The organism is Anaerobacillus sp. ABD4_527 (genome assembly GCF_056160805.1).
In genome coordinates this window covers 1,377,876-1,493,218 of the sequence record NZ_JBSWXZ010000001.1, presented here as the reverse complement: position 1 = coordinate 1,493,218, position 115,343 = coordinate 1,377,876, and the positions used below count along the sequence as shown (strand labels likewise).

117 protein-coding genes, 1 pseudogene, 1 riboswitch and 2 other annotated features (2 of these 121 cut by a window edge) are annotated in these 115,343 nt (G+C 40.5%); of the genes and pseudogenes, 79 read left to right on the top strand and 39 right to left on the bottom strand.

Annotated features, from left to right (window positions below):
* Together ACXAHI_RS07855 and ACXAHI_RS07850 are read left to right on the top strand one after the other, a co-directional pair.
* Positions 1-148 carry the 3' portion of an ABC transporter ATP-binding protein gene (locus tag ACXAHI_RS07855; protein WP_474847053.1) on the top strand. Its footprint begins 1,604 nt before the window's first position, so 148 of the gene's 1,752 nt are visible here — the last part of the coding sequence; its start codon lies off the left edge, out of view; the stop codon is at positions 146-148.
* On the top strand, positions 149-2,173 hold the full coding sequence (locus tag ACXAHI_RS07850; RefSeq protein ID WP_474847052.1) for an ABC transporter ATP-binding protein: 2,025 nt from the start codon (positions 149-151) through the stop codon (positions 2,171-2,173). It begins immediately after the preceding gene.
* A gap of 49 nt (positions 2,174-2,222) precedes the next feature.
* Here ACXAHI_RS07850 and ACXAHI_RS07845 read toward each other — a convergent pair whose 3' ends face one another.
* The 4 genes from ACXAHI_RS07845 to ACXAHI_RS07830 form a co-directional block, all read right to left on the bottom strand.
* Positions 2,223-2,906 carry a thermonuclease family protein gene (locus ACXAHI_RS07845; protein WP_474847051.1) on the bottom strand — a complete coding sequence of 228 codons (684 nt, stop codon included), beginning with the start codon at positions 2,904-2,906 and terminating at the stop codon, positions 2,223-2,225.
* 241 nt (positions 2,907-3,147) lie between these two features.
* Positions 3,148-3,528 (bottom strand): hotdog fold thioesterase, encoded by a 381-nt coding sequence (locus ACXAHI_RS07840; RefSeq protein WP_270179683.1) that lies wholly within the window; start codon positions 3,526-3,528, stop codon positions 3,148-3,150.
* Between the two features lie 78 nt (positions 3,529-3,606).
* The gene (locus ACXAHI_RS07835; protein WP_474847050.1) at positions 3,607-4,551 is read right to left on the bottom strand and encodes a 1,4-dihydroxy-2-naphthoate polyprenyltransferase; all 945 of its coding nucleotides are present in this window, start codon (positions 4,549-4,551) and stop codon (positions 3,607-3,609) included.
* A 150-nt stretch (positions 4,552-4,701) separates the two neighbouring features.
* Positions 4,702-4,983, bottom strand: a complete 282-nt coding sequence (locus ACXAHI_RS07830; RefSeq protein WP_270179681.1) for a hypothetical protein — start codon at positions 4,981-4,983, stop codon at positions 4,702-4,704.
* Between the two features lie 267 nt (positions 4,984-5,250).
* On the opposite strand from ACXAHI_RS07830, the gene ACXAHI_RS07825 reads away from it, so the two are divergent.
* The 6 genes from ACXAHI_RS07825 (at position 5,251) to menC (ending at position 12,686) form a co-directional block, all read left to right on the top strand.
* The gene (locus ACXAHI_RS07825) at positions 5,251-6,654 is read left to right on the top strand and encodes an isochorismate synthase (protein WP_474847049.1); all 1,404 of its coding nucleotides are present in this window, start codon (positions 5,251-5,253) and stop codon (positions 6,652-6,654) included.
* Positions 6,647-8,395 carry a 2-succinyl-5-enolpyruvyl-6-hydroxy-3-cyclohexene-1-carboxylic-acid synthase gene (gene menD, locus ACXAHI_RS07820; protein WP_474847048.1) on the top strand — a complete coding sequence of 583 codons (1,749 nt, stop codon included), beginning with the start codon at positions 6,647-6,649 and terminating at the stop codon, positions 8,393-8,395. Before ACXAHI_RS07825 ends, menD begins: the two co-directional genes overlap by 8 nt.
* The gene (gene menH, locus ACXAHI_RS07815; protein WP_474847047.1) at positions 8,392-9,216 is read left to right on the top strand and encodes a 2-succinyl-6-hydroxy-2,4-cyclohexadiene-1-carboxylate synthase; all 825 of its coding nucleotides are present in this window, start codon (positions 8,392-8,394) and stop codon (positions 9,214-9,216) included. The genes menD and menH overlap by 4 nt, the downstream gene beginning before the upstream one ends.
* Before the next feature lie 26 nt (positions 9,217-9,242).
* Positions 9,243-10,058, top strand: coding sequence for a 1,4-dihydroxy-2-naphthoyl-CoA synthase (menB, locus tag ACXAHI_RS07810; protein ID WP_474847046.1), 816 nt, complete (start codon positions 9,243-9,245; stop codon positions 10,056-10,058).
* A 67-nt stretch (positions 10,059-10,125) separates the two neighbouring features.
* A complete protein-coding gene (locus ACXAHI_RS07805; RefSeq protein ID WP_474847045.1) occupies positions 10,126-11,589 on the top strand; it encodes an o-succinylbenzoate--CoA ligase in 1,464 nt (487 codons plus the stop codon).
* Complete coding sequence (gene menC, locus ACXAHI_RS07800; RefSeq protein WP_474847044.1) at positions 11,586-12,686, top strand: o-succinylbenzoate synthase; 1,101 nt, start codon at positions 11,586-11,588, stop codon at positions 12,684-12,686. Before ACXAHI_RS07805 ends, menC begins: the two co-directional genes overlap by 4 nt.
* A gap of 160 nt (positions 12,687-12,846) precedes the next feature.
* Here the strand turns inward: menC and ACXAHI_RS07795 are convergent, their stop codons facing one another.
* The 3 genes from ACXAHI_RS07795 to ACXAHI_RS07785 all read right to left on the bottom strand — a co-directional run bounded on the left by ACXAHI_RS07795 (position 12,847) and on the right by ACXAHI_RS07785 (position 16,438).
* Positions 12,847-13,143: a DUF3817 domain-containing protein gene (locus ACXAHI_RS07795; protein WP_270179674.1), complete on the bottom strand. Its 297-nt coding sequence runs from the start codon at positions 13,141-13,143 to the stop codon at positions 12,847-12,849.
* Between the two features lie 807 nt (positions 13,144-13,950).
* On the bottom strand, positions 13,951-14,139 hold the full coding sequence (locus ACXAHI_RS07790; RefSeq protein WP_474847043.1) for a hypothetical protein: 189 nt from the start codon (positions 14,137-14,139) through the stop codon (positions 13,951-13,953).
* Positions 14,140-14,263: 124 nt separating this feature from the next.
* Positions 14,264-16,438: a UvrD-helicase domain-containing protein gene (locus ACXAHI_RS07785; protein ID WP_474847042.1), complete on the bottom strand. Its 2,175-nt coding sequence runs from the start codon at positions 16,436-16,438 to the stop codon at positions 14,264-14,266.
* A gap of 143 nt (positions 16,439-16,581) precedes the next feature.
* Here ACXAHI_RS07785 and ACXAHI_RS07780 point away from each other — a divergent pair, with 143 nt between their 5' ends.
* The 5 genes and pseudogenes from ACXAHI_RS07780 to ytkD all read left to right on the top strand — a co-directional run bounded on the left by ACXAHI_RS07780 (position 16,582) and on the right by ytkD (position 18,982).
* Complete coding sequence (locus ACXAHI_RS07780) at positions 16,582-16,803, top strand: hypothetical protein (protein WP_270179671.1); 222 nt, start codon at positions 16,582-16,584, stop codon at positions 16,801-16,803.
* A 21-nt stretch (positions 16,804-16,824) separates the two neighbouring features.
* Positions 16,825-17,166 carry a hypothetical protein gene (locus ACXAHI_RS07775; RefSeq protein WP_270179670.1) on the top strand — a complete coding sequence of 114 codons (342 nt, stop codon included), beginning with the start codon at positions 16,825-16,827 and terminating at the stop codon, positions 17,164-17,166.
* Positions 17,167-17,330: 164 nt separating this feature from the next.
* Positions 17,331-17,438, top strand: a pseudogene (locus ACXAHI_RS07770) (YjcZ family sporulation protein); the annotation flags it as partial.
* 290 nt (positions 17,439-17,728) lie between these two features.
* Entirely contained in the window at positions 17,729-18,238 is a 510-nt protein-coding gene (locus ACXAHI_RS07765) for a hypothetical protein (RefSeq protein ID WP_474847041.1), read from the top strand.
* A gap of 270 nt (positions 18,239-18,508) precedes the next feature.
* Complete coding sequence (gene ytkD / locus ACXAHI_RS07760; protein ID WP_474847040.1) at positions 18,509-18,982, top strand: RNA deprotection pyrophosphohydrolase; 474 nt, start codon at positions 18,509-18,511, stop codon at positions 18,980-18,982.
* A 139-nt stretch (positions 18,983-19,121) separates the two neighbouring features.
* On the opposite strand, the gene ACXAHI_RS07755 is transcribed toward ytkD, so the two are convergent.
* The 4 genes from ACXAHI_RS07755 to pckA all read right to left on the bottom strand — a co-directional run bounded on the left by ACXAHI_RS07755 (position 19,122) and on the right by pckA (position 23,404).
* Complete coding sequence (locus ACXAHI_RS07755; protein WP_474847039.1) at positions 19,122-19,922, bottom strand: ABC transporter permease; 801 nt, start codon at positions 19,920-19,922, stop codon at positions 19,122-19,124.
* Positions 19,915-20,679 carry an ABC transporter ATP-binding protein gene (locus tag ACXAHI_RS07750; protein WP_474847038.1) on the bottom strand — a complete coding sequence of 255 codons (765 nt, stop codon included), beginning with the start codon at positions 20,677-20,679 and terminating at the stop codon, positions 19,915-19,917. The genes ACXAHI_RS07755 and ACXAHI_RS07750 overlap by 8 nt, the downstream gene beginning before the upstream one ends.
* An 11-nt stretch (positions 20,680-20,690) precedes the next feature.
* Positions 20,691-21,686 (bottom strand): ABC transporter substrate-binding protein, encoded by a 996-nt coding sequence (locus ACXAHI_RS07745; protein ID WP_474847037.1) that lies wholly within the window; start codon positions 21,684-21,686, stop codon positions 20,691-20,693.
* A gap of 128 nt (positions 21,687-21,814) precedes the next feature.
* The gene (pckA, locus tag ACXAHI_RS07740) at positions 21,815-23,404 is read right to left on the bottom strand and encodes a phosphoenolpyruvate carboxykinase (ATP) (RefSeq protein ID WP_474847036.1); all 1,590 of its coding nucleotides are present in this window, start codon (positions 23,402-23,404) and stop codon (positions 21,815-21,817) included.
* 216 nt (positions 23,405-23,620) lie between these two features.
* Positions 23,621-23,731: riboswitch (SAM riboswitch) on the top strand.
* 197 nt (positions 23,732-23,928) lie between these two features.
* Here pckA and metK point away from each other — a divergent pair.
* Together metK and ACXAHI_RS07730 are read left to right on the top strand one after the other, a co-directional pair.
* Complete coding sequence (gene metK / locus ACXAHI_RS07735) at positions 23,929-25,125, top strand: methionine adenosyltransferase (RefSeq protein ID WP_474847035.1); 1,197 nt, start codon at positions 23,929-23,931, stop codon at positions 25,123-25,125.
* Positions 25,126-25,294: 169 nt separating this feature from the next.
* Positions 25,295-25,915, top strand: a complete 621-nt coding sequence (locus ACXAHI_RS07730; RefSeq protein WP_474847034.1) for an MSMEG_1061 family FMN-dependent PPOX-type flavoprotein — start codon at positions 25,295-25,297, stop codon at positions 25,913-25,915.
* Here the strand turns inward: ACXAHI_RS07730 and ACXAHI_RS07725 are convergent.
* The 5 genes from ACXAHI_RS07725 to ACXAHI_RS07705 all read right to left on the bottom strand — a co-directional run bounded on the left by ACXAHI_RS07725 (position 25,907) and on the right by ACXAHI_RS07705 (position 29,914).
* Positions 25,907-27,229 carry a nucleotide sugar dehydrogenase gene (locus tag ACXAHI_RS07725; protein ID WP_474847033.1) on the bottom strand — a complete coding sequence of 441 codons (1,323 nt, stop codon included), beginning with the start codon at positions 27,227-27,229 and terminating at the stop codon, positions 25,907-25,909. The two genes, ACXAHI_RS07730 and ACXAHI_RS07725, sit on opposite strands and share 9 nt — an antisense overlap.
* 21 nt (positions 27,230-27,250) lie before the next feature.
* On the bottom strand, positions 27,251-28,396 hold the full coding sequence (locus ACXAHI_RS07720) for a glycosyltransferase family 4 protein (RefSeq protein ID WP_474847032.1): 1,146 nt from the start codon (positions 28,394-28,396) through the stop codon (positions 27,251-27,253).
* 22 nt (positions 28,397-28,418) lie between these two features.
* Entirely contained in the window at positions 28,419-28,946 is a 528-nt protein-coding gene (locus tag ACXAHI_RS07715) for a phosphatase PAP2 family protein (protein WP_474847031.1), read from the bottom strand.
* Between the two features lie 155 nt (positions 28,947-29,101).
* Positions 29,102-29,323 (bottom strand): hypothetical protein, encoded by a 222-nt coding sequence (locus ACXAHI_RS07710; RefSeq protein ID WP_474847030.1) that lies wholly within the window; start codon positions 29,321-29,323, stop codon positions 29,102-29,104.
* A gap of 75 nt (positions 29,324-29,398) precedes the next feature.
* On the bottom strand, positions 29,399-29,914 hold the full coding sequence (locus tag ACXAHI_RS07705) for a gamma carbonic anhydrase (protein ID WP_474847029.1): 516 nt from the start codon (positions 29,912-29,914) through the stop codon (positions 29,399-29,401).
* Positions 29,915-29,992: 78 nt separating this feature from the next.
* Between ACXAHI_RS07705 and ACXAHI_RS07700 the strand changes: the two genes are divergently transcribed.
* From ACXAHI_RS07700 to ACXAHI_RS07690, 3 genes are all read left to right on the top strand, one after another.
* Positions 29,993-30,802, top strand: coding sequence for a lysophospholipase (locus ACXAHI_RS07700; RefSeq protein ID WP_474847028.1), 810 nt, complete (start codon positions 29,993-29,995; stop codon positions 30,800-30,802).
* A gap of 19 nt (positions 30,803-30,821) precedes the next feature.
* Positions 30,822-31,892: a tetraprenyl-beta-curcumene synthase family protein gene (locus tag ACXAHI_RS07695; RefSeq protein WP_474847027.1), complete on the top strand. Its 1,071-nt coding sequence runs from the start codon at positions 30,822-30,824 to the stop codon at positions 31,890-31,892.
* 67 nt (positions 31,893-31,959) lie between these two features.
* On the top strand, positions 31,960-32,259 hold the full coding sequence (locus ACXAHI_RS07690) for a hypothetical protein (RefSeq protein ID WP_270179654.1): 300 nt from the start codon (positions 31,960-31,962) through the stop codon (positions 32,257-32,259).
* A 26-nt stretch (positions 32,260-32,285) separates the two neighbouring features.
* Here the strand turns inward: ACXAHI_RS07690 and mnmM are convergent, their stop codons facing one another.
* Positions 32,286-32,858 carry a tRNA 5-(aminomethyl)-2-thiouridylate-methyltransferase MnmM gene (mnmM, locus tag ACXAHI_RS07685; protein ID WP_474847026.1) on the bottom strand — a complete coding sequence of 191 codons (573 nt, stop codon included), beginning with the start codon at positions 32,856-32,858 and terminating at the stop codon, positions 32,286-32,288.
* Complete coding sequence (mnmL, locus tag ACXAHI_RS07680) at positions 32,855-33,820, bottom strand: tRNA modification radical SAM protein MnmL/YtqA (protein WP_474848113.1); 966 nt, start codon at positions 33,818-33,820, stop codon at positions 32,855-32,857. Before mnmL ends, mnmM begins: the two co-directional genes overlap by 4 nt.
* A 149-nt stretch (positions 33,821-33,969) precedes the next feature.
* On the opposite strand from mnmL, the gene ACXAHI_RS07675 reads away from it, so the two are divergent.
* The 6 genes from ACXAHI_RS07675 to ACXAHI_RS07650 all read left to right on the top strand — a co-directional run bounded on the left by ACXAHI_RS07675 (position 33,970) and on the right by ACXAHI_RS07650 (position 40,050).
* Positions 33,970-34,182: a hypothetical protein gene (locus ACXAHI_RS07675; RefSeq protein WP_474847025.1), complete on the top strand. Its 213-nt coding sequence runs from the start codon at positions 33,970-33,972 to the stop codon at positions 34,180-34,182.
* Positions 34,183-34,324: 142 nt separating this feature from the next.
* Positions 34,325-34,554 (top strand) — a binding site (T-box leader).
* A 57-nt stretch (positions 34,555-34,611) separates the two neighbouring features.
* Positions 34,612-37,026: a leucine--tRNA ligase gene (leuS, locus tag ACXAHI_RS07670; protein ID WP_474847024.1), complete on the top strand. Its 2,415-nt coding sequence runs from the start codon at positions 34,612-34,614 to the stop codon at positions 37,024-37,026.
* A gap of 254 nt (positions 37,027-37,280) precedes the next feature.
* Positions 37,281-37,589 carry a rhodanese-like domain-containing protein gene (locus tag ACXAHI_RS07665; RefSeq protein ID WP_270179649.1) on the top strand — a complete coding sequence of 103 codons (309 nt, stop codon included), beginning with the start codon at positions 37,281-37,283 and terminating at the stop codon, positions 37,587-37,589.
* 27 nt (positions 37,590-37,616) lie between these two features.
* On the top strand, positions 37,617-37,958 hold the full coding sequence (locus tag ACXAHI_RS07660; protein ID WP_474847023.1) for a rhodanese-like domain-containing protein: 342 nt from the start codon (positions 37,617-37,619) through the stop codon (positions 37,956-37,958).
* Positions 37,959-38,116: 158 nt separating this feature from the next.
* Positions 38,117-38,716, top strand: coding sequence for a lytic transglycosylase domain-containing protein (locus ACXAHI_RS07655; protein WP_474847022.1), 600 nt, complete (start codon positions 38,117-38,119; stop codon positions 38,714-38,716).
* 113 nt (positions 38,717-38,829) lie between these two features.
* Positions 38,830-40,050, top strand: coding sequence for a DEAD/DEAH box helicase (locus ACXAHI_RS07650; protein WP_474847021.1), 1,221 nt, complete (start codon positions 38,830-38,832; stop codon positions 40,048-40,050).
* A gap of 35 nt (positions 40,051-40,085) precedes the next feature.
* Here the strand turns inward: ACXAHI_RS07650 and ACXAHI_RS07645 are convergent, their stop codons facing one another.
* A complete protein-coding gene (locus tag ACXAHI_RS07645; RefSeq protein ID WP_474847020.1) occupies positions 40,086-41,342 on the bottom strand; it encodes a BaiN/RdsA family NAD(P)/FAD-dependent oxidoreductase in 1,257 nt (418 codons plus the stop codon).
* A 197-nt stretch (positions 41,343-41,539) separates the two neighbouring features.
* Here ACXAHI_RS07645 and ACXAHI_RS07640 point away from each other — a divergent pair, with 197 nt between their 5' ends.
* The gene (locus ACXAHI_RS07640; protein ID WP_474847019.1) at positions 41,540-43,177 is read left to right on the top strand and encodes a putative polysaccharide biosynthesis protein; all 1,638 of its coding nucleotides are present in this window, start codon (positions 41,540-41,542) and stop codon (positions 43,175-43,177) included.
* A gap of 55 nt (positions 43,178-43,232) precedes the next feature.
* Here ACXAHI_RS07640 and ACXAHI_RS07635 read toward each other — a convergent pair whose 3' ends face one another.
* Positions 43,233-43,478, bottom strand: a complete 246-nt coding sequence (locus tag ACXAHI_RS07635; RefSeq protein WP_474847018.1) for a hypothetical protein — start codon at positions 43,476-43,478, stop codon at positions 43,233-43,235.
* Between the two features lie 76 nt (positions 43,479-43,554).
* Positions 43,555-43,980: a DUF6884 domain-containing protein gene (locus tag ACXAHI_RS07630; protein ID WP_474847017.1), complete on the bottom strand. Its 426-nt coding sequence runs from the start codon at positions 43,978-43,980 to the stop codon at positions 43,555-43,557.
* Between the two features lie 115 nt (positions 43,981-44,095).
* Here ACXAHI_RS07630 and ACXAHI_RS07625 point away from each other — a divergent pair, with 115 nt between their 5' ends.
* Positions 44,096-44,800 carry a pseudouridine synthase gene (locus ACXAHI_RS07625; RefSeq protein ID WP_474847016.1) on the top strand — a complete coding sequence of 235 codons (705 nt, stop codon included), beginning with the start codon at positions 44,096-44,098 and terminating at the stop codon, positions 44,798-44,800.
* A gap of 66 nt (positions 44,801-44,866) precedes the next feature.
* The gene (locus ACXAHI_RS07620) at positions 44,867-45,457 is read left to right on the top strand and encodes a PRC-barrel domain-containing protein (RefSeq protein ID WP_474847015.1); all 591 of its coding nucleotides are present in this window, start codon (positions 44,867-44,869) and stop codon (positions 45,455-45,457) included.
* Between the two features lie 76 nt (positions 45,458-45,533).
* Here ACXAHI_RS07620 and ACXAHI_RS07615 read toward each other — a convergent pair whose 3' ends face one another.
* Positions 45,534-45,731, bottom strand: coding sequence for a DeoR family transcriptional regulator (locus tag ACXAHI_RS07615; RefSeq protein ID WP_270180608.1), 198 nt, complete (start codon positions 45,729-45,731; stop codon positions 45,534-45,536).
* A gap of 463 nt (positions 45,732-46,194) precedes the next feature.
* On the opposite strand from ACXAHI_RS07615, the gene ACXAHI_RS07610 reads away from it, so the two are divergent.
* Together ACXAHI_RS07610 and pepV are read left to right on the top strand one after the other, a co-directional pair.
* A complete protein-coding gene (locus ACXAHI_RS07610) occupies positions 46,195-47,214 on the top strand; it encodes a potassium channel family protein (protein ID WP_474847014.1) in 1,020 nt (339 codons plus the stop codon).
* On the top strand, positions 47,211-48,620 hold the full coding sequence (gene pepV, locus ACXAHI_RS07605) for a dipeptidase PepV (RefSeq protein ID WP_474847013.1): 1,410 nt from the start codon (positions 47,211-47,213) through the stop codon (positions 48,618-48,620). Before ACXAHI_RS07610 ends, pepV begins: the two co-directional genes overlap by 4 nt.
* A 34-nt stretch (positions 48,621-48,654) precedes the next feature.
* Here the strand turns inward: pepV and cysK are convergent, their stop codons facing one another.
* Positions 48,655-49,584: a cysteine synthase A gene (gene cysK, locus ACXAHI_RS07600; RefSeq protein ID WP_474847012.1), complete on the bottom strand. Its 930-nt coding sequence runs from the start codon at positions 49,582-49,584 to the stop codon at positions 48,655-48,657.
* A gap of 208 nt (positions 49,585-49,792) precedes the next feature.
* On the opposite strand from cysK, the gene thpR reads away from it, so the two are divergent.
* The 5 genes from thpR (at position 49,793) to ACXAHI_RS07575 (ending at position 54,527) form a co-directional block, all read left to right on the top strand.
* A complete protein-coding gene (gene thpR, locus ACXAHI_RS07595; RefSeq protein WP_474847011.1) occupies positions 49,793-50,335 on the top strand; it encodes an RNA 2',3'-cyclic phosphodiesterase in 543 nt (180 codons plus the stop codon).
* Complete coding sequence (locus ACXAHI_RS07590) at positions 50,319-50,687, top strand: CidA/LrgA family protein (RefSeq protein WP_474847010.1); 369 nt, start codon at positions 50,319-50,321, stop codon at positions 50,685-50,687. Before thpR ends, ACXAHI_RS07590 begins: the two co-directional genes overlap by 17 nt.
* 4 nt (positions 50,688-50,691) lie before the next feature.
* Positions 50,692-51,375: an LrgB family protein gene (locus ACXAHI_RS07585; protein ID WP_474847009.1), complete on the top strand. Its 684-nt coding sequence runs from the start codon at positions 50,692-50,694 to the stop codon at positions 51,373-51,375.
* A 77-nt stretch (positions 51,376-51,452) separates the two neighbouring features.
* The gene (gene pulA / locus ACXAHI_RS07580; RefSeq protein WP_474847008.1) at positions 51,453-53,591 is read left to right on the top strand and encodes a type I pullulanase; all 2,139 of its coding nucleotides are present in this window, start codon (positions 51,453-51,455) and stop codon (positions 53,589-53,591) included.
* Between the two features lie 138 nt (positions 53,592-53,729).
* Positions 53,730-54,527, top strand: a complete 798-nt coding sequence (locus ACXAHI_RS07575) for a phosphotransferase family protein (protein ID WP_474847007.1) — start codon at positions 53,730-53,732, stop codon at positions 54,525-54,527.
* Here the strand turns inward: ACXAHI_RS07575 and ACXAHI_RS07570 are convergent.
* Entirely contained in the window at positions 54,511-54,789 is a 279-nt protein-coding gene (locus ACXAHI_RS07570) for a YtzH-like family protein (protein WP_474847006.1), read from the bottom strand. The two genes, ACXAHI_RS07575 and ACXAHI_RS07570, sit on opposite strands and share 17 nt — an antisense overlap.
* A gap of 409 nt (positions 54,790-55,198) precedes the next feature.
* Positions 55,199-55,294, bottom strand: coding sequence for a cytochrome bd oxidase small subunit CydS family protein (gene cydS / locus ACXAHI_RS07565; protein WP_442865089.1), 96 nt, complete (start codon positions 55,292-55,294; stop codon positions 55,199-55,201).
* Positions 55,295-55,437: 143 nt separating this feature from the next.
* On the opposite strand from cydS, the gene trmB reads away from it, so the two are divergent.
* The 7 genes from trmB (at position 55,438) to ACXAHI_RS07530 (ending at position 62,630) form a co-directional block, all read left to right on the top strand.
* Positions 55,438-56,076: a tRNA (guanosine(46)-N7)-methyltransferase TrmB gene (gene trmB, locus ACXAHI_RS07560; protein WP_474847005.1), complete on the top strand. Its 639-nt coding sequence runs from the start codon at positions 55,438-55,440 to the stop codon at positions 56,074-56,076.
* Between the two features lie 86 nt (positions 56,077-56,162).
* Entirely contained in the window at positions 56,163-57,005 is an 843-nt protein-coding gene (locus ACXAHI_RS07555) for a YtnP family quorum-quenching lactonase (RefSeq protein WP_474847004.1), read from the top strand.
* A gap of 165 nt (positions 57,006-57,170) precedes the next feature.
* Entirely contained in the window at positions 57,171-57,923 is a 753-nt protein-coding gene (locus tag ACXAHI_RS07550; RefSeq protein WP_474847003.1) for a DeoR/GlpR family DNA-binding transcription regulator, read from the top strand.
* Entirely contained in the window at positions 57,920-58,828 is a 909-nt protein-coding gene (pfkB, locus tag ACXAHI_RS07545) for a 1-phosphofructokinase (protein ID WP_474847002.1), read from the top strand. The genes ACXAHI_RS07550 and pfkB overlap by 4 nt, the downstream gene beginning before the upstream one ends.
* A gap of 19 nt (positions 58,829-58,847) precedes the next feature.
* Positions 58,848-60,746 carry a PTS fructose transporter subunit IIABC gene (locus ACXAHI_RS07540; protein WP_474847001.1) on the top strand — a complete coding sequence of 633 codons (1,899 nt, stop codon included), beginning with the start codon at positions 58,848-58,850 and terminating at the stop codon, positions 60,744-60,746.
* A 335-nt stretch (positions 60,747-61,081) separates the two neighbouring features.
* Complete coding sequence (gene proC / locus ACXAHI_RS07535; RefSeq protein WP_270179625.1) at positions 61,082-61,936, top strand: pyrroline-5-carboxylate reductase; 855 nt, start codon at positions 61,082-61,084, stop codon at positions 61,934-61,936.
* 154 nt (positions 61,937-62,090) lie between these two features.
* A complete protein-coding gene (locus ACXAHI_RS07530) occupies positions 62,091-62,630 on the top strand; it encodes a hypothetical protein (protein WP_474847000.1) in 540 nt (179 codons plus the stop codon).
* A 50-nt stretch (positions 62,631-62,680) separates the two neighbouring features.
* Here the strand turns inward: ACXAHI_RS07530 and ACXAHI_RS07525 are convergent, their stop codons facing one another.
* Positions 62,681-62,989 (bottom strand): hypothetical protein, encoded by a 309-nt coding sequence (locus tag ACXAHI_RS07525; protein ID WP_474848111.1) that lies wholly within the window; start codon positions 62,987-62,989, stop codon positions 62,681-62,683.
* Between the two features lie 173 nt (positions 62,990-63,162).
* Between ACXAHI_RS07525 and ACXAHI_RS07520 the strand changes: the two genes are divergently transcribed.
* Together ACXAHI_RS07520 and ACXAHI_RS07515 are read left to right on the top strand one after the other, a co-directional pair.
* Positions 63,163-64,236 (top strand): M42 family metallopeptidase, encoded by a 1,074-nt coding sequence (locus ACXAHI_RS07520; RefSeq protein ID WP_474846999.1) that lies wholly within the window; start codon positions 63,163-63,165, stop codon positions 64,234-64,236.
* A gap of 59 nt (positions 64,237-64,295) precedes the next feature.
* Positions 64,296-64,799 (top strand): DUF84 family protein, encoded by a 504-nt coding sequence (locus ACXAHI_RS07515; protein WP_474846998.1) that lies wholly within the window; start codon positions 64,296-64,298, stop codon positions 64,797-64,799.
* Here the strand turns inward: ACXAHI_RS07515 and ACXAHI_RS07510 are convergent.
* Positions 64,796-65,242 (bottom strand): YtoQ family protein, encoded by a 447-nt coding sequence (locus ACXAHI_RS07510; protein ID WP_474846997.1) that lies wholly within the window; start codon positions 65,240-65,242, stop codon positions 64,796-64,798. The two genes, ACXAHI_RS07515 and ACXAHI_RS07510, sit on opposite strands and share 4 nt — an antisense overlap.
* 155 nt (positions 65,243-65,397) lie before the next feature.
* On the opposite strand from ACXAHI_RS07510, the gene ACXAHI_RS07505 reads away from it, so the two are divergent.
* From ACXAHI_RS07505 to ccpA, 12 genes are all read left to right on the top strand, one after another.
* A complete protein-coding gene (locus ACXAHI_RS07505; protein ID WP_474846996.1) occupies positions 65,398-66,411 on the top strand; it encodes a PTS sugar transporter subunit IIC in 1,014 nt (337 codons plus the stop codon).
* A gap of 17 nt (positions 66,412-66,428) precedes the next feature.
* Positions 66,429-66,743 carry a thioredoxin family protein gene (locus ACXAHI_RS07500; protein WP_474846995.1) on the top strand — a complete coding sequence of 105 codons (315 nt, stop codon included), beginning with the start codon at positions 66,429-66,431 and terminating at the stop codon, positions 66,741-66,743.
* Between the two features lie 103 nt (positions 66,744-66,846).
* The gene (locus ACXAHI_RS07495) at positions 66,847-67,647 is read left to right on the top strand and encodes a DUF1444 domain-containing protein (RefSeq protein ID WP_474846994.1); all 801 of its coding nucleotides are present in this window, start codon (positions 66,847-66,849) and stop codon (positions 67,645-67,647) included.
* Positions 67,648-67,668: 21 nt separating this feature from the next.
* Positions 67,669-68,277: a YtpR family tRNA-binding protein gene (gene ytpR, locus ACXAHI_RS07490; RefSeq protein WP_474846993.1), complete on the top strand. Its 609-nt coding sequence runs from the start codon at positions 67,669-67,671 to the stop codon at positions 68,275-68,277.
* A gap of 189 nt (positions 68,278-68,466) precedes the next feature.
* Positions 68,467-71,283: a DNA translocase FtsK gene (locus tag ACXAHI_RS07485; protein ID WP_474846992.1), complete on the top strand. Its 2,817-nt coding sequence runs from the start codon at positions 68,467-68,469 to the stop codon at positions 71,281-71,283.
* A 147-nt stretch (positions 71,284-71,430) separates the two neighbouring features.
* On the top strand, positions 71,431-72,528 hold the full coding sequence (locus ACXAHI_RS07480) for a nicotinate phosphoribosyltransferase (protein WP_270179615.1): 1,098 nt from the start codon (positions 71,431-71,433) through the stop codon (positions 72,526-72,528).
* Positions 72,529-72,696: 168 nt separating this feature from the next.
* Positions 72,697-74,001: a UDP-N-acetylmuramate--L-alanine ligase gene (murC, locus tag ACXAHI_RS07475; protein WP_474846991.1), complete on the top strand. Its 1,305-nt coding sequence runs from the start codon at positions 72,697-72,699 to the stop codon at positions 73,999-74,001.
* Between the two features lie 239 nt (positions 74,002-74,240).
* Complete coding sequence (locus tag ACXAHI_RS07470) at positions 74,241-74,684, top strand: DUF948 domain-containing protein (protein WP_224878775.1); 444 nt, start codon at positions 74,241-74,243, stop codon at positions 74,682-74,684.
* Between the two features lie 12 nt (positions 74,685-74,696).
* Positions 74,697-75,137: a YtxH domain-containing protein gene (locus ACXAHI_RS07465; protein WP_270179613.1), complete on the top strand. Its 441-nt coding sequence runs from the start codon at positions 74,697-74,699 to the stop codon at positions 75,135-75,137.
* 90 nt (positions 75,138-75,227) lie between these two features.
* Entirely contained in the window at positions 75,228-75,557 is a 330-nt protein-coding gene (gene ytxJ / locus ACXAHI_RS07460; protein ID WP_270179612.1) for a bacillithiol system redox-active protein YtxJ, read from the top strand.
* Between the two features lie 149 nt (positions 75,558-75,706).
* Positions 75,707-76,804 (top strand): bifunctional 3-deoxy-7-phosphoheptulonate synthase/chorismate mutase, encoded by a 1,098-nt coding sequence (locus ACXAHI_RS07455; RefSeq protein ID WP_270179611.1) that lies wholly within the window; start codon positions 75,707-75,709, stop codon positions 76,802-76,804.
* A gap of 295 nt (positions 76,805-77,099) precedes the next feature.
* Positions 77,100-78,101, top strand: coding sequence for a catabolite control protein A (gene ccpA / locus ACXAHI_RS07450; RefSeq protein WP_474846990.1), 1,002 nt, complete (start codon positions 77,100-77,102; stop codon positions 78,099-78,101).
* Between the two features lie 42 nt (positions 78,102-78,143).
* Here the strand turns inward: ccpA and ACXAHI_RS07445 are convergent, their stop codons facing one another.
* From ACXAHI_RS07445 to ACXAHI_RS07435, 3 genes are read right to left on the bottom strand one after another with little or no spacing between them, the layout of a single operon-like run.
* The gene (locus tag ACXAHI_RS07445; RefSeq protein WP_474846989.1) at positions 78,144-79,292 is read right to left on the bottom strand and encodes an acetoin utilization protein AcuC; all 1,149 of its coding nucleotides are present in this window, start codon (positions 79,290-79,292) and stop codon (positions 78,144-78,146) included.
* Positions 79,289-79,936, bottom strand: a complete 648-nt coding sequence (locus ACXAHI_RS07440) for an acetoin utilization AcuB family protein (protein WP_474846988.1) — start codon at positions 79,934-79,936, stop codon at positions 79,289-79,291. The genes ACXAHI_RS07445 and ACXAHI_RS07440 overlap by 4 nt, the downstream gene beginning before the upstream one ends.
* Before the next feature lie 21 nt (positions 79,937-79,957).
* Positions 79,958-80,590 (bottom strand): GNAT family N-acetyltransferase, encoded by a 633-nt coding sequence (locus ACXAHI_RS07435; protein ID WP_474846987.1) that lies wholly within the window; start codon positions 80,588-80,590, stop codon positions 79,958-79,960.
* 175 nt (positions 80,591-80,765) lie between these two features.
* Between ACXAHI_RS07435 and acsA the strand changes: the two genes are divergently transcribed.
* Positions 80,766-82,475, top strand: a complete 1,710-nt coding sequence (gene acsA / locus ACXAHI_RS07430; RefSeq protein WP_474848109.1) for an acetate--CoA ligase — start codon at positions 80,766-80,768, stop codon at positions 82,473-82,475.
* A gap of 39 nt (positions 82,476-82,514) precedes the next feature.
* On the opposite strand, the gene ACXAHI_RS07425 is transcribed toward acsA, so the two are convergent.
* Positions 82,515-85,631 (bottom strand): transglycosylase domain-containing protein, encoded by a 3,117-nt coding sequence (locus ACXAHI_RS07425; RefSeq protein WP_474846986.1) that lies wholly within the window; start codon positions 85,629-85,631, stop codon positions 82,515-82,517.
* A gap of 135 nt (positions 85,632-85,766) precedes the next feature.
* Positions 85,767-85,992: a binding site (T-box leader), on the top strand.
* A 50-nt stretch (positions 85,993-86,042) separates the two neighbouring features.
* On the opposite strand from ACXAHI_RS07425, the gene tyrS reads away from it, so the two are divergent.
* Complete coding sequence (gene tyrS / locus ACXAHI_RS07420) at positions 86,043-87,314, top strand: tyrosine--tRNA ligase (RefSeq protein ID WP_474846985.1); 1,272 nt, start codon at positions 86,043-86,045, stop codon at positions 87,312-87,314.
* A gap of 101 nt (positions 87,315-87,415) precedes the next feature.
* On the opposite strand, the gene rpsD is transcribed toward tyrS, so the two are convergent.
* The gene (gene rpsD, locus ACXAHI_RS07415; RefSeq protein WP_224878764.1) at positions 87,416-88,018 is read right to left on the bottom strand and encodes a 30S ribosomal protein S4; all 603 of its coding nucleotides are present in this window, start codon (positions 88,016-88,018) and stop codon (positions 87,416-87,418) included.
* Between the two features lie 343 nt (positions 88,019-88,361).
* Here rpsD and megL point away from each other — a divergent pair, with 343 nt between their 5' ends.
* Positions 88,362-89,540, top strand: a complete 1,179-nt coding sequence (megL, locus tag ACXAHI_RS07410) for a methionine gamma-lyase (protein ID WP_474846984.1) — start codon at positions 88,362-88,364, stop codon at positions 89,538-89,540.
* A 55-nt stretch (positions 89,541-89,595) separates the two neighbouring features.
* Here megL and ACXAHI_RS07405 read toward each other — a convergent pair whose 3' ends face one another.
* Positions 89,596-90,081, bottom strand: a complete 486-nt coding sequence (locus ACXAHI_RS07405) for a GAF domain-containing protein (protein WP_474846983.1) — start codon at positions 90,079-90,081, stop codon at positions 89,596-89,598.
* Between the two features lie 149 nt (positions 90,082-90,230).
* Between ACXAHI_RS07405 and refZ the strand changes: the two genes are divergently transcribed.
* Positions 90,231-90,884 carry a forespore capture DNA-binding protein RefZ gene (gene refZ, locus ACXAHI_RS07400; RefSeq protein WP_474846982.1) on the top strand — a complete coding sequence of 218 codons (654 nt, stop codon included), beginning with the start codon at positions 90,231-90,233 and terminating at the stop codon, positions 90,882-90,884.
* Here refZ and hisJ read toward each other — a convergent pair.
* Complete coding sequence (hisJ, locus tag ACXAHI_RS07395; protein ID WP_474846981.1) at positions 90,871-91,698, bottom strand: histidinol-phosphatase HisJ; 828 nt, start codon at positions 91,696-91,698, stop codon at positions 90,871-90,873. The two genes, refZ and hisJ, sit on opposite strands and share 14 nt — an antisense overlap.
* Before the next feature lie 213 nt (positions 91,699-91,911).
* Here hisJ and ezrA point away from each other — a divergent pair, with 213 nt between their 5' ends.
* The gene (gene ezrA / locus ACXAHI_RS07390) at positions 91,912-93,609 is read left to right on the top strand and encodes a septation ring formation regulator EzrA (RefSeq protein ID WP_474846980.1); all 1,698 of its coding nucleotides are present in this window, start codon (positions 91,912-91,914) and stop codon (positions 93,607-93,609) included.
* 49 nt (positions 93,610-93,658) lie between these two features.
* Here ezrA and brnQ read toward each other — a convergent pair whose 3' ends face one another.
* Positions 93,659-94,981, bottom strand: a complete 1,323-nt coding sequence (gene brnQ, locus ACXAHI_RS07385) for a branched-chain amino acid transport system II carrier protein (RefSeq protein ID WP_474846979.1) — start codon at positions 94,979-94,981, stop codon at positions 93,659-93,661.
* A 281-nt stretch (positions 94,982-95,262) separates the two neighbouring features.
* Between brnQ and ACXAHI_RS07380 the strand changes: the two genes are divergently transcribed.
* The 4 genes from ACXAHI_RS07380 (at position 95,263) to mbcS (ending at position 99,603) form a co-directional block, all read left to right on the top strand.
* Positions 95,263-96,399 carry a cysteine desulfurase family protein gene (locus ACXAHI_RS07380; RefSeq protein ID WP_474846978.1) on the top strand — a complete coding sequence of 379 codons (1,137 nt, stop codon included), beginning with the start codon at positions 95,263-95,265 and terminating at the stop codon, positions 96,397-96,399.
* Positions 96,400-96,406: 7 nt separating this feature from the next.
* On the top strand, positions 96,407-97,603 hold the full coding sequence (gene thiI / locus ACXAHI_RS07375) for a tRNA uracil 4-sulfurtransferase ThiI (RefSeq protein WP_474846977.1): 1,197 nt from the start codon (positions 96,407-96,409) through the stop codon (positions 97,601-97,603).
* An 88-nt stretch (positions 97,604-97,691) separates the two neighbouring features.
* Positions 97,692-97,880 carry a small, acid-soluble spore protein, alpha/beta type gene (locus tag ACXAHI_RS07370; RefSeq protein WP_474846976.1) on the top strand — a complete coding sequence of 63 codons (189 nt, stop codon included), beginning with the start codon at positions 97,692-97,694 and terminating at the stop codon, positions 97,878-97,880.
* Between the two features lie 142 nt (positions 97,881-98,022).
* A complete protein-coding gene (mbcS, locus tag ACXAHI_RS07365; RefSeq protein ID WP_474848107.1) occupies positions 98,023-99,603 on the top strand; it encodes an acyl-CoA synthetase MbcS in 1,581 nt (526 codons plus the stop codon).
* A gap of 45 nt (positions 99,604-99,648) precedes the next feature.
* On the opposite strand, the gene ACXAHI_RS07360 is transcribed toward mbcS, so the two are convergent.
* Entirely contained in the window at positions 99,649-100,722 is a 1,074-nt protein-coding gene (locus ACXAHI_RS07360; RefSeq protein ID WP_474848105.1) for an undecaprenyldiphospho-muramoylpentapeptide beta-N-acetylglucosaminyltransferase, read from the bottom strand.
* 168 nt (positions 100,723-100,890) lie between these two features.
* On the opposite strand from ACXAHI_RS07360, the gene ACXAHI_RS07355 reads away from it, so the two are divergent.
* The gene (locus ACXAHI_RS07355) at positions 100,891-102,486 is read left to right on the top strand and encodes an amidohydrolase (RefSeq protein WP_474846975.1); all 1,596 of its coding nucleotides are present in this window, start codon (positions 100,891-100,893) and stop codon (positions 102,484-102,486) included.
* Between the two features lie 35 nt (positions 102,487-102,521).
* Here ACXAHI_RS07355 and ACXAHI_RS07350 read toward each other — a convergent pair whose 3' ends face one another.
* Positions 102,522-103,319: an NAD kinase gene (locus tag ACXAHI_RS07350; protein ID WP_474846974.1), complete on the bottom strand. Its 798-nt coding sequence runs from the start codon at positions 103,317-103,319 to the stop codon at positions 102,522-102,524.
* 230 nt (positions 103,320-103,549) lie between these two features.
* Here ACXAHI_RS07350 and sppA point away from each other — a divergent pair, with 230 nt between their 5' ends.
* From sppA to ACXAHI_RS07305, 9 genes are all read left to right on the top strand, one after another.
* Positions 103,550-104,545, top strand: coding sequence for a signal peptide peptidase SppA (gene sppA, locus ACXAHI_RS07345; protein ID WP_474846973.1), 996 nt, complete (start codon positions 103,550-103,552; stop codon positions 104,543-104,545).
* Positions 104,546-104,559: 14 nt separating this feature from the next.
* The gene (locus tag ACXAHI_RS07340) at positions 104,560-105,033 is read left to right on the top strand and encodes an RDD family protein (protein ID WP_474846972.1); all 474 of its coding nucleotides are present in this window, start codon (positions 104,560-104,562) and stop codon (positions 105,031-105,033) included.
* 82 nt (positions 105,034-105,115) lie between these two features.
* On the top strand, positions 105,116-105,721 hold the full coding sequence (locus ACXAHI_RS07335) for a hypothetical protein (RefSeq protein WP_474846971.1): 606 nt from the start codon (positions 105,116-105,118) through the stop codon (positions 105,719-105,721).
* 25 nt (positions 105,722-105,746) lie between these two features.
* On the top strand, positions 105,747-106,280 hold the full coding sequence (gene ytfJ, locus ACXAHI_RS07330) for a GerW family sporulation protein (protein WP_474846970.1): 534 nt from the start codon (positions 105,747-105,749) through the stop codon (positions 106,278-106,280).
* A 122-nt stretch (positions 106,281-106,402) separates the two neighbouring features.
* Positions 106,403-106,900 (top strand): thiol peroxidase, encoded by a 498-nt coding sequence (gene tpx / locus ACXAHI_RS07325; RefSeq protein ID WP_474846969.1) that lies wholly within the window; start codon positions 106,403-106,405, stop codon positions 106,898-106,900.
* Between the two features lie 136 nt (positions 106,901-107,036).
* Entirely contained in the window at positions 107,037-108,029 is a 993-nt protein-coding gene (locus tag ACXAHI_RS07320; RefSeq protein ID WP_474846968.1) for a class I SAM-dependent methyltransferase, read from the top strand.
* Between the two features lie 173 nt (positions 108,030-108,202).
* A complete protein-coding gene (locus ACXAHI_RS07315) occupies positions 108,203-109,390 on the top strand; it encodes an acetate kinase (protein ID WP_474846967.1) in 1,188 nt (395 codons plus the stop codon).
* Between the two features lie 108 nt (positions 109,391-109,498).
* The gene (locus tag ACXAHI_RS07310; protein ID WP_474846966.1) at positions 109,499-110,347 is read left to right on the top strand and encodes an EcsC family protein; all 849 of its coding nucleotides are present in this window, start codon (positions 109,499-109,501) and stop codon (positions 110,345-110,347) included.
* 1 nt (position 110,348) lies between these two features.
* Entirely contained in the window at positions 110,349-110,855 is a 507-nt protein-coding gene (locus ACXAHI_RS07305; RefSeq protein ID WP_474846965.1) for a MogA/MoaB family molybdenum cofactor biosynthesis protein, read from the top strand.
* Between the two features lie 64 nt (positions 110,856-110,919).
* Here the strand turns inward: ACXAHI_RS07305 and ACXAHI_RS07300 are convergent, their stop codons facing one another.
* Positions 110,920-111,222, bottom strand: coding sequence for a radical SAM protein (locus ACXAHI_RS07300; RefSeq protein ID WP_474846964.1), 303 nt, complete (start codon positions 111,220-111,222; stop codon positions 110,920-110,922).
* 100 nt (positions 111,223-111,322) lie between these two features.
* Here ACXAHI_RS07300 and ACXAHI_RS07295 point away from each other — a divergent pair, with 100 nt between their 5' ends.
* Positions 111,323-111,493 (top strand): hypothetical protein, encoded by a 171-nt coding sequence (locus ACXAHI_RS07295; protein WP_270179584.1) that lies wholly within the window; start codon positions 111,323-111,325, stop codon positions 111,491-111,493.
* A gap of 20 nt (positions 111,494-111,513) precedes the next feature.
* On the opposite strand, the gene ACXAHI_RS07290 is transcribed toward ACXAHI_RS07295, so the two are convergent.
* Positions 111,514-112,857 carry a purine-cytosine permease family protein gene (locus tag ACXAHI_RS07290; protein ID WP_474846963.1) on the bottom strand — a complete coding sequence of 448 codons (1,344 nt, stop codon included), beginning with the start codon at positions 112,855-112,857 and terminating at the stop codon, positions 111,514-111,516.
* A gap of 117 nt (positions 112,858-112,974) precedes the next feature.
* Here ACXAHI_RS07290 and ACXAHI_RS07285 point away from each other — a divergent pair, with 117 nt between their 5' ends.
* The 4 genes from ACXAHI_RS07285 to ald form a co-directional block, all read left to right on the top strand.
* On the top strand, positions 112,975-113,352 hold the full coding sequence (locus tag ACXAHI_RS07285) for a hypothetical protein (protein WP_474846962.1): 378 nt from the start codon (positions 112,975-112,977) through the stop codon (positions 113,350-113,352).
* A gap of 55 nt (positions 113,353-113,407) precedes the next feature.
* Positions 113,408-113,773: a fluoride efflux transporter CrcB gene (gene crcB / locus ACXAHI_RS07280; RefSeq protein ID WP_474846961.1), complete on the top strand. Its 366-nt coding sequence runs from the start codon at positions 113,408-113,410 to the stop codon at positions 113,771-113,773.
* A gap of 1 nt (position 113,774) precedes the next feature.
* Positions 113,775-114,116, top strand: a complete 342-nt coding sequence (crcB, locus tag ACXAHI_RS07275) for a fluoride efflux transporter CrcB (protein WP_474846960.1) — start codon at positions 113,775-113,777, stop codon at positions 114,114-114,116.
* 130 nt (positions 114,117-114,246) lie between these two features.
* Positions 114,247-115,343, top strand: partial view of an alanine dehydrogenase gene (ald, locus tag ACXAHI_RS07270; protein WP_474846959.1) — the 5' portion only. It continues 25 nt past the right edge of the window; only the first 1,097 of its 1,122 coding nucleotides appear in the window; its start codon is at positions 114,247-114,249; the stop codon falls past the right edge of the window.

Here is a 115,343-nt window from a genome sequence, read left to right as displayed (position 1 = left end):
TGTTCAGCATGCAGATAAGATCATCGTACTCGATAATGGAAAAGTGTCTGAACTTGGCACTCATCACGAGTTGATCCAACACAACGGTTGGTATAAAGAACAGTTCGACAGACAGCAGCTTGAAGATAATTTGAAGGAGGTGCTGTAAGTGAATCGACACGTTGGGAAACGCTTAGTTCAGTATGCACTCCGCTTTAAGAAGACGATTCTCATCGCGCTTCTACTGCTTACTGTTGCTGTAGCCGCTGAGCTATCTGGACCGCTGATTGCAAAACGGATGATCGACAAACACATCCTTGGGATCGAGAATCCATGGTTTGAAACGGATCAAGGAGAAGAAGCGGTTAAGTATAAAGGGGAATGGTATAAGCGAAGTGATCATTTCTCAAGCGGTGAAGAAAAAGGAAAAGAAGTTAGAATTCTTCAAGTAGGAAGAAGTTATTATTTTGTTGATGAGCCTATTCCATTCGATGGAGAGAGGACCGTTGAAGACGGGGCTATCACTATTTCAAAGGATAGTAATACGGTTACCTTGGAAGCAGAGAAGCTTACGAATAATGAACTACTCAGCTTTTATAAGCCGGAGTTTCAGCCGCTTATTTGGTTGATTGTTCTTTACTTCGGATTGCTGATATTCGCATCGTTCTTTGAATATGGGCAAGGGCTGTTGTTACAGACTTCTGCTAACAGAATCATTCAGAATATGCGTACTGATGTCTATGCTCAGATTCAAAGGCTGCATATTAACTATTTTGATAACCTCCCGGCTGGGAAAGTTGTATCGAGAATCACGAATGATACTGAAGCGATCCGTGAGCTTTATGTCACTGTACTCGCTACGTTTTTCACTAGTATCATTTATATGACAGGTATCTTTGTTGCTTTATTCTTTCTAGATGTGAAACTGGCGTTCATCACCTTAGCAATTGTACCGATTTTAGTTATTTGGGTGATCGTCTATCGCCGCTTTGCTTCTAAATATAACAAGGTCATTCGTACACGAATCAGTGATATCAATGGGATGATAAACGAATCGATTCAAGGCATATCGATCATTCGAGCATTTAAACGAAGCTCGCAAACTGAAAAAGAATTTGAGACGCTTAACGAAAGTCACTTTACTTATCAAAACAAGCTTTTAAACTTAAATTCACTCATGTCTTACAATCTGGTAAACATCTTGAGAAATATTACGTTCGTTGCCCTCATCTGGTATTTTGGAGGAGCATCATTGACAGCTGCTTCAGTCGTTAGCCTAGGCGTGCTCTATGCATTTGTCGATTACTTGAATAGACTATTCCAGCCTGTTACAAACATGGTGAACCAATTGGCGAACCTTGAACAAGCGCTCGTTGCGGCAGATCGTGTATTTGAACTACTCGATGAAAAAGGGGAAGATGTTGCAGACGGAGAGCTTAAACCATATGAAGGAAATGTTGCTTTTAACAATGTATCGTTTGCATACAAAGAAGAGGAGTATGTTCTTAAGGATCTATCCTTCACTGCCAAAAAAGGTGAAACCGTTGCGCTAGTGGGCCATACTGGTTCAGGAAAGAGTTCGATCATGAACCTTCTATTCCGGTTTTATGACAATCAAAAAGGCACGATCACAATCGATGGTATAGACATTCAATCCATACCAAAGCAACATTTAAGACAGCATATGGCGATTGTATTGCAAGATCCTTTTCTATTCACTGGAACAATCGCCTCAAATGTGAGCTTAGATGATCCTTCGATCTCAAGGGAGAAGGTAGAAAAGGCATTAAATGATGTTGGAGCAGAGGACCTATTGAAAACTCTACCGAAAGGCTACGATGAGCCAGTCATTGAAAAAGGTAGTACGCTTTCTTCAGGACAACGCCAATTGATTTCATTTGCTCGTGCACTAGCATTTGATCCAGCCGTTCTCATCCTTGATGAAGCAACATCTAACGTAGATACTGAAACAGAAATCGTGATACAAAATGCATTGGATACGCTGAAGAAAGGCCGTACCACATTCATTATCGCTCATAGACTTTCGACGATTCGAGAAGCCGATCAGATCCTTGTTCTCCACCAAGGAGAGATTGCCGAAAGAGGAAGTCATGAAGAGCTAATGCAAAAACAAGGTAGGTACTACCAAATGTATCAGCTCCAACAAGGAAAAACGATTGAGCGGGCAGTGTAAAATAAGCCGGGTCCCTACTTAAGGGACCCGGCTTTTCTATACATAAAATCTACCTAGAAGATGGGCGAAACCCTGCTGCTTCTGCATCTTCCTCCGAGCAAAACATTTCTTCTGCTTTTGTTATATTGTAATAAGCGCTATCTTGAACATGGTAAATCTTCTCACCTTCAGAATTAATGTTTCCTTTGATTTTACACTCTTCATTAGGTTGCCCCGAAGGAGCTTTTCCTTGAAAGTCTTCCTCACGCACATAGTCTTCAATGCTCCAAATCCCGACGCCTTCTTTTTGGGCAGTTCTTTGAAGGGATTGGAAATCTTCGAGGTACTTCACATTAGGTTGATAAATATAGGCGACTCTAGCCAGTCCTTTTTCTAGTAGCATTTCATTAAACATCTTTTCATCGATCCATACATAAGCGAGTAAGCGTCCGTACTTATCTCTTTCTGAGATTCCTATTTCTAACTCGATTTCTTCACCTTCGAGCGTTTCTTCTGCAAAAGAAGAAGCTTCTGGTCCGAAGGGTTGAACGGGTTTTGAAGGATGTTTCGTTTCGGGCGTGTCTACAAGTAAGAGTCGAACAGTTTCAGCCTTGCCATCAATCGACACTTTAATCGTGTCACCGTCAACGACTTTCGTTACTTCTGCGGAGATTGTCTTCGGATTTTGTCCTGTTTCAGTTGCACAAGCACTCATAAAAAAGAGTAATATCAATAGGAATGTAATGTTTTTCACGTAAAACTCCTTTGGTTCTTGATTCCAAAATCAATGCATAAACTAAATGGGGGTGATGCGGATGGGTCACGTGTGCCTTTACTGTGAGAAAGAATTACTCTTTCCTTGGGAAAGAAGAAGAATCGTGTGTGACGGATGTCATTATGCTATTTCGGATAGTTATCATGAAGATTATCGTACGATTAGTAAAAGAAACACTGAACAAAAATCCCGTTAGACTCAGCGGGATTTTTTTGTTGGCTTAATACCTTTTAACAGCTAACGTACAGCGGGAGATACAAATTAGATCATCCTGCTCATCCACAATCTTGATTTCCCAAACCATTGTTCTTCTTCCGATATGTACTGGTTCTGCAACCGCAGTGACAATACCATCTTTCTTGCTTTTTAAATGATTTGCATTGATCTCCATTCCAAAAGCAGCTTCGTTTTCTCCGTTTAGATGTAAAGATCCTCCGATGCTTGCGGCAGATTCAGCAAGTGCAACTGAAGCGCCACCATGAAGAAAACCAAGCGGCTGATGGGTATTTGGTCCAACAGGCATTTGAAGAACAACTTTTTCAGGTGTCAATGTAACAGCTTCTATCCCGAGCGCTTCTAATAACGTGTTTTTAAATTCCATGTCATCTCCTCCTTTTACTACTTAACAGTATACAATACAACAGCAATAAAAAAGACAAAAGCCCTTCGGGACTTTTGCCTAAATGATCGTTGCAAGAAACAATCCAATTGCCATAAGTAGGCCGAATTGAGTATGCATTTGTGCAGTGGCCTTCATTGCGGGCATCATCTGAATCGCTTCCGTTTTACCATCAAAAAGCTTAATCGCTTTAAACGCCTTCGGAAGGCTGAGTAACACTAACAGTAACCATAGTGAAGCGTCAATCGTGATGATCATGACCACGATCCATAGGAAAGAAAAGATAAACATCCATTCCAATGATAGGACAGCTTTCTCATGGCCTAATAATATCGCTAGTGTTTTTCGCCCTTTTTCTTTATCGCCTATTCGATCACGGATATTGTTAGCCATTAAGATGCCACCAACAAGCACCGAGATAGGCAGTGATAGTAATACGCTATCGAGTGTAATGACTTCAGCTTGTACATAAAAAGAAAGAAGTACTAAGATAAGCCCCATAAACAGTCCAGCTGCTATCTCACCGAACGGTGTATAGGCGATCGGGTATGGACCACCTGTATAATAATAACCTGCAGCCATACATACAACTCCGATGACTGCGATCCACCATGTTGTTAGCATACAAATATAGACACCTAGAACGATTGCAATTCCAAAAAAGATAAAAGCAAGTTTTAATACTGTTTCAGCTCGCACGCCATCTCGAACGATTGCTCCACCGATCCCAACACTTCCAGCATGATCGAGGCCGCGTTTAAAATCGTAGTATTCATTAAACATATTCGTCGCGGACTGAATCAAAATAGAAGCAACCATCATTGCCATGAATAATCCAAAATGAAACGGGTTATCTTGAACGGCTAGCATTGTGCCGATAATAACTGGAACAAAGGCAGCTGTTAATGTGTGTGGACGAAGCAAACGCCACCATACCTGCCAAGTTGGTTTCGAAGGCGAGTCTTTACCCAGCTTATCTGTGCTGTTTGTTAAACTCTCTTCCATAATAATATGTCTCTCCCTCAATCTGTAACTTCAATAAAATGACCCCTATAACCATTATAGTGTAAAAAAACGGATAAGGGGTGTCAATGTTTAGTTGAGGTATGAATAAAAAATGATCACCTTTGCGCTAGCAAGGTGATCCAGTAAATTCTAATAATATGGGTAAGGATATGGTCTGAAGAACGCGATTCTTCCTAACCCAACCCCTACTAGTCCTCCGAGCAATCCACCAGCAAATGCTCCAAAAAAATACATTCCGGGTCCTCCAGGTTGCTCTGGTCCGCAACAGTTATCTCGCAATGGACGGATATAAACAAATTCATCATCTACTTCTTCAATGTGTCCTCGATGTAGTTCGCCATCGTGACAACGAATTTCGACACATTGTCCGACGTGTTGACGACAAACTCCGTGATAATAATGCCTGGACAAATTAGACCCTCCTTTGTTGACTTTTTATAGACGCTGTGAAATGTCTACATTAACTATCCTATGCTCGTTAATTTTTTTGCTAAGGGCATTAGCGGAGTATCGATATGATTTTTTTCTTGAAGGATAGGGAAACTAACAATAGAATAATCGAATGGTAAAAACCGCTTCGTTGACAGTTTTAGTGGGACAGGTGTATCCTTTAATTAACTGTGGCCGAGGCTGACTCGGTCTGCTTTTGCATGGAAAGAAAGTTGGGGGGAGAAGTCAGTGTCTATTATACAGCATCAAGAACTATATAGCCTGCTTCATCAAGGTGTAAGTGAGGCGAACAAACGGGGAACGTCTGTACTTGTTAGCCAGGTGCTACAAGTAGGTGCTGTCGATCCCCTCTCCTTTTATGCAGCTGGTTCGTCTTTATATAATAACGATCGAACGTTTTGGGCAGACCCTGAAAATGATACAACGATCGTAGGGCTTGGAACGTTAAAAGCCTTTCAAGCTAATGAGGAACGATTCCAAACGATTGAACGTAATTGGAAGAAATTTTTGGAGCACTCTTTAATAGAAGGCGCACCTTCAAGACCTGGAGTTGGTCCTGTATTACTCGGTGGGTTTTCATTTGATCCTGATGCAGCAAGTACTGAGAATTGGTCAGGATTCCCTGAAGGCGGAATGGTCATTCCAAAGCTGATGTTAACAAAAGCTGGAGACGATCTATGGCTAACGCTGAATGCGGTCGTGGATGAGAGTGATCAAGCCGATGAGTTATCTGATCAGCTTCTTCATCACTATAATCGAATTTTGGATATGATGCCTTCCGAACAGGGTGGTTCAACTACAAACTTCACTGTTGAAGAAATCGAACCAGAGCAATGGAAAAACACGGTACGCAGCGCTGCAGCGAATATAAGAGACGGCAAGTTAGAAAAAGTAGTACTTGCGAGAGAAATAAAACTTCGTTCAGAAGTGCCATTCTCTTCTTCTAAAACGCTCGTTAAGTTGAAAGAACAACAAAGTGATAGTTACTTGTTCGCTTTTAATTACAATAATAAATGCTTTATCGGTGCATCACCTGAACGCCTCGTTAAGCGAGATGGACAGCAAGTCTATTCAGCATGCCTTGCTGGTTCGATCGACAGAGGAGATACAGAAAGTGAAGATAAGGAACTTGGAAACGAATTATTGCATGATAATAAAAATCGAATCGAACATGATCTTGTAGTACGAATGATTCGTACAGCAATGGAAGAAGAATGTGAGTTTGTACAAGTACCGTCTACTCCGGAGTTATACAAAACGCCTCACATTCAACATCTATTTACACCTGTCGTTGCGCGGGCTCGTAAAGGGACAAGCTTATTACGGATGGTAGAACGCCTACATCCAACCCCTGCTCTTGGAGGCTATCCACAGCATCAGGCAGTTAAGGAGATTCGACGAGTAGAAGGAATGGATCGAGGCTGGTATGCTGGTCCGGTTGGCTGGATCGATTATCAGGATAATGGTGAGTTTGCTGTCGCTATCCGTTCAGGTTTATTAAAAGGACGGGATGCATCGTTGTTCGCAGGATGTGGAATTGTCGGAGATTCAGATCCACACAGTGAATATGAAGAAACAAAGATGAAGTTTAAACCGATGCTAGCAGCGCTTGGAGGCAACCAATATGAATGATCAACGCATCCTTTCAAACTATGTAGGGGCATTTGTTGATGAACTTTCTCGTTCCGGGGTTAATGATGTTGTCATCAGTCCTGGTTCGCGCTCTACACCATTAGCTATGGTTATAGCAAATCATCCTGAAATCACTTCCTGGGTTCATGTAGATGAACGGTCAGCAGGCTTCTTTGCGCTTGGCATTGCAAAAGCCCAAAAGAAGCCTGTTGCACTTTTGTGTTCTTCTGGTACAGCAGGTGCGAATTACTATCCTGCAGTCATTGAAGCAGCTCAATCAAAAATACCATTGATCATCTTAACGGCAGATCGCCCTCATGAGTTAAGAGACAATGGTGCACCACAGGCGATCGACCAAAATCAACTGTTTGGCAATTTTCCAAAATGGTATATGGAAGCGTCGATGCCAGATGCTTCTCAATCTTTAATTCGATACATAAGAACAGTGGCTTCACGAGCCTCTGCGATCTCTTTACAAGCTCCATCTGGCCCTGTTCACTTGAATTTTCCCTTCCGAGATCCACTCGTTCCTGATTTATCAGATGACACGATCTATCAAGAAGGAAGAGCTAACGACGAGCCTTGGGTGACTGTTCCAGGAAATAGTATAAGGGTTAATGATTTTGAGACTTCTTCTTATATTGAGATGTTGATGAAAAAGAGAGGATTGATCGTAGTCGGTCCACAGGAAGATAAGCGACTCTCAGATGCGGTTGAAAAGCTTTCGGAAGCAACAGGCTTTCCTATTTTTGCAGATCCTTTATCTAACTGTCGGGATATGAATAATCCTATGGTGATCGAAAGCTACGATGCGCTATTAAAAGGTGAAAGTAAAAAACTGAAGCCTGACGTGGTCATTCGTTTCGGAGCGATGCCCATCTCGAAAGCATATTTGCAGTACATCGATAAGTTAGAGGACGTGCATCAGATCGTGGTCGATGAAGCAGGGTGGAGAGACCCAACCCTTAACAGTTCGCACATGGTCGTTGCGTCTCCATTTTCTTTCTGTCAGCAGCTTCTTGAACGCCTTGATAAAGAGCCGAAGCGCGTAGACAATGAGTGGAGTGGAATTTGGCAAACGATCAATAAAAAAGCAATTGATGTTCTTCTTACTGATCAGAGTGAGATGTTTGAAGGGCACGTTTTTAAAGAACTCGCTAATCTCTTATCTGAAGAATCCTTGCTTTTCGTTGGAAACAGTATGCCGATAAGAGATCTCGATAATTTCTTCTTACCAAAGCATGGTTCTCCTACCATAATGGGTAATAGAGGTGCGAATGGAATAGATGGCGTGGTTTCTACAGCGCTAGGCGCGAGCGTTTCATTCGATTCTTCGGTATTGATAATAGGAGATTTATCATTTTATCATGATATGAACGGCTTGTTATTAGGAAAGCTATATGGTTTGAATTTAACAATCATCGTAATGAATAACGATGGTGGAGGCATTTTTTCTTTTCTTCCACAGGCAGAGAAAGAACATGAAAAGCACTTTGAGCGTCTATTCGGCACGCCAACAGGTCTCGACTATCGACATGCAGCTGCTTTATATGGAGCTACATTTGAACGAGCAGCTTCGTGGGAAGAATTTAATGATTTGTTTCATGCTTCAAAGAATCATAAAGGATTAAATATTATTGAAATTCCTACGGATCGAAATCTTAACAAGGTATTGCATAGGGACGTGTTTTCAAAGGTTTCAGAAACAACAAGTGCAGTGTTGAAGGAGTTTAAGCTATGATGATTTCTACCCATGGCTTACAATTTCATATTGATGACAGGGGGAAAGGTGAAGCGATCGTGTTCCTACATGGATTTACAGGTTCGGTCGATAACTGGACTCCCTTCATTGAAAAGTGGTCTGATCGATATCGCTGTATAGCAATTGATCTCATCGGACATGGTAAAAGCAGCAAGCCAGACGATCCTGCTTATTATTCGATGGAAGCTATGTTACAGTATTTGAAAGATATCTTAGATCAGTTGAACGTAGAAAATGCAAATGTAATCGGTTACTCTATGGGTGGTAGACTTGCTCTTTCTTTTGCAGCGCATCATTCTTCATATGTGAAGAGCCTCATTCTTGAAAGCAGTTCCCCTGGGCTAGAAACGATTGAAGAGCGAGAAGAAAGAATTTTGAAAGACGCTGCGCTTGCGAAACGTATTGCGGAAGATGGTATGGAAAGCTTCGTTGCTTTTTGGGAGGAAGTCCCATTGTTCAAAACGCAAAAACGTCTACCACGATCTCTACAAAGAGAGCTTAGGAAGCAGCGTCTTACTAACTCAACAACAGGACTAGTAAATAGTTTAAAGGGTATGGGGACAGGTGCGCAGCCTTCCAATTGGGATAAGTTAACAGCCATTTCGATTCCAACTTTACTACTGGTTGGTGAACATGATAAAAAATTTGTATCGATCGCAAATCGCATGAACGAAAGGCTTCCTAATGGTCAAATTGAGAAGATTATTGACGCAGGACATACAATTCATTTAGAACAACCGCAAATCTTTGATAAAATGGTAATAGGTTTTCTAGGAAAACTAAAAGTAAGACAAAATTAATCTACATATGAAAGGAGTATTTCATCTTGATTGAATGGACTACTGAAAGAGAATTCGATGATATTCTTTATGAAACACATGATGGGATTGCTAAGATTACAATTAACCGACCAGAGGTGCGAAACGCATTTCGTCCAAAAACAGTTAATGAACTGATCGATGCTTTTGCTCATGCGAGAGATGATTCCAATATCGGAGTTATCGTTCTAGCAGGTGCTGGAGATAAGGCGTTCTGTTCTGGTGGAGACCAAAGTGTTAGAGGTCACGGTGGGTATGTTGGAGACGACGAAATCCCTCGTTTGAACGTTCTAGATTTACAAAGACTGATCCGTGTTATTCCAAAGCCAGTTATCGCGATGGTATCAGGATATGCAATTGGTGGAGGTCATGTATTACACGTTGTTTGTGACCTTACAATTGCTGCAGACAATGCGATCTTTGGTCAAACTGGTCCTAAAGTGGGAAGCTTTGATGCTGGTTATGGTGCTGGTTACTTGGCACGTATCGTTGGGCATAAGAAAGCTCGTGAAATCTGGTACCTATGCCGCCAGTACAATGCTGAAGAAGCGAAAGAGATGGGACTTGTTAATACAGTCGTGCCTCTTGAGCAGTTAGAAGCTGAAACAGTACAGTGGGCACAAGAAATGCTAGAAAAATCACCAACTGCACTTCGTTTCTTGAAAGCATCATTGAATGCTGATACGGATGGTCTAGCTGGTCTACAGCAAATGGGCGGAGATGCAACACTATTATATTACACGACTGATGAAGCAAAAGAAGGTCGTGATTCCTTTAAGGAAAAGCGCAAGCCGGACTTCAAACAGTTCCCTCGCTTTCCATAAGAATTATTCGACAGCTTGATGGATTTCCATCAAGCTGTTTTTAACGATAAAGAAAGGAGAGGTACCGATGGAGACGATGCCAAATTGGCTGCATAAGCGCGCTTATATGACCCCTGAAAGGATAGCCGTTATCGATGAATACAAGACGGCATGGACGTATAGAGAACTGCAGAGAAAGTCCGTTCAAATGGCAAATGCATTAAAAAAGCTTGGCATAAAAAGAGGCGATCATGTCGGTTTTTTAATGGGGAATGGAATTGAAACAGTAGTATGCATGCACACGCTGATGTATTTAGGAGCAATCATCGTTCCATTGAACTTTCGCTTAACAGACTCTGAGCTTTCCTATCAACTTTCAGATGCTGAAATATCCTATTTGATTTCAGATATAACCTATGAAGAAAAGGCGATAAAAGCCGCTGGCTCACAGGCTACTATTATTTCTTGGGAAACGCTTCAACCAGGTGCAGACCTCGAAGAAGGGCTGCAAGTGACGATCTCTTTAAATCAGCTCCATACAATCATGTACACGTCCGGAACAACAGGAAAACCTAAGGGCGTCATGCTTACTTATGGGAATCATTGGTGGAGTGCTATAAGCTCAAGTTTGAACCTTGGATTACATATAAATGATCGGTGGTTAAGTGCTGTTCCTATGTATCACATGAGTGGATTATCCATTTTGATACGTAGTGTTATTTATGGCATCACGACCGTCATCCATTCCCAGTTTGACCCTTTTGCCGTAAATGAATCGATCCGGAAAGACGGCGTTACAATCGTATCTGTCGTAAGTACTATGTTGAAACGAATGTTAGATGACCTTGGGGACACAATTTATCCTGATACGTTTCGATGTATGCTTTTAGGTGGTGGACCAGCTCCTTATCCTCTTCTTTCAACTTGTCAGGAAAAGAACATACCCGTGTATCAAACTTTTGGAATGACAGAAACAGCGTCACAAATCATTACACTCTCACCGGAGTACATGTTAAGTAAACAAGGCTCAGCAGGTAAAGCGCTTTTTCCTTCAGAGTTAAGAATTCTTGAAGATGGAAAGGAAGCAGCTCCTTACCAACATGGTGAGATTCTTGTGAAGGGGCCGACTGTTACATCAGGATATTACAATCGTGAACGTGCTACGAAAGCTTCGTTAATAGACGGTTGGCTGCATACAGGAGACCAGGGCTATATCGATGACGAAGGCTTCTTATTTGTTTTAGACAGAAGAAAAGATCTCATCATATCGGGTGGCGAAAACGTTTATCCTGCTGAAATTGAGGCGGCTCTTTTAGAACATAGCGCAATTATTGATGCAGGGGTGACAAGTGTACCCGATGAAGAGTGGGGCGAAGTACCAGTCGCTTTTGTTGTAAGTCGAACGAACCAAGTAACGGAAGAAGATTTGCTCACCTTTCTTTCCGGAAAGCTTGCTCGATACAAGCAGCCAAAGAGCATAACGTTTCTTGATGAGCTTCCTAGAAATGGGGCAAATAAACTACAGCGCCGCCTATTGGGGGTAAAACGATGAAACTCAAAAAAGTCATTCTTCGCCATGTGAAGATGAAATTGAAATCTCCATTTGAAAATAGTTTGGAGAAAGTAGATGATCGGCACCTAATCATCGTTGAAGCGATCGATGAGAATGGTATATCCGGATTTGGTGAGGGAGTAGCTTTCACTACACCATGGTATACAGAAGAGACGTTGACCACTTCCTGGCATATGCTAAAAGACATAATCGTCCCAAAGTTGAAGAAGCATTCTTTTCATCATCCTTCTGAAGTGTCGAAGGTTCTTAATGTTATCAGACGGAATACGATGGCGAAATCAGCCATCGAAGGAGCAGTATGGGACCTATATGCAAAGAGGGAGAATATAAGTTTAGCTGAGGCCTTAGGGTCAACTTCAAAGTGTATCAAAGCGGGAGTAGCGGTTGGAGCGTCCTCACAAGAGCATATGCTCGATGAAATCGGACAGAGAGTAGCTGAAGGATATGAGAGAATAAAAATTAAAATCAAGCCTTCTCAAGATATCGAGCTAATCAGTGCGATTCGAGAGAAATTTCCATTGATCAATTTGATGGCTGATGCCAATTCCGCTTATCGTCTTCATGATTTGCCTAAGCTACAAAAACTTGATGAGTATGAGCTAATGATGATTGAACAACCACTAGAGGCTGACGATATTGTGGACCATGCTTTACTGCAAAAACACCTCTCGACTCCGGTTTGCTTAGATGAAAGTATCACGTCTTACAATGATGCGAAAAAAGCTCTTCAGCTTAAGAGTTGTAAGATTATTAACATTAAACCCGGTCGAGTCGGTGGTTTACAAGTTAGCAAAGAAATCCATGATTTATGTTTAGAACAACACATCCCAGTTTGGTGTGGCGGGATGCTCGAGTCAGGGATTGGGAGAGCACATAATATAGCGCTTGCTAGCTTACCAGGGTTCACAATACCAGGTGATCTATCTGCCTCTTCCAGGTATTGGGAAAAGGACGTCATTATGCCAGAAGTAACGGTAGAAGATGGCTGCATAACCGTCCCAGATGAACCTGGAATAGGGTATGAAGTAGATCGAAGGGAGCTCAGTCGTCTTACGTTAGACACATTGACTTTATAGAGGGGTTAGAAAAAACTGATTTAGTCCTTCATTTACGAGCTGTTGAGAAAGCTTTACTTGATTTAAAAGTATTCTAGTAGGAGAAGAGGTCTACCTACTCATGAGGCCTAAGTTTTCCAACAAGCTGAAAAGGAAGGACCGGTTTGGTCCTTCCTTTTGATTAAGATTCTGATTGATTGATGAGTTTGGCGTCGAAAATGAACGGTCCAAACGGAATCACTGACGATACTACAGCGAGAAATGCTTTTAGAAAAGACCATTTCTTCACTAGCGTTACATATAGGATCACTGCGATATAAAGCACAAACAATCCTCCATGAATTGCGCCAACAATCGTCACTGCAAGTGGCATATCTAACATATATTTAAGTGGCATCGCGATTCCGAGAAGAAGTAAGAAGGAAATACCTTCAGCAAAACCGACGCCTCGGAACATTTTTAAAGGCTGTTTTAACAACACGTTCACTCCTTCAGTACTAACTGATTTAATGTGATGAAATTCACAATCTTGATACTTCATAGTATAAAACAAGTATATCAGTGAAACAACATCCTTAGACATGAAAATTCATCGATTTGTTGACAGTTATAGGTCATGAATTTATCCTTCCACAATATAGTAAAAAAGCTTCTGTTTGAACAAATTAGCTTGATTCTTATGTTTCATATCAAGTAGAATTAGATAGGTGAGCTAATAATTATCTTGAAGGAGATCAATATGAACAGCAAAAAAAAGGCGATTTTCATATACATCCCTAAGTCCAAGGTCGACGAAGTCAAGAAAAACAGTAATAACGATAAACGCTAATATAAAAATGCGCCTAGAACAGTGATTCTAGGCGCATTCTTTGTATGACTTATATAAATGATAAGATTGCAGCGATCAGTGCGATAGCACCAATAATCATTAAGATTGTTCTAACCATATTCTTTCCTCCTAACAACATGTTTTGTAATAGAATCTAGAATAGTGCGTTAACTACGAATAGTACAACGACAACAATTCCTATAATAACGAGTACCTGCTTTAACATGTCTTTTCCTCCTTCAAAGTAGCCTTCGTTAGCTACTTCTTTTATTCCCTACTTATTTTTCATATCAAACCTTTTTCAATAAAAAATTTCTATCCTTGTCTAGTATTTTAGAATTCTCATCTCGTAACCTTTTTATTCAGCAAGGGAGAATCAATCATTACGTAAAAAAATGCTGTCGAGAAAAATCTCGACAGCATTGCGTCTTCTTAAAAACGTGGTAAATCTATAGCTTATTGAGGTGTATACATTCTCTTACGTTCATTCTGAAAGAATTCCTTTAATTCCGGGTTGAGATACTCCGGCTCCTCATCATGTAGGTTCAATCTGATCAGCTTGCCTTCTAGGTAATCCATAATCCCAATGATCGTTCCGTTTGCAAGCTGTTTCTGAAAGATGGTTTCATACCGTATGCTGCTCAATCGGAGCCCTCCTGTTGCATCGTTTTTTTATACTATAGCATGTATAACGCATAAAAATGGGCTGTTTAACATCTCTTAAATAACTTGTAATCAAAGCGCAACAAAGATTATTGGTATGACATATTTATCGTTTTAGGATTGCTTTCTGTGAGATGATCATTGGTTTTTTACAGAGTGGGCATTCCTTTTCCTCTGGTTGTTCTCCATTGATCTTCATCCATCCTTTGCAGAAATCACTTGAACAGATCCAAGCTTTTACTTGAAGGTCTGAGAGTGTTTTCTTCTTTCGAAATGCTTCAGTTAAAAAACGTGATACAGGAGTCTGTTTTCCTAGATGTTTTTCTGGTGAGCTAATATAGATTTCTTCTTTGGCTCTAGTGATTGCTACATAACAAAGCCTACGTTCCTCTTCTAAGTCCGCAGAAGGATTTTTAAGGTATAAGTCTTTTTGAGAAGCTTCTTTATCCTTCATCGATGTTAACGCTGATACATGCGGAAGAATCGTTTCTGAAGCACCGATCAAGTAAACGATGGGATACTCAAGGCCCTTAGCTTGATGAATCGATAACAAAGAGAGCGCGTTTTTGGTATATGTCTTCTTTTTATGTTCATTAAACCGAGTGATAATTCGATCGACATAACCTAGAAATTCAGGCAATGTTTCAAAACGTGAGCTAGAGAATTCAAGTTCGTCCATCATTTCTTTCAGCGTTGTTTTATGAACAGTTATCGTTTCATCATTCGCGTTATCTAAATGCTTCATGTAGTCTTCCCGTAACAACTGAATCGCTTTCTTAGGGTGAAGTCGCTTTGCTTCCTTTATCAAACTGATTCTCTTCTCGATGGCTTTCTGTTGGAAAGGTCTTAGTGTTTTCCAAGAAGTAAGATGGCGTAACGGAAAATCGACTGGGTCTACGAAATTCTCCATCTCTATATGACGCATTCCTGCTTCCTGGTTAATAAAGAGAGAAGGCAGGATTGCTGCCGTTGCATCGAGGCTATCGTGCTGATAAGCGAGTCTTAGGTGATCGAGCATGCCTTTAATGATTGTTTGTTCATAGAATACTTGCTTCATTCCTTGTGCGTTAAATGGTATATCTTGCTCGACGAGTTGCTCAAAGATCGCTCTTGCATTCGTATAAGTTCTTGTAAGGATGACGATGTCTTTCCATTCGCGTTTCTGTTTCCTAATGTTTTCAAGGACGATAGTGGCTTCTTCTTCAGTTGTTGCAGGTCGTATATAGGATGGTTTTCTTCCCTCTTTATCCGTCGCATTCATCCATTTGGATCTTCTATATTCATTATGTTTGATAATATGATTTCCAAGTCCGACGATATCTGGTGTAGATCGATAGTTTGTATCGAGCGTAACAACTTTTGCATCAGGATAGGTGTTATCAAACTCAAGAATGATAGAACTGTTTGCGCCATTAAAGGAATAGATGACCTGGTCATCGTCGCCTACGACAAATAGATTATTATGTGGTGCAGCGATGGACTTGATCAGTTCATACTGAATTGGATTCGTATCTTGAAACTCATCAACGAGTACATATTGAAAACGCTTCTGCATTTTCTGAAGAAGCTGTGGATTGTTCAGGAATTCACGGTATGTAAATACAAGGATATCATCAAAATCCATGTAGCCATTAGAGGCTTTCCATGTTTCATATTCTTGGTATGCTTTCTTTAATTCTTCTGTTTCTTTCCCTTCGGGTACATCGTGAGGCTCAATCATTTTAACCTTACAGGAAGAAATCGAAGAAAGCATGATTTCAGGTAAAGAACTTTGTGTACTATTTAATTTTCTCAAGATATTCTTGATAATGATTTGTTTATGGCGTTCGCTGTTTAATATTTTCTGGTTGTATCCAATGCTTCTCAATAGTTTTAAAAAGATCGAATGAAAAGTACCAGCTGTTAAACTGTTTGCTTGAGAAGGAGCAACACCGGGAAGCGCGCTGATTCGCTGCCTCATTTCTTCTGAAGCTTTTCTTGTAAATGTAATAAGTAAAATATTGGAAGGGTCGATTTCTTTTACCGTCATAAGGTACGCTGTTCGCGCAGTCAGTACTGATGTTTTCCCGCTTCCAGCACCGGCGATGGTTAAAAGAGGTCCGGACGTATGTTGTACAGCTTGTATTTGGCGATCGTTTAATCGAATGCCTGAGCTTAATAGTTCTAGAAAGAAGTCTCTATCAAGTTCCGTTTTCGCAACTCCTTCACCACCAGTTGATGTTAAGGGTGCTGCTAGGCTGGATTCAGATATTTCTTGGTGGGGAGTTTTCGTAAAATTCATGATCATCACCTGAACTTTATTCTATAGATTCATCCGTTCATTTTAACACAGATTTAGGCGACGATTAGTTAGAATTAGAAAAGATTAGTTTAATAGAGATTCGGGTAATGTTTCTGTAAGAATAGTCGTGAGGAGGAAAGAGAGTGGAAAGCGATGTTCTTGTAATAGTTGACCATGATCGGAAGCAATTTCATGTAGCTAATGACGAGAAAGAAAAATCGTACTACGACCTTCTTGTTGAAGAGGCAAACGAAGCTGGAAGGGATGTAGGCGTCTTTTATTCTCACCTCAATGTAGAGCAGACGATCGATGCAGCTCAGCACGAGTACAAAGGGTATACTCACAGGCAGGATAGCCCTGTTTAAAAAGATTGAAGGAGGATGAATATGATTAAGAAAACGTACTATGTTACCCCTAAAGGTGAGCTTCACGAAACAGAGATCGAGGGTCATCAATTAAACTCTTTTAAGATTAAAGCGAATCATGAAGAATATATGAAAATCCAACAAGCGATTGAGAAATTAAGATCACAAAAATATGTACAACAGCATGATTTCTTCTCAACTAACCATTTCGATGAGAAAGAAGTTGATAGTCATCGCGATTGGACAGATAATGCGATTTATGATCTTTATTATCTAGTTCATCAATTAGGTACTCCAGAAACAAAAGCACAGATCGAACAAATGGGAGTGTTGGATGCTTTAAATACTCATACTAGAAAATAGTAAGTTAAAAAGCTGTCGCCTACGACAGCTTTTTTTTATGCTCTTCACGATGAATGAGGGCAAATGCCGTATATTTTTTCTTTTTCTCCGCTCATGCCCTTCCTAAATTAGGTTTTTGACATAGAGTATATTGTAGTAATTAATTATTTTGGGGGGATACGTATATGGGTAAAGAGCAACAAGGTGGTTACGGAAAAGGCTTTGCTTTAATCGTTGTTCTATTCTTGTTATTGATTATCGTTGGAGCAGGTGCGTTTGGAGGAGGCTGCTGCCCACCGCCTCAAGTTGGTGGAGCTGGGTATAATCCATATTGCTAAGGTTTAAGCTGTCGCCTATGACAGCTTTTTTTATGTAAGTTGGTCATAATAATTTGAAGAATTTCTTTAATGAAACTTTTTGATCTATTCAATCGTCTTATAAGTAGAAGAACAGCAATTGTAATAGTAGTAAAAAAGTACATTTCTCGAAATGAGCGGTTTGACACCTTGGAAAATGAGGAATCGTTCTATAAGACACAAACAACACGAATCAAAGGATGGGAATTATAATGAGATACATAAGCATGCTAATACTACTTTTTATGGTGAGTATAACTGCAGGCTGTGGAGCTGATTTAACGAAAGTAGCCCAAAACCACACTGAAATGATGGTTTCAAGCTTTGAGACAAAAGCGCAAGCAAAGTCCAAAGAAGTTAAGGGATTAGATGAAAAAAAGGTAACGAATGAACTGATAGAACGTATTATTCAAAAAACGGATGAAAATTACAAAGTTGAAAAGTTCTCTTCAAAAGAAGAAATAAGTAACCATTTACAAGGCGTTGCATCAGAAGAACTAGCGAATGAAATTACAGACTTCTATTATGAAGAAAATGATGGGGAACTGTACTTAAAACCTACGGAACTTTTCCCGTGGGTTGATTATGAAAATGAGTACGATCTTAAAAAAGTAAACGAATTTGAATATAAGCTAGTCCAAACGAACGAAAGTGATCTTTACGGAACATACACGATAGAGATCGATTTCGAATACACGAATAACGACTGGATCATACAAAACTTTACGATTCAATAAAAATGGGCCTTGGCCCATTTTTATTTTGTTATTTTTTACATTCCTCCTATCTAGGTAACATTGATTTAACTTAAAACGATCAATTCATATCATTCAATAGTAAAGTCTATGGAATAATATATAAAGTGGTTTCAACAACTTAATACATGGTTGTTATATGTATTTTTAATATCTCTGCGTTTCAAAACACTCTAATCTAATCTGGTAAATTGGACATCCAATCTGTACTCTTTTACAATAAAGTAAGAAACTAAAAGACGAGGTTATCAAATGAGCGAACTTACGTTTACGGATTATTATCATAATCAGGTGAAACTTTCCTTTAAGGATCACCCTTATTCGCTTTATCCAAAGCATGTTTGGGTCATTTGTCAGTTTGAAGGAAAATGGCTTCTGACCGAACATTCTAGAAGAGGAATTGAGTTTCCTGGTGGAAAAGTTGAAGAAGGTGAAACTGCAAAGGAAGCCGCAGTCCGAGAGGTTTATGAAGAAACGGGTGGCGTAGTGAACACAATACGGTACGTAGGCCAATACCGCGTAGAAGGCAAGGGTGGAACGATCATCAAAAACGTCTACTATGCAGAAATTGATCACCTAATATCAAAAGAGGACTATATGGAAACGAATGGTCCAGTATTGCTCCAAGATCTCCCTACAGATCTTCCGACGAATGAACGGTATAGTTTTATGATGAAAGACAAAGTACTACCATTCTGTTTGGAGAACTTAAACAAATCAATGTGAAAAAGTCCAGTTGAAAAAACTGGACTTTTTATATTAAAAGGTTCCTTTCTGACTTATTCTCATCAATTAAGAGGGACCATAGGGAGCACAGTATTAAGACATAGGTTTCTCTACAAACTGAAACTAGCCTTCATGAAGGCTAGTTTCTTATTAGTTTTCTTTCGATCCATTCTACAATCACATACATAATCGATGAAAAGATTGCGATCATAACGAGACTTAGTAGCACGAGTGTGAAATTGAATACCTGAAAACCGTAAATAATCATGTAGCCTAGCCCTTTTTTAGATACGAGAAATTCTCCAACAATGACGCCAACCCAGGATAGTCCTACGTTAACTTTGAGGGTAGAGATAATTGCTGGGAAAGAGGCTGGTAAAATCGCTTCTAGAAAAGTTTGCTTTTTGTTGCCTCCAAAGGAACGGATGACTTTGACGAAATTAGGTTCAACGGTATGAAATGCGTGATAAACCACTAATGTCGTAATAATGATTGAAATGGAAGCTCCCATAGCGATAATCGAAAGGTATCCTGGACCGAGCGCTACGATAATAATTGGTCCAAGAGCTACTTTTGGCATAGAATTTAGTACGACAAGGTATGGATCAGCTATTTTAGAGGCTTTTTGCGACCACCATAATCCTGCGGCAAACAAAGTCCCTAAAGCTGTTCCTAGTATAAAGCCAGCTACCGTTTCGAGGAGGGTTACGGTAGTGTGAACGACTAATGAACCATCGAATAACTTTATAAGAAACAGTTCACCGATTTTTGAGGGATAGCTAAATAGTAATGGATCTACCCATGATAGTCTTCCAGCTAGTTCCCATAAAGAGAAGAAAGCGATTAGTATAAAGAGTTGCCATGTAAATACGATTCGCTTTTCTACCTTTAATTCATTAAGGTAATGAGCATGCTGTTTCTTTAGCTGGGGGCTATTCATGTGATTCGAGCTCCTCCCAGATCGATTGGAAGTGATTACCAAAGTCTGGATTATTTCTTGCTTCAAACGGTGTGAGTTCTCTTAGATGCTCTGGAATTTCAAAGATCTTTGCAAGCTTTCCAGGACGCTTCGATAAAAGAACAACTCTGTCAGACATCGCGATTGCTTCACCGATATCATGAGTAACGAGTAACGCCGTCTTTTTCCTAGTTTTTAAGATAGAAGATACAAGGTTCTCCAGTTTCAGTTTCGTTTGGTAATCGAGCGCTGAAAAAGGTTCGTCTAACAGTAGCAAATCGGGCTGTGTGGCGAGAGTTCTAACTAAAGCTACTCGTTGCCTCATGCCACCAGACAGCTGGTTTGGATAGGCATTTTTAACATCACCTAAGCCCATTTCTTCAAGAAACCCTAACGTTTTTTCTTTATTCTCTGTCGTAATCTGATTGGTAAGTTTTAAACCGAGCATACAATTCTCTTCGATTGTCTTCCAAGGAAACAAATAGTCCTGCTGCAACATATATCCTACTTGTTCAGTCGGTGCAGTAATGGTTTTGTTCTGGAGTGTTATAGTCCCGCTTGTGGGAGATTGCAATCCTGATATGAGAGAAAGAACAGTCGATTTACCACATCCTGAAGGTCCAAGCAAAGATACGAACTCCCCCTCATCAATATGAAAAGTAAGTTCTGAGATTGCAACTTTTGCAGATTCTTTCGTGAAATAAACATGTGTGATTGCATCAAGATGAAGAAATGACATTGGATTTCCTCCTATTGCTGTGCTTTTTCTGCAAAGGTGGTATCCACTAAAGTCTTATGATCGATCCGTTTCGGGAGTTCCCCCGCTTCATCCATAATCGTTTGTAAATTGTTCCACTCTTCTTCATCTAGAATTGGATTTGTAGCATAAGAATGCTGACTTTTATAGCGGTCAACAACGGTGGTGATCAATGACAACTCGGTGTCTTCAAAGTAGGGTTGAATGGATTTTGCGATCTCTTCGGATGAATGAGTGTCGACCCAAGCTTGTGCTTCATAAATAGCAGCTGTAAAACGTGTAGCAACATCATCGTTTTTCTTAAGGAAGCTATCCTTAGCCATGTAGACTGTATAAGGAATCTTGCCGGATTCTTTTCCGAAAGAAGCGACGATGTGGCCGAGTCCCTGAGCTTCAAAGATACTGGCAGTCGGTTCAAAAAGCTGCACAAAATCTCCTTTTCCAGAAGCATAGGCATTTGCGATGTTGGCGAAATCAATATTTTGGATCAGCGTCATATCATTGTGAGGGTCGATGCCTTTTTCTTTCAGAACGAACTCTCCTGCCATCTGAGGCATTCCACCTTTACGCTGACCAAGAAATGTACTTCCTTTTACATCGATCCATTTAAAATGTTCCATCGCCTTCCTTGAAACAAGAAAAGTGCCATCTGTTTGTGTGAGTTGCGCAAAATTGATTACTGGATCAGAAGTCCCTTGGGCATACACATAAATAGAGGTTTCAGATCCTACGAGTGCGATGTCTGCTCCATCAGATAGGAGCGTTGTCATCGTTTTGTCTCCACCCCATGTCGTGGTTAGTTCAACATTGATTCCATGCTTCTCAAATATCCCTTCAGACAATGCAACATATTGAGGAGCATAGAAGATGGATCGGGTTACTTCGGCAACTCTTACCGTGTTATCACTGTTATTACTGCATGCAGACATAAGAAAAAGTGAACATATTGCGATAAATATGATCGTTTTCGTCATCCAGCCTTTTGGCATTTGAATAACCTCCTGTTGCCTTTAAAATAAGCACGTTGAAATACTATAGCTTATGTAGAAAGCATCATTGTGTGTTTGCCTACAAGCAACAGGAAATAAAAAAGCACCCGCTGAGGGTGCTTTGTGAATTATAAATCAATAGTAGGTCCTGCGTTTTTAATCTCATCTGAAACGTTTGAGAATTTGTCAAAGTTTTTCACGAACTGAGTCGCTAGTTCTTTTGCTTTCTCATCGTATTTATCTTTGTCATTCCATGTTTGCCTCGGTTGAAGAACTTCTGCAGGAACACCTGGGCAATGGGCAGGAACGTGTAAACCGAAGATTGGATCTTTTTTCGTTTCGACACTGTCAAGTTCACCGTTTAGAGCAGCATGAACCATCGAACGAGTATAAGAAAGTTTCATACGCTCACCTTCGCCGTAGCTCCCGCCTGACCAGCCTGTGTTTACTAGGAAGACTTCAACATCATGTTCCATGATTTTCTCACCCAGCATATCTGCATATCGGTGAGCAGGAAGTGGTAGGAACGGTGCACCAAAGCAAGTCGAGAACGTTGCTTGTGGAGACGTAACGCCTCTTTCAGTTCCGGCAAGCTTACTTGTGTAACCAGATAGGAAGTGGAACATCGCTTGTTCTTTTGTCAGTTTACTGATTGGCGGTAGAACTCCGAAAGCGTCTGCAGTCAAAAAGATAATCGTGTTAGGGTGACCAGCCACACTCGGAACTGCAATGTTTGGAATTGCATCGATCGGATATGCAGCACGCGTATTTTCAGTTAAACTTGTATCATCATAATCAGGCAGTCTCGAACTGTTGTCTAGTGCAACGTTCTCAAGAACAGTGCCGAATCGAATTGCATCCCAAATTTGAGGCTCTTTTTCTCTAGATAAATTAATACATTTAGCGTAGCAGCCACCTTCGATGTTGAAGACGCCGTTCATGGACCAGCCATGTTCATCGTCACCGATCAAGCGACGGTTTGCGTCTGCTGATAGTGTCGTCTTTCCTGTACCTGATAGACCGAAGAAGAGAGCCACATCGCCTTCTTTTCCTACGTTCGCCGAACAGTGCATGGAAAGGATATTTCGCTCAGGAAGTAAGTAGTTCATGACAGTGAAGATCGATTTCTTAATCTCACCTGCATACTCAGTGCCACCGATTAAGACGGTACGTTTTTCGAATGAAATAATAATGAACGTTTCTGAATTCGTGCCATCTTTGTCAGGGTTAGCTTGAAAACCAGGTGCAGAAATGACAGTGAACTCTGCTTCATGTCCTTTTAACTCAGATTCATTTGGGCGGATGAATAGCTGATGTGCGAACAAGTTGTGCCACGCATATTCATTGATAACCTGGATGGGTAGTCTTGCTGATTGGTCAGCTCCAGCGAACCCTTTGAAAACATAAAGATCTTTTTTCTCTCCCAGGTAATCCAGAACCTTAGTGTAAAGGCTTTCAAAATGTTCTGAAGAGATAGACTGGTTTGTTTTCCAGTTGATTTTGTCTTTTGTTGATTCTTCTCGGACAATGAACTTGTCCTCTGGAGAACGTCCAGTGTATTTGCCTGTTTCAACACGAAGAGCGCCAGTGGATGTTAATGTTCCCTCTTTCATCGATAGTGAACGTTCTACCAGTTCAGAAACTGATAAATTAACATGCGGATTATTCTTATTTAAAATGGCATCCAAAAGTGGTGAAGAGAAGGAAGCTGTTTTCATACGTTAAACCCATCCTTTATAATAGTATTTCATCAAGATTTTTTCTGAACTTGTTTAACTCAAAATTAGTATAACACATTCATTTAATTATTCTATACTAATCTATGGATTTTTCCTTGAAAAGTGAAAAAAAGGTGAATGACCTTTCTAATTAGGGCTTGTGTCATTAGATTGACAGAGAAAGCGAACTACGATATTATATTTCGAGAATGGATACTCTTATCCCGAGTACGCGGAGGGACAGGCCCTATGAAGCTCAGCAACCAACTCCTCACATAGTGGATTAAGGTGCTAACCTGCAAGACTTATTGTCTTGGAAGATAAGAGGCGAAAGGCAAGAGACTTCAGCTCCTTTCCCTTTATGATGAAGGAAAGGGCTTTTTTATTGTCGTTTTTGGAAAAAAGCGTAATATTACCGATTAATATTGAATTCGATGTCTCGTTTCGACAACACTATTAGGGAAATGAGTACCGTATCCATTACACTATATTAAATAGGAATGAATCCTTAAGGAGGTACTTAAGTGAGTAATCGTCGTTTGTTTACTTCTGAATCAGTAACTGAGGGGCATCCAGATAAAATATCAGACCAAATTTCTGATGCAATTCTGGATGATATTCTTGCGCACGACCCTAATGCGCGCGTTGCATGTGAAACTACAGTCACGACTGGACTCGTGTTGGTTTCCGGAGAAATCACTACATCTCACTATGTAGATATTCCGAAAGTCGTTCGTGAAACGATCCAAACAATTGGATACACACGTGCTAAATATGGTTTTGACGCTGAAACATGTGCAGTCCTTTCATCGATCGATGAACAGTCAGCTGATATTGCAGCTGGTGTGAACGTGGCTTTAGAAGCACGTGAAGGACAGATGTCTGACGATGAGATTGAAGATATTGGCGCTGGGGACCAGGGATTGATGTTTGGGTATGCTTGTAACGAAACACCTGAACTTATGCCTCTACCGATTTCATTAGCTCATAAGTTAGCACGTCGTTTAAGCGAAGTAAGAAAAGAGGAAATTCTACCTTATCTTCGTCCAGATGGCAAAACCCAGGTTACAGTAGAATATGATGAAGAAGGTAAGCCGGTACGTATCGATACGATCGTTGTCTCTACACAACATCATCCAGAAGTTTCGCTTGAGCAAATTCAGCGAAATATTAAAGAGCACGTCGTTAAACCTGTTGTTTCTCCAGAGTTGATCGATGAAGATACAAAGTATTTCATTAATCCTACTGGTCGTTTTGTAATCGGTGGACCTCAAGGTGACGCAGGGTTAACTGGTCGTAAGATCATCGTGGATACTTACGGTGGATATGCACGTCATGGTGGTGGCGCATTCTCAGGTAAGGATGCTACAAAGGTTGACCGTTCAGCGGCTTATGCAGCTCGTTATGTAGCTAAAAATATCGTAGCAGCAAAACTTGCTGATCGATGTGAAGTACAATTGGCTTACGCGATTGGAGTTGCTCAACCTGTATCGATTTCGATCGATACGTTTGGCACTGGAACCGTATCTGAAGAGAAGCTAGTACAACTTGTGCGAGATAACTTCGACCTACGTCCAGCAGGGATTATCAAAATGTTAGATCTGCGACGCCCAATCTACAAACAAACGGCTGCTTACGGCCATTTTGGACGTACGGACATCGAATTACCATGGGAGTACACTGATAAAGCAGAAGCTCTTAAAAAGGGTGCTAACCAATAAAATAGTAAGCCTAAGAGGCCTAGCAAGCTGTCGAGATATTCTCGACAGCTTTTTTGTGCGGTTTAAGTAGCGAAATGGTTATATAACGTCATTTGACAGAACTACCCAACGTCCAAAAGCCATTTAATGGTAAACTTAAAATAGTTGAGATTTAGTTAGGGGGGCTACCATGTCAGACGTTTTTGGACAGAAAGTTGAATCGCTAGAAGAGTTACGTTCGATTGGAGGAGAGCCGGGGAAGTTAGCTGCCAACAAGGTGATCAACTTCTTAGACGATAACTGTGAACGATTCATCTCGCATTCACCTTTCTTAACAATCGCTACAGCATCTCATTCGGGAAGCGATGTATCCCCGAGAGGAGACCAACCAGGATTTGTGAAAGTGATCGATAAAAAACACATTCTAATCCCGGAAAGGCCGGGGAACAAACGGATGGATTCCCTACTTAATATTTTGGAGAATCCCAATGTAGGGCTGTTATTTCTTGTTCCAGGCAGGGAGGAAAGCCTTAGAATCAACGGTAAAGCGAGTATCGTTAAAGAGGAAGGCTTACTTAAAGACTGCGAGGCATTTGGTAATATTCCTTCTTTAGGAATAGGAGTAGAAGTGGTCGAATGTTTTATTCATTGTGGAAAAGCATTAAAGCGTTCTCATCTTTTTGAGCAAGACTATTGGCCGAATACAGAAATGTTACCAAGTGCCGCAAAGATGCTCGCAGACCATGCGAAGCTTGAAAGCGATTCTGTTAGCAAGACATTGAGGGAAAGTTACTCACAGCGACTATATTGACTGTTGAACAGAAATGGCTCCTAACCCTTTATAGATGTTTGGTCTTCCGATTGAGCAATAAATTAGGTCATGCTCATCGGCGATCATCCTTGCTTCTTCCAACGTGAATAAGTTATGTCCATCCACGAGTAAAGGCAATCTTTGACGTTTCACCAATTGACCCCAATCAACATTCTGAATAAGAGGTAATTCGGTTAATAATAGCAAAGCATCACAGTTTGAAACAGTATCGTTCATCAACGAACGGTACTGGCTCGAGTGGTGATGTTCCATAGAAGGATCAAAGAATCTCACTTCAGCCCCTTCTTCTTCAAGCCGTTTCGATACAAGGTCTGAAGGAGAGGGAGTTTCTTTTGTATATGAATTTCCTAAAACCCCAATAATCGAGCCATGAAGTGTTCCTAGAAAATCTTTAAGTTTTTGTGTAAGAATTTCTGGTTGATAACGTTCAATTTCCTCTATCAAATTAATAAGCTTTGAGCTAGAAAACGACTGGCTTTCCATTTCTCTAAACGTTGAAACGTTCGATATGCTTTCGTTACCTTGATAGAAAGAGCCTGGATGTCTTGAGTGTTGTGCCATTCGTGGATCTGCACGGAGTGCCCCGTGTATAACTTCCACATCTGCTCCGTATCTCTCTGCCATACCTGCGATCATATTTAGGCAAGAACTATTCAATGCAAGGTATGTGTGGCACGCATATTTCATCAGTTCAGCGCTAGCATAATCCATAAATTGAAGAGCGTCCGTCAGTGGAGCATAGAATGACTCCATCAATCGACAACCCTTCAAAGAGGAGGTGCCTATAATTAAATCAGATGGATGTGTAAAATCCTTCACGATCGTCCCCGGTCGTGAGAAGTCTGGATTGTGAATAACTTCGAAATCTTGTACAGTCAATCCTTGCTCGATAAGAATATTATGGATTCTTGTCGTAGTTCCAGGTGGGACCGTACTCTTAATAATAAATGTTTTGTGAGATTGAACGCTCACTGCAATTTGTCTGATGAAACGGTAAAGGTTCGTAAGATCTGGAACTTGGTCTTCATTTGTTGGAAGCGATTCAGTGAAAAGGAGATAACTAGCTTCTGCTGCTGCTGCCAGTTTATTTGTAGAAAAGGCTAACATGCCCGTTTTAACGGCCTCATTGTATCGTTCCTGTAAACCACTTTCGTTGAAAGGAACAGACCCATTCTTAAGTGCTGAAATGATTGTTTTATCGTCATCAGCGCAAATAACGTCATACCCATTTGTTGCAAACGTAGCTGCTGCTGTGACTCCTATACGGGTTGCTCCAAATACTGCTAATTTCATGTCACTCTTCCTCTCACGGTTTTAGGCGTACTGCGCGACTTTTTTGTTTCCGATTACGGTTTCATAATCTTCAACCAACCTGCCGAATATGGCATCCCAGGATTGAGTAAGGGCATACCTTCTACCTTCATACCCCATCATTAGACGTTCGATTGGGTCTTCTAGTAACCTTTCAATAGAACGTATATAGTCTGCTTCTGAATAAGGAGAACAAAGGAAACCGTTACGATTGTGAGAAACCACTTCGATCAAACCGCCTGCATTTGCAGCGATAACTGGTGTGCCTGATGCGAGAGATTCAAGCGCTACATTGCCGAATGTTTCGGTAGCTGAAGGGAAAACGAATAAGTCTGCACTCGCATATAGCTCAGAAAGCTCTTCACCATGCTTATAACCAGTAAGGGTTACATTATCTGGGAGATTCTCTCTGAATTTCGCTAAGGATGGTCCATCTCCTACGACTAGCCATCGTGAGTGGTCTTTGATCCCTTGTGGAAGCTTCCACATCACCTTCCTGAGTGTTTCAAGGTTTTTTTCTGGAGCAAGTCTACTCACAAATAAAAAGATATACTTTTCTTTGATGGCATACCGTTCTCTTACAGCATTAGACTTTTTGGAGGGAGAGAACTGCGTACAATCTACCCCTCGTTTCCATAACTTAAGCTGATCAAACCCTTTTTCTTGAAGGCGATCGAGGGTATCTTTAGACGGAACGAAGATAGATGAGAACGGTTGGTGAAACCAAAGTAGATACTTCCAAATAAACGGAGCGGACCACTCGAGATGATAATGATTGAGGTAAGAGTCAAAGTTCGTGTGGTAAGAAGCCACCATGGGAATAGAAAGTTTTTTTCCATAATGCAGTCCGCTTAATCCGATATTAAATGGGGTAGCAATGTGTAATAAATCTGGATTGAAGCCCTGTAATTGTTTCCGTAGCAGCCCTAACTTAGGAAGGGCCATTCTACATTCTGGATAAAGGAAGAACTTTGTACTGGCAAAACGATGGATGTTGCTAGAGAATAAGTCCACATCATTATTTGTATCAGGAGCAAACAATTTGTACTCGATCGAATGCCTCTCCATGTATGAGGTCAATCTCCCGAGAGTTTTTGACACACCGTTTACTTCTGGATAGTAGGTGTCCGTGAAAAGCGCTAACTTCATAATCGTCCCTCCATTCATCTGTTTAAGCTAACCAAATTGCAGAAATAAAAGCGCTGCCCATTCCAAGTATGATTCCAACAAGAACATCAGATGGATAATGATGACCAAGATAAATACGTGAGAGAGCTACTGTTGCTGCAATCGCCAGTAGTGGGACTACAAGAGATGGAATGAATAGGATGTATGGTGTGATGACAGAAAAAATCGCTGTCGTGTGGCCTGAAGGGAAAGAATGGTCCTTCAAAGGATATACGAGCATTTTTGTCTCAGGTATCGCTAGATAAGGTCTATTTCTTGGGTAATGTTTTTTTATGAAATGTACGGGAAGGTGACTTAAAGTAAGCGCCACAGCACTTTGAAGTGCTAATGTTTTGTACGGAAAAGGTAAGAATATGAATAATAACAATGTGCAAATAATCGTTGCACGTGCACCACCTAAGTGTGTGATGGTTCCCATGAAAGTAGTAAGGTATCGAGAATGACATTTTAAGTTTAAGAACCGAAAAACAGAACACTCTTGTTCGTGAAGCCAGCCAACTACTTTACTCAAAATAATCCCCCTTCACTTATTGTTACTTTCATCATAAACTAGCCGTTTAGAGTGACTATTAAGAATATATTAAAGAATCATTAAGATTAATTTTGCTTAAGGGAATCAAGTTTATGAACACACAAAAAAAGACAAGGCTGACTCCTCGTCTTTTCTTATCCTATCATCGCGAAATAAATGATATATCCAATCGCAAGTGCTGTGCCGACTAGATAAACTAAATAAACTGGATTGCTAAAAAATGACGCTTTCACTTTTGCATCACCCTGGTTCTCATAGTCACCTTTCTGATTTTGTCCGATACGATATGTCATAAATGCTCCGATCGCCAGGGTGATGATGACAAGGACGATCAAAACAATCGTTAATTTGTACAAAGTAGTCACCTCTATCCAATAGGATTGTAGTGGTAATTTTCCACAAGCCTACCGGAATTATACGCGGTACTCTGCTTAAAGAGGCGTTTGTGCTTTGTAATATGCAGCCTTCTCCTTGTATTCTCTTCTTATGCGGTCCATATCACGCTTATCTTCATCTGTCAGGTCTCTAATAACTTTTGCTGGTCGGCCGAATGCAAGGGTATTAGCTGGTATTTTCTTTCCAGGTGGGACGAGGCTGCCCGCTCCTACGAAAGCACCTTCGCCAATCTCTGCACCATCCAAAACGATCGATCCCATTCCGATAAGGGCATTCTTTTTGATGTGGCTGCTATGAAGAATAACTTGATGACCAACTGTTACTCCATCTTCTAAAATGAGCTTAAGATTAGGACTTTGATGAAGAACTGAGTTATCCTGAATATTCACTCCTTTTCCTATTATGGTAGGTGAGACATCACCTCGTATCGTTGTATTAAACCAAACACTGCTGCTCTCTCCAATTGTCACATCACCCGTAATGGTAGTATAATCCGCAATATAGGCTGTTTCATGAATAACAGGTTTTTTTCCTTTATACTCATACAACATAAGATCCCAACTTCCTATCGATAATAAGTACTTATAAACGTAGTGTAACAAAAAAGAGTCAATAAGGGGGCAATACCCATGAAGATAAAACAAACTGAAGGTGCAAGAGCGGTAATCGTTTTAGTTCACGGAGCTGGGGAGCATCACGGCCGTTATGATTGGCTTGTTTCCAAATGGTTGGATGAAAGGTTTCATGTGGTTTTAGGGGATTTGCCTGGGCAAGGTGAAAGTTCGAGGAGAAGAGGTCATATCGATTCATTCGATCAATATATCGAAACGATTGAAAAGTGGGTTAAAGCAGCACATGAATTTCAACTGCCTGTCTTTTTACTTGGGCATAGTATGGGTGGGCTTGCTGTTATCCGTACTATTATGGAGAAAGAGCTTTCGTTATCAGGCGTTATCCTGTCATCTCCTTGTGTTGGACTTGTTAATCCACCGAAGAAAAGCATGGATCTCGTATCCAAAATGTTAAACCCGATCGTTCCTTCGCTTCGGTTAAATTCACAGCTTGAGCCTGGACTTGCAACTAGGAACAAAGATTTCCATGTAAGAGATCTTGAAGATCCGCTTATTGTGAAAAAAGTATCAGTAAGATGGTATCGAGAATTAGTGAAAGCAATGAGGATAGCAAACGAAGGCGCCAAAGCTTTCTCAGATCTCCCCCTTCTATTAGTACAGGCCGGTGATGATCGTATCGTAGATAAAAAGTCAGTGAGGTCATGGTTCGATCGAATCCCTTCAACCGATAAGTCATATAAAGAATGGGAAAATTTCTACCATGAAGTATTCAATGAACCAGAGCGTGAAATTGTTTTTAGGTCCGCATTGTCATTTGCACAACTGAGACTCGATCTGTTGGAAGATATTGGTGTGGAATTAAACTGACGATTAGGGGGGGAGTTTATTGAATGTACCTACTCAACCATGGACGTTGATGTTAAACATTTACAAACGTGTGTTACCGAGAGTGCACAAAGAGCTGAGTGAGTGGAAGGAATTTGCCGAACGAATTCCGAACAAAGAACTTCGAACGCAGGCGATCGCTAGTATTGATTCCAAAACTTTTCACTGTGAAGGTGGGGCCATCTATGGGTTGCTCGCCGGAGATAATATTGATCAATCGATTAAATTCGTAGCCGCCTATCAAACAATAAGTGATTATCTCGATAATTTATGTGATAGGAGCACTTCGCTTAACCCTGAAGATTTCAGTGCTCTTCACGAATCGATGATCCACGCACTTTCTCCTAAATTAGAGCTGACGTACAATTATTATCGCTATAGAGAAGAGCAAGACGATGGCGGTTATCTTAAAGCGTTAGTGAAGACATGTCAGGATGTGGTAAGAGACCTTCCTAATTTTGAGGAAGTTCAGCCTGCGCTCCTTGAACTATGTCGATACTACTGTGACTTGCAAATACATAAGCACGTGATAGAGGAAGAACGTGTTCCAAGGTTAGAGAAATGGTTCAACTCGAATAAAGAAAAGCTACCAGATATGTCTTGGCATGAGTTTTCTGCATGTGCCGGCTCGACCCTCGGCATCTTTTGTCTCGTTTCTTATTCACTTGGTGGAACGATGCCAAAAGGTAGTACAGATCGTATTAAGAAAGGTTATTTTCCATGGGTCCAGGGTCTTCATATTATGCTTGACTATTTTATTGATCAGGAAGAGGATCGTGTTGGTGGAGATCTAAACTTTTGTTTTTATTATCAAGACAATGATGAACTCGCAGCACGTGTAGGGCATTTTATTAAAGAAGCAGATAAGAGTGTGAAAAACCTTCCACATTCGAACTTCCACCGCCTGATTAATAGAGGACTCCTTGGAATTTATCTTGCAGATAAAAAAGTCATGAGACAGAAAGATGTACGGTCGCTTGCTAGAAAAATCATCCAACAAGGTGGGAAGTCGAGTTTGTTTTTCTATTTTAATGGGTGGGTATATAGAAGGATCCATAAGGCTTCTCAGTAAAAAAGGTATAAAAAACGTCTCTTCGTGAGAAAAGTAACCTATAGAAACTTGAAAGGGGACTTCCACAATGAAGAAACGGTATTACGTAGCGGTTGGATCTGGTGAAATTTTAGAAGACCAAGGGGCTTCATCCTATAATTTTGAGATAGATGCTGATGAAGAAGATGTTTTTCATTTAAGTGAACTGTTTGATTTAGCTGATACAGATAGTCGGTTATCACTCTATCGAGCACATGTGCCTACAAATTATCATGAAGATAAGAATAATCATGATTACGATGATCATCTTCAACAGATCTACAGAAAGATCCATGAGCTTGGAACAGAGCGTACAAGAGAGCATATTGAATCGATGGGAATTCTATAAACCAATAGGGACAGCTCAAGCTGCCCCTATGTTTTGCTTATTGCGAGTACATATGGTGGGTTGTTCTTTTGGTTTATAAAACCATATCGTAATACTTGGTAATCACGTTGGTCTAATTCAGATGTGAATTTAAGTACAGCGTCGCTTTCTTTTTTACCTTCTGGATGACCAGAGTAAACGACTACGATCAACAGTCCACCACGTTTTAGTAGTTCTAATATAGAAGAAACGGCTTCTAGCGTATCCTTCGGGTTGGTTACGATCGATTTATCACCACCTGGAAGGTATCCAAGGTTAAAGATCGCTGCTGTGACTTGTCCTTTATCTTTCTCTTCGATGGTGTTTAATACTTGAGCATGGCTGTTGTGAATCAAGTTTACTTGTGAGAAGTGCCCTTCTTTTTCGAGGCGCGCTTTCGTAGCTAGCAATGCTTCCTCTTGGATGTCATACCCATATACCTTACCTTCTTCACCTACACGTTCTGCAAGATAGAGCGTATCGTGTCCGTTCCCGCATGTTCCATCTATGGCGATGCTACCTTTTTCAAGGACGGAATCCAACAGTGTTCTCGTGAAGGGGAGTATCCTTTGTAGTGTCATGTTGTTACCTTTCCTCCTGTTGCGAATTTTCCTTGCCAGGTGTCTCTACGGTTCATTTCATCTCTTATCGCGTTTAATACACCGAACTTATTCGTACTCCACATTGGACCGATCAACAGCTCTGCAGGACCATCCCCAGTTATCCTGTGGATCACCATGTCTTCTGGAATTACTTCTAACTGATCGACTACCAAGTTCACATAAGTATCACGGTCTAAGAAATCGAGCATGCCTTTCTCATACTGCTTAACCATAGCTGTGTTACGCAAAAGGTGTAACAGGTGAATTTTGATTCCTTGTACATCTAATTTTGATACCGCTCTTGCAGTTTCCATCATCATTTCGGGTGTTTCTCCAGGCAAACCGTTTATGATATGTGAAACGACGTTTATATTACGCTTCCTTAATTTTTCTACCCCTTCTACATAGCATTCAAAATCGTGTGCTCTATTGATCAGATCACCTGTATGGTCATGTACTGTTTGTAATCCTAACTCCACCATTAAAAATGTCCGCTCGTTTAGTTCAGCTAAATAGTCCACTACATCATCCGGAAGGCAGTCTGGTCGCGTTGCGATCGAAAGACCAACCACGCCCTCCTGTTGTAATATGACTTCATACTTTTCACGAAGTTCGTTAACTGGTGCGTAAGTATTGGTGAACGCTTGGAAGTAGCCGAGGTACTTCGCATCTTTCCACTTCTTAGCACGAGTACGGTCTTTTATCGTATTAAACTGTGTGACGAGGTCATCTCGTCGATCACCTGCAAAGTCACCAGAGCCACTAACACTGCAAAACGTACAACCTCCGTGTGCAACTTTCCCATCTCTGTTTGGACAATCGAACCCTCCATCTAAAGGTACTTTAAATACCTTATGACCGAATGTCTGACGTAGGAATTGATTGAACGAGTAGTAACGCATGTCAGATCCAAAGTGGTCGGGAAGATGGTTTATTTTCATAATTGGAGCAACTCCTCTTTCGAACGGCGTCCGTCCAGAATAATAATCAAATTTTATCACTTTCAAAAGGCATCTCCAAACCTTTTTAAATGTTTGGGAATATCTGGGTCGTGGTAAAGATTACTATACTCAGATTAAGAGGTGATCGTATGAAGGATAATGAGAAGCGTCATAAAAAAGGTGAAACGAATAATCCAGAACAGCTTCCAGATCAAGAGCGAAATCAGCTCGATGAAGATGTTTCTGAAATGAATGTAGACCCTATTCCACTTGAAGACCTGAAAGAAGAGCAAAAAGAAGAAAAAAATAAACCGAAGTCGAAAGATGACTCAGCTAGTCAAAAGAAATATAGAGAAGGATAACGCACCCAAAGTGGTGCGTTTTACCTTGTTTAGATTTCTTTTTTCCTAATGTATAAACCCCTTTGTGACGGTCTAAAATGATAATGTTCTTGACAATTTTCTGAAGTATTCATACAATACAAACTATATACTGAGATTAAACTGAAAGATTATGATGAGGAATAGTAATAAAGCTTCTATTTTAAGAGAGTTAACGGGTGGTGAAAGTTAACATAGAAACTTTGTGAACTCGCCTTTGAATCGGAATCCTGAAAGATAGTAGGGTGCCCCGTCCGCCTGCGTTAAAGGTTTTAAGTGAGTGCGATTTAGCACTAATCCGGGTGGTACCGCGGGTGATTGTGAATAACAGATTCTCAACCTCTCGTCCCTGTTTATAGACAGGGATGGGAGGTTTTTTATTTTATGGATAGTTGGAAGGAGAGAGCTAGCATGTCTTTTGATCACAAATCGATCGAAAAGAAATGGCAACACTATTGGGAACAGAATAAAACGTTTAAAACGACTGAAGAAGCAGAGGGAGAAAAAGTTTATTTTCTCGATATGTTTCCATATCCATCAGGTGCAGGTCTGCACGTAGGGCATCCAGAAGGATACACAGCTACAGATATATTGTCACGTATGAAACGAATGCAAGGGTACAACGTATTGCATCCGATCGGTTGGGATGCGTTTGGTCTCCCAGCAGAGCAGTATGCTCTTGATACAGGGAATAATCCACGTGAATTCACTCAGCAAAACATCAACACGTTCCGTCGTCAAATCAAGGAACTTGGATTCTCGTATGATTGGGATAGAGAAGTTAATACGACCGATCCAAACTACTATAAATGGACACAGTGGATTTTCACAAAGCTATATGAAAAAGGTCTTGCTTACGTAGATGAAGTTGCTGTGAACTGGTGTCCAGCTCTAGGAACGGTTCTCGCTAATGAAGAAGTCATCGATGGTAAAAGTGAGAGAGGTGGACACCCGGTAGTACGTAAGCCAATGAAACAGTGGGTGTTGAAAATCACGGAGTACGCAGACCGCTTGCTAGAAGATCTTGAAGACCTCGACTGGTCTGACAGTATAAAAGAGATGCAGCGCAATTGGATCGGCAAGTCAGAAGGTGCTGAAGTAACGTTTGAAATCGACGGACATGATGAATCGATCGATGTCTTTACGACTCGTCCTGATACACTGTTCGGAGCAACGTATATGGTTCTAGCGCCAGAACATCCTCTAGTGGATATTATTTCAACTGATTCTGAAGCTGCAAAAGTAAAAGACTATCGTTCAAGTGTGCAAACGAAGAGTGATCTTGAGCGTACAGAACTTTCGAAAGAAAAAACAGGCGTCTTCACGGGGGCATATGCAATCAATCCGATCAACAACGAGAAGCTTCCGATCTGGGTCGCAGACTATGTTCTAATGAGCTATGGTACGGGAGCTATCATGGCGGTTCCTGCTCATGATGAGCGTGACTACGAGTTCGCAACAGCTTTCGACCTACCGATAAAAGAAGTTGTAGCAGGTGGAGATATTTCGAAAGAAGCTTACACGGAAGAAGGGGAGCATGTTAATTCAGACTTCCTGAACGGACTTGATAAAACAGAAGCGATCGCTAAGAGTATCCAGTGGCTTGAAGAAAAGAACAAAGGTAAGAAAAAAACAACATATAGACTTAGAGATTGGTTGTTCAGCCGTCAACGTTATTGGGGAGAACCAATTCCAATCATCCATTGGGAAGACGGAACGATGAGTGCTGTTCCTGAACAAGATCTTCCAGTCACACTACCTGAAACAACAGAGATCAAGCCTTCAGGAACGGGAGAATCTCCACTTGCTAACATTGAGGATTGGTTAAATGTAGTTGATCCAAAGACTGGTATGAAAGGTCGCCGTGAAACAAATACCATGCCTCAATGGGCGGGAAGCTGCTGGTATTATCTTCGTTACATCGATCCAGACAATGATGAGATGTTGGCAGATCCAAAGAAACTTGAAAACTGGCTTCCTGTAGACATGTATATTGGAGGAGCGGAGCATGCTGTTCTTCACTTGCTATACGCTCGTTTCTGGCATAAAGTACTTTACGACATTGGCGTCGTTCCAACGAAAGAGCCGTTCCAGCGTCTACGAAATCAAGGGATGATCCTTGGTGAAAACAATGAGAAGATGAGTAAATCTAAGGGGAATGTCGTTAACCCTGATGAGATTGTTGAAACGCATGGAGCAGACACACTTCGCCTTTACGAAATGTTTATGGGACCATTCGAAGGTTCTATCGCATGGTCAAGCAATGGATTAGACGGTGCTAGAAGATTCCTTGATCGTGTGTGGCGCTTATACGGTGAAGGTGACCTTTCAAAAAGCTCGATCTCAAAAGAAGCATCTGAGGAAGGTCTAGAGCGTGTTTATCACGAGACCGTAAAAAAAGTTACAGAAGACTTCGAGGGCTTGCGTTTTAATACGGCGATCTCTCAAATGATGGTCTTCGTAAACGAAGCGTATAAGCAAGATTCTTTACCCTTCAATTTGATGGAAGGTTTTGTTAAGCTTCTATCACCAGTAGCTCCTCATCTTACAGAAGAATTATGGGAGGCGCTTGGTCACTCTGATACACTCGCTTATGCAAGCTGGCCAACGTTTGATGAAAACAAGCTGACTGTTGATGAAGTAGAGATCGTCGTGCAAGTAAATGGAAAGTTACGTGCTAAGATATCGATCCCTGCAGAAGCATCTCGAGAAGAGATGCAAGACATCGCCATGTCTCACGAGAAGATCGAAGGACAGCTCGAAGGAAAAACGATTCGTAAAGTAATTGCTGTTCCTGGAAAGCTTGTGAATATTGTAGCTAACTAAGTTATTAAAGGAAATCAATGAAGCTAGAGGTCAAAAAGACCTCTGGCTTTTTTGATCTATAAAGGTATCGAACCAAACACTCTTTCTAGTTAAAAATAATAGTATGGGTTATGTCTGTGACATGGTATCACTAGGAACATCTTGTTCAAAAGCTTGCCAGATTGATTTCTTGAATTAAAGATAAAAATGATGTAGGATTGTTTTGGTGAAGAAACCATTCAATGAAAACAATCGTTCAGGAAGGAGTATGTTAAATGAGTAATGAAGTTAAGACGATTACACCTGAAGAGGTTCAAGAGCTACTAAATGAGGGGAAAAACGTATCGCTAATCGACGTTCGTGAGGATGAAGAGGTAGCAGAAGGAAAAATTCCTGTGGCTAAACATATTCGTCTTGGTACTATTCCTGAACGACTTGATGAAATCAACAAAAACGAAGAGCACATCATGATTTGTCGCTCAGGAAGACGAAGCGAGCATGCATGTGAATATTTACAAGAAGCAGGATATGAAGTGAAGAATATGGTAGGCGGTATGATGAAGTGGGAGGGTGAAGTAAAGTAACCCTCCTAAGAAAAGGAGAGAATCCAGATGACACTATGGGGCATGGCTATCGCTGTTGCGGCAATAACGATTGGGTTATGGAAAATCGTTCATCCCTATACGTATTTAAAGCCGATCAATGTTGATCCCTTTGATGATGATAAATACTGCTTGATCGATGTAAGAGATTACATTCTTTCGCACCGTACACCGTATGAGAAAGCAAAGAATATCCCACTTTCTTATCTCGGTAGACAGACAAGGGAAAATGATGTTTGTGATAAAGAAATCGTTGTTCTTGCAGAAGACCGCAAGGCTGCAAGGATGGCTGCAAAAATATTGTTAAAGCAATCGAAGCAGCCTATTTATTACATGACAGTTTCATCATAAACAGGAACGCCTTTGGAAGTTTTTTCTGAAGGCGTACCATTCTACTATTAATCCCACTAAAATTATAGGATTAATTATATTTCCCTATGTAAAAAAATGTCTAGAAGCCTTCCTGTTTTTTGTTATAATAAGGAAAAAGATAACTCAGAGGTGTCGTCATGAGGGCAGAACTTATTCGCGCTATGATGGATTTGCAGGCATTGCGCCAATTTCAACCTGGAAACGGAAGTCGAAATCAGCAGGCAGCCACTCCTTTTCTTGAAATGTTAGAACAGGCTATTTCATACACTTCATCTGATCAGATCGCTACTTATGACAATACATCATTTAAGAAGCAAACACCGGTGGAGTCGTTTAAACCTACTGGGCATTCAACAAAATCACTTGAAATCGATGGGTACATTCAGCAACTCTCAGATGAATATCAAGTGGATTCTAAACTGGTTCACTCCATTATTAAACAGGAGTCAGGGTATAATCCATCAGCGGTTAGCCACGCAGGTGCGGTTGGACTTATGCAGCTTATGCCCGCAACGGCACGTGGGCTTGGGGTAGAAGACTCCTTTGACGCAAAGCAGAATATAGAAGGCGGCGTCAAATACATTAAACAAATGCTGAGTAAATATGATGGAAATACTGAACTTGCTCTAGCAGCTTATAATGCCGGACCAGGAAATGTTGATAAGTATGGTGGGATTCCTCCATTTAAAGAAACGCAAAACTACGTATCGAAAGTTATGAAAAACTATTTAGCATAAAGCAAAGCTGTCTCACACGACTGCTCTTTAGCGGACGTGAGGAGGCAGTTTTTTATTTTTCTAAAAGAATTTTAGGATACTTTGTGAGATACTACATGAAGAGGTGAAGCACTATGAAAGATTTTAAAGGAATGGGTTTAGATGTAAGTTTGGTTGAATCTCTTGAATCACAAGGGATTGAATCACCCACTGACATACAGAAAGAAACAATCCCGGTGATGCTTAAGGGACAGGATGTGATGGCTCAGGCGCAGACTGGAACAGGGAAAACTTTCGCTTTCTTATTACCGATATTAGAGAAGGTTGATATAGAAGCAGATCATGTACAGGCTCTAATCGTTACACCTACACGTGAGCTGGCTCTTCAAATCACCACTGAATTATTGAAACTCGTTAATGGACGGCCTGAAGTAAACGTTCTTGCCGTATATGGTGGACAGGATGTAGAGAAGCAGATATCTAAGCTTAACAAACACGTTCATATTGTAGTAGGAACTCCTGGGAGATTATTAGATCACATTCGAAGAGAGACGATCGACCTTTCTCAAACAAATTTCCTTATACTTGATGAGGCAGATCAAATGCTGCATATTGGTTTCTTAAAAGAAGTTGAAGACATTATTTTCGAAACGCCAGATAGCAGACAAACAGCTCTCTTTTCTGCTACATTATCGAGTGATATTCGAAGCTTAGCAAAACGGTTTTTGCGTTCTCCTATAACGATAAAAGGGAAAGAAAAGGGAAAGACGGTTGAAATCGTACAGCAGTACATGATCGAAACAACAGATCGAAGAAAGTTTGGAGCCTTAACGGAGACAATCGATGAAGCACGCCCTTTCTTAGGCATCATATTCTGTCGTACGAAACGTAGAGTGAGTAAACTTTACGGAGATTTAAAAGCGAAGGGTTATCTAGTTGACGAACTACACGGAGATCTGTCACAAGCAAAGCGGGAGAGCGTCATTAAGAAGTTTCGTGAAGCAAAGATTCAGTTTCTTGTCGCGACCGACGTAGCTGCAAGGGGACTTGATATCGAAGGGGTTACGCATGTGTTCAACTACGATGTACCTCATGATGTCGAAAGCTACATTCACAGAATTGGAAGAACTGGTCGAGCTGGTGAAGGTGGTACAGCATATACATTTATCGCTTCTAAGGATAAGCAAGCAGTTCCAATGATCGAGAAGGGGATCGGTAAGCGTCTCGAACACAAGTCTGTAGAGAGCGCTCTACCTTCGGAGAATGACCGTGACTCCTCACGTGGGCGAGAAGATAGAAGTCGATCATATGGAAGACGGAAAAACAGTCGAAGTGGTGGAAGAAACAGAAGATGAAAAAAAAGGTATCTGCAATTGCAGATACCTTTTTTTTACCTTTCAGCTGCACTTTTTCCAGCTGTGAACCCAGTAACGAAAGCTGAAGTGATGTTATATCCACCGGTATAACCATGGATATCTAGCACCTCACCACAGAAATAAAGTCCTTTCGTGAATTTCGAAGCCATTTCTTTTGGGTGAATTTCTTTAAGAGAAACGCCGCCCCCAGTAACAAACGCTTTGTCAATCGGTAACGTACCATCGACAGCAACTTGGAACTGTTTTAACGAGCGAACATATTCGCGTACTTTTTCTTTCGATAGATGGGCGTACGTCGTATCTGGTGATAGTTCAGCTCTTTCAAGTAGAAACAGCATGTAGCGCTCCGGGACTTTACCTTTCCAGATATTTTTAATTGCCTTTTTAGGGTCTTCTTTCGCAATCTTCATATGTTCGCGATACAGTTCTTCTTCATTTTGGTCAGGTACTGCATCGATTTGAAGGGGAATAAATTGTGCGTTGAACTTCTTTAATGCTTTGACAACATATTGACTACAGCGTAATACTGCAGGTCCAGAAAGTCCGATATGTGTGAAGATCATATCCCAACGGTGGGTTTTTATCACTTTTCCTTTAGGGTTCAGAACTGACAGTGCTACATCACGAAGCGAAAGACCTTGAAGCTCTTTATTTTTGATAAAGGGCTCGCTCGATGTAAGGGGAACTTCGGTAGGATACAGCTCTGTAATCGTGTGTCCTCCTTCCTCTGCCCAAGCGTAACCGTCTCCAGTTGAACCAGTGTGAGGAACTGATTTTCCTCCAACTGCAACGACGACGTTCGATGCCAGTATCTTCTCGTTCGACTTCAGTAAGACACCTGCAACCGCACCGTCTTCATAAAGGACCTTTTCGACAGGTGTATTTACCTGAATCGTTACGTTAAGTTCTTTTACCTTATTAAGGAGCGCGTTCACGACAGATTTTGCATCATCTGTAACAGGAAACATCCTGCCGTGATCTTCTTCTTTAAGCTTGATTCCCAAGCCTTCAAAAAACGAAATGATATCTTCATTATCAAAGATATTGAAGGCGCTATATAAAAATTTCCCATTTCCAGGAATGAATTTAATCAATTCATCGAGGGGGAGTCTGTTCGTTACATTACATCTGCCGCCACCAGAAATGGCAAGTTTTCTACCTAGTTTATTTCCTTTATCAACGAGTAGGACAGATGCTCCATGCTCAGCAGCAGCTACAGACGCCATGAGTCCAGACGGTCCACCACCAATCACGACAACATCATACTTCATGCTTACACCTCTCTCATTTTGCTACAAACAAACATACCATAATTCATTTAAAATAGAAAAGCCACGAATCATAGATAATGTTTGTTGTTCCTATATAAATAGCTTAAAATGGAGAAGTGTCTATAATTGACTGTAGAAAAAAGGATATTATTGACGAATTTTATATAGAGTAATGGAAAGAAGTAGGAGTTGGAGAAATGTCTGATTCGAATGTGGTTAGAGGGACGATGCTGTTAACCGCAGCTACCCTTTTTTCGAGAATACTTGGAATGATTTATATGTTTCCTTTTACTGCCCTGGTAGGTACTTCAGGGATCGCGTTGTATAATTATGCGTATACCCCGTATACGATTATGCTTAGTCTCTCAACAGTGGGAATTCCGCTTGCTGTTTCGAAGTTTGTTTCAAAGTATCACACGCTAGGAGATTATCGTACAGGAAGACGATTATTTAAATCCGGTTTGCTGCTCATGACGTTCACAGGCTTTATTGCATTTCTAATTCTTTTCTTCCTTGCAGAACCGATTGCCAGGTTTGTAATCGAGGAGGGAAGTAAAGGAAATACCATTGCAGACGTTACGCTTGTTATAAGGGTTGTCAGTCTCGCTTTATTGATCGTACCAATCATGAGTTTAACGCGAGGTTTTTTCCAGGGGTTACAATCGATGGGACCAACAGCTGTGTCTCAGGTTGTGGAACAGATCTTCCGTATCGTATTTATATTAGTAACTAGTGTTATTATTATGCGTTTTCTTGACGGAAACGCTAAGACTGCAGCAACATTTGCGACGTTTGGTGCGTTTGTTGGGGCTGTAGGAGGTTTAATGGTCGTTTTCTGGTACTACCGTAAGCGTAAACCAAGTTTAGATCGTCATTTAGAGGAAAGCACGGTCGACCACGATGTTTCATTAAGTGACATGTACAAAGAAATCATCACATACGCGTTTCCTTTTGTTGTCGTAGGACTTGCAATTCCGTTGTATCTCCAGATCGATACGTTTTTCATCAATCCAGCTCTGCAAAGTATTGGTTACGATGAGTCTACTTATGAAGCTGTTTTTGCTATTATTACAGGGCTTGCTCATAAGTTGATCATGATCCCGGTTTCGCTCGCCACTGCGCTTGCGATGACGATTATTCCTGCAATTACAAAATCGTTCACATCACAAAAAGAAGGTGCACTTCAGAAACAGCTCACCCAGACATTTCAAATGTTGCTCTTTCTGACTGCGCCAGCTGCAATTGGACTTGCGGTATTGTCTGAACCTGTGTTTCGCGTTCTTTATCCAACAGTTGATCAAGACTTAGGAAGCCATTTATTGATGTGGTATGCTCCAACGGCTATCTTGTTTGCTCTCTTTTCTGTTACGGCTGCGATTCTACAAGGAATCAATAAGCAAAAGTTCGCTGTATATAGTTTGCTTTCAGGACTTGTCTTAAAAGTTTCGCTAACATATCCTCTAGTCGTTTTACTTGAAGGCAAAGGGGCGATTATTGCCACTGACATAGGGCTGATTACGTCTGTGATCGTTACAGTCGCTATCATTAAGAAGCATACAGATTTTCAGTTTGCATTTGTTTTTAGAAGGATTTTACTAATCGTAATTTTCGTTACGTGCATGGCGTTCGCGGCTAAACTAGCAACGATGCCTTTAGAAAGTGCGATGCCTGATCTCTATCGTTCTAAAAGTGAAGGTGGAAGCATGTTATTTTCTATCGTTAACTTACTGATTGGTATTGGGGTAGGTGGGCTTCTCTATCTATGGCTTTCTTATCGATCGAATCTCGCTGGACTCGTCCTAGGAGAACGGTTCAGTTTCCTTAAAAGACGCTAAAAATGAAGGCCGATTGTGGCCTTCATTTTTTTGAGGTGAAAGAGGTGCTTTCGTTTTATTCGTAATAGTTTGTTTCGTCAATCTCTTCTTCGCGGATTCCGAGGTACCTCTCGATTCTTCTCACTCTTCTATTTAGACGATTTAATCTTCTTCTTATCTGGTTGAATTGTTCTTCTGTATAATTATAGCCTGGATAACCTTGACCGCCTCCAGGTCCTCCTCCTGGTCCACCACCAGGATATTGCGGGTAACCTCCTCCGCCATACCCAGGATATTGCTGCCCCTGTTGTCGATAATCCAACGTTGATGACCTCCTTATTAAGACTACGAGATAGTCTATGAAGGAACTAGGCATAGTTGCTGGGCGTTTATCATGATTACACTGAATTTTTTTGGTACCAATTCAATTGTTCACCTATTCCGAGGCCTTTGAGAGGTACTTCATAGTTAAATTCATACTGCTGTAGCTGTGGTTCAATATGTTTTCTATACACAGAGCCACCATGCAAATAAACGGTAATGTTAGAAGGAGACTCTTGCTCTCTAAATTGTGAAATAAGCTTTTGCGCCCATTCCTCTCGTTGATGGTGTGTTAATGTTTTAATAGATAAATCGTATGGGTCCATCATATCGTCTGGTAATAATAGTCCGTCTTTGGCATTATAAAAATACATTCTGTCGTAGTGATGCAATGCGTATTCTAATGTTTTTTGAAATAAAGGGCTTTGATAAAACTCCGTAACCGGAGCTGATTTTGTACTTTTCTTTCGTGCGGTTGCTAAAAGTCCAACTTTTACAGTCATTCTATCACTCCAAACGTACAAATTAGCATTTACGGGTTACTTACCCTAGATTTACAATAATTATGCTCAAATTTTATTTTTTTTGGAAATTACATGGAAAAAGGAGCGATTGAACATGCGTATCGATAAGTTACTTTCTAATATGGGATATGGAACAAGGAAAGAAGTAAAAAAGATTTTAAAAACAGGTGCGGTTAGAGTGGATGAGTCAGTCATCAAAGATGCTAAACAGCACGTCGATCTTGAGAATGATCACGTTACAGTAAATGGGGAAACCGTCGAATATAGAGAATACATCTATATCATGATGAATAAGCCCGCGGGTTTCATATCGGCAACTGAAGATGAAGAGGAAACGGTTATTGATCTCCTAATTCCAGAAGATCAAATTTTTAATCCGTTTCCAGTTGGGCGCCTAGACAAAGATACAGAAGGACTTCTAGTTATTACCAATGACGGTAAGCTCGCTCACCACCTGACTTCTCCAAAACACCATGTTCCAAAAACTTACTATGCAAGGATCAATGGACGTGTTACAGAAAAGGACGTCGAGGCATTTAAAAATGGCGTTACGTTAGATGACGGGTATAAGACAAAGCCAGGAGAGCTTACAATCGTTGAGGAAGGACCTATTTCTCAAATCGAAATCACTATTCACGAAGGTAAGTTTCATCAGGTAAAAAGGATGTTCGAAGCGGTTGATAAGAAAGTCATCTACTTGCAAAGGATCAGCATGGGTGATCTTGTGCTTGATCAAGATTTGGATGTAGGAGAATATCGTGAATTAACTGAAGAGGAAGTAGAGCTCCTCAGAAAGTAACCCACCGTTTCTTTTTTGCAGACTAAGGGAATACACCTTGTAGTCAGTAAAGAAGGAGAGGATAGGATGTTAAAGATTGGGAATGACCTAATTAACCTGCGTATCAACGATGCTCAAACTGTGAATCAAGTTTACTTTGATGAATCGTTGAACGCAGCGACCTATTTAGAGATCAGTAACGATAAAACGAAACAAAGAAATCTTGAGCCGGATCATCATGCTGGAGACGTTTTAAATTCAATTCAAGCATCCGGTGGGCAATATACACATGATAATTATCCTGTTACGGATGATGACTTTGAAGTTACTGAGAAAGAGAGTACGTTTATCCCTTATTCAGGATTGTCGTGGAACGGTAGCCAACCTGTGATAGACAACCGTGAGGACGAAGTTAAACCGACAGAACTCGCAAATCACTATTCGTACAACTTATTATGTAAAGCAGAAGTTCATACGGAAGATGGGCAAAAGCTTGGTAAGGTAAGAGATGTTTATATTGCAAAGACAGGAGAAGTTGAGGGTCTTGAACTTTCTGAAGGGTTCCTTTCAGATTTCTTAATGAGTGGACAACCTTATATGAAGGTGAATGAAACGGTAAAGCTTGTAGATGGGAACGTGATTGTTCCGAAAGATTTTCACAAAGAATTAGCTAAATAAACAATAGAAAAAGCCGTGGACTAGTCCATGGCTTTTTGTGTATCATACTTTTGAATTTTGCTTGTAAGTAAACTCTTTAACCAACTTTTACTTTCTTACTCGTAGTAGTCCATACTCCACGGTTTGGGCTTTTGACTAATTCATTATAGGCCAGGACATTTAAATCTCTTTGAACTGTTCGTTGGGTAATACCAAACTCTTCAACTAACTCCGTTGTACTGACGGTACCATGCTTGCTAATAAATAAATAGATAGACTTGATACGGGTCATCATTCGATCAGTTGAAGTAATACTCAAAGAACCACTCCCTAACGTGTAATCAATGCCATACTCTTAGAATAGTTTCTCACTATTAAAACAATATGAAGGAAACGTAAAGATATACTTAATTTTCTGATGATTCCCTCATTAATTAGATGAAAGTCTGATTGGTCTGAGTGCTTCGTATTAAACTGGAAGTGATTTCTAGCTGTTGTGGGTAAGTCCCAACTTGGTGTAATGATAAATAAGGATTTTCTAACTTTCACAGTAACATATCGGCATTGTTAGTATAATAGTATAATTCCACCTCTATTGCCAATTCCCTTTAATTTACCTGTTTACACCTCCTCTTTAAAGTTTATTTTACAATATCTCGGTTATTTCGGCAAAAATTTTCATACGATTGTCTACATCTTCCTTCTTCTTCCCTCCTTTGCTATTCTTATAGGAGCAGGCTATAGAAAGGAGGAACATCATGTTCGTTCGATTATTCATTAAGAATGCACTAAAGCTAAATAACTGGTTTATGTTTTATACCACAGTCGCTCTCGTCGCAATCAGTTCGCTCATTATGAGGCTGATCGAACCGGAAACCTTTCCTACACTATTCGACTCGATGTGGTGGGTGATGACTACTGTAACCACTGTAGGTTATGGTGATTATTTTCCAGTGACAGTTGGCGGTAGGTTATACGCCATATTCCTTTACATTGTTGGAATTGGCCTTTTAGGGGTCGTCATAGGGAAATTAGTGGACGGAGTAGCAGAACTGAAAAAGAGGAAGGAGGAAGGGAAATTGAACTATCACGGACAAGGTCATATCGTCATCATAGGTTGGTCACAGAAAGCTTCCTATGCAGTATCGGAAATTATGGATTCGGATAATTGTGAAATTGTCATTATAGATAAACTCCCAAAAACACCAATCGTTGCGGATCACATCCATTACATACAAGGTGATGCTGCAGAAGAAGCAGTCCTCAAGAAAGCGGCGATTACAAAGGCACGGGCAGTTCTCGTTTTCTCAGATGATTCGATTCATGATTCGTTATTAGCAGATGGAAAGTCTCTAATCATTGCAAGCTCTATTGAGAGAATGTCAACTGAGATACATACGACAGTCGAAGTGATGAAGGAAGAACATATTAAGAATTTCGCTCATGTCCAGGTAGATGAGTTCGTACTATCTAATGAAGCGATCTCTCGTATGGCTGTTCGAGCAGCATTTACAAAAGGGATTTCAAGCGTATACTCCCAGCTGTTGAGCAGAGGACACGGCGAAAATTTATATGAAATTCCTGTAAGGAAGGAATGGACCACGTATAAAGATGCGTTTGAGGAATTACTGCAACAGGGGGCAACGCTCGTTGCGGATCGAAATCGCATGGACATCAATCGCCGTCTTGAAGAAGCGATACCAGCTGATGCAAAGCTATTTGTGATTTGTGATAAGCCGGTTTATGAGAGTTTGATCAGAAAGGAGAGACGCTCATGAGTGAAGTGAATTGGTCAGAAGAGGTGCTGAAGAGAAAAGAAGCGCTATTATCAGATTTGAATGGTCTATTAGAAATCGAAAGTGTGTTGAACGAAGAGGAAAGTACTGAGGATGCTCCGTTTGGCTATAGTGTTCGAGAAGCATTAGATTATATGCTTCAATTAGGAGAGCGTGATGGTTATCAAACGAAAGATGTTCATCATGTTGCAGGTCATCTGGAATTTGGAGATGGAGAAGAAGCGATCGGCATTCTTTGTCATGTAGATGTTGTACCTGCTGGTAGCGGATGGACAAGCCCCCCGTTTAAACCTGAACTTAGGGAAGGAAAGCTTTATGCAAGAGGAGCGATCGACGACAAAGGACCAACGATTGCGGCCTACTGGGCGATGAATATCGTAAAAGAATTATACCCTTCGTTATCAAAGAGAGTGCGAATGATCGTTGGTACTGACGAGGAAAGTTCGTGGCGTTGTGTTGATACGTATTTCAAGCAAGAAGAAATGCCAGTGATGGGCTTTGCGCCAGACGCAGTCTTTCCAATTATTTATGCAGAAAAAGGGATCGCTGATTTTGAATGGCATTTCCCAGCTGTGAAGACAGAGCAACATGATCTAGTGTTAAAGTCATTCAGTGCCGGTGAACGACTGAATATGGTTCCAGATTTCGCTAGTGCTGTGTTAATAGGTGAAGAGAAGGTGCTTTCTGAACTAAAAACGGTTTTTGAAGAGTTTGTATCTCAAAGACATTTGAGTGGGGATACATCATTAGATGAATCGTTGACCATCGAGATAGAAGGAGTTTCAGCGCATGGATCTAAACCTGAGCAAGGGAATAATGCAGCGTTCAGATTAGCAGAATTTCTTTCAGGAGTAGGTCTTGATACGGGCGGAACGACTTATATCGATTTCATTACAAAGTGGCTCACCGATGATTTCAAGGGTGAAAAGCTCGGAGTAAACTGTGAGGATACCATTACGGGCGATTTAACCATGAACGCAGGAACGTTCTCATACACAGCTTTGCACGGAGGTAAAATAGGCATCAATCTTCGATACCCTGTTACATGTGATTTTAGTGAGGTGAAAACTCAGTTTGATAAAGTTACGGGTCCTGTGGGAATTACGATGAACATCATTGATCATATGACACCCCATCACGTTCCTGAAGATCATGAGCTGATTCAAATACTACAAAGAGTATACGAAAAGCAAACGGGAGACGTTGCCGAGCTTCTTTCAATAGGGGGCGGAACATATGCCCGCTCATTAGATGCAGGAGTTGCATTTGGAGCGTTATTCCAAGGTAAACCACAGATGGCCCACCAAAAAGATGAATACGTAGAGGTTAGTGATTTGCTGAAAGCAGCAGCGATCTACGCGGAAGCGATTTATGAACTAGCAAAATAACAAACGCCATGGCGGTAAGCCATGGCGTTTCACGTTATAGGGAACTAAAAAGATCGCTAGATAAATACCTTTCTCCTGAATCACACGTCATCGTTACAACGACTTGGTCAGGGGAAAGTCGCTGAGCTACTTTCATAGCTGCGTATACGGCTGCTCCTGATGAAGGACCGACAAGAAGTCCTTCTTGACTAGCAAGTTTACGAGTTACTTCGTAAGCTTGTTCGTCTTTTATCTGAATAATTTCATCATAGATTGAAGTATTGAGAATATCAGGGATAAAACCAGGACTCGTTCCAACGAGCTTATGTTTTCCAGGTTTGCCTCCTGAAAGAACGGGAGATCCTTCTGGCTCTACAACATGAACAGTCATGTTCGGGTAATGTTCCTTTAGTACTTCTCCTGTGCCGGTTACCGTTCCACCCGTACCTGCTGTGGAAACAAAAGCGGCAGGGGTCACCCCTAGTTCGTTCATCGCTTCAATAATTTCCAAAGCAGTAGACGTTCGGTGTGCATCCGGATTTGCAGCATTTTCAAATTGCATTGGGATAAAGCTGTCTTCAATTGTCTCAGCTAGTTCCTTTGCTTTTTTGATTGCACCAGGCATTTTTTCAGAAGCAGGAGTCAGGACTACTTTTGCACCGTAAGCTTTAAGGAGTTTGATCCGCTCTTCTGTCGCGTTATCAGGCATGACGATGATGGCAGGATATCCGCTAGCAGCAGCGTTCATTGCTAGTCCAATCCCTGTATTACCTGATGTAGGTTCGATAATGGTCGATCCGGATTTGAGTAATCCATTTTCTTCAGCGGTCGCAATCATGTTATAAGCTGCTCGGTCTTTTACACTTCGACTTGGGTTAAAATATTCTAGTTTTGCGTATATTTTAGCACCATCAGGATTCGGAACCCTGTTTAATTTAAGAAGAGGAGTATTACCGATAAGTTCAGCCATGTTTTCGTAAATCATGTGTCCACATCCTTTGCAAGTTTATATAAGTTTATCTTTATCCAATAAAAGGTTAAAGTTAAGGATAAGTTTTATTGTGATGCTTCTTTTACTGTTCCCTATTATAGCAAATGATAAAGTAGAGAATAAGAAGTCGGCTCAAAAGATAAATGCAAGAAGATTCAGTTTTTTGGTAGAATATAATCAGATCTAAAGGAGTGGGGGATAGATGAGCACCCATTATTTCATTGCGATCACGGTCGATGATATGAAATCTGAGTTAAAGTCAGTGCAGAAAAACCTAGATACTTCTCTATTTAAGCATGTTGTTGAACCGGATGATTTTCACATTACATTGCAGTTTCTTGGTGAAGCGAGGGAAGAACAATTAAGTGATTTAGGTGAACAGCTAAAGGTAATAACTGAAGATGTGAGTCCATTTAAGATCACGCTAAATAAAATTGCGACTTTCGGGAAATTATCTCAGCCTCGTGTACTGTATGTCGACGTGGAGAAAACCAAGAACCTAGAACATCTACATCAGATCGTTTCCGAAGCTTGTATGGATTCCGGTTTCAGAGTCGATCGTCGAGAGTATCGTCCTCACATTACGCTTGCTAAAAAATGGCGATATCCAGAAAAGAAAATAGGGAGAAATACCCCAGATATTCATAAAGCATCGCAAGAGATCTCAAGTATTGGATTATTCAGAGTGGCACCGTTTGAAAAACCTAGGTACAAGTGTGTAGCGCGTTATGAATTTAAAAAGTAACCTTGTTATCACCATACTCCAACTTGCATTATTGTTTGGGTTCTATCTAGTAGGCGTCTACATTCAAAAGCTATTTGGTTTATTAATTCCAGGAAGTGTAATAGGAATGGTACTCCTTCTAGTTTGCCTCTATACGAACCTATTACCAGAGCAATGGATTTCAAAAGGGGCTACGCTTTTATTAAATCACCTGCCGCTATTTTTTATCCCTGTTACTGTTGGCGTCATGAATCACTTAGATTTCTTTAATGGTAAAAGTCTTTGGCTAATACCGATCGTTCTTGTCAGCACATGGATTATTATGATCACAACTGGCTTAATTGGTCAGACACTTGTAAATCGAAAGGAATAGCGTCATGTTTTTATTGCAAGCTATGTTTTGGCTTATCTTTACAATTGCAATTTATTTTATTTTTACTCTTATCTATCGACTACTGCCATATCCATTTTTAATCCCAATCTTGACAGGCACGGTCTTGTTAGTAATCTTGCTCACATCTTTTAATATTTCTTACGATACATATTTTAGCGGTGGAAAGGTTATCGATGCATTTTTAGGACCAGCAATCGTTGCTCTTGCCTATCCCTTATATAAACAAAGAAAGCTCCTAAACAAGTACAAAAACGAGCTTCTTTCAACTGTCCTATTATCAAGCATGTTAGGAATTCTTTCAGGTTATTGGCTTACTCTCCTGTTTGGATTTGGAGAAGTGATTCAGTTCTCCTTTGTTCCAAAGAACGTGACGACCCCTGTCGCTATGGAGGTTTCAAGAATGCTTGGAGGAGAACCAGCCCTTGCCGTTATTTTCGTAATGATTGCTGGAATAGGAGGAGCTGTAACGGGTCCATGGATTTTGAAATTATTTAAGATAACAAACTTCCTTGGGATTGGTATAGCGTTAGGTGGAGCTTCTCATGCGATTGGTACAGCAAAGGCGCTCGAATACGGTCAAGAAGAAGCAGCGGTTAGTTCAATAGGTATGAGCCTTTGTGCGTTATTTGTCTCTGTCCTAGCTCCTATCTTAATAAATTGGCTTTGAATTCAGTTAGTTAAGCGGTCATTTTCCATAAGTGAAAATATGATGATGTGTAAACACCTTTGAAAAGGATGGGATCTATGAGAAATCACTCTAATTATCAAACTGATAGTCACGCTTTTTCTGCTTATTGGGATGATTTCAATGTGATAACAGTAATGGTAGAAGAAGGCATAGACGATCATCAAGGCTTTACGTTAACGGATGGTCACCTTGATATCAACCTTGAGATCAATGGTGATTTCAAACTCGGCAAGAAGAGGATCGTTTCATTGTTAACAGATTCAGACTACCATCCTGGCACAGAATATTACCTCATCCACTCTAGCGGTGAAGAGGCGTTGGTGATGACAGGTAAAGTTGTCCGAACGAAAGCCTTTGATGACAAGTACCATTACGATGGTGAACTTGGCAATTCACTAACGAAGAAAGGCTCTTTATTCAAAGTCTGGGCACCTACTGCAACCAACGTTATTGTAAATATTTATAATGACTTATTTCAAAAAGTAGATGAACTGCCGATGATACGACAGGATAAAGGATTATGGGATTGTGAAGCGAATGGCTATGGAGAAGGGACTTTATACACGTATAGCGTTCGAGTTAACGGGAGTACGAAGGAAGTAGTGGACCCATATGTTAAGGCGGCTACCTCAAATTGCAAATTTGGCATGGTCACAGATCTTTCTCATACGAACCCTCCAAATTGGGATCCTACGGTAAAACCAGCGCATGCGAAATCCTCAGACTCAATCATCTATGAATTACACGTTAGGGATTTTAGCATCCAAACGAAAAGCGGTCTTAAATATAAAGGGAAATACAAGGCTTTCACAGAAGAGTTACCAGAGAAAGACGGCATTCCACAAGGACTGAACTATATAAAATGGTTAGGTGTTACGCACGTTGAGTTGCTTCCTATTCAGGATTTCGGTAGCGTAGATGAGATGAAAGCAGAGCCGCAATACAATTGGGGGTACGACCCTATCCATTACTTTGTTCCTGAAGGTAGCTATTCTACAGATTCTCATCATCCTTATACGAGAATACGTGAAGTGAAAGAAATGATAGCTGCTATTCACAACAAAGGACTAAGGGTGATCATGGATGTGGTTTACAATCATGTGTACCATCTAGAGGCTTCTAATCTAGAGAAAATCGTACCAGGATATTATTTCCGATACGATCATGGCGGGAAGCCATCGAACGGTACAGGTGTTGGTAATGATACAGCTTCTGAAAGAAAGATGATGAGAAAACTCATCATTGATTCTGTCACGTACTGGGCAAAAGAATTTGGAGTGGATGGATTTCGGTTTGACTTAATGGGCATTCACGATAAAGAAACGATGAAAGAGGTTCGCTATGCGATTGACTGTATCGACCCTACCATTTTACTATTTGGGGAAGGATGGCATCTGAACACCATCTTACCTGATTATCGTAAGGCAACGATTTCCCATGCGAAGGAACTTCCAAGAATCGGTTTTTTTAACGACCGTTTTAGAGATTCTGTCAAAGGAAAACTATTTGACACACACTCCTCAGGGTTTGCTACTGGAAATTTCTCAGTTAAAGAAGACGTGAAGAAGTGTATAATGGGAAGTGTTGAGGATTATTTTATTACAGCATCCCAGTCGATCAATTATGTTGAATGCCACGATAATCATACGTTATGGGATCGATTGAATCGCAGCCATCCTCATTCTAATGAAGAAGTTAAACAACAGATGCACCGACTCGCTACAGCGATTACGATACTTTCACAAGGAATTCCATTTTTGCATGCCGGTCAGGAGTTTTTTAGAACGAAAAATGGGGTTGAAAACAGCTACAAATCACCAGACAGGGTCAATAAGTTTGACTGGAGAAGGATGAGAGCTGTAAAAGAGAATGTTACCTACTTGAAAGGTCTTATCGAAATCAGAAAGTACTTTTCTGCCTTGCGTATGTCAGAGATCCATGAGATGCACAGTATTCAATTTATTGACTCCCCTGAATCGATGATCGCTTATCGAATAGATCAAGAGCACAGTGATGATAAGATTATCGTGATTCATAATGCCGGTCATCATTCTGAATGGATTTATATTGGTGAGGGAGAGAAATGGATAGTAGCTAATGGTACAGAAGCAGGAATTGATCCATTAGATAAAACGCATGACAGTTCTATTTTTGTAGCGCCTTTAAACACTGTTGTATTAATAAAGATGGAATAAAAACATGAAGAATTCATTAACCTGTGTTATAATTTTTTATTCGTAGGCGGTTTTGAACAACGTCCAGAGATTCTGCCGCCAAAGCAGAGGTCAAAACTTCCAGAATCTACAAACTAACAGAAATCGAAGGTGAATTTGTTGGAGAACATTTTAGGCGAAGGCTGGCAGGTGACCCCTGCTGGCGGAGCGACAGGTGAAGCATACTTAGCTCAATATGGAGACGAGAAACTATTCCTTAAGAGGAACTCCTCGCCTTTTCTGGCTGTTTTGTCGGCGGAAGGAATTGTACCGAAGCTTCTCTGGACCAAAAGACTTGAGAATGGGGACGTCATTACAGCCCAGAAATGGCTGCCTGGGAGAGAGCTGAAGGCGTTTGAGATGAAAAAGCCTAGAGTAGCAAAGCTGCTAAGGAAGATCCATCGTTCTTCTGAACTTCTTAGAATGCTTCACCGTCTTGGAAAGAAGCCTCTATCCCCAGATGTAATCTATCATGACCTGATTATGAAATTTGATGGTCATCATAGAAAAGATTCCGAAGTTGAGAGTGCTTTGTCTTATTTAGCTTCAAACAAAGACAATCTTGATCATGTAGAAAAAGTCGTTTGCCATTGTGACGTCAATCATAATAATTGGATGTTCAGTGATGAAGGAAATCTATACTTGATCGATTGGGACGGGGCCGTCGTTGCAGATCCAGCTTTAGATATCGGAATGTTGCTATATTGGTACGTACCAAAAAATGAATGGGCAGACTGGTTAACTCATTACGGGTTGTCAGTCACAGAAGGGCTTAGAAAAAGGATGTATTGGTATGTGCTTGCTCAAACCCTATTATCCATTTATTGGTACGATTATAAAGGTCTCTACGGAGAAGTGGAATATTGGAAGAGAGATCTTCTTAATCTAAATAAAAATCGACTTACTGATAATGATTGATGGTATCTACCCACTGGCTTAAATTTGGCTGGTGGGTTTCTATATGGCTTAATAAATCCGCTTGTTGCGCACCGGTTGTACTGTACTCCTCTATCTGATCTAAGACCTGTTTGATCTCAGGAGCGATCACATGGTTTTGTTTTAACAACTTTGCAAGCCTTTGAACTTGTTCACATTCAGATGTTGTACCTGTGCAATCAGTACGGTGGTTGGTTAAAATATCAGCTAAGATCGCGAGCTGATGTTCATGCGTTAGTGGCATTGTTCATTCCTCCTTTGACCATTCTATTGAGTAGGATGACATGAACTGAGCCTTATTATGTAAAATCAATAAAAAAACACGGACATATTTGGTCCGTGTAAGCTTGTTGAGAAACCTATGTCATTAATCGGTGTGCTCCCGATGCCTGCCGTAGTCGATGACGATCGCATGCTTTCCGCGGACGAACGTCCAAGCCCGAGGTGAAACCCACACCCCGGTCTCGGCCGCCCGTACGACCGCAGGAGTCTGCGATCGTCTCTCCTACTTGATGAGATTTAACCAAAAACGAATCTTCCGCCCAATGGTTTAACAGACGAGTAACGTTAATTGAAACGGAGATGGTCGTCTACTCTCATCGCAACACCGAGACTTTCTCTACACTCTAACACGGACATATTTGGTCCGTGTTTTACTTAGTGTCTCCTTTTGCGCCCCATCCAAATAGAGCGAGCACTGACAATACTATAACAATCCATGGAGCCCACATGATGAGAAAATGTTCCATAAGATAACTCCTCCCGTTTAGATTGATTTTAATACAAGATAACATATATCGAGAGTGATTGCCTTTATGAGACCTTCCTATTCGGAAAGTTTCATGGTAAAATGTCGGTTGTGTGAACGATAGGCAAATAAGGAAGTGAAAGTATGCGTCAGCGCAATAAACCATGGGCACAGGATATGTTCGCGGAACATCCTAGCTTAGTACCAAATGCTCCGTCTGAGTTAAATGGCAAATGGAGCGAGGTCTTCGGAAACAATAATCCAATTCATCTGGAAGTAGGAACAGGAAAAGGCCAATTTATTATCGGAATGGCTAAGCAATATCCTGATATAAATTTTATCGGAATCGAGTTATCTCCGAGTGTAATGGTTTCTGCTTTGGAAAAACTTATCGAGGAAAACATCACGAACGTTCGATTGTTAAACGAAAATGCTCAGGACCTAACAGAGCTTTTCAACGAGAATGAGTTGAGCAGAATTTATTTGAATTTTTCTGATCCATGGCCAAAAAATAGACACGAAAAAAGAAGATTAATGTATCGTACATTTTTAGATCTTTATAAAACAGTTTTAAAATCACAGTGTGAGATTCATTTTAAAACGGATAATCAGGGTCTTTTCGAATATGCACTCCACAGTTTCTCGGACTATGGAATGGTGCTTCATGAAGTGAGCCTTGATTTGCATCAGAGTGATTTTGAAGGAAATGTCATGACTGAATATGAAGAGAAATTTTCCTCAAAAGGCAGTAGGATTTACCGTTGTGTCGCTCAGTTTCGATAAGAGAACCGAATAAGGTTCTTTTTTTGATAATATTTGAAAGCGTTTACTAAAGAGAAAATAAACTAAGTAAGTGAAAGGAGATCGTCATGGAGAAATTTAAGCTAGGCTCTTTATCGATTCACTGGTTAAGAGGGGGCGTTACTCACATGGATGGAGGGGCAATGTTTGGTGTTGTTCCAAGACCATTGTGGAGCAAGAAATATCCGGTTAATGAACGCAATCAAATCGAGCTAAGGACAGACCCTCTTCTTGTTCAATGGCAAGATAAAAATATCCTTATCGAATCAGGGATAGGTTCTGAGAAGCTATCAGAAAAACAAAAAAGGAATTATGGGGTAAATGAAGAGTCTGACGTGAAAAACAGTTTAGCGGAACTCTCGCTCTCCGTAGAAGATATTGATATGATACTGATGACTCATCTGCATTTCGATCATGCATGTGGGCTAACAGAGCCTGTTGGAGAAGGGTATCGATCTGTATTTCCAAATGCAGTCATTTATACTTCTGAAGTTGAATGGAATGAAATGAAAAACCCGAATATTCGTTCTAAGAATACATACTGGAAAGAGAACTGGGAAGCGATTGTAGATCAAGTACAAACGTTTAACGAGTCGATAGAGGTTCTGCCAGGATTAAAAATGTACCATACTGGTGGTCATAGTGATGGACATTCAATCATTACAATGACTGAAAATGAACAAACGATCATCCATATGGCGGACCTGATGCCCACGCATGCTCATGTAAATCCGCTTTGGGTGCTTGCTTATGATGATTATCCTATGACATCGATCTATGCCAAGGAAAAGTGGATTAAAGAAGCGGTTAAAGAAGAGGCGTGGTTTATCTTTTACCATGATGCAAGTTATCGTGCGCTGAAGTGGAACGAAAGGTATGAGATTATTGATGAATTAAAAAGAGAAAAGTAAGACGTGTTAAAAGGCTGCATAATATGCAGTCTTTTTCTTATGTTTACATGAACGATATTAAGCGTTTATTGATTGTTTTTGAATTTATTTGAACGAAAATGATTGATTTATGAAAATGCTTACACTATAATGGGTTTAACATAATCAAAACAGGAAGGTGAAAATGTGCTAACAGCAGAACGCCATTTCATCATATTACAAGTATTGAAAGAGCGAGATAGTGCTACTGTTCACGAATTAAGTGAAGCGACAGGGGCTTCCATCTCTACCATTCGGCGAGATCTCGTACAGCTTGAAGAGCTAGATAAATTAAAACGGGTTCATGGCGGTGCGACCCAATACAGGTCAAAATGGACTGAGCCATCGTTGAATGAAAAGTCTTCACAAAACTTGACCGAAAAAACGTCTATCGCACATTATGCAGCCGGACTTATCGAAGATGGTGATTGCATCTTTCTCGATGCAGGTACGACCACTCAAAAGGTAGCAGAACAGATTAAAGGTAAAAACGTCATTGCAGTTACTAACGGTTATCAAGTAGTAGAAACACTTCTCGCAAATGGTATCACGACATATTTGATCGGAGGTAAGCTAAAACCGAATACAGGTGCGATGATCGGTGGCAAAGCTCTAGAGAGTATCTCTACTTATCGTTTTGATAAGAGTTTTATTGGAATTAACGGCATACATGAGTCTTTCGGATATACAACTGCTGATCCTGAGGAAGCCATCATGAAGAAAACAGCGATCGATCTTTCTAAAGAATCTTATATAGTAGCTGACCATTCAAAAATTGGGGAGACTGCTTTTAGTAAGGTAGCAGAACTACATGAATGTACGATTATAACCAGTCATTTTACAGGACCGAACCTAGATAACATCAGTGAACAAACAACAGTAGAAGTGGTGAAATTATGATATATACAGTTACATTAAATCCGTCAGTCGATTATATAGTCGGGTTAGAGCATTTTGAGGCAGGTCAGGTTAATATTGTGAATCATGATAAGAAGTTTGCAGGTGGAAAAGGTGTCAACGTCTCAAGAGTTCTTCATAAGCTTGGTTATGCTTCTAAAGCGCTAGGATTTATTGGAGGTTTTACCGGAGAATTTATTGAGACGGCACTCAAGGAAGAGGGGTTATCTCCACAGTTCATTAAAGTAGATGGAGATACCAGGATCAATATCAAGTTGAAAGCAGAAGTAGAAACCGAAATTAATGGTCTTTCACCTGAGATCGATGATTCGTCGATTGCATCATTGTACGAACAGCTTTCTGAACTAAAATCGGGTGACATCGTCGTGTTGGCTGGAAGCGTTCCTTCAAGTGTCCCATCCTCAATTTACTCTAGTATTATTGGTTCCCTCCCTGAAGGTGTGGAAGCCATCGTTGATACGAAAGGGGCTGCATTGCAAGAAGTAGTTGAATCAAAACCCTTCTTAGTTAAACCAAATCATCACGAACTTGGTGAGTTCTTTGGTGTACAGATCAATTCGGTCGAAGAAGCGACTTCATATGGTAGAAAACTTCGAGACCTTGGAGCACAGAACGTCATCATTTCCCTTGCTGAGAAAGGCGCGGTCTTTTTATCATCAGAGGGTGATTTTATCGGCAACGCGCCAAAGGGTGAAGTGAAAAATTCTGTAGGGGCAGGTGACTCTGTCGTCGCTGGATTTCTAAGCATGTACTTATCTAAAAAAGATTTAATAGATGCTTTTCACACTGGAATCGCTGCTGGTAGTGCAAGTGCTTTTTCAAACGAGTTCTGTACAAAAGAAGAAATTGAAACATTAAAAACTCAAATAACAGTTCGTTCCATATAAGAAAGGGGAGAATATCGGGATGAAGATAACTGAGCTTTTAACAAAAGAAACGATTATCCTTAATCTTGCGTCAAAAACGAAAGAAGAGGTTATCGATGAGCTCACTGATAAACTAGATCGTGCGGGATACTTAGATGATGTAAAAGGTTTTAAAGAGGCAATCCATAAACGTGAGCAAGAAAGCACTACTGGAATAGGGGAAGGAATTGCAATTCCACACGCAAAGACTTCAGCTGTAAAAAAGCCAGCGATCGTTTTCGGACGGTCTCATGAAGGAATTGATTATGATTCTTTAGATGGTCAACCAGCTCACCTATTCTTCATGATCGCAGCTACCGAAGGTGCGAACAAAACCCATCTTGAAGCTCTTTCAAGACTTTCTTCATTCCTGATGGATACTAACTTTAGAAGCGTTTTAAATGATGCTAAGTCAACTGATGAGGTATTGAGCGCTTTCGATTCTAAAGAGGAAGAGCAGGAAATAGAAAGCAGCACGGAAGATCCCTCAGAAGGAGCAAAATTGTTAGCGGTTACAGCTTGTCCGACGGGTATCGCTCATACTTATATGGCAGCAGATGCTTTAAAGGCAAAAGCTTCTGAGCTTGTTTTGTCACTGAAAGTTGAAACGAATGGTTCTGGTGGCGTTAAGAATAGGTTAACGGACCAAGATATAAAAGAAGCGGATGGTATTATTGTCGCAGCTGATACAAAAGTAGAGATGGAACGCTTCAAAGGAAAGAAAGTGATTGAAGTTCCTGTAGCAGAAGCAATTAGAAAACCTGAGGAACTATTAAAGCGTTCAGCTAGTGGAGATGCTGAAGTGTTTCAAAGCTCTCGTTCATATGAAGATGAAATCAATGAAAAGAAAAATGAAAGAAAAGGGAAACAGCCCGTCTTTTATAAGCATCTGATGAACGGCGTATCAAACATGTTACCACTTGTTGTAGGTGGTGGTATTTTAATCGCTTTATCGTTTATTTTCGGAATCAATGCAGCAGATCCTGAACATCCAAGTTACAATCCTTTTGCAGAAGCACTGAGCACGATCGGCGGAGGTAATGCATTTGCACTTATGATTCCTGTTCTTGCCGGATTTATCGCAATGAGTATTGCAGATCGTCCTGGTCTTGCTCCTGGTCTTGTAGGTGGCTTGATGGCCTCCACAAATGGTGCCGGATTTCTAGGAGGCCTAATCGCCGGCTTCCTTGCTGGTTATGCTGTACTTTTACTTAAGAGACTATTTTCTAGTCTTCCTCAGTCTTTGGAAGGTATAAAACCAGTTCTACTTTACCCACTATTCGGTATCTTCATCACAGGTATGATCATGATGTATGTTGTGATTGAACCGGTCCAAGCATTAAATACTGGGTTAGAAAGCTGGTTAGGAGGACTTGGAACGACCAACAAACTCCTACTTGGTTTAATCCTTGGGGGTATGATGGCTGTAGACATGGGTGGACCGATTAACAAGGCAGCGTTCACGTTCGGAATCGCGATGATCGACGCAGGGAACCTAACGTATCATGCTGCGATCATGGCGGGAGGAATGACACCTCCATTAGGATTGGCACTAGCGACCACGATCTTTAAGAAACGTTTTAATAAAACAGAAAGAGAAGCTGGAAAAGTTGCTTATGTCATGGGGGCTTCGTTTATTACAGAGGGGGCTATACCGTTTGCAGCTGCTGATCCTGGGCGAGTTATCCCTTCTATTATAGTAGGGTCTTCCATCGCAGGTGCATTAACGATGCTCTTTACTATCGCATTACCAGCTCCTCACGGTGGTGCATTCGTAATGTGGTCTGTAAATAACATTTCGATTCAGCATATTCTGCTCTATTTGCTTGCCATCGCAATCGGTACAGTCGTAACGGCAATGATGGTAGGTATTCTAAAGAAATCAAAACCACAGGTGTAATCATGAGAGGCTTCAAAAGAAGCCTCTTTATTTTGCATTTTGCTCATATCACAGGCAGAATCACCATTATGAAAGGCGTGATTTGCCCGCTTTATCCAAATGTTGTAAAAAAGTGAGTTGTGATGAGATGGTGTGAGGAGGCGTGAGATTGCAAATATGAGCATCTCGTTCATGCAAATGCATCCCAGGTTTAAATGATAGCGTTTTCACTACCTATCTTGTACAAATGCTTTTTATTTCCTTTATAACGGTTGATGCGTATAAGAAGCAGTGTTAGTATAAATGACCGTAGACGAAATGTCAGATGATTTGTCGGAAATTCAAAGGAGGAAATCATGCTACAGAATAAAACCGTAACGTTTATCGGAGCGGGTTCAATGGCAGAAGCAATGGCAGCAGGAATGATCGAATCGGGTACAATTGAACCTGAACGTATTATTATGACGAATAGAAGTAATGAAGAAAGACGTCAAGAACTAATGGAAAATCACGGAGTTCTTGCAACGCAAAGTATAGAATTCGCTGTGCGTGAAGCGGATGTTGTAATTTTAGCAATGAAACCTAAGGATATCGAAAAAGCTCTTAAGGGAATTGAAGAATATATTACGAATGAACAGCTATTATTATCCGTTCTAGCTGGCGTTCCATCTGCTTTCATCGAAGAGAGCCTAGAAGGTGAGCAGCCAGTGATTCGTGTGATGCCGAACACTTCAAGCATGATTGGAAAATCAATTTCTGCACTTGCTGCAGGAAAGTATGTAGATGAAGAACAAATTACGATTGCGAGAGCGCTCATCCGTTCTATCGGAGATACAGTTGTGATCGATGAAGAGCAAATGGATGTGTTCACTGGTGTTGCAGGTAGCGGACCAGCATATATCTATTATGTCATCGAAAGCTTAGAAAAAGCCGCTGTTGAAGGTGGACTTGAAGAAGAAACAGCTCGTAAGATGGCTGTACAAACAGTACTCGGAGCTGGAATGATGGCAGAACAGTCTGAGGATTCTCCTTCAGAACTTAGAAAGAAAGTCACTTCACCGAACGGTACCACACAAGCTGGACTAGAGGCACTTTATGAAAACGGCGGTGGAGATGCATTTGTTGAAGCCGTAAGAAACGCTGCAGTCCGTTCAAAGGAAATTAGCAGTCAGTTCGATGAAGAAAACGAGAAAAAGCCAGTAATGCAATAAGTTATAAAGAACCGGTCATCCGGTTCTTTTTTTATTGATGCTAATTTAAGTGAGATGTTACAAATGTTCATTTCTAAAAAATGTTAGTAGAATAATAGACAAAATATGATATGATAATAATTGGATGATTTGTAGTTGGAAGGAGGAAATAATGATGAAAAAAGGGATTTTTGCTCTTATTTTAGCTCTTTTAGTCGCATTTCCGTTTGCAGGTACAGCTGTTCATGCTGAAGCAGATGTCAGCGATGAAGTGAAGAAGGGTGTCGCTAGTTATATTGGAGAAGAGCACTATGACTATGACAAAGGGTCTCTTTCTATTGAGGAATCAGAGAGTTTTGAAGTAAGTAGTTCAGCGGATAAAGAATTTAGTCAAGTAACGATGATGGTTGTAGAATTCCAAACTGTTCGTGATAATATCTTCTTTGAAGATCACAAACAGGTAATCTTCTATGATACTGATGCAAATGCAGTACTTCCTGATACTAAGGTACTTGACCTAGATCAAGCAAAAGAATTTAAGGACAGTCATGCTGAAGAAACTGGTTCTCATCTTCATATGGGAGTTGTATTGTTCCTTCACTTTCTTATGCTCATAGTTCCAGCAATTATTATTTATGTGTTTATTAAAGGCTGGTATACGACTCTTGGCTTTAAGTTAAAGAACAACGTATATAAGACGAATGCAACGTTCTAAACTGCTATAAAATAAGAACAACCCTCTACCTACTCGGTAGAGGGTTGTTTTTATTGTTTTTGAAGTTCTACAATTGTACCTGTATTTGCGTCGACTACGAAATCCATCTGCTCCAATCGTCCTGCTTTTTCACATGTTAAACCACCAGAATAAACGGTGAACGGCACGTCGAACTTCTTGATTGAATCCGTTTTCATATGAATCCATGACCCTTTCACAGCGTATGAGTGTTTAACTGCTTCTTTAACAGATTTAAGAGCCTTTTCAGGCGGAATCGTCGATTTTTTGCACGTTGCCAAAGAAGTTGCTGCCAAAGCAGCCCCTGCTCCGATAAGTGCACCTAACAGCACGTCTTTCATCTTCACGGTATTCACTTCTCCCTTCTATTCACCTCTATTGTTGTTTCCTCTTTTAGTATATCTGAAGTTGATTCATGTACCAACTACTTAAGCTGAAAATTCAAACGACTAGCAACGCATAATGGAATTCGATACAATGAAAGAGGTATATATTGAAGAGAGGGGATACATATATGAATAAAGAAACGCTGTCACTATTCAAAACGTTGACTGAGCTTCAAGGTGCTCCTGGATTTGAGCATGATGTAAGAAAATTTGTTAAGGGTGAACTTAGCAAATACACAGACGAGTTAATACAGGATAACTTAGGAAGTGTTTTTGGTGTGAAACGCAGTGAGAACAAAGGTCCTAGAATAATGGTTGCTGGTCACATGGATGAAGTAGGATTTATGGTAACGTCTATTACAGATAACGGCATGCTCCGTTTCCAAACGCTAGGCGGATGGTGGAGTCAGGTCCTACTTGCACAACGTGTTCAAGTCATGACCGCTGACGGACCGATACCTGGAGTGATCGGTTCCATTCCTCCACATCTTTTAGATGAAGCGAAACGTCAAAAGCCGATGGCAATCAAAGATATGCTTATCGATATTGGTGCAGATAACAAAGAAGATGCTGAAAAAATTGGAGTGCGTCCTGGTCAGCAAATCGTTCCTACTTGTCCGTTTACACCGATGGCTAACAATAAGAAGATTATGGCCAAGGCATGGGATAACCGCTACGGAGTGGGACTTGCTATCGAGCTTATGAAAGAAATGCAAAATGAGGACCTACCGAACGAACTTTATTCTGGAGCTACTGTACAGGAGGAAGTTGGGCTTCGAGGCGCACAAACTGCAGCAAATCTAATCAATCCAGATTTGTTTTATGCCTTGGATGCAAGCCCAGCAAATGATATGACGGGTGATAAGAGTGAGTTTGGTCAACTTGGTAAAGGAGCACTCCTTCGCATATACGACCGCTCTATGGTTACACACCAAGGTTTAAGAGACTTCGTTCTCGATACAGCTGAAAGTAACGATATTCCGTATCAGTATTTTATTTCTCAAGGTGGAACGGATGCAGGAAGAGTTCATCTTTCGAATAATGGAGTACCATCAGCAGTGGTTGGCATTTGCTCACGATATATTCATACTTCGTCATCGATCATCCATGTTGATGATTATGCAGCTGCAAAAGAACTGCTGTTTAAGTTGGTAAGAACAACAGATCAAAATGCGGTTGACCAGATAAAGAGTAGAGTCTAGAAGGAAAGGAGCCGATCGGCTCCTTTTTCAATGTGATTATCACTAAAGGAGGCTTAATCATGAAAAAAGTTGCTGTAGGTTCTCTTAACCCAGTAAAACTCGATTCAGTTAGAACATTGACCACATATGAAGTGAAAGGGTATGATGTCTCATCAGGAGTCTCAGAACAACCATGGGGGGATGAAGAAACCATCTTAGGTGCAAAGCAGCGAGCATTCGCGGCACTTGAAGAAGGTCAGCGTGATATCGGCATAGGGTTAGAAGGGGGCGTGCACCAGATCGGTCATTTATTGTACGTTTGTAATTGGGGAGTACTTGTTGATCGTAACGGGAAGGAGATTGTGGCAGGAGGAGCTCGATTTCCTTTACCGGATGAAGTTAAGCAGAGGTTGGAAAATGGAGATGAACTAGGGCCGGTTATGTCGGAGTTTGCGAGTCGAGCCAATGTTAACAAAAAAGAAGGCGCCATCGGAATCGTTACGAAGGGCGCCATCACAAGGACTACGATGTATGAGCATATTGTAAAAATGCTTTTTGGACAGTATGAATACTATTCGGATTAATTACTTTCGAAAATATATGATAGTGCTCGAAGCGCTTGTTCAGGAGTTTCCACTACCACCTGTGCTTTATTTGCTAACTCCTTTAGCGGATGGTGGAGGGATTCAGGTCTAATCAAAATAAGAGGTTTCTGAAGTGTGATGGCCGTAGCAGCGTCCATCGCACTATTCCATTGCTTGTATTTTTCACCAAACAAAGCGACTACAACATCTGACTTTCCTAGAAGCACTTGTGTTCTGAGGTTGTTAATTTCTGAGGCTGCTTCGTCTTTAAAAATGGCGTTCGGTTGTTCACCTTTAATTTCCTCTCCTATGTTATCTGAGCGGTCGTGGTTTTCCATCGGCCCTACAAATGAAATAGGAAGATCCATTTGCTTCGCTTTTTCTTTAAGTTCATTACGCCAGTCATCATGTATTTGTCCAGCTAAGTATACGGTAAGTTCCAAGATATAACGCCTCCTATAGATAGTAACGCTGTCATTGTAGCACAAACCCTTCATTGTTCCCAATTATTTGAATTGAGAAACGATTGTGCTTCTTCAGCGTTAATTCTTATAAATTGTGTATACTAGTGTGTGAAGTTTATTGGAGGGAGAAACAAATGAGAGATTTATTAAAAAGAAAAGGTGTGTCTTTATCACCTCATACATATTTCGTAACAGCACTTAGTTACATGGCACTCGGCTTGTTTTCTTCGCTTATTATTGGTCTCATCTTAAAAACGATTGGTGAACAGCTTTCATGGGCTAGCTTCCTTATTCCAATAGGAGAATTAGCAATGAGCCTGATGGGGCCTGCAATCGGTGTAGCTGTTGCATATGGTTTAGGAGCTCCACCCCTCGTACTGTTCGCTTCTTTATTAGCAGGTGCAGCGGGAGCAGAGCTTGGTGGGCCAGCTGGAAGCTACGCTTCAGCAATCATCGCTGCTGAATGTGGAAAACTCGTATCAAAATCAACCAAGCTTGATATCATTATTACTCCAATGGTCACTATTTTCGCTGGTTTTGGAACAGCAACAATAGCGGGTCCTGGGATTAATGCGCTCATGCAAAATTTTGGTTCACTCATTATGTGGGCAACAGAACAACGACCAATCGTTATGGGAATCATCGTTGCCGTTTTGATGGGCTTAGCATTGACTGCACCCATTTCTAGTGCCGCGATTGCTATCATGCTTGGGTTAGAGGGGATTGCTGCTGGTGCAGCAACGATCGGGTGCGCTGCGCAAATGATCGGTTTTGGAGTTAGTAGTTTCAGGGAAAATGGGTTCGGTGGCTTTATTGCTCAGGGATTAGGAACATCGATGCTTCAAGTAGCAAACATCGTTAAAAACCCATGGATATTACTACCTCCAACGTTAGCAGGTGCCATACTAGCACCGTTCGGAAGCGGTTGGATCGGAATGCTAAATAATCCTCCTGGTGCAGGGATGGGCACTAGTGGTTTTGTAGGTCAGATTATGACCATCAATGTAATGGGTGCTAGCTACAATGTGTGGATCGCGATCCTTCTATTGCATATCGTTGGACCAGCATTGATAAGTTTGATAATATCCGAGGTAATGAGGAAAAAAGGTCTTATTAAGTCAGGGGATATGAAGATATCAACTGAGTAATCATAGGAGGATACACGATGAAAACTTTTGATAAGCACGAAGACTACATCAAAGCGATGAACGAAGGGAAATCTGTCTTTTTATTCTCAGCAGATTGGTGCCCCGATTGCCGCGTAATAGAGCCATTTCTGCCAGAACTGGAACAAGAGTATAAGGAACTGACTTTCTACTATGTAGATCGAGATCAACATATAGAACTTTGTCAGGAATTAAATGTTTTTGGAATCCCGAGCTTTGTTGCATTCAATGAAGGAGAAGAGACTGGTCGTTTTGTAAGCAAGAATAGAAAAACACGTGAAGAAATCGAAGACTTTTTATCAAGTGTTAAATAAGAAGACACAGAGCTATGTCTAACATAGCTTTGTTTTTGTCTATAGAACTTTCATGGTATCATAAAGTGACAACTCTAATTGAAATGTACAGGGTGGTGAAAAAATGGAACCGAAAGATTTGCGAAAACTGTTAGAAGAACGGCTACAAAGTGAAGACCGTGAACTTACATATAATAAGAAAGAAGAAAAGCTCCGGATTGAAACGAAGCGTTCAGGAAAAGGCATGAGCCTGTCTTTAAAAGGACTTGCTGCAAAATATGAAGAACGTAAAGAATCACTTCTTGATGAAATTGTGCATCATGTTGAAGAAACGCTGAAAGCGATGAATGATAACCAGGAACTAAGTGGAAGCGAGAGCAATATCTTTCCTGTTATTCGATCTGGTTCATTCCCTTCAGAAACTGAATCTGGCGTACCGCTCGTTTTCGATGAGCATACTGCAGAAACTAGGATCTACTATGCACTTGACCTTGGTAAATCGTACCGGTTAATCGATAAGGATTGGCTTGAAAAAGAGGGAATGACGAAAGAAACGCTTCAAGAAGTATCAAAATTTAATGTTCGTGGACTTTCGACTGAAATGAAAACAGATACCGTGGCGGGGTGCACCTTCTACTTCTTAAATACTAATGATGGGTATGATGCAAGCCGTGTACTGAATCATTCTTTATTAGAGGAGATGGCATCTAAAGCAAAAGGGGAATTAGCCGTAGCGATTCCTCACCAAGATGTTTTGATATTTGCTGATATTGAAAACGAACGTGGCTATGATGCACTTGCACAGCTAACGATGCACTTCTTCTCAAATGGACTAGTACCTGTTACTGGGCTACCGTTCATTTACGAAGATGGCAAATTAGAACCTGTCTTTATCCTTGCTAAGAATAAACAAAAAGAAGATTAACATTAAAGGAGAACACGAAAAATGAACTTGTTTTATAACAAAGAAGGTATTGGTGACACATTGATCGTAACGCTTGGAAGCACAGATCGAGAAGATCGATCTGTAGAACGAAAGGGTAATGTTGCGCGTGTGTACAGTCAAGAGTCCAATCAAACGGTAGGATACAATATCTTTGATATTTCTAAACGCTATAATATCGATGCGTCTGGTGTTGTAGAAGAAAGTGAAGCGTTGATTTCTGAAGTGAATCGTATCCTAAAAGAAAATGATTTCAAGGATGAATTAGTATATGATGCATCACCGAAATTTGTTGTTGGACATATTGAAGAAATGACCAAACACCCAAATGCCGACAAACTTAATATTTGTCAAGTTAACGTAGGTAACGCTCGATTGCAGATCGTTTGCGGTGCGCCAAACGTGGATCAAGGCCAAAAAGTGGTTGTGGCTAAGGTTGGTGCGGTGATGCCTTCTGGTATGGTTATTAAAGATGCAAGTCTACGTGGTATTGAATCTTCTGGAATGATTTGCTCAGCAAAAGAGCTTGATCTTCCTGATGCACCAAAAGAAAAAGGTATTTTGGTCCTTTCAGAAGACTATGAAATTGGATCAGAATTTAAGACCTACTAGGATTTTATCTAGTAGGTTTTTTCTTTTTACTGTTTTTTGTGTAGGGATATTGGACCGATTTTACTAATTTAGACTAAGAAGCATCTAAAATAACGAAAGATTTTAGAAAGAGCCTTACAATGACAGGTGAATTTCCGATAAAATAGAATAACAAAAGCTAAAAGGCTTAACTAGAAAAGGTGATTTTAATTGGGCAATAACTGGTTTAAAAAAGCACTGAATAAATTATTTGATGTGAATGAAGAGAAAGAAATGGATGATCGTGCTGATGAGGGGGCGAGGCAGTCTAAAGAGTACCCAAAACTAGACCGGAAAAACTCAATTGGGAGAATCGAAAGTGGAACAAGAAAGAATGAAGCGAGAATCGTTCACCAATATCCTAGAGAAGGAAATTTTCGATTTCCATTAATTCCTGATGAATCTTATAAAAGCGGTAGAAGAGCGGAAAGTAAAAAAACTACACAACAGCCTAAGCCTGCTGATTCGAGCGATCGATCTCATAAAACCAAAAACGAAAATTCGAATGTGAGGGCGGTTTCAAATTCGAATTCAAGTTCAAACCAAAACAAAGCGAAGACATCGAGTGAACAAATAAAAGAAGATACACCAAAGAAATTTAGCGGTGTAAACTTTAAGCCTACTGATATTCCATCACCAATCTATGGCTTCAGTAAGCGTCCTGTAGTGGAGAAAGTTGAAAGAGCGATTAAAGAAACCGAATACAGGCATAAATATACACCTCTAAACGAACATAAAGTCATCGATCAACTCATACACAAACCAACTGATTATCGATCTGAGGAATCTGAAATAAAAAGTTATGATCTAAAAAATGAACATACAGAAGAAGTGAAAGAGGAGAAACCTTTATCTTCTACAGAGACTAACAAAGGCATTGATCAAACAGATGAAGCAAGCCATATTGAAGAAGTGTTAGTTTCAAGTTATGAAGAAGATAATCAGACAGAGGATACAACTGAGGGGAGTGAAAACGATGCTCCCCAATCTGATCGAGATAACGAGAGAGAGTTTGATGAGTCACCTTTACGTGAAGAGCTTGAGAATGAGGATCAGAAAGATTTAGAGCCGTTTAACGACCAGGGAGAATCCAGCGGCTCATACATTGAGAGAGCGATTCAAGCTAGTGAATCACCAGTCGAAATAGAAGATGAAGTGGAACTACATGAAGAAGTAACGGAGGAACAAGAGGAAGTAAAGGAAGAAATTATAGAAGATGTACTAGGGAAAGAACAAGAAGATGGACATGAGGAAACGCAAGAGGAAACACAAGAGGAAATACTAGAAGATGAACATGAAGAAGCTTCTGAGAAAGATATAGGAACCCACTCACTTACAGAGGTAGACGATAAAGAGACATTACAAGTTTCTGCTATTACGGATGAATCAAAAGAATCTCAAGCGGAAACAGTTGAAGAGAGTGGCGTGACGCAAAAACATAAAGAAAACAAAGTGGAGAAAAAGAGAGAAGAGGGCCGGCCGAAGCCACAAGTTCCATATAACGTGATGATGCTTGCAAGCGATAGAAGACATCTTGTGAAAAAGCCGACGTCAAACGGAGAATATAAGCTACCTCCTATTTCCCTCTTGGATATTCCACCGCGTGACGAAGGTAATGATGAACAGTGGCTCAGAGATCAGCGTGAACTGCTCGAATCTACCTTGAAGAACTTTAATGTGCAGGCAAGCGTGATCGGAGCTACCATGGGACCAACCGTTACTCGCTTTGAAGTACAGCCGAGCCCTGGTGTTAAAGTGAACAAAATCACAAATCTTAGTGATGATATTAAACTGAGCCTTGCAGCAAGAGATATTCGGATGGAAGCACCTATTCCTGGTCGGAATGCGATTGGTATCGAAGTTCCTAACCCAAGAAGTCGCCCTGTCTTTATAAGGGAAGTCGTACGGAGCGGTGTTTTTCAATCGAAAGACTCTCTACTGAATGCAGCGTTAGGTTTTGACATTGGCGGAAATGCTAAAGTAACAGATATTCAAAAAATGCCACACGGTTTGATTGCAGGTGCCACAGGGTCTGGAAAAAGTGTGTGTATCAATTCAATTCTCGTAAGCTTGTTACTAAATTCAAATCCTGCAGATGTGAAAATGCTTCTAATCGACCCAAAGATGGTAGAGTTAGCTCCGTATAATGGTCTACCACACCTTGTCACACCCGTTATCAATGATGTGAAGGAAGCGACTACAGCATTGAAATGGGCAGTGGATGAGATGGAGGAGCGATATGAAAAATTTGCAGCTGCTGGTGTAAGGGATATTAAGCGCTATAATGACAGAGCGATCGAGCATGGCGAACCACAGCATAAGTTACCTTATATCGTCGTAGTCATCGATGAATTGGCTGACCTTATGATGGTATCTCCACAGGATGTTGAAGATGCGATATGTAGAATTGCTCAGAAGGCTAGAGCGTGTGGAATTCATTTACTTGTAGCTACACAGAGACCTTCTGTTGATGTCATCACGGGCTTAATAAAAGCAAACATCCCTACACGTATTGCCTTTTCTGTTTCTTCCCAGATCGATTCTAGAACGATTCTTGATACGAGTGGTGCAGAAAAACTACTTGGAAAAGGGGACATGCTCTGTTTAGAGAACGGATCATCGAAACCAGTTCGTTTGCAAGGGAACTTCGTTTCTGATGAGGAAATCGAACGTGTCACTTCCTATGTTAGAAAGCAACGTAAGCCTAATTACTTGATTGCAAAAGAGGACCTTGCCAAAAAGCAACAGTATAACGAACAAGAAGATGATCTGTTTGAGGAAGCTTGTATGTGGGCGATCGATCAAGGTCAAGCATCATCTTCCGCTCTACAAAGACGATTCCGCATAGGCTTCAATAGAGCTGCGAGATTAATCGAAATGATGGAAGAACGAGGGTTGGTCTCTGAAGCAATGGGAAGTAAGCCAAGAAGCATTCTTATGAGTAAGGCTGATTTTGAAGAGACATTCCTCAAAGATATGCACGTATAGTGCATATCTTTTCTACTTGTTTTATCCAGGGTTGTTCTATATGATATAGAGTGTGTAAAAGATATGTTTTTTTATCGTAATAATTAAGAATACTAGTAACTATAGAGCTCACATTCGAATGACGAAACTACTTGAAGGAGCCCCAGAATGAAAGAAATTGAACTGAAAATGCAAGGTGAAATAAAACGCTTAACAAATCGCACGTTTAAATTTGACGAACGAGTGAAAGAGGGCTGGTTTTCAGCAGTCTACTTTTTGAAAACGTGTGAGATCGTAGAAGAGTATAAACCGGATAACATCGTGACGATGCAGTTTTTTCAAAAGAATGATGCTGTCCTTTGTGGGTCGGACGAAGCAATCGCTTTAATTAAAACGTTCGCAAAAGACCCTGATTCACTTGAAATCCATTCATTAAAGGATGGAGATAAAATATCACCGTTTGAAACTGTGTTGAAGATCAAAGGTCCATACCAAAACTTTGGTTTTCTTGAAGGAATAATTGATGGAATACTAGGCAGAAGAACGTCAGTTGCTACGAATGTATATCATGTTGTAAAAGCAGCGAGATCTTCAGGCATTCAGAAACCAGTTATCTTTATGGGTGATCGTGACGATCATTATACACAACAAGCAGGAGATGGTTATGCCTCATACATTGGTGGATCAACAGCGCAAGCAACACACGCTATGAATGAATGGTGGGGAAAAAGAGGAATGGGCACTATGCCACATGCTTTGATCCAATTGTTCAAAGGAGATGTGGTTGAAGCATCAAAAGCGTACCATTCTAAATATCCTGAAGATGATTTAATCGCCTTAGTGGATTATAATAACGACGTGATTACAGATTCTCTTAGAGTAGCTAGAGAATTCGGCGATACATTGAAAGGTGTTCGAGTTGACACGTCTAGAACGATGGTCGATCAATATTTCTGGAGGAATCCAGATGTGCTTGGAACATTTGATCCTAGAGGCGTAAATGCTGAATTAATATTCGCGTTAAGAGAAGCTCTAAATCAAGAAGGTTTCGACCATGTTAAAATCGTTGTGAGCGGAGGATTCACAGAAGAAAGAATTCGAGAATTCGAGGGTCAGAACGTACCGGTAGATATTTATGGTGTTGGGAGCAGTCTACTGAAAGTAAACATCGGGTTTACCGGAGATAATGTAATTATCGACGAGGAACCAGAAGCGAAAGCAGGTAGGAAATATCGTCCTAACCCTAGGCTAGAACGAGTAGAGTAGGAAGACAGGGAAAATCCTGTCTTTTTTTAGCCAGTGTTATCGATTATTGGAGCATCCCCTTATTTATGCTATAATGCGTTATTGTACAGAATTAGGGAGCATGATTGTAAAGATTTCATATAATAAAGAAGATATTCGGTGTAGAAATGAAAGTGTGGAGGTTCTGAAATGACTATATATCACTTTGTTGGCATTAAGGGCTCCGGAATGAGCGCACTTGCGCAGATCTTGAACGACATGGGTTACAACGTTCAAGGTTCTGATGTTGAGAAACGCTTTTTTACCCAGGAAGCCCTTGAGCAAAAAGGTATTACCATTCTTCCGTTCTCAGAAGAAAATATTGATGAGAACATGATTATAATCGCCGGCAATGCGTTTGATGATGAACACGAGGAGTTAGTTCGCGCTCGAGAGATGAACCTTCCTGTCTATCGTTATCATAAATTCCTTGGTGACTTTATTCAAAAGTTCACCAGTATTGCAGTGACAGGTTCACATGGCAAAACATCAACCACTGGGCTGCTTGCTCACGTTATCGGAGAAGCAGAACCAACATCCTTTTTAATTGGAGATGGTACCGGAAAAGGAGTTAAAGATAGCCAGTATTTTGTTTTTGAAGCATGTGAATATCGCCGTCATTTTTTATCATACCAGCCTGATTATGCGATCATGACAAACATCGATTTTGACCATCCGGATTATTTTTCAGATGTCGAAGATGTTTTTTCAGCGTTTCAAGAGATGGCTATGCTTGTTAAAAAAGGAATCATCGCATTTGGTGACGATGCTTACCTTCAGCAAATTCAAACAAAAGTGCCCGTAGTCTTCTACGGTTTCGATGAGCAGAACGATTTTCAAGCTACGAATATTAAAGTGGACGAAAATGGCACAACGTTCGATGTACATGTTCGTGATGATTATTATAGAACGTTCCAGATTCCTACCTATGGAAAGCACAACGTGCTAAACGCACTTTCCGTAGTTGCGTTATGCCATTATGAGAACCTTCCGGGTGATGCAGTACAAAAGCAGCTTCAAAATTTCAAGGGTGTAAAGCGTAGGTTCACCGAAAAAACTGTGGACGATCAGGTATTGATCGATGATTATGCTCATCATCCTACTGAGATTAAGGCAACGATTGAATCTGCTCAACAAAAATATCCGAACCGTGAAGTGGTCGCTATTTTCCAACCACATACTTTCACGCGTACAAAAACGTTCTTAGATGACTTTGCGGATAGCTTAAAAGAAGCAGATGTCGTTTACCTTTGTGACATATTTGGATCAGCTAGAGAAGAATCAGGTCAATTAACGATTGATCATCTGATGGAAAAGATCCCGAACTCGCATCTTATTACTGAAGAGTCGATTCAGAAACTGAATGATCACAATAAAGGCGTTCTCTTATTTATGGGTGCTGGTGATATTCAAAAATATCAAGCTGCTTATGAAACGGAGAAAGCGTCACTGTAACAAGAAAAGGCCGAGAGCCTTTTCTTGTTTTATTTTTTAATGAAAAGCCTTTCATAGAAGAAAGTCACAATTTATCCAATTTCTTCTCTGAAAAGAAAGTTTGTAAAAAAGGAATAATGGATATTCTAACGAATAGTAGTAGTAAGGTTGGCTCATTTTGTTACTTTTTGTGAAATGCCAAACTAGTGTTTATAAGAGACCAATCAAGGGAACACAGTTAGAAAAGGAGGTGCCAGGAGATGGAGATTATTCTTTATTTGAGTGTAGCTATTATTGCCATCGCATTTGCAGTACTTGTATATTTTGTTGCACAAACATTGAAATCGTTAAAAGACACGCTTAGTAACACAGCAAAAACTCTTGATAGTCTTGAAAAACAAATGAATGGTCTTACTACAGAAACAACAGCATTGTTACATAAGACTAACCTTCTTGCAGAGGATATTCAGGGTAAATCTGAAGCTCTGGATACGGTATTCGTTCAAGTGAGAGAGGTTGGAACGTCACTAGGTAAGATGAACAGTTCATTAAAGAACATTTCAGAGAAAGTAACTGATGAAGCAGAACGCCAATCAGAACAAGTGACCAAAGTTGTTCAATGGGGTAATGCTGCGATGCAGATCTGGCAGAAATGGCAAGTAAAGAAAAAAGCGACAGATCAATATATCGATTCAAAATCTTAGGAGGTTGATCACATGTCAAACGAGAACAATAACAATAATATTAACACAAAAGATTTTATCATCGGATCACTAATCGGTGGAATCGTAGGTGCAGCTGCAGCCCTACTATCTGCTCCAAAATCAGGTAAAGAGCTTCGCAGTGACTTGAACCAACAGGCTGGTGTAGTAAAAGAAAGAACGTCTCAATTCCGTGATACAGCTGTTGAGCGTGGGACGGACTTTGCGAACCGTGCGAAAGAGAAATCAAATACAATCTACAAGCAGGTATCTGATCAATCTAACAACATCGTTTCAAAGATCAAAGAGCGAAAAGCTAACTCTGAAGATCCTGAAGTGCGAGCACAAGCGGACGAAGATGTTGAAAGCTTTCAGCGTGACTTGAACGATCATTTTGTAGAGGATGAGCCAGCTACAAACGAAAATCCAACGAGACACCAGTATCAGCAAGACTAATGAACGAAGGAGGAGCTATAAGTGCTTCTCCTTTTTGTATGCTCTCTTTTCCTTTATAATGGGAATTAAGAAGGAAAGGATGATGATCATATGGCAATTAACAAACTTTCAACACTAGACGACTTTTCAAAAATAAAGAACGAAAATAACAAAATTCTAGTATTCAAAAATAGCACGACTTGTCCAATCAGTGCTCAGGCGTTTGAGGAGTTTGAGAAGTTCGCTGAAGATTATGATCAGGACGTCTATTATTTAAATGTACAGGAAGCAAGACCGCTATCAAACGATATTGCTGAATCATATGGAGTGAAACATCAATCGCCACAGGCGTTACTGATCGATGGTGAGAATGTGGTATGGAATGATTCACATTGGAGAATCACATATACTTCTTTAAACGATGCTGTGAAAAAAAATTGAGGGAAAACGGCTCTATGAAGCCGTTTTTTATTCACTTACACGATTTAATGCTTAAAAGCGTCTAAGAATTAAACTAAAAGTAGTGACATTTTATTTTTCTTCGTATATAATATCCCTAATCACTTATATAGATAGGGAGTGGAAACATTATGGCTAACATTCAGATTGACGAGTTGAGAGAAAAACTAGACGAGATAAACTTGCAGTTGCTCGATTTAATTAACGAGCGTGCAGAAATAGCACAGGAAATAGGCAGAATTAAGAAATCTCAGGGGATCAATCGTTTTGATCCAGTACGAGAACGTAAAATGCTTGATCTGCTAGCAGAGAAGAATGATGGGCCGTTTGAAACGTCCACTCTGCAGCATATCTTTAAAGAGATTTTCAAAGCGAGTCTTGAGTTACAAGAAGATGACCATCGAAAAGCTCTATTGGTTTCACGTAAGCGTCAGCCTGACAACACAGTGATCGACATCAAAGGTGAAAAGATTGGAGCTGGTGGTCAAGTATTGATCTCAGGTCCGTGTGCAGTTGAAAGCTACGAACAAGTGGCGGAAGTTGCAAAGGCTGTTAAGAAGCAAGGCTTTAAAATGCTTCGCGGAGGTGCTTTTAAACCACGTACTTCACCATATGATTTCCAAGGTCTTGGTGAAGAAGGTCTTAAGATCTTAAAACGAGTTGCAGATGAATATGATCTAGCAGTTGTAAGTGAGATCGTAAACCCAGCAGATATCAAAATTGCTGAGAAATATGTGGATGTTATTCAAATCGGAGCACGAAACATGCAGAACTTTGAGTTGTTAAAGGCAGCTGGTTCAGTCGATAAGCCTGTACTTCTCAAGCGAGGTCTTTCAGCAACGATTCAGGAGTTTATCAACGCCGCTGAATACATTGTTTCAAAAGGAAATACACAAGTAATGCTTTGTGAGCGTGGGATTCGAACTTACGAGAAAGCAACACGTAACACGCTAGACATCACTGCAGTACCGATCTTAAAGCAAGAAACTCACTTACCTGTATTTGTAGACGTTACACATTCAACAGGTCGAAGAGATCTTCTACTTCCTGCAGCAAAGGCAGGACTTGCTATCGGAGCAGATGGAATCATGGTAGAAGTTCACCCTGACCCAGCAGTAGCGCTTTCAGATGCGGCACAACAGCTTGATATTCCTCAATACGAGAAATTTGTAGATGATTTAAAATTAAGCGGGCTATTCAATCCAGCGAAAGCTGCACCTACTACGTAGTAAACCAAAAACAGACTGTCGAGATTTCCTTTCGACGGTCTGTTTTTTTGCGTTATAACGGATTTCTATCTAACTTGTGAAAATTTCTTTATATTAAAGCAAAAAAGTGATAAATGTGCTATCTTTAATACAGTTACTATCTTGTGAAATAAAATACATATGCATATACCGTATAGGGTGATAGAATAATACCGAAACTTATAGGTAGGAGCGACTGCGGGAAATTTGCAGTCAGAAGAATAGTATCGTATCATTAAGTAAATCAAAGTCCGAAAGAGCATGAAGGAGGATTATCGTGAATACAACGATTTATGATGTAGCAAAAGAAGCAGGAGTATCCATGGCGACGGTATCGAGGGTTGTAAATGGAAACCCTAACGTTAAACCTGCTACAAGGAAAAAGGTCCACGAAGCAATCGAACGTTTAGGCTATCGACCTAACGCAGTAGCACGTGGTCTTGCTAGTAAGAAAACGACGACTGTTGGTGTAATCATCCCTGATATATCCAGTATTTTCTTTGCTGAGCTTGCTAGAGGTATTGAGGATATTGCAACGATGTATAATTACAATATCATTCTCAGCAATTCAGATCAGAACAAAGAAAAAGAAATCCATCTTCTTAACACGATGCTTGGTAAGCAAGTAGATGGAATCGTCTTTATGGGCGGGGAAATTACAGAAGAACATGTTGAAGAGTTTAAACGTTCACCTGTACCGATCGTTTTAGCTGCTACACTTGAGAAAACAAATGAGGTACCATCTGTTAACATTGATTATCAACAGGCAGCTTATGACTTAGTATCGGAGTTCATTGAAAAAGGTCATAAGAAGATTGGTCTAGTAAGTGGCCCACTTGAAGATCCTATCAATGGTGAAGAAAAGTTCCTAGGTTACCGCAGAGCACTTGAAGATGCTGGGTTAAAAGTGGATGAAGACATGGTTGCTATTGGTGATTACACATACGATTCTGGAATCGAAGCGATGACTGGATTTATTGAAAAAGACAACATGCCGACTGCCATTTTTGGAGGTACTGATGAGATGGCACTCGGAATCATTCATGGTGCTCAGGATAATGGTTACCGTGTTCCTGAAGACCTTGAAGTTGTTGGCTTCGATAACACAAGACTTGCTACGATGGTTCGCCCAACGCTATCTACAGTCGTACAACCTATGTACGATATTGGAGCAGTAGCAATGAGACTCTTAACGAAGTTCATGAATAAAGAAACAGTGGAAGAACAAACCGTAGTCCTTCCTCATCGTATTCAACATAGAAACTCAACTAAGAAGTAAATTTTGCATTAAAAAACGAACCTGGAACTCAGGTTCGTTTTTTTATTGGCTGATCTGGTAGAGCGACCTTTCCAACGTAAGCTTGTTTTTTTCTGTAATTTCACTCTTTCGTGGGATAGGTTCATAAAGGTCTTTAGGATCATGCCAAGTTTTCGGCAACTCGAACGGTGCTAAAGACTGCCACCGTTCAATCCATTTTTCTGGAAGAGAACCTGAAGCATCCTTGTTCTTCATCTCTAGCCAAATTCTAGACCACGCTCTCGGAACGACTCTCCATACATCGTATCCGCCCCCACCTACAGCAATCCACTTGCCACCGCAATATTCATGTGCAAGCTCATGAGCTAGTTTAGGGATAAATTCAAAGCTCTTCATTGAAACGGAGAGGTGGGTGAGAGGATCGTAATAATGTGCATCTGCACCATTCTGGGTAAGAATAACGTCAGGCTTGAAAAACTCGATTACTTTTCTAAAAGAGGTTTCATAGACTTCCTGAAAAGATTCATCTTCAGTAAATGCATCGATCGGAACGTTAAAAGAGAAGCCATAGCCTTTGCCATGACCTTTTTCATTAATATTTCCAGTACCAGGAAACAAGTAACGACCGGTTTCATGAATTGAAAGGGTGCACACATTCGGATCATCATAGAACGCCCACTGTACGCCATCTCCATGATGAGCGTCAGTATCGACGTAAAGAACTTTTGCGTTATATTTTTTCTTCATATACTCGATTGCGATTGAACTATCGTTATAGATGCAAAAACCAGAGGCTTTCCCGCGAAACCCATGGTGTAGTCCGCCACCAATATTTAGAGCATGGTTTGCTTTTCCGTCCATCACAGCATCTACGGCAGTTAACGTTCCGCCTACAAGTAGAGCACTAGCTTCGTGCATATTAGAAAAAATAGGTGTATCCTCGGTTCCTAAACCGTAGTTAGAAGCAACTGAAGAGGCAAGTGTTCCTTTTCCAGCATCTTTTACTGCTTGTATGTAAGCAGGGTCGTGAATCAATGCTATCTCATCGTCAGTCGCAATGCGTGGCGATATAATTTCATTCTCTGATAATACGTTGACTTCTGTTAATAGATCATGGGTTAATTGAACCCTGATATGGTTGAAAGGATGGTTGTCACTGAATTTGTAGTTTAAGTAATCTGAGGAGTAGACGAATAATGAATCACATTTCATCTCTTAACACCCGGCAAACTTGGCCAAAGCACCTCATATCCCTCAGCCTTAATATCATCTACAACAGCTGTTGGGTTCATCGTTTGAACTCTAAACACGATGTTTTTAAACCCTTCATTATGGCTGCAAGGATAAACTAGCACACTGATGATGTTCACATTACGTTTCCTGATTATCTGTGTAATATCTGCGAGTTTTCCTGAGACGTTTTCCACTTGAACCTCGATATGTGAACTTGGTTGATGTGCTCCTGTAAGCAAGATTAAGGTATGGAGCATGTCGGTTTCCGTGACGATGCCAATTACTTTTTTATTCTCTATTATCGGAATACAGCTGATTCGATGTTCATAGAAAACAGTAGAGATTTCTTCTACAAAATCAAGAGGATGAGCAGTGATCACATCTTTTTTCATAATCGAAGAAAGAGAAGACTGTAATACATCTCTGTTAGGATTCATATCGAGTATTGAAGGGCTAGCTTCTTTAACATCTCGATCTGAAACGATTCCTACTAAATCTCCTTCGTTATTAACAATCGGAAGATGACGTATGTTCTTTTCTCTCATCATTTTAATCGCATCAGCGATCGTTTGCGATTCGTTCAGAGAAAAGACGTTTCTATTCATTATTTCCTCAATAATCAAGTCCTCTCACTCCTTTAAGTCTCAATACATGAAACGGTTTTGGAAGCGTAGCGCGTCAAAAGCTTGTATGGACTCTGTGTCTACCCTGGATCCAATCTTGGCCATCAAACAATTGGCAGGGTGAGAGCTTATTTCTGGGTCATCAGTGGCATACCATTCTAAACCACCAGCATTCATCATTTTTTCCATCACTTTTCGATAATCCCATACTGACAAGCCTGTTCCTCTAAGGTCCCAATGCCAATAATATTCAGTGGTGATCACGATATAATCATTCATCGCGTCATCCATAAAGGATGTTCTTAGCAAGCTTTTCCCAACTTTAGCATTGCGATATTTAGGAATAACTTCAATGGCTCCAAGCTCCAGTAGGTTTTCCATATTTCCTTCTGACCATCGTTCCATCGGATCTGGGTATAAATATGTCACGTAACCAACAATGGTTTCACGTTCTCGTGCTACGATGATTCTTCCTTCTGGAAGTCCAGCGATTTCTATTAACGCCTTATGTTGCTGCTCAGGCGGGCGAAATGCTACCAGATCTTTATGTAAATGATAGGAGGCCAGGCGGTCTGGGGTAATTGGACCCTCGATAATTAACTTTCCATGTGGAGTGTTCCATTCGATTGCATTATATGTCTTTTGATGTTCCATCTAGTCACCACCTTAATAACGATCTCAGCTCTTATTATACATGATTACACAGAAATGTAAGGGGTTTCAGTCTGATTTTATTAACTTTTGTTATTTGTTAAAATATTACGAATTTATGTTATACTATCAGTGAAATCATTGAAAGATGTAGAAGAAGGAGGAGAATTACTTGGAAATGAAATCGCTTTCCGCCACTCGTGGAAATCACAATCTACAGGATTATGAAGCTACTTATGAAAATTTTGAATGGAAAGAAGCAGAAAAAGCATTTTCTTGGAATGAAACTGGGAAAGTGAATATGGCTTATGAAGCAATCGATAAGCACGCTGAATCCGATAGGAAAAATAAAGTAGCCCTCTATTTCTCTGATCCAAAAAGAGATGAAAAGTATACGTATAGTGAAATGAAAACCTTGAGTAACAAAGCTGGAAACGTATTGAAGAAGGTTAATGTTGAAAAAGGTGATCGTGTTTTCATCTTTATGCCTCGTTCTCCTGAACTATATTTTATTTTACTTGGATCTTTAAAGCTTGGAGCAATCGCTGGACCGTTATTTGAAGCGTTTATGGAAGGGGCAGTGCGAGATCGCCTTGAAGATAGTGAAGCAAAAGTGCTTGTTACTACACCTGAATTGCTCGATCGTGTACCTGTAGATGAGCTTCCTCATCTAGAGAGCGTGGTTCTTGTTGGAGATAATGTGAAAGAAGAAGGACCTTATATCGACTTCTACCATCATTTTGAAACGGCTGATAAAAACCTTAAAATCGAATGGGTAGATCGTGAAGATGGAATGATTCTTCATTATACGTCAGGTTCAACTGGAAAACCAAAAGGTGTTCTTCATGTTCATAATGCTATGATTCAACATTACCAAACAGCACAATGGGTGCTAGATCTTAAAGAAGATGATGTATATTGGTGTACTGCAGACCCTGGTTGGGTTACAGGTACATCTTATGGAATATTCGCTCCTTGGCTAGCAGGAACATCCAATGTTATTCGCGGAGGACGTTTTAGCCCAGAAGATTGGTATTCTACCATTGAAAAATATGGTGTGACCGTCTGGTATAGTGCACCTACGGCGTTCCGTATGCTTATGGGTGCGGGTGATGAAATTGTGAAAAATTATGATCTATCTACTCTTCGTCACGTACTCAGTGTAGGTGAACCTCTAAATCCTGAGGTTATCAAGTGGGGCAACAAAGTACTGGATCAACGTATCCATGATAATTGGTGGATGACGGAGACTGGTGCACAACTTATCAGTAATTATCCTTCTATGGAAATAAAGCCAGGTTCTATGGGTAAACCAATCCCTGGTGTTCATGCAGCAATCGTGGATGATCAAGGTAATGAACTTCCAGCTAACCGTATGGGCAACCTTGCTATCAAAAAAGGATGGCCTTCCATGATGCGTGCGATTTGGAATCGTCAGGAAAAGTATGAAAGTTACTTTATGAAGGGCGATTGGTACGTGTCAGGGGATTCGGCTTATAAAGATGAGGATGGATACTTTTGGTTCCAGGGTCGAGTTGATGATGTGATCATGACTTCAGGTGAACGAGTCGGTCCATTTGAAGTTGAGAGTAAGCTTGTCGAGCATTCGGCAGTTGCTGAGGCTGGTGTAATCGGAAAGCCAGATCCAGTACGTGGTGAGATTATTAAAGCATTTATTGCACTTCGAGATGGTTACGATCCTTCAGATGAACTGATGGAAGAAATTCGTAATTACGTAAAGAAAGGTCTCGCTGCACATGCAGCACCTCGTGAAATCGAATTCCGTGATAAGCTACCTAAAACAAGAAGCGGTAAGATTATGCGTCGCGTCTTGAAGGCATGGGAGCTCGATCTACCAACTGGTGATCTATCTACCATGGAAGATTAATAAAAAGTAATCCCCGCAGCTACTGCTGCGGGGATTTTGTTATCCATTGCTGGATGACTCTTCATTACTATTCGTATTGTTGCTTTGATTAGTGTTGGAATTATTGGAACTTGAATTACTGGAATTTGAACTGGAGCTACTATTGTTCCCTTCTCCAGAATCGTTTCCTGAATTCTCACCGCTTGTTTCTCCATTACCATCGTTCGAGTCATCGCCGCTATCGTCACTTGAATCATCATTGTTATCTTCACCTGAACCATCGTCTTCGTCCTCATCTTCTTTAGGAGGATCTGGTTTTTCTTCTTCTTCTGGCTTATCAGACCAATCTCCTGATGTCACTTTTGCGGAAGGAGATGATTCATTCCCGGCAACATCTACTGCTGTAACATAATAAGCATAAGAACCAGAAGGAATATTGAACGAACTTCCATCAGATGCTTTCACACTACCTAGCTTAGTAAATGAATTGCTACCATTCCCTGCACGGTAAATGCGATAACCCACAATATCGCTCTCTCCTGATTCGTTCCAGTTAAGAGTAGAACCGTTTATCGAAACGTTACCGACTGCGCCTGGCTTCTTGCCATTTTCTTTAGCGACAGTTCCCTCGGAAACGATGTTCAAGTTTTCGAATTTAGATGGAAGAAGTGTGCTAAGGTCGATACCTTCAAAATAATCTTCCTTAATCATAACGCCGCTTGTGACAAATTCTGCTGGTGTTGAAGAAAGTGCTTCATAAGTTTTCCCTTTAATAACCACATATCTTCCTTGTGTCAGACTGTCATCAACTTCTGTTGGTACGTATTTAGCATTAAACAAATCCGTCTGTACAAGTCCAGCTTGCTGACACAGATCAGATGCAAGCTTTCCAGATATTCCACAGAACGATCTTCTAACGATACCAGTAGGCATGTCGAATCGTTTTTGTGGATCCATTATTTCAGGTTTTTGATCATATGCTGCGTTGGCAAATAGTGCCCATAAGTTTTTATTCCTCACAGCATAGTTTGAATCCATTCTCATTTGCTTATCGTATCCTGTCCATACGCCAAGAGAAACATTAGGATTGACAGCAACGAACCAGGCATCTCGATAGTCTTGTCCAGTACCTGTTTTACCTGCCCAGTCAGCTGAGAATTTCAACTTACCAGGTACATCTTGTGCTGTACCCTGTCTTACTACGTCTCTCATCATATCGATCGTTAGATAAGACGTCTGAGGACTGAAGACTTGAACGGGATCTGCTTTATGCTGGTAAACAACATTCCCATCTCGATCTACAATTTTATCAATCATATAGGCATCGACGAATTTACCGCCGTTTGCAAATGTTCCGAAGGCATTGGTGTTTTCTTCAACACTTACACCTCGTTGTAATGCTCCGATGGACATCGATGGATTTGTTCGATCATCTAATGTCAGGGTGCTAAAGCCCATTTTTACCAGGTATTCTGTAGCTTCTACCGGGTTTAGCTTAGAGTAAATACGAGCAGCTGGAACGTTATAAGATCGTTCAAGAGCCTTTCTTGCTGTTACTAGACCATGATAGTTTGAAGAGTAGTTGTTAGGGTTAAATGCATTTTTCCCCTTAATTGGAAGGTCAGGAACAATGTAGCCTGGCTGAACCTTTCCGATCTCCATGGCTGGCGCATAATCTAGTAATGGTTTCATCGTTGATCCGTTTGACCGGTATGCATTGGTCGCATGGTTAAGAGCTTCTTGGCTAAAGTCTCTACCCCCAACAAATGATAGGATCTTTCCTGATTTATTCTCGATTAGTATTCCGCCGACTTGCATTGGATATTCTTTGTTGACCATTTCTCCCGTTTCAGGGTCTTGTACAGATACTGTTTTAGGGCTTTGGAAATAGCTGCCGTTATCAAGAACTTTATCCCTCGCAGCATTCATCGATTCGTATACGTTCTTATCGATCGTTGTGTGGATCTTATAACCATTCTTTCTAAGCTCTTTTTCAGCATTATTCATAAACTCTATGAAAATCTTTGAATCTTTTTCTACTTCAGCCCATTTAAGTCCCATTTTCTCAGCACTTTGTTCTACTGTTCTTGATGTAACGTTTGCATCATACGTAATCCTATTGTATTGATTGACGCTTTCTGCAAGTTTCTCCCCGTCGTAGCCCTCTTCGTTGGCGATTTGCTCGGCGAGGACAGTTTTCGCACGATCTTCAATTTCAAACGTCAAGTATGGATACTTCTCAAATGGTGAAGGAGAGGACTTTGCTAAATTTCCTTCGATATCGTATTCTTTTGCTTTATTGTATTCTTCCTCAGTTATCGACCCTTCTGTATACATGCGGTAGAGGACAAAATTCATCCGGTCGATACCAGGTGTAAGATCATCTTTCACGACTCCTGAGTTTGTAAAAGGAGTGTATGTATACGGGTTTTTCGGTAGTCCGGCAATGAAAGCTGCTTGTGGTAGGTTTAATTCACTAGCGCTCACACCAAAGATTCCTTGTGCCGCAGATTGAATACCTGCAATGTTTCTGCCAGAAGCATTTCGACCGAACGGTACGACATTAAGGTATGCTTCAAGAATTTCTTCTTTTTCAAAGAAATTTTCAAGGCGCAAAGCTAAAAGCATTTCTTTCGCTTTACGTTCAAACGATACTTCTCTCGTTAATATTTGGTTTTTCACAAGCTGTTGAGTCAACGTACTACCACCGGTACGATCTTCAGAGTTCGTGAGCTCTTGAAGAATCGCTCGTCCAATTGCTTTTGGAACAATGCCTTCGTGGTCATAAAAATATTCGTCTTCAGTTGAAATGACTGCCTTTTGTACTAAAGGGGACACGTCTTTTAAATCGACTTCCTTTCTCTCTATATCAGATCGAAAGTTACCGAGAAGAACATCGTCAGCAAAGAATATCTCACTTGTTTCTTCATAGTTATAGACGTCTCTCTTCATCTCATCATAGGATCGAATCGGTTCATCTTTTACTAGAGATGCAAAGTAACCTGCACCAACACCTCCGGCAAACAAGCCGCCCATAAGCCCAAGTACTAGAAAAATTAAGAATAAATTCCAAACAACTTTATAAGCGATCCTTGAGCCAGTTAAGATGTTGTACTCTTGCAATCTATCGATGAACGCGTTCCACTTCGACCTGATAGAAGAAAAAAGCTCTCGCATTCCTATACCTCCTCAATTAATCCTATATATTATAGCATATCTAGTCGATATTTGTATAAAGCTTCCTTAAGGAACAGGGGCTAGAATTGACATTGAGGTACAAAGTATGATATTAATTTAGTTAGATTTTTAAACGGGTATGCGAAGAGTGGACGAAGTAGCGTTTTCCTCCCTATTTCAGAGAGTTGGTGGCTGGTGTGAACCAATATAAAGGGAAATGTGAATTACTTCCATGAGCATCTGGTGTGAATGGCGAAATGCCTGTGTAGCATCAAGACGGACCAGGCCGTTATCCTGATGAAGTGGGAGGAAGGTTATTTCCTTCAACAAGGGTGGTACCGCGATCAAACTCGTCCCTTACCAGGGACGGGTTTTTTTATGTTGAAATTTACTTTAAAAGGAGTCAGTAACATGCATATTTTAGATGAACTAGAAGCTAGAGGGTTAATCAATCAGGTAACTGATGAAGAGGGTCTTAAGAAAGAGCTTTCCGAAAAGAGCATTGGAATCTATTCTGGTTTTGATCCGACTGCAGATAGTCTGCATATAGGACACCTTCTTCCAGTACTTGCTCTTAGAAGGTTTCAGCTTGCTGGTCATACACCGATCGCACTAGTTGGAGGTGCGACGGGACTTATTGGAGATCCGAGTGGACGTGCGAATGAGAGGACACTAAATTCTGAGGACATCGTTCAAGAATGGACGAACAAGCTACAAGGACAGCTCGCTCGCTTTCTTGATTTTGAAACTAGTGAAAACCCTGCAAAAGCTGTGAACAACTTTGATTGGATCGGCGGGTTAAACATCATTCCATTTCTACGTGATATTGGAAAGAACTTTGGATTGAACTACATGCTAGCAAAAGATTCTGTTTCGTCCCGTCTCGATGCAGGTATCTCTTTCACTGAGTTCACGTACATGATTCTTCAGTCTTATGATTTTCTTGAATTGTATCGTAATGAAAACTGCCGTCTGCAAATAGGGGGTAGCGATCAGTGGGGGAACATTACTGCTGGACTAGAATTGATTCGTAAAGAAGAAGGATCTGAAGAAGGGGAGCGTCCTAAAGCATTTGGCGCAACGTTTCCACTCGTTACAAAGAGTGATGGATCTAAATTTGGTAAATCAGAAGGCGGTGCAATCTGGCTTGATGCAGATAAAACGTCTCCTTATGAATTCTACCAATTCTGGATCAATACGGACGATCGTGATGTAGTAAAATTCCTTTATTACTTTACTTTCTTGAGCGTCGAAGAAATTAAAGAACTTGAAGCTTCTAATAATGAAGCTCCTGAAAAGAGAGAGGCTCATCGTAAATTAGCTGAAGAAGTAACGAAACTTGTTCATGGTGATGAAAAGCTTCAGCAAGCGATCAACATTTCAAAAGCTCTGTTCAGCGGTGACATTAAAGAGTTGACTGCAGATGAAATTCGTCAAGGTTTCAAAGATGTACCTTCTTACCATGTTGAAGAGGAAGAAAAAGGCTTGATCGATTTGCTTGTAGAAGCTGGTATCTCATCTTCAAAGAGACAGGCTAGAGAAGATATTAAAAATGGTGCGATCTATATTAACGGAGACCGTAGTCAAGAAATGGACAAGGTCATTTCTTCTTCAGATCGAATTGAAGGACAATACGTTATAATTAGAAGAGGAAAGAAAAAATATTTCCTTCTTACATTCTGATCATGCAAGGCCGGTAATTATAATGTAATTACCGGCCTTTTGCTATCAGGATAAAAATAAAAAAAGCCTCGGACAAAAGTCCGAGGCTTTTATGAAACAACTTAACGAGAGTAGTACTCAACGATAAGAGCTTCAGTGATTTCTGCAGGAAGTTCAGAACGCTCAGGAAGGCGAGAGTACGTACCTTCAAGCTTATCTGCATCAAAAGTAAGGTATTCTGGAACAAAGTTGTTCACTTCAATAGCTTCTTTGATGATGTCAAGGTTGTTAGACTTCTCACGAACACCTAGTACTTGACCAGTTGCTACGCGGTAAGAAGGAATATCAACACGCTTGCCATCAACTGTGATGTGGCCGTGGTTAACTAGCTGACGAGCCTGGCGGCGAGTACGAGCTAGACCCATACGGTAAACTAGGTTATCAAGACGAGATTCAAGAAGAATCATGAAGTTCTCACCATGAACACCTTTCATTTTACCAGCATCATCGAAAAGACGACGGAATTGACGCTCAGTCATGCCGTACATGTGACGAAGCTTTTGCTTTTCTTGAAGCTGAAGTCCATATTCAGAAAGCTTTCTACGCTGGTTAGGTCCATGTTGACCTGGAGCGTAAGGACGCTTTTCCAATTCTTTACCTGTTCCACTTAGAGAAATACCAAGACGACGAGAAATTTTCCAACTTGGTCCTGTATAACGAGCCATAATTAGCTCCTCCTTTATCACTATTTTTATTGGTATAAAATAAAAACAGTGTCGCGATTCCAGATTATGCACATTATGTTTTCACACGCCTTCACCTTGCAGCCGGAGGTTACGCGGCGCACCTATTAATAGGAACATAATGAAATCATAAGCCGTCACGATGCTGCCATTTCTATTTTACACAACTGTCATTGTACCTTTTCTATCTACCCGTGTCAACTTGATTCGTTTCCTCGCTAGTCAGGTATTTCTACAAAAACTGAAAATTCTCTTCACCTTATTTAAGAAAGCGCTTACAATGTAATTGTATGATACATAGATTGGAGATAGAGGGGGAGCTACATTGAGAAAAGAAAGTCGATTTGAAACTAGAACGATTCATGAAGGTTATGATTCTCATACACATCATAACAGTCTTGCATCGCCTATATATCAAACTTCTACGTTTACGTTTGAAACTGCCGAGGCGGGTGAAAAAAGGTTTGCAGGGGAAGAGCCAGGATATATCTATTCTAGATTAGGAAATCCTACTGTGAAAATGTTAGAAGAACGGATCGCTTCACTAGAAGGAGCAGAGGCTGGTTTAGCGTTTGGATCAGGAATGGCTGCTGTTTCAGCAGTCCTATTCCACCTAGTTCGTTCAGGCGATCATATTATGTGTTCAGAAGGTGTTTATGGGTGCACATTCGGATTATTGCAATTAATGAAAGAAAAGTTTTCAGTAGAGCATGACTTACTACCTCTTGATTCAAGAGAGCAAATCTTGCAAGCAATTCAACCAAACACGAGTGTCATCTACATTGAAACACCGATCAACCCCACATTGAAGCTGATCGATTTACAGATGATCTCTTCAATTGCCAGGGAAAGAGGAATCACTGTCGTAGTCGATAATACCTTTTCTACGCCGTATCTCCAAAGACCTTTAGAATTTGATTGCGACATTGTCCTGCATAGTGCAACGAAATACATTGGCGGACATGGTGACGTTGTAGCTGGTCTAGTCGTTGGTGATCACGAGATGATTTCTTCAATTGCGAAATCGACACAAAAGGACATTGGAGGTATCTTATCACCATTCGATGCTTGGCTTTTATTAAGAGGGTTGAAAACACTGCCTCTTCGCATGGACCGTCATTGTGATAACTCGCAATCCATCGTTCACAAATTGAAGGAACATCCTAAAATAAAGAAAGTCATGTACCCTGGTTTGGAAGAGTCTCCGTCTTATTCAATCGCAAGAAGGCAAATGAAAAAGCCTGGGGGACTCATATGTTTCGAGCTAGATGGAGGGAAAGCAGAAGCACAGGCCTTCATGAATAGACTCGAAATGATTAAGATCGCTGTAAGTTTAGGTGATGCAGAAACACTTATACAACATCCTGCTACGATGACACATGCGGTAGTCCCAGAAGAAGAAAGAGTGAGGATGGGAATCAATGATTCACTTATTCGAATTTCAATCGGTCTAGAAGCTTGGGAAGATATTTGGGCTGATATAGAGCAAGCGTTAGAAATGTAACTCCAATTAAGACTATAAAAACAGCCGCGGAATCTCGCGGCTGTTTTTGGTTTATTTATAGATTCTTTTCTAATGCAGTGATAAACTTCTTCAAGTATTTTTCATCCGTTTCATCAAATCGTCCAACACTTGGGCTATCAATATCAAGAACGCCAATGATGTTGTTGGAGGAAATAATTGGGATGACAATCTCTGATTGAGAAGCGGCGTCACAGGCAATATGTCCAGGGAACTCATGAACATTCTCAATTCTCATGGTTTTACCTTCTTTTAAAGAAGTTCCGCAAACGCCGCGGCCATTCGGGATGCGGACACATGCTGGTAAGCCCTGGAAAGGTCCAAGTACGAGCTGGTCGCTTTCTTCTTCATATAGATAAAAGCCAACCCAGTTAACATCGTTCAAAAACTGATTTAATAATGCAGAAGCATTTGCTAAATTTGCAATTTGGTTTGTTTCATCTTCAATCAACGCTTGTAGCTGCTTAATGACCATTTCATAATCTTTTTCTCTCTTGCCTGAGTAGGATTCGACTTCAAACAAGTTTATTCACCTCCACTTTGTATCGAAATTATGCTAATCATATCAAAACTTGGAGGTTATTACACATATTTTGTCGCACGATTAATAAAGGAAAGTTTGGGTGTTAAACGAAAAAGTATTAGTACGAAAGAAATGGAGGTGGTTCCAAAGTGAAGCAGGAGCGAGATACAGTATCGAAGCGAAACGTCATACAGGCCGCCATTCAACTCTTCAATACGAAAGGATACAATGGAACTTCAGTCCGTGATATTGCCAATAAAGCAGGCGTGAACGTCTCGTTGATCTCTTATTACTTTAATGGGAAGAAGGGACTAGCTGAGTTTTTGATGACGACTTTTCTAGAGGGCTATGTCAAAGAGTTAGAGAACGTTCATAAAATGTTAGATAATAAATCTGCAAAGGTTTGTTTAGTCGAAGCACTACGATCGATTATGATCTATCAACATCAAAATAGACAGTTAGCGAGATTTGTTCATAGAGAAATTACGTTCGATTCAGTCCTTGTTCGAGAAATCATGACCACCTATTTATCAAGAGAAAAATTTTATTTATCGAAAATTTTTGAGGCCGGCTTTTCAAATAAGGAATTTCGCCCTCAGTCAGTCGACTATGTCGTCATGCAGTTAAGAGGGATGTTGTCGATGCCTTTTCTGCAGCCCCAATATATATTAGAAGTTCATCATATTCAGCCTAATGAAGCCTATTTTATCGAACGATATACGAAGCAGTTATTACAGTGGGTTGAGCTATATGTATGTCGAGAATCTTCGGTAAAACAAAAGCCGTTCGCTATGAACGGCTAAGTGGATAAGAAAAAGATATAGGTTCTAACTGCTCTAAACCTTGACCGATCCCTTTGTAACTATGGGCGTCAGATCCATAGACAAGAGGGATTTTTCTGCTTATAGCTTCATTCACGACCCAAGCAGGGGGATAAGGTTCCTTACAAAGAGGCTTCACTGTTCCTGCCCCATTGTAGTCAAGTGATAGCCCCTGTCTTTTCACTTCATCTAATATGGAGATCACATAATTAGGTGAGAGCGTGTCGCTTGGAAACTGTTTTTGAAACTTATTCACTAAGCTAATGTGGCCGATTCGCTTTGGTTTATTAACTCCTAAATCTGAAGTTAACGAAGAGTATACTGTTTCATAGTATTTTTTATGAACATTCTCGACTGAGCCAAACAATCTCACTAGCTCTTCAAATGACTCTGGACTATAGTCAAGGCACGTGTACTCGTTGTTATGTTTAATAAAATGAACAGATAGGATTGAATCATCTAATTTTGGACCGAACTCATTTAAAAAGTTCTTCGTTTCTTCTTCATACCCTTCTATGTAGTCAACTTCTAGACCGCAATTGATTTCAATCTTATTGCGGTATACATCTTTAATTTCTTCAACTGCTAAAAGGTATTCTTTTAATGTTTGAAGCGACATCCCACTATCTTTTGATGGTACTGGATCTACAAATGTTGGGGGAAGAGGTGCATGCTCAGTAAACGTTAATCCAGAAAAGCCTCGTTTTATTGCTTCTTCAACATAGCTCTCGAGAGGGTCAGTTGATCCGTGTGGACAAAATGGAGAATGGACGTGGCCATCGTACTTTTTTCTCAAATATAAGCACCTCTTTCAAGAAATCAAAAAAATTATAACATTATCAAGGAATTTGGCTGTCGAATATTGAATTTATTTAGTCAAACAGGTAATTACATGGTATCATAATACCGTTACCAAATTTCAAACACATATAATTAATTCTGTACATATAAATGAGTTTTTACGTTATCATTTACATAAATTGATGATGTGGAAGAAGGGGTGCTTCCGTTGGAGTATATTGTCATTGCCATTATACTGATGATAGCCGTTTTTATTTACGGTGCTTATGCGAGAAGAAAAATATTTAATGAAATAGATCGCCTTGAAGAGTGGAAGATCGATATTCTGAATAGGCCTGTAACTGATGAAATTTCAAAAGTTAAAGGACTGGTTATGTCTGGTCAAACTGAAGAAAAGTTTGAAAAATGGCGTGAAGAGTGGGACGAAATCGTCGCTGTAAAGCTCCCTAATCTAGAGGAGCAGCTCATGGATACAGAAGAAGCTGCTGAAAGATATCGCTTCAGAAAAGCAAGAGCTAAATTAGAAGAAACACAACACCGGTTAGAACATGCTGAAAAAAGAATCGAACTGTTATTGAAAGATATCGATGAACTTGTTTCAAGTGAAGAACAAAACCGAACCGAGATCTCTTCAGTACAAGAGGACTTCAGAGAAGCTAAGCAACGGTTATTATCTCAGAATCGCTCGCTAGGGGAAGCATTTCCTGTGCTCGATAGCGAGGTTGAAGCCCTCCGCGATATGCTCAAAAAGTATGAGCAGTTGACTGAAGAAGGAAATTATCTTGAAGCTAGAGATGTGTTAGTGCAAGTACAAGAACGGTTAGACGTTGTTCAAGAGAAGATTTCAATTACACCTGAAGTGATCGTACTCGTTAATAATCAGATTCCCTCGCAGCTTAAGGAACTTGAGGATGGTACTTCTGCAATGGAATCAGAAGGCTATGTTCTAGACCATTTAGAAATCGATGCGAAAATCGAGGAATTTTCTTCTGAGCTCGAGCAATGGAAGACGGCGATTGAAACGACAGAAGTTCAATCGATCAAAACCGAGATTGATGATGTACGCGTGAAGATTGAAGGGTTGTATGACCAGTTAGAAAACGAGGTGGAAGCTAGACACTTCGTTACTCTAAAAGTAGAAGAGCTAGAACATGAATTGATGAAAACGAACAATCACCTTCAAGAGCTTCAGGAAGAAAGTAATGTTGTTCAATTGAGTTACAGATTAGAAGAGCAAGAGCTTAAGGCGATAAAAGAACTTGAGATGAAGCTATCTGATCTTTATGTGAGATTCCAAGCAGTGCAAGATGCAGTCGATAACAACCAACAAGCATATTCTTTGCTTGCTGAGAGTGCAATCAAACTAAAAGAAGATTTAGCGGCTGTAGACGAAGAATTGAAGATCCAAAAAGAAAATCTTCACATGCTCCGAAAAGACGAGTTAAGAGCATTAGAAACGATAAAAGAATTAAAGCGAAAGCTGATCGAATCGAAGCGATTGATGAAGCTAAGTAATATACCTGGTATTCCTGAGTCTTATCTAGAAGGATATGAGCGTGCTGAAGATATGATCGTGGAGTTAAATGATCGATTATCTGATGTTCCTCTAGATATCTACCAGATTAATCAAGTGCTTTCTGAAGCTGAAAGAGTCGTAGATGAAAGCTGTGAATCCACACAGAAGCTTGTTGAAGACTCTGTGTTAACAGAGAAACTTATTCAGTACGGGAATCGCTACAGAGGTAAGTATAGAAGCGTAGATGATCTCCTATTGAAGGCAGAAGAACACTTCAGAAATTACGAATACGAAGAAGCCCTCTCAACTGCAGAAGCAGCTATTGAGAAGGTAGATCCACAAGTGCTGGAATCGTTGAAAGAAGATGTTCGAGAACCTGTAAATCAATAAGGAAAAGAGAGCCTTCCTCATTAGAGGAAGGCTCTCTTTATGGTGTTTTCTAACTACTTGATTTAGTTGGTTTTTGTGATTGAGATATTATCAATCCTATGATGATCCCTAAAATCGCCGGTAATAGCCAACCGATCCCTTCGCTGTAGAGCGGTAAGAAATTCATGAATTCTAATTTTGGAAGAATATTGCCTTCTAAGGCTTTAGGTATACTGAATATGATCGTAAATGTAATCGCCCATTTGTATATAGAACGATGCAGTGGAACTACAAAATTAATGAAAGTTAAGAAGATCAGTATTATCGCAATCGGATAGATAGCGATTAAGACTGGTACCGTAAATGCAATCAGCTGTGACAGTCCGAGGTTCGCTACAAAAGCACTAAAAGCCGTAACGATAAGAATAACAGTTTTATATGAAAGTTTTGGATAAGCTTTTGAAAAATATTCCCCACAAGCTGTCACAAGACCAATGGATGTTGTTAAACACGCAAAAGTGATTGCAGCTCCGAGAAGGATCGTACCGAACGTTCCGTATAGATAGTTCGCAACACTCGATAGAATTGCGCCACCGTTATCAGCAGAGACTACGATATCAAGATTTGTGGCACCAATATATGCGAGAGACAAATAAATGATCGTTAATCCAATCGCTGCAAGCAAGCCAGCTTTTAGAACAGAAAAGGCGACGACTTTTCTATTGGTGACTCCCTTGTCATTGACCGCTTTTATGATGACGATTCCAAAAACAAGTGCGGCTATTGCATCCATAGTGAGGTAACCGTCTAAGAACCCCTTAAAGAATACACCATTCTGATAACCCTCTGTAGGAGTTGATAGTTCATCTGGTAGATTAACAAACGCTCCAACAATCAAGCTTCCAAGTACTACGATTAATATAGGGGTTAAGATATTCCCAATTCGATCTACAAGTTGAGTAGGGTTAAGAGCAAACCAAAAGGTTAGTCCAAAGAATATCAACGTATAAATGAGAAGCGGCATACCCGTTGTATTCGCCGATTCACTTAAAAAAGGGACTACCCCTATCTCAAAAGCTACGGTACCTGTTCGTGGAATCCCAAAGAATGGGCCGATCGCTAAATAAAGAATTGCAGTGAATAGAAACCCGAATGTAGGATTTACTTTTGAAGCAATATCCTTCAAGCTTCCACCAGTCAATCCAATAGCCGTTACACCTAGCAAAGGTAAACCAACACCAGTAATGAGAAATCCGATAATCGCTTCACCAATATTTTCTCCTGCTCCTTGACCAAGCGCAGGAGGGAAAATCATATTACCAGCACCAAGAAAAAGTGCAAAGAGCATCAATCCAATTGTAAACGTTTCCTTTTTTGTTAATTTCGCTTCCATCAGTTGTCCTCCCGATCCATTCAAACGCGTGTCGTAATTTTCGGACTTCATATTAACACAATTTATCGACAAAACATAACAAAGTCGTAAATGTTTTAAAATTCAAATAATAATAACCCACTATTGATAAGGTTTGTCGTTAGTTGGAAAAATAACCCTATAGGTTTTGGGAGATTATATAGAAAAAAACTTCTAGGAATTGTGAGGATTATGTTTGGCTATCCGTAAACCCTATGGTAAGATTATTAGTTGGAAATTAATAACGACTGAGGGTGTCAAAAATGATTTATCTGGATAATAGTGCCACTACCCAGCCCTATGATGAGGTCATCTCGGCTTTTAAGAAAACAGCACTTGATTATTTTGCGAATCCTTCTTCTCTGCATCGAAAAGGTGGAGAGGTAGAGCGGTTAGTGAGACAGGCGCGGAGAAGTATTGCTTCTTTGTTAGGTGTTGAAGAGGAAGAGGTGATCTTCACATCAGGCGGAACTGAGAGTAACAACCTAGCAATAAAGGGAACCGCATTCGAACATATGAAGCGCGGAAAACACCTAATTACGTCGCAAACCGAGCATGCATCGAGTATGGAGTCGTTCCGGCAGCTAGAAAAGATGGGATTTGACGTTACTTACCTCCCTGTTGATGGAGAAGGACAGGTTTCAAAAGATGATCTTGTTGAAGCACTTACGAAAGATACAATCCTTGTCTCCCTTTTGCACGTTAATAATGAAGTTGGTTCCATTCAACCGATAAATGAACTAGGTAGGATAATAAAAGAGAAGTCTCGGGCTTTGTTTCATGTTGATGATGTTCAAGGAGTTGGAAAGGTAGCATGTGATGTTCATTCAGTAGCCGATCTCGTCTCCTATTCAGCTCATAAATTTCATGGCCTAAAAGGGAACGGGCTATTAGTTAAGCGAAAAAATGTATCACTATTTCCGCTGCTTTCAGGTGGAGGGCAGGAGAATGAATTCCGATCAGGTACAGAAAATGTTCCAGGTATCGTTTCTACTGCTAAAGCACTTAGACTGTATATGCAGAAGTCACAATCTAATGTTAAAAAATTGAATGATTTAAAAGTAAAGTATATAGAGAAGTTAAAAGAAATTAACGAAGTTGTTATGAATACACCAACGAAGAGCGCTCCTCATATCATCAATTTTTCTGTACCAGGCATAAAACCAGAAGTATTGATCCACGCTTTAGAAGAAAAAGACATTTATGTATCAACACGTTCTGCTTGTTCTTCTAGAACAGCTGAGCCAAGTCATGTACTGACAGCATTAGGTGTTTCTAATTCTAGAGCTAGCGCAGCGATTAGGGTTAGTTTATCTTACGAAACAACTGAGAAAGAACTTGATGTGTTTCTGTTAGAATTAACAAAAGCAATTCATAAACTAAAAGAAGTAATGAGGTAATAACACAATGTATGATCATATAATAGTTCGATATGGTGAAATTGCACTAAAGGGAAAAAATCGAAAAGGATTTATAAATTCACTGAAAAAACGTGTGAAGAAAGTGACGTCAGAGTTTCAAGGTATCATCGTAACGCAATCTTTTGATCGAATGGTAATCAAACTGAATGGTCAATATCCTGAGCCCGTTCTTATAAAACTAAAGACAGTGTTTGGTATTCATAAGCTCAGTGTCGCAGTCAAAGCAGAGCTCGACCTCGAAGACATTAAAGAAAAGTCGTTAACTCTTATGCGTAATCAGCTAAGTGAGGGAATCAAGACCTTCAAAGTAACCGTTAAGCGTCCTAACAAGCAGTTTCCACACCGCTCTCAAGATATGAACAGAGAGATTGGTGGTTATGTTCTTCGTAATACAGAGAACTTGACAGTAGATGTACACCATCCCGATCGTGAACTGAGAGTTGAAGTGAAAAATGATGGTGCATTTATTAGCTGTGATCACTCAGAAGGAGCTGGTGGACTCCCAACGAACCAAGATAATAAAGTGATGCTCATGTTATCAGGAGGAATCGATAGTCCTGTAGCGGGGTATTTAACGATGAAGAGAGGCGTGAAAGTGGAGGCTGTTCATTTCCATAGTCCTCCTTTTACAAGTGAACGATCAAGACAGAAAGTAGAAGATCTGACAAGAGTGCTGGCACGATATGGTGGGGATATCCGCCTCCATATTGTACCTTTCACAAACACGCAGAAAACCATTCATAACGAGATGCCAGATAATTATAGCATGACGATTATGAGAAGAATGATGATGCGAATCACTGAAAGGATCGCTGAACAGACTGGGGCATTAGCGATTACAACTGGTGAGAGTTTGGGACAAGTAGCAAGTCAAACCATTCAAAGTATGAACACGATCAATGAGGTAACGAACTATCCTGTTCTCCGTCCATTGATCTCGATGGATAAAGTAGATATTATGAATATCTCAAGAGAAATCGATACGTATGATATCTCAATTAGACCTTATGAAGATTGTTGTACGGTATTTTTACCGGAGGCTCCGAAGACAAGACCTAAACGTGAACATGCCAACAAGTTCGAGCAGTACTTGCCGATCGATGAGCTAGTTGAAGAAGCGGTAGCAGGTGTTGAGACGATCGTTATAAAAGAAAATGAGGATGATTTCGGCGATTTACTCTAGTTTTCCAAGTTTTAGAGTTACTGCCATAACTTATTTAGGATAGCACTTCCTTTTCTATCAAACGATAGTGTCAAGGAGGTGAATTACCTTGGCTAGATCAAACAAACTTGTAGTACCTGGTGTACAGCAGGCACTTGACCAAATGAAGTATGAAATCGCTTCTGAATTCGGTGTGAATCTTGGACCGGATTGCACAGCTCGCGACAACGGATCTGTTGGCGGAGAAATTACTAAGCGTCTTGTACAGCAGTCTGAACAGCAATACAGCGGTAAATAATTTCATAAACGTGGATAGCGGAAGAAGCTGATGCTTCTTCCGTTTTTTGGTGCGCTAACGCGAGTGAGAGAGAAAGCTTTCCGTAAATATTCAAAACCTTTAAACTTTTGTGTATAATAAAACTATTGAACTTAAAGGAGGAATCAGCTTGCAAAATTTAATCGCACCCGAAACGTACAATCTTACGAGTGATATTGAAAAGTTCACTAGTGACGAATCAAAACTTGCCCTTAAGTGGAGAAATGATGAAGGTGATTATCAAGAAATTACATATAAAGGCCTAATTGAACAGGCGAATCGAATAGCTAGTGCATTAACTACAAATGGCCTCTCTATAGGAGACAGGGTATTAATCATGATGCCAAGACAAATCGATACATATGCTGTATATATTGCTTGTTTAAAAGCAGGGCTTGTGGTGATTCCATCGTCTGAGATGCTGCGTAAAAAGGATCTTGTTTATCGTATCAATCATGCTGAAGCTAAAGCTGTTATTTGTGATTCTGCTCTATTTGAAGCTTTCGATGGCGTGGAGGAAGAAGCTCCGTCTCTTCAGCTGAAATTTACAGTTGGCAGAGAAGTGAGCGGTTGGACCTCCCTTCTTGAAGCATCACAAAATGAGAGCGCTTTTTTTGAAGCTGCGGAAACAGCACGAGACGATATGGCGTTTTTGTCTTACACGTCTGGAACGACAGGTAATCCTAAGGGAGTCGTACATAGTCATGGTTGGGCATATGCCCATCTTAGAACATCCTCACAATCTTGGCTCGATATTCAAGAGGGTGATAACGTTTGGGCAACTGCAGGACCAGGGTGGCAAAAGTGGATTTGGAGCCCGTTTGTAGCAACATTGTGTAGTGGGGCGACTGGATTCTTATACAGTGGCAAATTTGAACCAGAGACTTATTTAAGCTTTTTAGGTGAGTATGATATCAATGTTCTATGCTGTACGCCTACTGAGTACCGATTGATGGCTAAAGTAGACGACTTAGAGAAGTACGATCTACCTGCTTTAAGAAGTGCAGTGTCGGCTGGAGAGCCACTTAACAGAGAAGTGATCGACACGTTTAGAAGATGCTTTAACATCGATGTACGTGATGGCTACGGTCAAACAGAGAACACGCTTCTAGTTGGTATCCTTAAAGGTATGGAAGTAAAAGCGGGTTCTATGGGCAAACCCACTCCAGGTAATCAAGTAGAAATCATTAATGAGGATGGTAATCCCGTTCAAGTTGGAGAAGTTGGGGATATCGCTGTTCATAAAGACGTACCAGCATTATTTAAGCGCTATTACAAAGATGAAGAACGTACGCAAATGGCGTTTAGAGGAGACTATTACTTAACTGGAGATAAAGCTTCAAAAGATGAAGATGGCTATTTCTGGTTTGAGGGAAGAGGCGACGACATCATCATAAGTTCTGGGTATACAATCGGACCTTTTGAAGTAGAAGACGCTCTTGTGAAACATCCAGCGGTACAAGAATGCGCTGTGGTCGCAAGTCCAGACGAAATCAGAGGTAACATCGTTAAGGCATATATCGTGTTGAAAGATCCTTCACAAGCAAGTGAGGAGCTTGTTCAAACGCTTCAGAAGCATGTAAAGGATTTAACAGCACCTTACAAGTATCCTCGTAAGATTGAATTTATAGAGGAACTTCCAAAAACCACGTCTGGGAAGATTCGTAGAATTGAATTACGTCAAAAAGAAAAACAAAGTGTATAACGTAATAAAGAGGACCTGCACGGTCCTCTTTATTTTTGGTCGTTCTTATTTATTGTTTGCTGTCGTTTTAATCAATTGCTCAATTTTGCTTGCTTGATCGCCTGCGTTATCTTCTTCCATCGAAATGATGTAGCGATCTTTGTTTGTGTATGTTTCTTCAACTGCTGTCATGAAAGAAGCGGGATTAAGATCTTCTTCAAGGAGAACATTCGCATACCCGGATTTTTTAAAGGACTGTGCATTTAAGATCTGATCACCTCTGCTGGCAGCCCTTGAAAGTGGAATAAGCAACATTGGTTTTTTAAGAGCTAGGAACTCAAAGATTGAATTTGAACCAGCACGAGAAACAATTAAATCAGCCATCTTCAATAGATCAGGAAGTTCTTCGGAAACATACTCATACTGTTTATAACCATTTTGTTTAAGAGAGTTATCTAATTGGCCTTTTCCTGTTAGATGAATGATATCGAACGTTTGTAGTAGCTCATCAAGCTTGTTTCTTACCGCTTCATTAATTTTCTTCGCTCCAAGGCTTCCTCCCATGATTAACATCACAGGCTTTCTCCCATCAAAACCAGTAAAAGCTAACCCAGCATCCCTTTTACCTTGCTTCAGCTCATCTCGAACGACTGCACCTATATATTCTGCTTTACTTTCAGGAAGGTGCTTAACGGTCTCGGGAAAAGTTGTGCATACTTTAGACGCAAAAGGAATCGCTATTTTGTTTGCGAGCCCTGGGGTTAGGTCTGATTCGTGTATAATAACCGGAACTTTGTTCAATTTAGCTGCAATGACAACCGGAACTGATACAAACCCACCTTTTGAGAATATAACAGAGGGCTTTTCTCGCTTAATGATGGCGAATGCTTCCCCCACGCCTTTTACTACTTTAAATGGATCTTTAAAGTTCTTCCAGTCAAAGTAACGTCGCAATTTGCCTGTTGCCACATGATGATAGGTCACGCCGGGAACTGGTTCTACCAGTTCCCGCTCAATTCCATTTATTGAGCCAATATAATGAACATCCCAGTTCTCTTTAAGAAAACGGGGTATTAATGCCAAGTTTACCGTAACGTGGCCAGCAGAGCCCCCACCAGTAAATAGTATTTTCTTCTTCAACGTATTGCCCTCACTTTCACAAATGTTCATAGCGTACTCCTTATTGTATCATGAGTTAAATTTGTACAAAGAGTCGTGTGTGAAAATCCAGAAGATTCACAGTACAGGAGTGTAATGATACAATATATCTACATTTTGATATTTTACATACGGAAGGAGAGAATTTCAGTGGGGAAGCTTTGGTATGGTGGAAAAATCTACACCCTCGTCGATGAGGGGCGTACAGTGGAAGCCGTTTATACAGAAGGTGGTCAAGTTGTGAAAACAGGTACGTTTTCAGAGCTAACCGATGAGTTTGGAAATCATATACAATCCTGGCACGATCTTAAAGGGAATGTTATGATTCCAGGTTTTGTTGATAGTCACCTTCATATGATTGGTCACGGTGAGAAGCTTCTTCGACTCGATTTATCCCTAGTGGATTCAGCTGAAGAGATGAAACGATTGTTAGTTGAAAAAGTTAATGAATCTTCTCCTGATGAATGGATTATTGGTGAAGGTTGGAATGAAAATAATTTTTCGGATCGAAAAATATTCCATCGAGATGAACTCGACCGAATTGCTCCTAATAATCCAATGATGCTCACAAGAGTGTGTAGACACGCCATTCTTGCGAATTCGATCGCCATGGACCTAGCAGGCATAACAGATAGCACTACCGATCCTGAAGGTGGTGTCATCATGAGGGATAACGACGGAAGGGCCACTGGATACCTTCTTGATAAAGCTCAAGAATTAGTGAAAGACGCGATGCCAGAAGTAAGTCTTTCTTTTCTTGAGAAAGCATTGACTTCTTCTGTGGACGATCTCATTTCAAAAGGTGTTACAGGAGGTCATACGGAAGACCTTAATTACTATGGAGGATTTACTCGGACATACAAAACGTTTCTATATGTAATCAATGGTACCCGAAAGTTTAGAGCCAATTTGCTTGTCCACCACGAAGTGATCGAAGAAATGAGGATGCAGGGACTAGGTTTCGGAGATGGAACAGACTATGTTGAATTAGGTGCGATGAAACTATTCGCAGATGGGGCTCTTGGTGGACGTACTGCTTTGTTAAGCGCTCCATATAATGATTCACCAGATACTTCTGGAGTCGCGATCCACAGCGTAGAAGGCTTAGAAAAACTTGTGCAAAAAGCAAGGGCTCATCATATGCCAGTTGCAATCCATGTAATCGGTGACCTAGCGTTAGAGTATGCGATCGATGCGATCGGAAAACATCCACCACATCATGGTCTCAGAGATCGTTTGATTCATACTCAAGTCGTTAACCAGGATTTAATCGATAGGCTAAAACAATTGCCGGTGATATTAGATATCCAGCCAAGATTCGTTGCCTCTGATTTCCCTTGGGTAATGGAGCGTTTAGGTGAAGAACGGATGAAATGGTCCTTCGCATGGAAAACGTTACTCGATAACAAAATTCCTATTGCAGGTGGATCAGATGCACCGATTGAACCAGTTGATCCCCTTTTAGGGATACATGCGGCTGTGACTCGGAAGCGGCCGAACGAAACTCATGATGGATATTATCCTAACGAAAAGCTGTCTGTGTATGAGGCAGTATGCTTGTTCACAAAGGGAAGCGCATATGCGATAGGTAAAGAAAAGGAGCGAGGAATCATTAAGGAAGGTATGGATGCTGATTTTACAGTGTTAAACCGTGATATCTTTACTTGTGATCCAGACTTGATGTTAGACACAAAGGCCGTTATGACTGTCATCGATGAAACCATTCAATATAAAGACCTTGGTTAATGTGAAAAAGCACCGCAAACATGCGGTGCTTTTTATTAAAGAAAACTGCGCTGCACTTTGTGCCAAAACGAGTTGTCTTTCAGCTTGACTGTCTTGATTCGCTTATCTGGGATGCGGATCGTAAGTTTTTTTGCGTGTTGAATACTTAGTGCTTCGTTGTCGATTCCGATGATTGGATAATCGTTTCCATCTTGTACGACTTCAAGGGAGAGCGTTCTCTCGTCGCTCAATAGAAACGGAGAGCCGAGCGTTCTATAATGATTGTTATTGAGTGAAGCAATTTCGCTAACCTGCATACATGCTAATTTCGGATCCACGACAGCTCCGCTAACAGACTTGCTATAAGCAGTACTACCCGTAGGAGTCGAAACGATCAATCCGTCTCCTCTGAATGTTTCGAAATGGAAGTCTTCTACATGAACATTCATAACGAGTGTTTTGATGATCGACGATCTAATCGTGCATTCGTTTAAACAGAAGAAAGAAGATTCATCGTTAACATTAACCTCGATCGTTGGGTAACGTCTTACTTCAATTCCTTCTGATAGGATATTCTCGACCATTTCAGGCAAGTTATCGATGTGAAAATCACAATAAAAACCTAACTCTCCTGTAGAGATCCCAACGTAAAGACAGTCTTCGCGGAAACCAGTTTTTCTTACTGCTTGTAGAAACGATCCATCACCTCCGATACTCGCGATGATACTAGCGTCTTTCGAATCGTCTACAACATGAAAATCATATTTACTTGCAAGTTCTTTTAAAGGTTCAACTTTTTCTCGAAGTTCTTCAGTCTCTTTATAGAAGAAAAATAAATTACGACGATTTGGCATGCAAATTCCTCCTCCAACGATTGTCTTCTTAACTGTACCATTCTCTGAATTTAGAAAAAAGAAAAAATTAGCTATTTTATCAGTGCGTCCTTAGTTTATCTTTACGCCCTAAATTCATTCCTTACATTTCAAAAATGGTGCAGTTCGTTAATCTGTATGGTATTCTCGAAATTATGAAACCAATAACTGAGCAAAGACGTACATAAGGTAGAACATAGAGGAGGTCTATTATGAATGGAAAACGATGGCTAGCGCTTGGAATTGCAGTGGTATTAATTATTGTTTCGATTGGATTCAATGTTGTTTCAAGCCTTGCCTTTGGAAACTGGCAAGAAGAATTGAACTCATCTGATGAATTCGCAGAAACGGTTATCGAAGAGGGGAAGAGCCTCAATAAGATCGTCGTTTTAAATGTAGAAGGTGTTATTCAAGACACAGCACAGGGCTCGAGCTTCTTACCTCAGGCAGGTTATAACCATGACGTATTTTTGAAACGCTTAGAGCACGCTGGTGAAGATAATAGCGTAAAAGGGATTATACTCAGGCTCAACACTCCAGGTGGTGGAGTGGTTGAAAGTGAAGAGATTCACGACAAAATTCTCGAGTTAAAAGAGAAAACGGATAAACCGATATACGTTTCAATGGGTAGTATGGCTGCTTCTGCAGGTTATTACATTTCCGCTCCTACAGATAAAATCTATGCGAGTCCATCAACCATTACTGGATCGATTGGCGTCATCATGCAGTCGATGAATTATTCTGAGCTTGCTGAGAAAGTTGGCGTGAAATGGGAAACGATTAAGAGCGGTCCTTATAAAGATATCATGTCTCCAAATCGGAAAATGAGTGAAGAAGAGCGAGAGATTCTTCAATCGATGATCGATAATTCTTATGAAGCATTCGTTCGAGTGATTAGCGAAGGAAGAGGAATGGATGAAAGCCAAGTGAAAGAGCTTGCTGATGGGAGAATTTATGATGGCCGTCAAGCAAAAGATGTTAACCTTGTTGATGGGTTAGGTAATCTTGAAGATACGATAACCGATATGCGAGGAGAACTTGGTGACAGCAAGCTTAGGGTCGTTCAGTATAAGCAAAGTTTTGGATTCGAATCTCTGTTCGAAATGACGGCAGCTAAGCTGATGGGGTCAGAAAAAGATCTGCTTGGAATCCAGCAGCTTTTATCAACTCCGCCATCACCGAAACTCATGTATTTATATTCTGAATAAGGAGGTAGGCAGAAATGGATGAGACAATGAACGTGCATACTGCCCCTCCTGCATCTGTAGAGGAATCCAGTGTTAGATATGCGGGTTTTTGGATGCGATTTTGGGCATATATAGTTGACGTTATCGTAATTGCAAGTTTAAACGGAATTCTGATTACACCTTTTGTGAAATGGCTTGAAATTCCTCCGGGCGAGCCTGGATTCTTACCTTTACAAGGTGTTCTGACTGGAATCGTATTCTATGCTTACTTCATCTTAATGACAAAATTCCTTTCTCAAACACTAGGCAAAATGTTGTTTGGATTAACTGTTAGAAGAGAAAAAAAGGAAGATTTAACATGGGGAACTGTCATTTTTAGAGAAGGGGTCGGAAGGTTTATTAGTAAAACAATTTTATTTGTAGGATATATCATGGTGGGCTTCACTAAACAGAAAAAAGGGCTCCATGATATCTTTGCAGATACAATCGTCGTTCATGAAGAAAAATAATTTTTTTGAATAAACCTGCCTCTATTGGGCAGGTTTATTCTATACATAATTGTTTTATTGAGATGTGAGGTGGAGGGCAAACATGTATATCGCAGTTGGCATCATATTCATTCTACTTCTATTAGTAACTTTGCTTATATTGTTCTCAACAGTCAAACTCACATTGATGGTGGAGCATTCTAAAGCAGTTGAGGAAGTAGCAGTTGAAATTTCAGCGTTGTTTGGCCTCATTTCTCACTCTACGACGATTCCTTTAATCGATCTGCTTGAACAAAAAGAAGAAGAGTTAAAGGAAAAAGTGAGAGAACAGAAACGGTTTTCGCCAATAGAAGGAATAAAAAAGTCAAAGATATGGTTTAGTAGGGGGATGGAAAGTAGGAAAGCAGCTTCATTCATGCTACGAAAGACAAACATAAGAACTGTTCAATGGGAAACTAATATTGGAATAGGGAATGCAGCGACGACAGCAGTAGGAGCTGATCTACTATTGAATACTAAAATAGCTTTATTTGCTGTTCTCTCCCACTACACAAATTTACTAGCCGTTCCTCAGTTGATCGTTACGCCGATGTATGAAGTGAAAACAATTCAGACGTATATAAGATGCATGATAACTTTCAAACTGGGGCATGCTATGATCGCGGTGATTAAATTATTGAAGTCTCAGAAAAAGCTTCAGGAGGCTTAACGGTATAAGTGAAGGAGGCATTCAGATGGGTGGGCATCCGATAGAAGGACTCATGCAGACAGCGATGGAAAACTTGAAAGATATGATCGATGTTAATACGATCATTGGCGATCCGGTAGAAACGCCGGACGGAAGTGTGATTTTAACCGTATCGAAAGTAGGTTTTGGGTTTGCTGCGGGTGGTAGTGAATTCATGCTTAAATCACAATCTCAGTCTTCGCAAAAGGATCAAAGTAAAGGAGAGCCTTTTGGTGGTGGAAGTGGTGGAGGTGTATCGATAACTCCGATTGCTTTCTTAATCGTAAGTGGTAGCGACATCAAAATGATTCATCTCGATAATACGACTCACCTTTATGAAAGGCTTTTAGACCTTGCTCCACAGGCGATCGAGAAAATACAAGGCATGCTTCAAAGCATGGGCAGCCAGGGGAAAGACAACCATAAAAGTGGTCAAAATGGTCAATCGGACCATTCTCAGTCAAGGCAATCTCAAGGCAAGTATCGCTCTCAGCAAAGAGGCCAACAACAAAATGATGAAAAACAGGATTTAGGATTCTAACCCGGTTAAGGTACCGGGTTTTTTTATGTATGACAACACACCACTTTTCTTGAAATAATAATGAGTCACCGATATGATGAGAATAGTCGTACATACGACCAACTCATAAAGGAGGTTTTAACATGGCAAATATTACATTTAAAGGTACGCCTATGACTCTTCTTGGAGAAGAAGTTAAGAAAGGTGACACTGCGCCTGAATTTACTGTGCTTGCGAACGATTTGTCGGAAAAGAAGCTCTCTGATTATTCTGGAGTTCGTCTAATCAGCGTTGTTCCGTCACTTGATACTGGGGTTTGCGATGCTCAAACGCGTAGGTTCAATGAAGAAGGTGCTAAGCTTGACAATGTATCAGTCCTAACGATCAGTGCCGACCTCCCATTTGCTCAAAGACGCTGGTGCGGAGCTGCTGGAATTGAAAATGCAATCACACTTTCAGATCATCGTGACTTATCATTCGGTAAAGGATATGGTGTTGCGATTGAGGAACTTCGCTTACTTACGAGAGCAGTTTTCGTTGTGAACAGTAAAGATGAGGTTGTTTACACAGAGTACCTTAGTGAAGCAACAGATCACCCTGACTATGAAAAAGCATTAGAAGCTGCAAGACAAGCTGACTAACAGGAAAGGACTTCGATGATGGTCATCGAAGTCCTTTTTTTTAGAACGTCTTCGCCTCATAAACGATGTTATTTGCGAAACGGTTCCTTACTGTTTACAATAGAATCGGCGAACTAATAGGCAGGAGGCCAAAAAAATGAACGAATTAACTGTAGAAAACTTATTCAATATACTCGATGAATCGACATTGGTCATTCAAAATAAATTAGATATGACTTATTTAGAAGCACTTGTTGAAACGGGTTTAAACTTTTTTGAAGAATCTGTGCTTCAAGAAGAATTAGACGATGAGACGATTGAACGTCTTAAGAAGCTATATGAACCACTTACTCTAGAAGGTGCAGAAAAAGAAACGATTCGGAAAGGAATTCAGCTTGCGATATTAAAAGGTATGAAAAAAGGTGTTCAACCTCATCATGCTATGACACCGGATAGTGTTGCGCATCTGATCGGTTTCCTCGTAAACAAATACACAGAAGTATTAAATCTTGAAGAAGTGAAGCTTCTCGACCCAGCAGTAGGTACCGGAAATTTATTGACTGCTGTCTTAAATCAGCTTAAAACACAAAAGGTCTTGTCTTATGGGGCAGATGCTGATGATTTATTACTGCACATCGGATTTATTAATGCAAACCTGCAAAAGCATCAAGTTGAGTTTTTACATCAAGATAGCGTAAAAGACCTTTATGTGCCACAAGTAAATACGATCGTTACAGATTTACCTGTTGGGTATTATCCGCATGAGGAAGTCGCTCTGAACTATACGTTAAAAGCTGATGAAGGGATGTCTTATGTTCATCACCTGTTAATCGAGCAAAGTTTAAATCTGACAGAAGAATCCGGAATGCTCTTCTTTATGATTCCTAACTTCTTGTTCAATGATGAAAGAGGTCATCATATTCAAAACCTAATCAATGAACGATCGAACATTCACGGAATCATTCAACTTCCAACGAGCCTCTTTGCTAACGAAGCGCAAGCTAAAAGCATTCTTGTCGTTCAGAAAAAAGGTGATAAGGCTCTAAAACCGAAGCAAGTAATGATGGCAAAGCTCCCTTCTTTCTCGAACAGAGAAGCGATGGTGAATATGATGCAACAAATAAACGGATGGTTTCAACAGCTTACCTAACATCCGTTATGAAACGTTTACAAATCAGAATTGGCGGAATACTTTTATGTAAGCGGTTTTCATCTTGAATAAAGTTATTTTGGGTGTTTAAATAAGTAAGGTGTGAAAAGATAGAAGGGTATACCCCTTCTATTTTCGTGTCGTTAATTACAGTATAAAAGGAGCTGTCACATATGGCGAAAGTAATAGCAATCAACGCCGGTAGTTCTTCTTTAAAATTTCAACTTTTAAATATGCCGGAAGAAACTGTTATCACTAAAGGAATTGTAGAACGTATCGGTCTTGATGACGCCATTTTTACAATTGAAGTAAACGGTGAAAAAGATAAGAGTGTAACTGAGATCCCTGATCATGCAGTTGCTGTAAAAATGTTACTGGAGAAGCTGTTCGAACACTCAATTATTTCTTCATATGATGAAATTGAAGGTGTTGGTCACAGAGTCGTACATGGTGGGGAGAAATTTAATGACTCCGCCCTCATTACGGATGAAGTATTGAAAGGAATTGAAGAAGTATCGGAACTAGCACCATTGCATAACCCTGCAAACTTGGTCGGAATCCGTGCATTCCAAGAAATTCTCCCTGATGTTCCTGCTGTTGCAGTTTTTGATACTGCGTTCCACCAATCTATGCCTGAACAATCTTACCTATATAGTCTTCCTTATGAGTACTATGAAGATTTTGGGATTCGTAAATATGGATTCCACGGGACATCACACAAATATGTGTCTGAACGTGCAGCGGAATTACTAGGTCGTCCACTAGAAGAACTACGTCTTCTTTCGTGTCACCTTGGAAACGGGGCTTCAATCGCTGCGATCGAAGGCGGAAACTCAATCGATACATCGATGGGCTTCACTCCCCTAGCTGGTGTAACGATGGGTACTCGTTCAGGAAACATTGACCCTGCTTTAATTCCATTCATTATGGAGAAAACAGGACAAACTGCTGAAGAAGTGCTTAATACGTTGAATAAGAAAAGTGGTCTCCTAGGTGTATCAGGATTCTCTAGTGACCTTCGTGACATTACTTCTGAAGCGGAAGCAGGTAACGAACGTGCTGAGCTTGCACTAGAAGTGTTCACATCAAGAATCCACAAATACATCGGTTCGTATGCTGCGCGTATGTCAGGTCTTGATGCGATTATCTTCACAGCTGGTATCGGTGAAAACAGTGATACAGTTCGTGCGAGAGTATTACGTGGACTAGAGTTTATGGGTGTTTATTGGGATCCTGCTCTTAACAAAGTAAGAGGAAAAGAAGCATTCATCAGCTATCCTCACTCTCCAGTGAAAGTTATTATCATTCCAACAAACGAAGAAGTGGTCATTGCAAGAGACACAGTTCGTCTTTCTCAATAATAGGTAAGAGCATCTGCTTAGCAGGTGCTCTTTTTTATGGCGATTGGAAGTTTTACTCTGAAAAAGATACAATATAAACATAGCATTAAATGAAGGGAGCGGTTGTGATTGGTATGGACTGAAAGAGAAGAGAGAAGGTTGGAAGAAATTAAGCAATGGGAAAAAGAGCATTTCGCTCAGCATGCTACTGATATTGAACGTACGTTTCAGAAGTGGTACGAATATCAGCTGAAAACAGTTGATTCAAACACAAGAAATAAGATGTATTCTGTCATTGACTCTGTATTGTTCCACATGCATGCTTTTATCCAAAATTCCCAGTCTCAAGTTGATGCGAGCAATCGTTTATTAACCGATGCACGGTTATTTAACCCTGAAATAGAACAAATCCAAGATATGAAGAAGCTTTCAGTCGACCAACTTGCTTACATAGCAGATCAACAGATTGCCAGACAGAAGATGGTTTCTCTCGCGCAAGGAGGACTCTCAGGTACAGGAAGCTTACTATTGTTAGGTCTAGATATCCCAGCTGTTTTAGCAATAAACTTACGTACAGTGCAATTGATTGCGATGACGTACGGTTATCCGGTTAGCTATCCAGCCGAAATGATGATCGCTTTAAAAGTGTTTCATATGGCAACGCTGCCAAAGGGCCTTCAGAAACAAGGCTGGGTAGCTCTAGAAGAAGAAATTTCGCAGGGACATGAGCATCCTTACTTTTATGAAGGAAGTGAGGAGGTAGCTGATTTGAACTGGCTACAAGGTCCTATGAAGCAAATGGTAAAGGGTACTGTTTTGATGATGCTGAGGAAAAAAGTTATTCAAGGTATCCCGCTGTTTGGAATTGCGATTGGAGCTAGCTTAAATTATCGATTCACCCGATCGGTAAGTGAATCTGCTCATAAGTTTTATCAAAAACGATTTTTAATGGAGCTACAAATGGAGCGAGGTGTATGAATTGAGCGTGAAAGAACATAAGGCAGATGCACCCTCGTCCATACGAGTACTTATTGTAACAGTCAGTGATACGAGGACACTTGAAACCGATAAAAGCGGTGTGCTCATGTCGCAAATGCTCGAAGAGAAAAATCACCACATTATTGATCGAGTTGTTATTAAAGATGATAAAGAATCGATTGAAAACGCAGTGGAGCGCGGTGTAACTAACAAAGAAGTTGATGCGATTTTGCTGAATGGTGGTACAGGCATCTCAAAAAGAGACGTTACATATGAAGTGATTGCCAATATGCTTGAGAAAGAGCTCACTGGGTTTGGAGAGCTGTTTCGAATGCTAAGTTATACAGAAGATATCGGATCTCCCGCTATGTTATCACGGGCCATCGGAGGCGTATTAAATGAAACGGCTATTTTCGCATTACCTGGATCCTCGGGAGCGGTTAAACTAGCTATGTCGAAATTAATCGTACCTGAATTGCCTCATGTAGTAAGAGAAATAAATAAGTGAATAAGGTGTTTCACCAAAAGGGCTGCCGTTCAACTATGGCAGCCTTTTACTATACATCGAGAGTCTATTTTGTTGTGATCAAAAAGGTCTTTCTGTACCACAACCATAAATCATTAATAATCGAAGCAAGATCAGCGATTTGCGTGTTCAAACTGCACGAGGTTTCAAAATTTTCTTCATTACTTAGCAGTGATTGTTTTTCCATAATCTTTCCTTCAAGTTCAATGATTCGATCTGGAATCGTACTTCTAATTTGTTCCCATCTGTGTAAGATTTCTTCCTGCTCGTCTAGGGCAAGCTCCTCCCAAAACAGTTCGAGGATTGGGACATCGATTTGTAATCGCTCGTCTCGATAAAATGGTAACATTTTCTTCCCTCCTTACTAGATGATAACGTGTCCTTCCATTGATATTTAAAAGTGGGCGGGGAACACTAAAGAAGCAAGACTGAATTAAAGGGAGGTTTTTTTGGTGAATAAAAATAAAGATGAATTGATCTATGATCAAAGCGGTGAAATGACTGTGCATCAGCAGTTGAGTGAATCATACCAAAGCGGCGTCATTGATCAAGATGAAGCCGTTAAGCAAGGAAAAAACAATAAGTTTCCTCCAAAACAAGATAGAAAAAGCTATTATTAGGATGTTAGAAAGTTCATGTGTTACACATGAACTTTCTTGCTTTTTCTATTACAGCCCCATTTCTTAATGCCAACGTAAAGGATAGAGGTTAGTAAGAACGATAAGAATCCTGGAGATAATGAAGTGGGGAGCAGTAAGTAAGTGCACATTCCGAGTGCGATAGCGCCAAACCCTGCTAGGTTGATTACATTCTCTTTATTATTCATCGATGAAAGCAATTCGGTTGTAAAACGAGCTTTTTTTATGATCAGAAAGTCGGTAATGATAATAGCAGACAGAGGAATAACGAATGCACCTAATAATGAGATGAACTGTTCAGCTTCATCGACAAGCGCTGGAAATGCACTCAATGCAATTGCACATATCCCAAGTACAATAGCGCTTTTTACCCTTCCTAAAGTTGGGAAGGTGTTTAAGAGGCTATACCCTCCTGTATACGCATTGCTGATATTAATCGTAAACATCGAGCATAGTGCGGCTACAAAGATAAACGTTAATAATATTCCTGAGTCAGTATAACGACTTGTAATGAGAAACGGATTCCATGATTCTGAAGCAGAGGCTGTGTACGCAGCTAAAACAGCGGTAAATAAAAATCCTATAGAATTGCCTACAAACAATCCGATAAAAGCATGTTTTGCTGTACGGGCATACCTCGTCATGTCAGATGAACTACTCACACCTGATACATACTGTACGAACGCTAGGCTTGAATAGAAAAACACAGTGGAATACTCAGGAGCTTTATGACTCGATAAGATGGAAGTAAATGGTTTCCCTCCAACATCCGAGGTAATGAAGACAATAATCATCGAAACAGTCCCCGCGAACAACAATGGGAGGATGAAGACGGTTGCTTTCTTAACTGCATTGAACCCTACTAATGCAAGTGTAGCCATAATCGTTGCTAAAAGGAGAGTGACTGGGAGGAAGGGCAGCTTAATCGAGAGGACGCGATCGACCAATTCGACAGCCATGTAGGTTCCCCCTATAGTTTGTACTGCAAACCAGTAGAGTGACGTAATGGTTCGTACAGGTGACGCAAAATATTGTGCGCCTTTATGTCCTAGGAAGGAACGGACTGCATATTGTGAAGGAATTCCTTTCCTCGCACCTGGGAAGGAGAGGAAAGAGACGAATATAAAAGCAAGCATCGCTCCAAATACAGTAGAAAGCACTGCCCAGGTAAAAGTCAATCCACCTTCTAGAACAGCAAGAGCTGGAACTAAGAAATTACCTGCATTTACTGAAATCGTCATTTGAATCATCGCGTATTCGTACCAAGATGTTGTACGTAAGTTTTGTGGCACAGATTCTAGGCCGAATCGTTCAATTTTCGGTTGATGTTTGTTAGTTGAATTCATGGAGACTCCTTTTTGTTGTGCTTACTTCTATTTTAGTTTGGTAAAGAGAATGTTGCAATCTAGAAGTAGAGGAATAATTATCAAAGTTTTTTCTCAGCATAAAGATGAGGTGATCTTATGAAAAAGCTAAGTGTAAGTGTAATCCTAGCAATTCTTATGGTGAGCGTCCCTTTTCGGGTAGAAGCATCTTCTTTACAAAATAGTTTCTTGTTCAAATGTACTGTCATCTCTCAAGGCGTTGAAAATGAATGGGAATTTTCAAGCCCGAACGAATACGAGGTGGAAAAGGGGAACTTAGTGAGAAAAGGTGCTGATGCGAAGGAAGACGTAACATCACTCTATGAGCACCTGAACGTTTCAGAGCTTTCTCAGGTTGATGAACTGGTAAAGAAAATAAAAAAGTATGGCTATGACGCAGACCGGTTCGAAATGAAATGGATGGATGCTAATGGGCGACTCTTTACGTGGGTTTGGGATAAAGAGAATAGTGAGTAGACTTTAGAGTATGGTTCCGATAAGATGAGAAAAGATTGATCAAAGGAGTCAAGAAATGAGATATAGTTTCGCTGTTGCAGTTGGTGGAGCGCTTGGGGCTCTACTACGAAGTACGGTCGGCACTATGATGAATGGTGTCCCTTTCTCAACTTTTCTCGTCAATATCATCGGCTCGCTTTTATTAGGTTTCTTTTACCGTTTTATTCAAGATAATCACCTTTCTGAATGGAAGAAAAAGCTGATCGCAACGGGGCTGATCGGTTCTTTTACGACGTTTTCTACGTATTCTTTAGACCTATTCGTTTATTTAAAAGCAGGTCAGTTCATGACTGCTTTTCTTTATGGAATGGGGAGTGTTGCTTTAGGACTATTGGCCGCTGTAATCGGTGCGTTCTTTGCGAAGCGCGTTAGGAGGGAGTAGCTTGCAATGGTTAATGATTGCAGTTGGTGGGGCGGCAGGAGCGCTATTAAGGTATATCGTTACTCTATTGTTTAATAAGATGAGCTTCATGCAAAGATTCCCGTTAGCCACAATAATAGTTAACCTGGTAGGAAGCTTTCTATTAGGTGTGGGTTACGGATCAAGTGAATTTGGGCCAGCAGTATCGACTGGTTTTCTTGGTGCGTTAACGACATTTTCTACTTTTATTTACGAAACGATCGATCTATCTTCTAACCATAAGTACCTTGCTATTATTTATGTGGTGATCAGTACATGCGGTGGGTTGTTAATGGCTGCTTTAGGTTATATCCTTGTTGTGTGAAGAACCTTTGAAAAGGGTTTCAAAATTTTTTGGAGGAAAGGTTCCTAATTGGTAATCGGAATGTTATGATGATAGAGGTTTTGAGAAAAGCCCTTCCATTTATAGTTTGAAAGTCGAAGGAGGATTATCTATGCGTATCGGAGTTCCGGTAGAAATAAAAAATAACGAAAATAGAGTGGCTATGACACCGGCTGGCGTCTTAAGTCTTACTAATTTTGGTCATGAAGTGCATATTGAAAAGGGAGCAGGTATTGGATCAGGTTTTACTGATGAACAATATATTGAAGCAGGTGCTCACCTTGTAGATACTGCAAGTGAAGCGTGGAGTATGGAAATGGTTATGAAGGTTAAAGAACCATTACCAGAAGAGTACGGTTATTTCCGTGAAGGACTTATTTTATTTACATATTTACACTTAGCAGCAGAACCAGAGCTAACTCGAGCTCTAGTTGAAAATAAGGTGATCGGAATCGCTTATGAGACCGTACAAGCACCAAATGGCTCGTTACCTCTTCTAACACCTATGAGTGAAGTAGCTGGTAGGATGTCAGCCCAAATCGGTGCGCAGTTCCTAGAAAAGCCAAAAGGCGGTCTAGGTATCCTTCTCGGCGGAGTCCCTGGAGTTAAACGAGGAAAAGTTACCGTAATCGGCGGTGGGGTTGTAGGTACGAACGCAGCTAAAATCGCTATGGGTCTAGGTGCTGACGTTACGATTATGGATCTTAGTCCTGAACGTATGCGTCAATTAGATGATATCTTCGGTACTGAAATCAATACGATGATGTCTAACCCTCTTAACATCGCTGAAGCTGTAAAAGAATCCGATCTCGTTATCGGTGCTGTTTTGATACCAGGTGCAAAAGCACCAAAGCTTGTAACAGAAGATATGATTAAAGACATGAAACCTGGGTCTGTAATCGTGGATGTTGCGATTGATCAGGGTGGAATTTTTGAAACAACAGACAAAATTACAACTCACGATAATCCGACTTATACAAAACACGATGTCGTGCATTATGCAGTAGCGAATATGCCTGGAGCTGTTCCACGTACATCAACGATCGCTTTGACGAACGTAACAGTACCATATGCGATCCAACTTGCAAATAAAGGCTACAAAACTGCTTGCTTACAGAACGAACCACTTCTAAAAGGAATCAACACGATGGATGGATTCGTAACGTATGAAGCAGTGGCAGATGCTCACGGTTTAGAATACAACAGTGC

Bases quoted from the DNA above. Each gene is read 5' to 3' on its own strand.
- ACXAHI_RS07840 (WP_270179683.1), bottom strand. From the start codon at position 3,528: ATGGAATTTAAAAACACGTTATTAGAAGCGCTCGGGATAGAAGCTGTT.
- ACXAHI_RS07835 (WP_474847050.1), bottom strand. From the start codon at position 4,551: ATGGAAGAGAGTTTAACAAACAGCACAGATAAGCTGGGTAAAGACTCG.
- menD (WP_474847048.1), top strand. From the start codon at position 6,647: ATGAATGATCAACGCATCCTTTCAAACTATGTAGGGGCATTTGTTGAT.
- menH (WP_474847047.1), top strand. From the start codon at position 8,392: ATGATGATTTCTACCCATGGCTTACAATTTCATATTGATGACAGGGGG.
- ACXAHI_RS07805 (WP_474847045.1), top strand. From the start codon at position 10,126: ATGGAGACGATGCCAAATTGGCTGCATAAGCGCGCTTATATGACCCCT.
- menC (WP_474847044.1), top strand. From the start codon at position 11,586: ATGAAACTCAAAAAAGTCATTCTTCGCCATGTGAAGATGAAATTGAAA.
- ACXAHI_RS07785 (WP_474847042.1), bottom strand. From the start codon at position 16,438: ATGAATTTTACGAAAACTCCCCACCAAGAAATATCTGAATCCAGCCTA.
- ACXAHI_RS07775 (WP_270179670.1), top strand. From the start codon at position 16,825: ATGATTAAGAAAACGTACTATGTTACCCCTAAAGGTGAGCTTCACGAA.
- ACXAHI_RS07765 (WP_474847041.1), top strand. From the start codon at position 17,729: ATGCTAATACTACTTTTTATGGTGAGTATAACTGCAGGCTGTGGAGCT.
- ytkD (WP_474847040.1), top strand. From the start codon at position 18,509: ATGAGCGAACTTACGTTTACGGATTATTATCATAATCAGGTGAAACTT.
- ACXAHI_RS07755 (WP_474847039.1), bottom strand. From the start codon at position 19,922: ATGAATAGCCCCCAGCTAAAGAAACAGCATGCTCATTACCTTAATGAA.
- ACXAHI_RS07750 (WP_474847038.1), bottom strand. From the start codon at position 20,679: ATGTCATTTCTTCATCTTGATGCAATCACACATGTTTATTTCACGAAA.
- ACXAHI_RS07745 (WP_474847037.1), bottom strand. From the start codon at position 21,686: ATGCCAAAAGGCTGGATGACGAAAACGATCATATTTATCGCAATATGT.
- pckA (WP_474847036.1), bottom strand. From the start codon at position 23,404: ATGAAAACAGCTTCCTTCTCTTCACCACTTTTGGATGCCATTTTAAAT.
- ACXAHI_RS07730 (WP_474847034.1), top strand. From the start codon at position 25,295: ATGTCAGACGTTTTTGGACAGAAAGTTGAATCGCTAGAAGAGTTACGT.
- ACXAHI_RS07725 (WP_474847033.1), bottom strand. From the start codon at position 27,229: ATGAAATTAGCAGTATTTGGAGCAACCCGTATAGGAGTCACAGCAGCA.
- ACXAHI_RS07720 (WP_474847032.1), bottom strand. From the start codon at position 28,396: ATGAAGTTAGCGCTTTTCACGGACACCTACTATCCAGAAGTAAACGGT.
- ACXAHI_RS07705 (WP_474847029.1), bottom strand. From the start codon at position 29,914: ATGTTGTATGAGTATAAAGGAAAAAAACCTGTTATTCATGAAACAGCC.
- ACXAHI_RS07700 (WP_474847028.1), top strand. From the start codon at position 29,993: ATGAAGATAAAACAAACTGAAGGTGCAAGAGCGGTAATCGTTTTAGTT.
- ACXAHI_RS07690 (WP_270179654.1), top strand. From the start codon at position 31,960: ATGAAGAAACGGTATTACGTAGCGGTTGGATCTGGTGAAATTTTAGAA.
- mnmM (WP_474847026.1), bottom strand. From the start codon at position 32,858: ATGACACTACAAAGGATACTCCCCTTCACGAGAACACTGTTGGATTCC.
- mnmL (WP_474848113.1), bottom strand. From the start codon at position 33,820: ATGAAAATAAACCATCTTCCCGACCACTTTGGATCTGACATGCGTTAC.
- ACXAHI_RS07675 (WP_474847025.1), top strand. From the start codon at position 33,970: ATGAAGGATAATGAGAAGCGTCATAAAAAAGGTGAAACGAATAATCCA.
- leuS (WP_474847024.1), top strand. From the start codon at position 34,612: ATGTCTTTTGATCACAAATCGATCGAAAAGAAATGGCAACACTATTGG.
- ACXAHI_RS07665 (WP_270179649.1), top strand. From the start codon at position 37,281: ATGAGTAATGAAGTTAAGACGATTACACCTGAAGAGGTTCAAGAGCTA.
- ACXAHI_RS07660 (WP_474847023.1), top strand. From the start codon at position 37,617: ATGACACTATGGGGCATGGCTATCGCTGTTGCGGCAATAACGATTGGG.
- ACXAHI_RS07655 (WP_474847022.1), top strand. From the start codon at position 38,117: ATGAGGGCAGAACTTATTCGCGCTATGATGGATTTGCAGGCATTGCGC.
- ACXAHI_RS07650 (WP_474847021.1), top strand. From the start codon at position 38,830: ATGAAAGATTTTAAAGGAATGGGTTTAGATGTAAGTTTGGTTGAATCT.
- ACXAHI_RS07645 (WP_474847020.1), bottom strand. From the start codon at position 41,342: ATGAAGTATGATGTTGTCGTGATTGGTGGTGGACCGTCTGGACTCATG.
- ACXAHI_RS07640 (WP_474847019.1), top strand. From the start codon at position 41,540: ATGTCTGATTCGAATGTGGTTAGAGGGACGATGCTGTTAACCGCAGCT.
- ACXAHI_RS07630 (WP_474847017.1), bottom strand. From the start codon at position 43,980: ATGACTGTAAAAGTTGGACTTTTAGCAACCGCACGAAAGAAAAGTACA.
- ACXAHI_RS07625 (WP_474847016.1), top strand. From the start codon at position 44,096: ATGCGTATCGATAAGTTACTTTCTAATATGGGATATGGAACAAGGAAA.
- ACXAHI_RS07620 (WP_474847015.1), top strand. From the start codon at position 44,867: ATGTTAAAGATTGGGAATGACCTAATTAACCTGCGTATCAACGATGCT.
- ACXAHI_RS07615 (WP_270180608.1), bottom strand. From the start codon at position 45,731: ATGATGACCCGTATCAAGTCTATCTATTTATTTATTAGCAAGCATGGT.
- ACXAHI_RS07610 (WP_474847014.1), top strand. From the start codon at position 46,195: ATGTTCGTTCGATTATTCATTAAGAATGCACTAAAGCTAAATAACTGG.
- pepV (WP_474847013.1), top strand. From the start codon at position 47,211: ATGAGTGAAGTGAATTGGTCAGAAGAGGTGCTGAAGAGAAAAGAAGCG.
- cysK (WP_474847012.1), bottom strand. From the start codon at position 49,584: ATGATTTACGAAAACATGGCTGAACTTATCGGTAATACTCCTCTTCTT.
- thpR (WP_474847011.1), top strand. From the start codon at position 49,793: ATGAGCACCCATTATTTCATTGCGATCACGGTCGATGATATGAAATCT.
- ACXAHI_RS07590 (WP_474847010.1), top strand. From the start codon at position 50,319: ATGAATTTAAAAAGTAACCTTGTTATCACCATACTCCAACTTGCATTA.
- ACXAHI_RS07585 (WP_474847009.1), top strand. From the start codon at position 50,692: ATGTTTTTATTGCAAGCTATGTTTTGGCTTATCTTTACAATTGCAATT.
- pulA (WP_474847008.1), top strand. From the start codon at position 51,453: ATGAGAAATCACTCTAATTATCAAACTGATAGTCACGCTTTTTCTGCT.
- ACXAHI_RS07570 (WP_474847006.1), bottom strand. From the start codon at position 54,789: ATGCCACTAACGCATGAACATCAGCTCGCGATCTTAGCTGATATTTTA.
- cydS (WP_442865089.1), bottom strand. From the start codon at position 55,294: ATGGAACATTTTCTCATCATGTGGGCTCCATGGATTGTTATAGTATTG.
- trmB (WP_474847005.1), top strand. From the start codon at position 55,438: ATGCGTCAGCGCAATAAACCATGGGCACAGGATATGTTCGCGGAACAT.
- ACXAHI_RS07555 (WP_474847004.1), top strand. From the start codon at position 56,163: ATGGAGAAATTTAAGCTAGGCTCTTTATCGATTCACTGGTTAAGAGGG.
- pfkB (WP_474847002.1), top strand. From the start codon at position 57,920: ATGATATATACAGTTACATTAAATCCGTCAGTCGATTATATAGTCGGG.
- ACXAHI_RS07540 (WP_474847001.1), top strand. From the start codon at position 58,848: ATGAAGATAACTGAGCTTTTAACAAAAGAAACGATTATCCTTAATCTT.
- proC (WP_270179625.1), top strand. From the start codon at position 61,082: ATGCTACAGAATAAAACCGTAACGTTTATCGGAGCGGGTTCAATGGCA.
- ACXAHI_RS07530 (WP_474847000.1), top strand. From the start codon at position 62,091: ATGAAAAAAGGGATTTTTGCTCTTATTTTAGCTCTTTTAGTCGCATTT.
- ACXAHI_RS07525 (WP_474848111.1), bottom strand. From the start codon at position 62,989: ATGAAAGACGTGCTGTTAGGTGCACTTATCGGAGCAGGGGCTGCTTTG.
- ACXAHI_RS07520 (WP_474846999.1), top strand. From the start codon at position 63,163: ATGAATAAAGAAACGCTGTCACTATTCAAAACGTTGACTGAGCTTCAA.
- ACXAHI_RS07515 (WP_474846998.1), top strand. From the start codon at position 64,296: ATGAAAAAAGTTGCTGTAGGTTCTCTTAACCCAGTAAAACTCGATTCA.
- ACXAHI_RS07505 (WP_474846996.1), top strand. From the start codon at position 65,398: ATGAGAGATTTATTAAAAAGAAAAGGTGTGTCTTTATCACCTCATACA.
- ACXAHI_RS07500 (WP_474846995.1), top strand. From the start codon at position 66,429: ATGAAAACTTTTGATAAGCACGAAGACTACATCAAAGCGATGAACGAA.
- ACXAHI_RS07495 (WP_474846994.1), top strand. From the start codon at position 66,847: ATGGAACCGAAAGATTTGCGAAAACTGTTAGAAGAACGGCTACAAAGT.
- ytpR (WP_474846993.1), top strand. From the start codon at position 67,669: ATGAACTTGTTTTATAACAAAGAAGGTATTGGTGACACATTGATCGTA.
- ACXAHI_RS07480 (WP_270179615.1), top strand. From the start codon at position 71,431: ATGAAAGAAATTGAACTGAAAATGCAAGGTGAAATAAAACGCTTAACA.
- murC (WP_474846991.1), top strand. From the start codon at position 72,697: ATGACTATATATCACTTTGTTGGCATTAAGGGCTCCGGAATGAGCGCA.
- ACXAHI_RS07470 (WP_224878775.1), top strand. From the start codon at position 74,241: ATGGAGATTATTCTTTATTTGAGTGTAGCTATTATTGCCATCGCATTT.
- ACXAHI_RS07465 (WP_270179613.1), top strand. From the start codon at position 74,697: ATGTCAAACGAGAACAATAACAATAATATTAACACAAAAGATTTTATC.
- ytxJ (WP_270179612.1), top strand. From the start codon at position 75,228: ATGGCAATTAACAAACTTTCAACACTAGACGACTTTTCAAAAATAAAG.
- ACXAHI_RS07455 (WP_270179611.1), top strand. From the start codon at position 75,707: ATGGCTAACATTCAGATTGACGAGTTGAGAGAAAAACTAGACGAGATA.
- ACXAHI_RS07445 (WP_474846989.1), bottom strand. From the start codon at position 79,292: ATGAAATGTGATTCATTATTCGTCTACTCCTCAGATTACTTAAACTAC.
- ACXAHI_RS07435 (WP_474846987.1), bottom strand. From the start codon at position 80,590: ATGGAACATCAAAAGACATATAATGCAATCGAATGGAACACTCCACAT.
- acsA (WP_474848109.1), top strand. From the start codon at position 80,766: ATGAAATCGCTTTCCGCCACTCGTGGAAATCACAATCTACAGGATTAT.
- ACXAHI_RS07425 (WP_474846986.1), bottom strand. From the start codon at position 85,631: ATGCGAGAGCTTTTTTCTTCTATCAGGTCGAAGTGGAACGCGTTCATC.
- tyrS (WP_474846985.1), top strand. From the start codon at position 86,043: ATGCATATTTTAGATGAACTAGAAGCTAGAGGGTTAATCAATCAGGTA.
- rpsD (WP_224878764.1), bottom strand. From the start codon at position 88,018: ATGGCTCGTTATACAGGACCAAGTTGGAAAATTTCTCGTCGTCTTGGT.
- brnQ (WP_474846979.1), bottom strand. From the start codon at position 94,981: ATGGAAGCGAAATTAACAAAAAAGGAAACGTTTACAATTGGATTGATG.
- ACXAHI_RS07380 (WP_474846978.1), top strand. From the start codon at position 95,263: ATGATTTATCTGGATAATAGTGCCACTACCCAGCCCTATGATGAGGTC.
- thiI (WP_474846977.1), top strand. From the start codon at position 96,407: ATGTATGATCATATAATAGTTCGATATGGTGAAATTGCACTAAAGGGA.
- ACXAHI_RS07350 (WP_474846974.1), bottom strand. From the start codon at position 103,319: ATGCCAAATCGTCGTAATTTATTTTTCTTCTATAAAGAGACTGAAGAA.
- sppA (WP_474846973.1), top strand. From the start codon at position 103,550: ATGAATGGAAAACGATGGCTAGCGCTTGGAATTGCAGTGGTATTAATT.
- ACXAHI_RS07340 (WP_474846972.1), top strand. From the start codon at position 104,560: ATGGATGAGACAATGAACGTGCATACTGCCCCTCCTGCATCTGTAGAG.
- ACXAHI_RS07335 (WP_474846971.1), top strand. From the start codon at position 105,116: ATGTATATCGCAGTTGGCATCATATTCATTCTACTTCTATTAGTAACT.
- ytfJ (WP_474846970.1), top strand. From the start codon at position 105,747: ATGGGTGGGCATCCGATAGAAGGACTCATGCAGACAGCGATGGAAAAC.
- tpx (WP_474846969.1), top strand. From the start codon at position 106,403: ATGGCAAATATTACATTTAAAGGTACGCCTATGACTCTTCTTGGAGAA.
- ACXAHI_RS07320 (WP_474846968.1), top strand. From the start codon at position 107,037: ATGAACGAATTAACTGTAGAAAACTTATTCAATATACTCGATGAATCG.
- ACXAHI_RS07315 (WP_474846967.1), top strand. From the start codon at position 108,203: ATGGCGAAAGTAATAGCAATCAACGCCGGTAGTTCTTCTTTAAAATTT.
- ACXAHI_RS07300 (WP_474846964.1), bottom strand. From the start codon at position 111,222: ATGTTACCATTTTATCGAGACGAGCGATTACAAATCGATGTCCCAATC.
- ACXAHI_RS07290 (WP_474846963.1), bottom strand. From the start codon at position 112,857: ATGAATTCAACTAACAAACATCAACCGAAAATTGAACGATTCGGCCTA.
- ACXAHI_RS07285 (WP_474846962.1), top strand. From the start codon at position 112,975: ATGAAAAAGCTAAGTGTAAGTGTAATCCTAGCAATTCTTATGGTGAGC.
- crcB (WP_474846961.1), top strand. From the start codon at position 113,408: ATGAGATATAGTTTCGCTGTTGCAGTTGGTGGAGCGCTTGGGGCTCTA.